Here is a 97,824-nt window from a genome sequence, read left to right on the forward strand (position 1 = left end):
ACGTTGAAATTGCACAATGCGATAAACCTTGTGGCGAGAGCCGCGTAAGTGCAGAAAGGCTGCTTCTGTCGGACTGTATTTCAGCAGCCTGCTAAACATTAATGTCGCGATAAAAATGCGCACGGCCCACATCGCTTCTCGCGATGCAGGCCGTGCGTGGATTCATGCATGAATGCCCGCGAGAAGACGGCTCGCGCTACCCGTTGGTGCCCTCGCCTGCTTCAACCGGCGCGACGACGCGTGCCGCTTCCGTGCGTTCGAGCACCGGCTTCAGCGCGGCACCCGTGTGGCTCTCGCGCACACGCACGAGTCCTTCAGGATCGGTTGCCGCAACGATGGCGCCGCCACCCACGCCGCCTTCAGGACCGAGATCGATGATCCAGTCGGCCTCGGCGATCACGTCGAGATCGTGCTCGATGACGACGACGCTATGGCCGCCATCCGCAAGACGATGCAGCACGCGGATCAGCTTGGCGACGTCGGCCATATGCAAGCCGACGGTGGGTTCGTCCAGCACGTACAGCGTATGCGGCGGTTTCTGCCCGCGCCGCGTGACGTCGTCGCGCACCTTGCTCAACTCGGTGACGAGTTTGATCCGCTGCGCCTCGCCGCCCGACAACGTAGGCGACGGCTGGCCGAGCGTGAGATAGCCGAGCCCGACGTCTTTCATCAATTGCAACGGATGCGCGATGTTCGAGATCGGCGCGAAGAATTCGACGGCCTCGTCGATTTCCATGGTCAGCACGTCGCCGATATTCTTGCCGCGCCAGGTGACCGCAAGCGTCTCGGGATTGAAGCGTTGCCCGTGGCACACATCGCAGGGCACCTTCACGTCCGGCAGAAAGCTCATGCCGATGGTGCGCACGCCCTGCCCCTCGCAAGCCGGGCAACGGCCTTCGCCGGTGTTGAACGAAAACCGCGAGGCCGTGTAGCCGCGCGCACGCGCTTCGAGCGTGCCCGCGAACAGCTTGCGGATCGCGTCCCACACGCCGATGTACGTGGCCGGACACGAACGCGGCGTCTTGCCGATCGGCGTTTGATCGACTTCGAGCACGCGGTCGATGCTTTCCCAACCGGTGATCGAATCGCAGCCCTGCCACGCATGCGTGACGTTCAGCGGAGCGCGCGGCGCCGTGCGAGCCAGCACGCTCGAACGCCGGTTCGCGGCCGGCTGTTGCTCGGCCGCCGCTCGCGCGCGCCGCGTGGCCGGCGACGACAGCACCGAGCGCCCGACCGCATCCAGCAGATTCGCCATCAACACGTCGCGCGCCAATGTCGATTTGCCCGAGCCGCTCACGCCGGTCACCGCGACGAGGCGCGACAGCGGAATGCCGACCGTGACGTTGCGCAAGTTATGCAGCCTCGCGCCATGCACCGTCAGCCAGTTTTCCGGCACCGCGGCCGCGCGCCTGGCCGGCGCGACCACAGCGCGGCGCGCCTGCAACGGATGCACGATGGGCCGCGCGAGAAACTGCCCGGTTAGCGAATCAGGCTGCGCCGACAGATCGGCCACGCTGCCCTGCGCGATTAACGTGCCGCCGCGCTTGCCCGCGCCCGGCCCGATATCGATGATGTGATCGGCACGCCGGATCGTGTCTTCGTCATGCTCGACGACCACCAGCGTATTGCCCTTTTCGCCCAGTTTGCGCAAGGCGCTCAGCAGAATCTGGTTGTCGCGTGGATGCAGACCGATGGTGGGTTCGTCCAGCACGTAGCACACGCCTTGCAGATTGCTGCCCAGTTGCGCGGCGAGCCGGATACGCTGCGCTTCGCCGCCCGACAGACTCGGCGCGGCACGATCGAGACTCAGATAGCCGAGCCCGACTTCTTCCAGAAATTGCAGACGGCTGCCGATTTCGCTCACCACGTCACGCGCGATTTCCGCGTCGCGCCCGCTCATCTCCAGCGAGTCGATCCACGCGCGCGTATCCGACACGGTCCATTGCGCGACGTCGACAATGGACTGCGCGTTGAACGTCACCGCGCGCGCGGTGGGGTTCAGACGCGTGCCGGCGCAATCCGCGCAGGGTTCGTCGACGAGACCTTCCGGTTCCTGCTCTTCCGACGGCAAGCTCTGCTCACGCCCGCGATTGTCGTCGACGACGATCGTATCGTCGTAGGCGGCGCGTTGTTCGCGCGTGAGCGCGAGACCCGTGCCGACGCAAGTGGTGCACCAGCCATGCTTGCTGTTGTACGAGAACATGCGCGGATCGAGTTCGGGATAGCTCGTGCCGCATGTCGGGCACGCGCGCTTGGTGGACAGCACCTTCACGTCGCCCACTTTCGCCGTGGGATGACCGCCGTTGATCGCGTCGTGCAAACCGTCGAGCGGCGCCAGCAGATGCATCACGCCCTTGCCGATTTCCAGCGTCTGGTCGAGCGCCTCGCGCAACCCGGTTTCATTGTCCGGCGACACGACGAGGTCGGCCACCGGCAGTTCGATCGTGTGTTCGCGGAAGCGGTCGAGCTTCGGCCACGGGTCCACGGGCACGAACTCGCCATCCACGCGCAGATGCGTGTTGCCGCGCGCTTTCGCCCACTTCGCGAGATCCGTATAGACGCCCTTGCGGTTCACGACGAGCGGCGCGAGAAAGCCGACGTGCTGCCCCTTGTGATCGCGCAGCAACTGCGCGGCAATCGATTCGACGCTTTGCGACGTGACCGGCGTGCCGTCGTGAATGCAATGCTGCAAGCCGAGCTTCACATACAGCAAACGCAGGAAGTGCCACACTTCCGAGGTGGTCGCCACCGTACTCTTGCGACCGCCGCGCGACAGGCGCTGCTCGATCGCGACCGTGGGCGGAATGCCGTACACCGCGTCGACTTCAGGCCGCCCGGCCGGCTGCACGATGGAACGCGCGTAGGCGTTCAGCGATTCGAGGTAACGGCGCTGCCCCTCGTGAAACAGGATGTCGAACGCCAGCGTGGACTTGCCCGAACCGGAGACGCCGGTAATCACGTTGAACTTGCCGTGCGGAATATCGACGTCCAGCGATTTCAGATTGTGTTCGCGCGCATTGACGATGCGCACCACGTCCTCGCCCTCGATCGCCCGGCGCGCCCGCGCCGCGCTCAGCGCCTTTTGCAGCGGAATGCCTTGCGACGCCGGTTCGGCCGCCGCGTTCATCGCACGGTCGTATTGCAGCAGCGCCTCGCCGGTATGCGATTCCGCGCATTGCTTGACGTCTTCCGGCGTGCCCGCGCACAGCACGCGACCGCCGCCGTCGCCGCCTTCCGGGCCGAGGTCGATCAGCCAGTCGGCCGCGCGGATCACGTCGAGGTTGTGTTCGATCACGATGAGCGAATGACCGCTCGCGAGCAGTTTGCCGAACGCCTGCATCAGCTTGGCGATGTCGTCGAAATGCAGGCCCGTGGTGGGCTCGTCGAACATGAAGAGGCGTTTCGCAACGGCCTGTTTCGCAGCGCGCGCGCTGCGCGCCTGGGCCGATTCGGCGAGGAAGCCCGCGAGCTTGAGCCGCTGCGCCTCGCCGCCGGACAGCGTGGGCACCGGCTGGCCGAGCTTCACGTATTCGAGGCCCACGTCGACAATCGGCTGCAACACGCGCAATACCTCCGCGTCGTTCGCGAAGTAGGCGGTGGCTTCGCTCACGGTCAATTCGAGCACGTCCGCGATGCTCAACGCGCGCGCCGGTTGGCCGCGCTCGATCTTCACCTCCAGCAGTTCCGCGCGGTAACGGCGACCGTCGCAATCGGGGCAGCGCAGGTACACGTCGCTCAGGAACTGCATTTCAATGTGCTCGAAACCGGAGCCGCCGCAGGTCGGGCAGCGCCCGTCGCCGGAGTTGAAGCTGAACATGCCGGGACCGTAGCCGCGTTGTTGGGCGAGCGGCGCCCTGGCGAACAGCTTGCGGATTTCGTCGAATGCGCCGACGTAGCTGGCCGGGTTCGAGCGCGCGGTCTTGCCGATCGGCGACTGGTCGACGAACACCACGTCCGTGACCTGATCGGCGCCGCTCAGGCTTTTGAATGCGCCGGGCGATTCGGTGGCGATGCCGAAATGCCGCGCCATGGCCGGATATAAAACGTCTTGCAGCAAGGTGGATTTGCCGGAGCCCGACACGCCCGTCACGCAGACGAGCCGCTGCAACGGAATCTCGACCGTGACGTCGCGCAGATTGTGCTCGGTCGCGCCTTCCAGCACGATGCGCGGCGTGTCGTCATTCACCGGACGCTGTGACCAGTGCGCCGCATCCGCCACATGGCGGCGGCCGCCGAGGTACTCGCCGGTCAGCGTGCCGGACGAGCGGATCGCCTCGGGCGCGCCGTCGTAAATGATCGAGCCGCCGCGCTCGCCCGGCCCCGGACCCATGTCGATCAGACGGTCCGCCGCGAGCATTACCGAGGGATCGTGCTCGACCACCACCAGCGTATTGCCCGCATCGCGCAAGCGGTGCATGGCTTCGACGATGCGGTTCAGATCGCGCGGATGCAGGCCGATGCTCGGCTCGTCGAGCACGAACAGCGTCTTGGTGAGCGAGGTGCCGAGCGCCGTGGTCAGGTTGATGCGCTGCACCTCGCCGCCCGAGAGCGTGCGGCTTTGCCGGTCGAGCGTGAGATAACCGAGGCCGACGTCGCACAGATATTTGAGGCGCGTGCGCACCTCGGCGAGCAGCAGTTTGAGCGCGTCGTCGAGCAACGCGCTCGACAAGCTGATTTCGTCGAAGAAACGCCGGATGCGTTCGATCGGCATCAGCATCAGATCGTGCACGGTGAGGCCCGGCAAGGCCTCGAGTTGCGCGCGCGACCAGTCGACGCCGCGCGGCATGAAGCGCTGCGCGGCCGGAAGCACCTGGTCCGCGTTCGCCTTGCTGCCGAGGCGCCACAGCAGCGATTCGGTTTTCAGGCGCGCGCCGCCGCAGGTTTCGCACGGCGTATAGCTGCGGTACTTGGACAGCAGCACGCGGATATGCATCTTGTACGCCTTCGATTCCAGATACTCGAAGAAGCGCTTGACGCCGTACCAGTGGCTTTGCCACTTGCCGTTCCACTCCGGCGAACCGTTGATGACCCAGTCGCGCTCGGCATCCGTCAGTTCGCCCCACGGCGTGCCGCGGCGGATATCGGCTTTGGCCGCATAGCGCATCAGATCGTCCTGGCATTCCTTCCAGGCCGGCGTTTGCATCGGCTTGATCGCGCCTTCGCGCAGCGTCTTGCGCGCGTCGGGAATCACGAGGCCCAGGTCGACGCCGATCACGCGGCCAAAGCCGCGGCAAGCTTCGCACGCGCCGTATGCCGAGTTGAACGAGAACAGCGCCGGCTGCGGGTCGGCATAACGCAGGTCGCTTTCGGGGCTGTGCAAACCGGTGGAGAAACGCCAGATTTCCGGCTCGGCCGGGGTCGTTTCAGGCGCATTGGGCGCATCGGGCGTGGCGGGCGTGGCGGGCAGCACGTAAATGTTGACGCGCCCGACGCCGCGCTTGAGCGACGCCTCGATTGCCTCGACCACCCGTTGCTTATCCACCGCGCGCAGCCGGAAGCGGTCGGCCACCACGTCGAGCAGCTTGCGCTTGCCGGTGGGCGAATCGACTTCGCGTTGCGCCTGCACGCGCGTATAGCCGCTGGCCGAGAGCCACTGCTCCACTTCCTGCTCGGACGCCGACTCCGGCAACTCGACCGGGAACGTGACCACCAGCCGAGGATCATGCTGCGCGGTGCGCTCCAGCAACTCGGCGTAAATCGTTTCCGGCGTGTCGTGACGCACCTGGCGCGCCGTCTTGCGATCGAACAGTTCGGCCGCGCGCGCATAGAGCAGCTTCAGGTGGTCGTTGAGTTCCGTCATGGTGCCGACGGTGGAGCGCGAACTGCGCACCGGGTTGGTCTGGTCGATCGCGATGGCGGGCGGCACGCCGTCGACCCGGTCGACTTGCGGCCGGTCCATGCGGTCGAGAAATTGGCGCGCGTAGGCGCTGAAGGTCTCGACATAGCGCCGCTGCCCTTCCGCATACAGCGTATCGAACACGAGGCTCGACTTGCCGGAACCGGACGGGCCGGTGACGACCGTCATTTCGCCGGTTCTTACGTCGAGATCGACGTTCTTGAGGTTGTGCTGGCGTGCGCCGCGGATCTTGATAGTGCCGTTGGATGACAATTTTTTCGACCGTCTGAATGAGTGGGCCACCTCTCACGGACGCCTCGCGACCGCGCAAGTTCGATGCAGCCGGGCCGGCGGGAACACACGCCGAAGGCCTGGTTACGACGGGATACTATACTGTATATTCATACAGTTTTCCACGACGCCGCACGTTCGCAAAGTCGCTTCCCATAGGGTGCGACTTTCGCTCGCACCTGCTTTCAAAACCCTTTCCGGCGCGGCGGGCGCCGTTATACTGGCGGTCGCCGTGAACGGTCCCCGCGATTGCCGTTCATGCTTTTGCCGCCCGGCAAGCTCAGGAATCGATTTCCCGGGCGTCATCGGTCATTTTCAATCAGGAGACGGATATTCATGTTCAAGCTTATGGTGTTGCTGGCGGCCGTAGCCGCGTCGAATGCGGCTTTCGCGAAGGCCGACTGCACGGCGCATCCGAAGAGCGAATGGATCAAGGAATCGGACGCGCGCGCTCAACTGGAAGCGCAGGGCTACAAGATCAAGAAGTTCCAGGTCGACGGCAACTGCTACGAGATCTACGGCCACAATAAGGACGGCAAGAAGGTCGAGATCTATTACGACACCAAGACGCTGGCCGTCGTGAAATCGGAAATCGAGTAAGCGGCAGCGCTTGCGAACCATGCACTCATCGCACGGCGCGCGAGTCGCGACCTGGGACATCTGGGTTCGTCTCACGCATTGGACGGTAGCGGGCATCGTCCTGTGGAATCTGTTCGGCCCGACCGATCAGATACATCGGGTGCTGGGGTACTGTGCGGCCGGGCTCGTCGCATCACGTCTCGTCTGGGGCGTGATCGGCACACGGCCCGCACGGTTCTCGAGCTGGTGGCCCACACGTGCACAACTCGTCGCTTATCTGCGTTCGCTGGCCGCGGGACAGGCGCTACACCACGCGTCGCACAATCCGCTTGGCGCTTTGATGGCAGCCGCGCTGTGGTTCTTGATTGCCGCGCTCGCGCTGAGCGGGTTCGTCATGCGTCTCGATGCATTCTGGGGAGAAGAATGGCCCCAAACCGTCCACTATTGGTTATCGGTGGCATTGCAGGGTTGCGTTGTCGTTCACATCGTCGCGGCTGTCGCAATGAGCGTGTGGACTCGTGAGAACCTCATCGCCGCCATGATCACCGGCCGCAAGCGGCGCCGCGCTTAGCCTGGACCCGCTCGCCGCCAGCGCATCAGCCACGCAGCGTCGCGCGAGCACTTCGGTCGGATCGACGAGCCGCACCATCCGTCCACCCGGGCCCGCCAGCGTCGAGCCGCGCAGCAGCAGCGGCAATTCGGTACACCCCAGCACGATCACCTGCACGCCTCGGGCGACCAGATCATCGACCGCCGCGTCGACGTCGTCGCGACATTCGCCCGTGAGATGGCCCGCCTTCGCACCGTTCGCGCCATAAATCGCGTTCATCAGCCGCGCCTGGGCGGCCGCGGCCGGCGCGATCTGCACGAAGCCGCGCGCCTCGAGCGCTTTCTCGTAGACGCGGCTCGCGAGCGTGCCCGAGGTCGCCAGCACGCCGACTTCGCGCAAGCCGGGAAACGATTCGCGCAGATAATCCGCGGTACAGGTCAGCATATTGACGATCGGAACGCCGAGCGAAGGCTGAATCCGTTCGACGAACGCATGCGCCGTATTGCACGGAATCGCGATCAGATCCGCGCCGCCCTCTTCGAGCGTTTTGCATGCGGCGTAGAGCGCGAGCGTCGGATCGTCGCCGCCGCCGAGCAGCGCCTCGGTACGGTCGGGAATCTGCGGGTCGTGCTCGACCATGACCTTGATGTGATCCTGGTCGCATGCGGCGGGCGTGTTGCGCACCAGCTTCCCCATGAAGTCGACGGTGGCGGCCGGCCCCACGCCGCCCAGCACGCCCAGCTTGAAGCGCCGCCTGGGCGGCGAGTATTGCCCCGCCGTGACGTAGCGCGCATACACCAGGTTCGCATCGACGAGCGGTATGTCCAGCGTGCCGAGCGCGCGCGCGACCAGGGCGATTTCGGCGAGCCCCGGCAAAATGATTTCCGCGCCTTGCGCGACGAGATCCGCGCATGCCGCGCGCAGCAACTCCACGGGCCGGCCATGAAAATGTCCGCTTTTGACGCCGTTCTCGCCGTACACCGCATTCGTCACGCAATCGACGCCCGCTTCGTTGCGCGGATGCAGCACCTCGTAGCGCCCGGCGTCGAAATAGCGTTCGAAGAGACCGTTATCGCGAATCGCGTCCGACGTCAGCACGCCGATGCGGCGCACCAACGGATAAGCTTGCCGCACATGCGCCGACAGCGCGCTCATGAGGTTGACGATGGGCACGGCCACGTTCGCGGAGAGCTCGTCGATAAAGACATGGCTGAGAAAGCACGGCAGGACGATCGCATCGACGCCGCGCTTTTCGAACGCGCGCATCGTGTCGAATACGTGAATCTTGAACTGCGCGTTCGCCGTGCTCTGCGAAGCCGGTCCCGGCCAGGACCGCTGTTCGAGAACGAGATCGATGGGCCCCGCGCCGCGGCGGCAGATGGCGGCCATTCTGCTCAGGACGTCGGCGCTGGCAAGCTGCGCCGCCCCGGTGACGACGCCCAGCGAACGATAGCGATTCATGATGACTTCCCCCGACATTGTTCCGATCCTCTTCGTCCGCCTCGATGCCGGGCGGCTTTTTCGCGCTTGAGGATGACATTATGTCGAGGGAGTATGACGTGGGGTTAACCACGAAAATAACAATTTCTTCGCGTTCAGCGCGGCATGGAGGCCGCGAGGATCACTTCAATCGTCAGCTTCGCGACGGCCCTCGTAAGCCGTCAGCATCTTGTGCGCGACCATGTCCACGGCCGGTTTCACCAGGCCGTTCTTGTCGGTCCACACCTTGGGCGTCAAAGTCCCGCTGAGCGCGACGCTGTCCGCATCGCCCAACGCGAGCAGCGCCGTTTGCACGTCGTCGTCGAACGCGATCACGTTGACGAAAATCGTGTCGCCGTCATGGGTGGCGGCCCGCACCTTGCAGGTGACAAACCGCCTGCCGTTCTGCCCCGTGCGAATCTGCGCCTCGCCATACAGCCGCCCGCCCACCAGTCCCTCGATCATCGCCCTACTCCTGTTGTCGCGTACCGTGCAAAAACCCATGCAAAAAGCAGGATTGCCCAGCACGATTCGCATGATCCCACGAGAGACCGCGCGGCCCGCATGAAACAACGCATCGTTCGCGCGTCAGCCGGCGATCGTGAGATCGACGCCACGCACGAGGCGCTTCGCAAGGCGCGGTTGCCGCAACTGTTCGAGCCACCATTGCAACGCGCGGCCTTCATGATCGCCGCGCCACGCGACGTACAACACGTTCGGCTCGCGCGGATCGGCGGTCGCCTTCTCCACCAGCTCGCCCTTCTTCAGCAACGAAGCCACCCGCTGACGCGGCAGCCATCCGACGCCCAACCCGTCCCGCTGCGCCAGAATCTTGGCGCGCATGCTCGGCACGGCGAGCGATGCCTGTCCGCCGATCATGCCGTATGCGCGCCCCGCCGTCGCGCGCGACGAATCGGCGACCACCACCGCGCGATGCTCCAGTATCCGTTCGCGTGCGAGCGGTCCCGCGACGCTCGCGAGCGGATGCCGCGGCGCGACCGCGAACACCCACTCCATCACGCCGAGCTCGAACCAGCGCAAGCCGGGGATCGCCGGCGGTTCATTGGTCGCGCCGACGATCAGATCGGCGCGGCCGTCGCGCAACGCTTCCCACGTGCCGCTCAATACTTCGTGCGTGAAGCGCAGCTTGACACCCGAGCCGAGCGCGTCGAAGGCGCGCACCACGGGCATCAGCAATTCGAATTCGAGAATCTCGTCCGTGACCACCCAGAGGCGGTCTTCCCAGCCGCTCGCGATCTGACGCACGCGCTGCGTCATGCGCGCCATGTCGAGCATCAAGCGGGCGGCTTCGTCGGCGAGCAGTTGGCCTGCCGGCGTAAGTTGCAGGCGGTAGCGGCGGCGGTCGAACAGCAGCGCGTCGAAACGCGTTTCCAGTTGCCGCGCGGCGTGCGAGATCGTGGACGGCGCCTTGCCGAGGCGCGCCGCCGCGCGCGACAGACTGCCGGTCTCGCGAATCGCGTCGAGCAAAGCCAGTTCGTCTTCCGACAACATGTTCCATTCCTTCGAACGGTTTCGACGGGAAAATAGTACGGCAAAGGGGCGACGCGAGTCCACCATGGCGATCAGCCCCTGACGTCTCGCCAAAATGCCATGACGACGGGATTTCGAAAAATCCGCATGAGTGCTGCGTGCGCAACCCGAAGCGGCATGACTGCGAGCGCGCCGCATGATCGCGCGCACCTCGATACTTCGGCCATCATGGCCAGCGTGAAGGAGTCAATCTCGTGTCGACACATACCGTGACCACCCCGCCCGTCAGCGGACTGCGCATCAACAACGTGGCGCTCGCCACCGGCGATCTGAACAACGCGATCGCGTGGTATGAAAAAGTATTCGGCTTCGTCGTGACCGAACGCGGGCATTTCGATGCGGTCGGCGCGGACTACGCGATGATCGAGGCGGCGGGGGTGCGCATCGAACTGGTGTCGCGTCCGCATGCCGATCTGCAACGGGTCGATCGCACGCCGCCGCCGAATCATCTGGACGTGCTGGGCTACAAGGCCGTGGTGTTCGAAACCGACGACCTGGCCGCGGCCACCGCCACGCTGACGCAACACGGCGTCGAGTTTCTGTGGGCGAATCAGCCGCTCAACGAAGCGCGCAGTTCGACCATGCTGCGCGATCCCGAAGGCAACCTGATCAACGTCTTCGGACCACGGCGCGCGCCCGGTTGACGCGTCCGTTCACAGTGAAGCCCGCGTCGCCGCGCCAGCCGCCTCGAAGATGTCGCGCAACACCCTCACGCGCGACGACAACTGGCGGTTCTGCGGATACAGCACCGAAACCGGCATCGACGGCGGCGGAAAGTCCGCGAGAATGATCTTCAGCCGCCCGGCGGCCAGTTCCCCCTCCACGCGATACCGCGGCACCTGGACGATGCCGAGCCCCGCCACCGCGGAACCGGTATAGAGATCGGCGCCCGTCACCGATACCGCCGACGGCAGGACCATCGCTGTCTGCCGGCCGTCGATGCTGAATTCGAGCGGCACCGGCTTGCCGGTCGCGCTCGATACGTAATTGACCGCCCTATGCGCAGCGAGCGCCGACGGATCGGCCGGCTCGCCATACGCATCCAGATACGCGGGACTCGCCACCGTCACTTGCGGCAGTTGCGCGACGCGCCGCCCGACCATCGACGAATCCTGCAAATGGCCCGCCCGCAGCACACAATCGATGCCCTCCCGCACGAGGTCGACCAGGCGATCGTCCTCGCCGATCGTCAGTTCGATGCCCGGAAAGCGCGCGAGAAACGCCGGCAGCGCCGGCACCACGAAGTTCCGCGCCAGCGTGCCTTGCAGGTTCACCCGCAACAACCCTTTCGGCGCGGCGTTCGAAAACGAGCCCTCCGCTTCCTCCATATCGGCGATCAGCCGCACGCAGCGGCGGTAGTACGCCTCGCCGTCGTGCGTGAGCCGCACCGTGCGCGTGGTGCGTTCGAGCAGCCGCGCGCCGAGCCGCTGCTCCATGCGCTTCATCAGATTGGTGACGGTGGCGCGCGGAATTTGCAGATCGTCCGAAGCGCGCGTGAAGCTTTGCCGCTCGGCGATCCGCACGAACACCCGCATTTCCTCGAAACGATCCATGTTCGACGGCCTTGGCGCGGGCTAACCCGCCTACTGTTAAAGCAAATGGAATGATGATGCGCAGTCTAGCCCGATTATCTCAGCGACGAAAGCGTCCATGATTTGTTTCACTTACTCATTTCGATCGAGGAAACGAATCATGAACATGCTCAAAAACGCACAAATTGCCATCGTGACCGGCGCATCCCGCGGTATCGGCGCGGCGGTCGCACGACGTCTCGCCAAGGACGGCTTCGCGGTCGCCGTCAACTACGCATCGAGTTCGAACGAAGCCGACGCGCTCGTCGCCGAACTCACGGCGGCGGGAACCAGGGCGATCGCGATCCAGGCCGACGTGTCGAATGCGGACGACGTGCGCCGGATGTTCGAGGTCACCGAACAACAACTCGGCAAGATCGACGTGCTGGTCAACAACGCGGGCGTGCTCAAGCCCATGCCGCTCGCCGACACCAGCGACGCGCTGTACGACCATAACTTCGACATCAACGTGCGCGGCACCTTCAATACCTTGCGCGAAGCCGCTGCGCGGATGAACGACGGCGGACGCGTCGTCAACTTCTCGAGCACCACGCTCGGGCTGAACATGCCGGGCTATGCGATCTACAACGCAACCAAGGCCGCCGTCGAAGCCTTCACGCATGTATTCGCCAAGGAATTGCGCGGCCGCAAGATCACCGTGAACGCGGTGGCGCCTGGCCCGGTCGCCACGGCGCTGTTCCTCGACGGCAAGACCGACGAACAGATCCAGACCTTCGCCAACATGCCGCCGCTGCAACGCCTCGGCCAGCCGGACGATATCGCCTCGGTCGTGTCGTTCCTCACCGGTCCCGACGCGGGCTGGGTCAATGGACAGGTCTTGCGTGCGAACGGCGGCGTGGCCTGAGAACCGGTTGCCGGCGTTCGCGCATCCCGATGCAGTCCGCCGTCATGACAGCGGACTGTGCGCCGCTCCGGCCGAACTCGCGAAAGGAGACGCGGAGCCGGAGCGCGCGCCGCTTACACCACCTTCGGATTACGCTCCGCGAATCCTTCCTGATGCCAGTACGGATAAGCGGGACGCACGGCGCTGGCCGCGTCGAGCTTCGCCATCTGTTCGGGCGTCAGATTCCAGCCCACCGCGCCGAGGTTCTGCCGCAACTGTTCCTCGTTACGCGCGCCGATCAGCACCGTCGACACCGTAGGCCGCTGCAACAACCAGTTCAGCGCGATCTGCGGCACCGTCTTGCCGGTTTCGGCGGCGACTTCGTCGACCGCATCGAGCACGCGGAACAGATACTCGTCCGGCACCGGCGGTCCCATGTCGGCGGTTTTATGCAAGCGGCTCGTATCCGGCAGCGGCTGGCCGCGTTTGATCTTGCCGGTCAGACGCCCCCAGCCGAGCGGACTCCACACCACCGCGCCCACGCCCTGATCGATGCCGAGCGGCATCAACTCCCATTCGTAATCGCGGCCCACCAGCGAGTAATACGCCTGATTCGCGACATAGCGCGGATAACCGTAGCGGTCCGCGATGTCCTGCGATTTCATCAGATGCCAGCCGGAAAAATTCGACACGCCGGTATAGCGGATCTTGCCGGCGCGCACGAGATCGTCGAGCGTGGACATCACTTCGGCGATCGGCGTTTTCGCATCGAAGCCGTGCAACTGGAACAGATCGATGTAATCGGTTTGCAAGCGTTTGAGCGCCGAATCCACCGCCTGAATCAGGTGAAAGCGCGACGAGCCGACGCTGTTCGGCGCGTCGTCGAAACGAAAGGTCGCCTTGGTCGAAATGAGCGCCTTGTCGCGCTTGCCCTTGAGCGCCTCACCGAGTACCGACTCGGAGGCGCCGTTCGAATAGATGTCCGCGGTGTCGAACAGGGTGACGCCCGCGTCGAAACAGATGTCGATCAAACGCCGCGCTTCGGCGACGTCGGTGGCGCCCCACGCCTCGAAAAATTCGCCCTTGCCGCCGAACGTGCCGGTGCCGAAACTCAGCACCGGCACCTTGAAGCCGGACGCACCCAGATGTCTGTATTCCATTGATGAACTCCTTGGCCTGGCCCGTCGATTAACGGGCATTCAGTCTACGCGCGCCGGCGCAATCGCGCCGGCAGGCTGACAAGGATTCTGGCGTTGAGGTGTTGCAAAGACGAGGCGTGACCGTGGATTTTTATCGCGGCTCGACGGTGCACATGCCGATGCCGCGTGGGGTGCCGCGTGTTGCTTTACTGCGCCGCGACGGACAGATGCTTCCGCTTGGCGAGTGCCTGAGCCAGCGCGTAGTGCTCCTGGATGATCGGCAACGACTTCTTCGCGACGGCCTTCAACTGCTCGTCGCGGCCCGCAGCGATTTCCGCCTGGAACGCCGACAACGCCTTCTGTTGGCCGACGAGCGCGACCTGCTCGATATAGGCCTTGTCGAATTCGGCGCCGCGCAGATTGTTGATGCTCGCGAGCACCGCCGTGTCGGGATCGTTCTTCGGCACGTCGACGCCACGCGGGCTGGCCGCGCGCAGCGCGTCCGAAATCTTCGCGTTGTCGGCCGCGATGCGTTCGGCGAATGCCTTGACGTCGCGGTCGGAGGAACGCGCGGTGGCGATGCGTGCCGCGTCGCGTTGGGTCGCGACGGCCTTGGTGCCGTCCGCGATGAAGGTCTGATCGGCGGCATGCAGACGGGTGGCGTCCGCCGCCGCTATGGCCGGGGCGGCGGTGGTCGGAGCGGGCGCCGGCGCGGTTTGAGCATTGGCCGCGGTGGCGACGACGAGCAGGCTGGCGACGCAGGCACTGGTGAGGGTTGCGAGAGGCAAGCGGATCATATTTTCTCCTTGGAGTGAAGCGAAACAACAGCGATGCGTGCGCGCCCCGGATGCCGTGGGCTGCGCTCAACAACAGCGATGCGTGCGCGCCCCGGATGCCGTGGGCTGCGCTCAACTTACGCAGGCGGCTTGCGAGCCGCTGGCGGCGCCACGCTTTTATCGCTGTGAATTCTAGGAGCCGCCCGGCGCACCATGTGAAACGACGCTGTCGCTTCTGTAACGGCAGGTAACGCTCAGATGAATGACCGCAAGCGGTCGCAGCGACGCTGCCGCTTTGGTCACCAATCAAAGGCATGCGTGTTAACCATGGGAATTCGAGTAAACAAGCACGAATCGCTGAACTTTCCGGACATCGCGCCGATAACAGGGATGTAAGGCGCGCGCCAGGGCCACACGCAACGTATGCATGGCGCACCACACGCACGCAATCCTGGAGAGATTCGATGGCAGTAGATCACCGCGCGAACGACGAACGCAGCAACCTGACCAGTTCCAACAAGTTCGAGTTGTTGCTGTACCGGCTGGGCTCGGTGCCCGGCAGCGACGCACACGAGCTTTACGGCATCAACGTGTTCAAGGTGCGTGAAATCTCGACCATGCCGCCGGTCACGCCGATCGCCGGTTCATCGCCGTTCGTGATGGGCGCGGTGGACATTCGCGGGCAGATCATTCCCGTGATCGACCTGCCGCGGCTGATGGGCTGCGAGCCCACGCGCGGGCTGAACATCCTGCTCGTGACCGAATTCGCGCGTTCGACGCAGGCGTTCGCGGTCGAGGAAGTGGACGACATCGTGCGGCTCGAATGGAATCAGGTGCTGTCCGCCGAGGGCGCGGCCGGCGGCAATCTCGTCACGAGCATCGCCCGCATCGACGGCAACACGGGCGACTCGCGGCTCGCTCAGGTGATCGACGTGGAGCAGGTGTTGCGCGACGTGTTTCCGTCGCAGCATCCGAGCGTGGACCCGGCGTCCGTCGGCGAAGCGCTGGGCATTCGGCGCGGCGCGAAAATTCTTGCCGCCGACGATTCCGGTTTCGCCCGCAAGCTGATCGAGCAGGCGTTGACGGCGATCGGCGCCGACTTCGTGATGGCCAAGACCGGTGAAGAGGCCTGGCACACGTTGCAGGAAGTCGCGCGCGAAGCCGAGGCCAACGGGACGCGGGTCAAGGATAGTATTGCCCTCGTGCTGACGGATCTTGAGATGCCGGAGATGGACGGGTTCATGCTGACCCGGCAGATCAAGGCCGATGAGCGCACCCGCGATATTCCGGTGATCATTCATTCGTCGCTGACCGGAGCCGCGAACGAGGCGCACGTGAGGAATGCGGGGGCCAACGGGTATGTGGCGAAGTTTGCCGCCGGGGAGTTGGCGGATGCGATTCGGAATGCCTTGAGCGGGGTGCCGGCGGCGGACGTTGCCGCTTGAGGTTGCTATTTGCCGTGCGGATGCGGCTGCTCGGCCGCGCGGTAGTCTCCCCTACCGCTACCGCTACCGCTGCCGCGCGGACGCATACTCATGCAGCGCATCGATCACCCGATCGAATTCGAACGACTTGTCATAGAAATGCCGCACCCCGTACTGCTCACATCGTTCCCGATAAGCCGGCAACGCATGATTGGTCAGCACCGCGGCAAACACGGAATCGATCAGCCCTTCGCGCTGCAAGTACGCCAGCACGGGTACGCCTGAACCCCGCTTCAACTGCAAGTCGACGATCACCGCATCGAACGCCTCGCCGTTCAGCAGCGCGATAGCCTCGTCGGCGGAATCGGCGTAGGCGGCCACGCGCAGCAAGCCGGACGCGTCGATCGCTTCCACCAGGCTCCTGCGGATCAGCGGCGAATCCTCGATCAGCAACACCCGCAACGGCGCGCGGCGGGCCGGGTCGTCAACGAGGTTCGATTCGCTGTTCATCGGAGTATCTCGATCGTCCATTATTCGATCAAGCCGTTCTTGATCGCGTAATACGTCAGATCGGCGTTGTTCGCCAACCGCATTTTCTCCAGCACGCGAGCGCGATACGTGCTCACCGTCTTGACCGACAAATGCAGTTCCTCCGCGATCTCGGTCGGAATCCGGCCTGCCGCGAGCTTGCAGAAGATCTGGAATTCGCGCTCGGATAACGCTTCGTGAGGCCTGCCCGCGGCCGGCTTGTCGAGGTTGTCGGCGAGCGTGTCGGCCACCGCCTCGGACAGATAGCGATGCCCGCGCGCCACCGCGCGAATCGCCCGCACGATTTCCTCGGGCTCGCAGTCCTTGTTCAGATAACCGTTCGCACCGGCGCGCAGCAGGTTGATCGCGTATTGACTCTCGGGATAACCCGACAGAATCAGCACGCCCTGCTCGGGACGAAGCTGCTTGATCACGCGCAAGGTGTCGATGCCGTTCTTGTCCGGCATCGCGATGTCGAGCAGCACCACGTCGAACGCCTGCTCGCGCACGAGACTGATGGTCTCGTCGCCGGTGGCGGCTTCCGCCGCGACGCACATGTCCGGCTCGTCCGCGACGAACTGCCTGAAACCGCCTCGGACGATCGCATGGTCGTCAGCTATCAGCACTCGAATCATCGTTTTGGTGTCCGTGCCAGGGAGAACGCTCCGAAGCAGACATTGTAATGATCTCCGGCATGCGTCGGCCGCCCTCGGGCGCTTTCGCACACCGGTTATGCGTTGGTTATGCGTTGGTTCTTCGTCGAGTATTCGTTATTCGCTACTCGCGGCCCTGAAGCAGGTCCGCCATGTCGTCGGCATGCTCTTCTTCAACGGCGAGGATTTCCTCGAAGAGACGCCGCGTGGTCACGTCCTTCTCGCCGAGATAGCGAACGATCTCGCGATACGTGTCGATCGCGATACGCTCGGCGACCAGATTCTCGCGGATCATATCCGTCAGATTCCCGCCTTCCTTGTATTCCGAATGCGCGCGCGTTCGCAAACCGTCCGGCGCGAAATCCGGCTCGCCGCCCAGTTGCACGATGCGCTCGGCGATGCGGTCGGCGTGTTCCTGCTCTTCTTTCGCATGCTGCGCGAATTCCGCGGCCACGGCCTCGGAGTTGATGCCCTTCGCCATGAAGTAATGCCGCTTGTAACGCAGCGTGCAGACGATCTCGGTCGCCAGTGCGTCGTTGAGCAGCTTGAGCACCGTCTCGCGGTCCGCGCCATAGCTTTGCGTGACCGGTCCGTCAGACATGTGCTTGCGCGCGTCCTCGCGGATCTTCCGGACGTCCATCACGAATGGATCGCGCGATTGGGATGCCGCGCCTTGGGCGCCAGGTGAGTTCGCCATTGAGTCTCTCCTTTATCCGGTACGGTGGGGATGACGCATCGGGCACCAATCGGGCATGAAGCGGGCACAAAGCGCACCCGATGCGTCCTTCGAGCAAGTGCATTTCGTCTACGTTCGGAATACGCCGAGCAGCAGCGTGACGACGAACACGACGAGGAAAATGTAGAACAGGATCTTCGCGATTTCGGCCGCGCCCGCCGCGATGCCCGTGAAGCCGAATACGGCGGCAATCAGCGCGATGACGAAAAAGACGATGGCATAGTGAAGCATGGCAACTCTCCTTCCTGTTGGTATTCGTATCGAACGAACCGCGCTTCAATTTCAAAAGACGCGGCGTGCAAAGCGTGCGTCGAGCGTCGCTAATCGATGATTTTTTTCGTCACCACGAAGCCCAGCACGAGGAACACCACACACAGAATCACGAACACCACGAACAGGACCTTCGCAATTGCCGCGGCGCCCGCCGCCACGCCGGTAAACCCGAGAAGGCCGGCGATCACCGCGACGACGGCGAAGAACAACGCCCATTTCAGCATGATGGCTTCCTCCTGCAAAACGGTTGAACGACCACGTTCATCCTATCGGTCGTCGACGGCGCGCGCATTCCGACGCGCTCCGGTTTTCGTGTGAGAATCCGCTGACATTCGATTACGGCAGCGTTACGCCGCCTGCCTTGAGCCGCGCGACGTTACACTGAAGCTCCGAGCCAGGAACCCGACGTGTCAGATATGCAGAACGTGTCGAACGGGCAGCACCCAGGCGCCGCGGCGCGGCTCAGCGCCTGGATGCGCAATCGCAGTTGGGCGATCGCGATGACGGTCGCGATCGTCATCACCGTGGGCGGCCTCGTGATTCTCGAGACGGCGCGCGAGCGCATCGCCGCCGAATACGAAACCGCGCTCGAGGCGCGCGACGTCACCGTGCAGTTGAGCATGCTCGCGAGCCAGGTGGCGCATCTGAGCGCGCAGCAAGACCGGTTTCTTCTGACGAAGCAGGACGCGGCCGCGCGGGATTTTTGCGCGACCGCCGCACGGATTCGCCAGAGCGGGCGGCAGTTGAGCGGCTTCTACCACGGCGGCAAGGCGGACAGCGCCGAGTCGGCGAGCTTCGCGCAGGTCGCGGCGCTGATCGAGGCGCGCATCGGGGCGGGCGCTGCCGCGATGCAACAGGTCGCGGCGCATGCCCTCGATCTCAGCGCTTGCGGCAGCACGAGCAAGGCCGGCGCCGTCGACGCCTCGCTGATCGACAGCACGCTCACGCTGCTGCGCGACAACGAGGAGCGCCGCGCGCAGCATGCGCTCGCCGCGAGCCGCGCCGATCAGCGCATCTCCACGCTGTGCGCGGCCGGCTTGTCGGCGCTGAACATCGTGCTGTTCATCCTGCTGTTTCGCAATCTCGGCATACAGATCGACCGTCAGGCGCGCGTGCAGCGTCAACTGATCACGCAGCAGGAAGAACTCGATCAGCTCGTCAATGAACGCACCCGTCAGCTCGAAGCGTTGGGCTGGCACTTGCAGGCGGTCAGCGAAAACGAAAAGACCCAGCTCGCGCGCGAGTTGCACGACGAACTCGGCGCGATTCTGACCGCGAGCAAGATGGACGTGGCGTGGGCCAACCGCAAGCTGAAGAACAGCGAGCCGGATGTCTCGGAGAAGCTGAAGCGCGCGCTCGCCAATCTCGACCAGGGCATCGCGCTCAAGCGCCGCATTATCGAAGACATGCGACCCACGGTGCTGGCGAACTTCGGGCTCGTCACCGCGCTGCGCACGCTCGCCGACGAAGCCGTGCAGCGCAACAACTGGATGCTCGATCTGCACCTGCCCGCCGACGATATCCAGCTCGACGAGCAGACGGAGATCGCGCTCTTCCGGGTCGCGCAGGAGTCGCTCACGAACGCCGCCAAGTACGCGCGCGCCTCGAAGGTGTCGATCGCGTTGCAGGTCGGCGACGGCGAAGTGGCGCTGCACATTGCCGACAACGGCGTCGGCATCACGCCCGCCGATCTGAAGCGCACGCACACTCACGGGCTGCTCGGCATGCGTCAGCGCGTCGCCGCGCATGGCGGACGCTTCGACATCCGGCGCGGCGTGCCGAACGGCACCGATATCCACGTGGTGATGCCCAACGCCAGCGCGGCGGCGCCGTCGAAAACCTCGGTGTAGCCACGCGCTGCGGGAGACGCGAGAACTTCTGTAGGAGTGCGCCGACGCAAACACCGGAGCACGCCTACAGCAAAATCGCAGCGCAACCGACAGCGCCGTCCCCGCTCATTTTTTAACATGCAATCAGACCGGGCCGACCGGCTCACGCCACCGTCGGACGACAACATCAACCGATGCATTCTCGACAAGGAGAACTTTCATGAATCGACTGATCGCTTTGCTTCTCATTGCAGGGACGGCCGCACTCGCCGGTTGCAACACCATTTCGGGAGCCGGCGAGGACATTTCGAAGGGCGGCAGCGCCATTACGAATTCGGCCGAAAAAGCCAAATAAGCAGCTTGCAATGGATCGAGCGCCAGGCGTCTAGCGGCGCCGGGTCATGCCGGATCTCCAGAGCCCGCCGCGGGAAACCGCGGCGGTTTTTTTATGGCAGCGCGCAGTACGCAGCACGCCGTTGCATTCGCTGGCGGCCTTGCAAACAAAACGGCGATCCACTCGCGTGGATCGCCGCCCCGTCCTCCCCTGGCGCTTGTCGCCTATCGCATGCGTTCGCCGCGTGTGTTAGTTCACATCGGCCGCGGCCATGCGCAGGTTTGGCGCGCTCATTGCCCCGTCAGCGTGTTCGTCAACTCGACGCTCGGCGTGCTCGTGTTGCCGTTCTGCGCCACCAGCAGATGGATCTGCCCCGGCACGAGCTGACTCAGCGTGCCGGCGATCGGCACCGAGGTCACCAGCCAGTCGGCATTGTTCGACAGCGTGAACGACGCCGACTGGAAGATCGGCGTCTTGCTGCCGGCCACGGTCGCGATCAGCACGTAGGTGCCGCCGGACACGTAGATCGAATCCTGGCCGGTCGGCGGCACCGCGTTCTTGAACGCCACGCCCGCCATCGTCGGCGACATGCCGGCGATGTTGGTGTTGGTGGACTGAACCAGATACAGGTCGAGGTTGGTCGCGTTCGCCGACGCGTTGAACGCGCGCAAACGCGCGCTATTGGACAGCAGGCCCTTGTCGAAAGGATCGTCGATCAGGCCGATATCCGGCGCGCTTGAGCCTGGCAAAGCCAGCACCGTGTATTCGTGACCCTTAGCGACATTGGGGAAGGTGCCGCTCGCGAGCGCGGTGGTCGTGCCCGTCGCCGCGTAGGCGACCGAGGTCGAACCCGTGTTGATGTTGGTGAAATTGGTCACGCCTTTATAGGCGACGTTGGTTTGTCCCGAGGGCGCCGTGCCGTTCACGATGAAGTCCAATGCCGGCCCGCTCGGAATCGCGTGGATGAAATGGATCTGCGGATTGGTCAGTCCGAGTTCCTTGCCGACGTCGTCGGAGCCGCCTCCGCATGCGCTCAGAACTGCTGCGACGGCAACCAGAGCCGTCATGGTTCGGATTAGTTTCATTTGTATTCACCTATATCGATGTTGGGCGCTGGACCCATTGATTTGCGGGCGTGCCACCTCGAATGTCACGCCGTGCGCAACCGTGCTCGTTGATCGTTGGAATGGTTCTCGCCGGCTCTGTCGAAACGAAGCTGCCCCTCCTATCCCTGTCTCACATCGCGCCTGTTTTTCGAACGGCGCGGTCCATGTCGATGGACGCTCGCAACGAGCAATGCGTGTGCCGCAGGGGACGCCATGGCTTACGGCGGCTTGGGAATGTCTTACGGGACAATGCATTGCGAGGATTAGAAAGTTTCCTCGGAAGGTTGGCCGAGCGAGCGGTGTATTGTTCGTGCGCATCCAATACTTACACGGCGCCCTGCATGTCTTACCAACACTTACTCGCCGAACTCGACCTGGGCTTCACCCGCTTGCGCAACCGCGTGGTGATGGGCTCGATGCACACCGGCATGGAGGACCGCTTCTGGCATTACCCGCAGCTGGCCGCCTATTTCCGCGAGCGCGCGAAAGGCGGCGTGGGGCTGATCGTCACGGGCGGCATCTCGCCGAATCGGCAAGGCTGGCTGCTGCCGTTCGGCGGCACGTTGAACAGCGTGTTCGATCTGCGCAATCATCGGCTGTTGACCGAGGCCGTGCATGCCGAAGGCGGCAAGATCGCGCTGCAGATCCTGCATGCGGGCCGCTATGGTTATCAGCCATTCGTCGTATCGGCGTCCGCTATCAAATCGCCGATCTCGAGGTTCAAGCCGCGCGCGCTGAGCCTCGCCGGCATCGCGAGCACCGTGCGCGACTATGCGCGCTGCGCCCGTCTCGCGCAGCGCGCCGGTTACGACGGCATCGAGATCATGGGCAGCGAAGGTTATCTGCTCAACCAGTTCCTCTGCCCGCGCACCAATCGTCGTGACGATCGCTATGGCGGCAGCATCGAGAACCGCATGCGTATCGCCCGCGAGATCGTCGAACAGGTGCGCGCGGTGTGCGGCGAGCGCTTCATCGTCGTGTACCGTCTTTCGTTGATCGATCTGGTGGAAGGCGGCAACACGTGGGACGAAACCGTGCAGGTCGCAAAGGCGCTCGAAGCGGCCGGCGTGACGATGTTCAACACGGGCATCGGCTGGCATGAGGCGCGCGTGCCGACCATCGTGACCTCGGTGCCGCGCGCGGCCTTCGCCTCGCTCAGCGCGCGCTTGAAGGCCGCCGTGAAGGTGCCGGTGATCGTGTCGAACCGCATCAATACGCCCGAGGTCGCCGAGGAACTGCTCGCGCAGGGAGCCGGCGACCTGGTCTCGATGGCGAGGCCGCTCTTGGCCGATCCCGAGTTCGTCGTGAAGACCGCCGAGGGACGCGCGCACGAAATCAACACCTGTATCGCCTGCAATCAGGCTTGCCTCGATCACACGTTCAGGAACGAGCGCGCGACGTGTCTCGTGAATCCGCGTGCCGGACGCGAGACCGAACTGGTCTATCGGACCGTTTCAGGACCGGCGGTGCGCTCGGTGGCGGTGGTCGGCGCGGGTCCGGCGGGACTCTCGGCGGCGACGGTGGCGGCCTCGCGCGGGCATCGCGTGACGCTGTTCGATGCGAGCCCAACCATCGGCGGCCAGTTCAATCTGGCGATGCGCGTGCCGGGCAAGGAGGAATTCGGCGAAACGATCCGCTATTTTCAGAGCCAGTTGCAGCGTCATCGCGTCGACGTGCGGCTCGATACGCGCGTCGATCCCGCGCTGCTCGCCGCGGGCGCTTACGACGACGTGATCGTCGCCACCGGCATCGTGCCGCGGCGGCCGGCGATTCCCGGCATTGACGGGCCGAACGTGCTGTCCTACGTCGACGTGCTGCGCGGCGCGCCGGTCGGCGCACGCGTCGCGGTGATCGGCGCGGGCGGCATCGGCTTCGATGTCAGCGAGTTCCTGCTGCATCGTCCGGGCGAGCCGTTGCCGATGTCGCGCGATGCGTGGCTCGATGAATGGGGCGTCGATCTCGCGGTGCGTGAGCGCGGTGGCCTGAAAACGCCGGCGCCGCCCCAGCCGGCGCGGCAAATCTGGCTGTTGCAGCGCAAGGCCGGCAAGCTCGGCATGGGGCTCGGCAAGACTTCCGGCTGGGTGCATCGCGCGACGCTCGCAAGGAACGGCGTGAAGATGCTCGGCGGCGTGTCGTATCTGGAGATCGGCGCGCGCGGTTTGAAGATCGCGCGTGAGGGCGTCGAGGCATGGCTGGATGTGGACACGATCGTCGTGTGCGCGGGGCAGGAATCGCTGCGCGATCTGCTGCCGCGGGCCGCGGCGGCGGGCGTGGTTGCGGCGGAGAGGTCCGTGGAGACGCAGAGTCCGCGCTATCACGTGATTGGCGGAGCGAAAGTCGCGACGGAACTGGATGCCAAACGCGCGATTCGCGAAGGCGCGGAAGTGGCGGCGGCGCTTTGATGCTGAAGGGAATGCGCCGCGGTGGTTTGTGCTGTCGTGCTGTCGTGCTGTCGTGCTGTCGTGCTGTCGTGCTGTCGTATTCGCGCCGCCGCGCCACTGCGGCGGCGCCTCGCACACGCTCAGGCGAGCGCCTTCTTCCGGTAATCGAACCAGAAAGACAGGCCCACGCTCGCCAGAATCACGATGGTCGCGATCACCGTCGAGCGCGTGACCGGCTCGCCGAGCAGCAGCGCGCCGAGCGCCACCGCCACCACCGGATTCACGTACATGCAACTGCTGGCGATGATCGGGCTCGTGTGCCGGATCAGGAAGCCGTACGCGACGTACGCGGTCATCGTGCCGATCAGCATCAGGTAGATGAACGCCAGCAGCGGCAGAAAGTGCACTTCGAGCATCCGTTCACCGGAAACCAGCGCGACCAGCGTCGACATCGCGCCGCCCAGGCCGATTTGCAGCGAGGTCGACAGGAACAGATCCGAGGGCAGCTTCAGCCGCCCGGCCAGATGCGCGCCGCCGGCCCAGAACAGCGCGCCGCACAGAATCGCGAGACTGCCGCCCGCCGAGCCCGGCGTTTCGTCGCCGTGGCTCAGGATCGCGATGCCGACCAGCCCGAGGCCGACTGCGAACCACTCGCCCCGGCCGATCTTGCGCCCCGCCACCGCCGCGATCACCGTCGCGAACAGCGGCACGGTCGCGACCATCACCGCCGCGGTGCCGGTGCCGACCGTGCGCATCCCATAGGCCAGCATGCCGCTCGACAAACCCACCAGCATCGTGCCGACGAGTCCCGCATTGCCGATCTCGGCGGCGCTCGGCCAGACCGGATTGCGGCGCGCCGCGAAGATGAAAAGCCCTACGCCGGCAAACAGGTTGCGCAGACCGGACAGCAGCAGCGGCGGGAACGAACCGAGCGCGACGTGCACGGCGAGATACGTCGAGCCCCACACGAGGTAGACGACGGCGAGCGCGAGCGCGATCTGTCCGTTGCGCGACTGCGGCAAACGGATGGAAAAACCACCCGGGACAAGGCGCGAAAAAAGGCTGGGAAGTTGCGACGACATGCGTTCAACCCGCCCATGCCGCTCGAGGCGCCGCGCCCCCGCTGAAGACCCCGTGGCGGGATGGCGGACACCGCATCGGCGATGCGGTCTGACGGGCGAGGCTGGCGGACATGTTGGTGGAACGAGAAGACGATAGATGGCCAAAGGGGCCACAACGCCGCGGTGGTCGAAGGAAATCGCTCCACGGCTGACACGCGTCCAATGTTGGGCGCGCATCGCATTATGCAGTAAGCGCCCACCGCGCCGTGCGAAAGAATCGTAATTTTTTGCGTGTCCGCAACAAAAAAGCCGGGGACGTTTCCCCGGCTTTCAGCGCGCGCGCCCCAAGCCCTTTCGGGCTATGCGGCGGGCATCGAACAGCGCGCTCAGTTCGCCATTGCGCCGGACGCTTCGTGCTTCATGCCCATCGCGTCGCCGTCCTTTTTCATCTTGTCGTGCTTCTTCTTCATGCCGTCCTTCTTCATGCCGTCCTTCGACATGGAATCCTTCGACATCGCGTCATGCGACATCGAATCGTTGGACATCGCGCCGCTTGCCTGCGCGAATGCCGCGCCGCCGCTGGTCAGGAAAGCGACGGCGATTGCTGCGATTGCGAACTTCTTCATGGGATGACTCCGTTGTCGTGAATGAATAGAGCCGGCGCCTTGCTCATGCCGGCGTGTTTCCGAAGCTTCTGCCGCCTGGGGTCGCGCATCGGGATGCGGCATGCGGCGACCCGCGCGCGTCAGGAGCCTCCGAACCAGTTGTAGCCCTGGTCGACCCAATAGCCGCCAGGATACGTGTTGGTGACGAACATCTCGACGATGTGCTTCGGGTTCTTGTAGCCGAGCTTGGTCGGCATGCGCAGCTTCATCGGGAAGCCGTATTTCGCGGGCAGACGCTCGCCGTCGTATTCGAACGTGAGGAGCGTTTGCGGATGCAGCGCGGTCGGCATGTCGATGCTTTCGTAGTAGTCGTCGGCGCATTTGAAGCCGACGTATTTCGCGCTGGTGTCCGCGCCGATGCGCCGCAGAAAATCGGCGAACGGCGTGCCGCCCCAGCGGCCGATCGCGCTCCACCCTTCCACGCAAATGTGCCGCGTGATCTGCTCCGCATGCGGCAGCGCATACAGCTCGGGCAAGCTCCAGACGCGCTGGCCGGTCACGAGTCCACTGATCTTCAGCTTGTAGCCGGCGCCGTCGACCTCGGGCACTTCGTCGATGCCGTAGTACGCGTTGAACGGAAACGGCCGGGTGATCTGCGCTTCGGTGTAGGTCGGCGCAAGCTGCTTCGGATCGAACAGCGCGGCTTGCGCGCGATCGTTCAGGCGCGATACGGCCGTGAGGAACGTGTTGACCGATTCGTCGTCGGTCAGCGAGCAGCCGGTCAACATCGACAAACCGCCGAGCGTCAGCAGCCGTTTGCCGAAGAGGCGCCGCGACGGCATCGCGAGTTCGCGCCGGGCGTCGATCAGGATCGACTCGCGGTCGAGCCGATGGCCGGTCGGCCGAGCGGATTCTGGATTGGGCTTGTTCATGATTCGGTATCCTCGGGCTTGGCGTAAGCGGCTCAACGTCCGCGCAGCATGGCGACGAGCGAGCGCGGCACGAGCGCCACCATCGCCAGATGCACGACGATGAACGCCGCCATCAGCGACATCGCGAAGAAGTGGACGATGCGTGCGTTGTCGTAGCCGCCCATCAGTTCGCGCAGCAGCGGAAACTGCACCGACTTCCAGATCGCGAGGCCCGACAGCACCAGCACGATCAGGTCGCAGACGACGAACAGGTAGGCGAATTTCTGCACCGCGTTATAGACGCGCAGATCGGCGTGCGAGAGCTTGCCGGTCAGCGCGGCGATGAGGTCGTGCAGCACGGCGCGCGGCGAGATGGGCAAGAACTTGCGCACGAAGCGCCCGCTCGCGAGATTCAGCGCGAGATACAAGAGACCGTTGAAGACCAGCAGCCACATCGCCGCGAAATGCCATTGGAGCGCGCCGCCGAGCCAGCCGCCGAGCGTGATTTCCGGCGCGAAACGAAAGCCCGGAAAGATCGGCGAGGCGTTGTAGATGCGCCAGCCGGAGAGCATCATCACGATGGCCGCGAGTGCGTTGAGCCAATGCGTGACGCGCACCCACAGCGGATGAATCGCGCCGCTTTGCGGCTTGGCGGGCGGCGCGCTTTCGCGCAATGCATGAGAAGTTGCCATGAGATTCTCCGTGAACGAAGGCCGCGGCGCGATCAACGGCAAGCGGCGAATTCCGCGGCTTGCCGCGCGGCGGAAGGTTTGCATGACGTGCGCCAACAGGGTCTGCACGTTTGTCGAACGATGCGGTGGGTTATGACACCCCGTTTTGAATTTTTTTGTCTGACGCCGCGCATCGCCCGACATCGAACTGAGAGACTGAACGGCGCATGGCCCGTGCTAACATGGGTCTTCCATCGCGCCGGTTCCCTGTCTTGCGGCGCTTGTGCGAACCTCTTTCTTTCGACCTTGCCGGCTACTCTCATGCGCTTTCCGACTTACCGTGCCTTCACCCGTTTGCGCCGCCGCGGCGCGACCGGGTACGCGTGCGCGGACGTCGCACGGTGCCATGCCGGCGAGCCGTCCCGAACGCTCCCGCTTCCCGCCGCCCGGCGCCCGATCTAACGCTGCTCCCTCCTATACCGGAGCCGCATCGTCGGGCTCCGGGCCGATCTCATCCGCACGCTGTCCCCTCACCTGCAGATTGAATTGAATTGGAGCACCCGTCATGAAAAAGACGAAAACCTGTTACCTCACCGAACTCGACGTCGCCCGTCTCGAGAAGCATGCGGCCGCGCCGGGCGCCGACGCGAAAATGCAGGACATGCTCGACGACGTGCTGGAACGCGCGGTGATCGTCGACGCCCGCGAGATTCCCGCCAACGTGGTCACGATGAATTCGCAAGCCACGCTGATCGACGAAAGCACTGGCGAGCACATGACCTGGACCGTCGTCTATCCGCCCAATGCGGATTTCGCGCAGGGCCGCCTGAACGTGTTCTCGCCGGTCGGACTTGCCTTGCTCGGCGCCAAACGCGGCGAACGCATCAGCTTCACGCCGCCGAGCGGCACGCCGAAGGTGCTGAAGCTCGACAAAATCCTGTTTCAACCGGAAGCCGCCGACGATTTCACGTTGTGATTTCATGTTGTAAGCGGCACGCGTGCGAGGCGCCACTGTTGCGCCGCATCATGTCCAGCCGCGCGGCGGTCTTCATGGAATAGTACGCCGCCGACCGGCGTTCGAATTATCGAGACGGTTGCCAAGCAGCGCTCGCGCAGTGTATTGTGTGCGCTGCTAACGCGGGGGTCCTGCGTCGCACGGAGGTTGGAGGTCCGTGTTGCGTGGGTGAGAAATACCCTTTGAACCTGATCTGGATAATGCCAGCGCAGGGAAGCGTACGGATTTCGCAGCGGGTCTGGTTTCATTTCTCGCGATTTCCGACGACATTCATCTCATCTCCTGCTTAGCGGCCCCACATTGCCTTGCATGGGACCAGCGCCAACTCTGGTCGACACAGGAGATAAGCATGAACGCCAATCCGAAGTTCCTTTCCGCCGACGCCCACGTCGATGCCGCCGCTGTCGCGCCGCTGCCGAATTCGCGCAAGGTCTACGTGACCGGCTCGCGGCCCGACATCCGCGTGCCGATGCGTGAGATCTCCCAGGCCGATACGCCGGACAGTTTCGGCGGCGAGAAAAATCCGCCGGTCTATGTCTACGACACGTCGGGCCCCTACTCCGATCCTGAGGCGAAGATCGACATTCGCGCCGGTCTGCCCGCGCTGCGTCAAGCCTGGATCGAAGAGCGCGGCGACACCGAAGCGCTGACGGGTCTCACGAGCGACTACGGCCGCGAACGCGCCGCCGATCCCGCCACCGCCGAGTTGCGCTTCCAGGGCCTGCACCGCACGCCGCGCCGCGCCAAGGCGGGCGCCAACGTGTCGCAGATGCACTACGCGCGTCGCGGCATCATCACGCCGGAAATGGAATACATCGCGATTCGCGAGAACCAGCAGCGCGCCGCCTATCTGGAAAGCCTGAAGACGAGCGGCCCGAACGGCGAAAAACTCGCCGCGATGATGGGCCGCCAGCATCCGGGCCAGGCGTTCGGCGCGAGCGCGTTCGGCCCCGACGGTCTGAAGGAGATCACGCCCGAATTCGTGCGCGAGGAAGTCGCCCGCGGCCGCGCGATCATTCCGAACAACATCAATCACCCGGAAAGCGAGCCGATGATCATCGGCCGCAACTTCCTCGTGAAGGTGAACGCGAACATCGGCAACTCGGCGGTGACGTCGTCGATCGGCGAGGAAGTCGACAAGATGACCTGGGCGATCCGCTGGGGCGGCGACACGGTGATGGATCTGTCCACCGGCAAGCACATTCACGAAACGCGCGAGTGGATCATCCGCAACTCGCCGGTGCCGATCGGCACGGTGCCGATCTATCAGGCGCTGGAAAAGGTCAACGGCAAGGCCGAGGATCTGACCTGGGAAATCTTCCGCGACACGCTGATCGAGCAGGCCGAGCAAGGCGTCGACTACTTCACGATCCATGCGGGCGTGCGTCTGCAATACGTGCCGCTCACGGCCAGGCGCATGACGGGCATCGTCTCGCGCGGCGGCTCGATCATGGCGAAGTGGTGCCTCGCGCATCACAAGGAAAGCTTCCTGTACGAGCATTTCGAAGACATCTGCGAAATCATGAAGGCGTACGACGTGGCCTTCTCGCTCGGCGACGGCCTGCGTCCCGGCTCGATCTACGACGCGAACGACGAAGCGCAACTGGGCGAACTCAAGACGCTCGGCGAACTCACGCAGATCGCGTGGAAGCACGACGTGCAGACGATGATCGAAGGCCCCGGCCACGTGCCGATGCAGCTGATCAAGGAGAACATGGACCTGCAACTGGAATGGTGCGACGAAGCGCCGTTCTACACGCTCGGACCGTTGACCACCGACATCGCGCCCGGCTACGACCACATCACGTCGGGCATCGGCGCGGCGATGATCGGCTGGTTCGGCACCGCCATGCTTTGCTACGTCACCCCGAAGGAACACCTCGGGTTGCCGAACAAGGACGACGTGAAGACCGGCATCATCACGTACAAGCTCGCCGCGCACGCCGCCGATCTGGCGAAGGGCCATCCGGGCGCGCAGGTGCGTGACAACGCGTTGTCGAAGGCGCGCTTCGAATTCCGCTGGGAAGATCAGTTCAACCTCGGTCTCGATCCGGACAAGGCGCGCGAATTCCACGATGAAACGCTGCCGAAGGATTCGGCCAAGGTCGCGCACTTCTGTTCGATGTGCGGCCCGCACTTCTGTTCGATGAAGATCACGCAGGACGTGCGCGAATTCGCGGCGCAGCAAGGCGTCACCGACGACGAAGCGCTGAAGAAAGGCATGGAAGTGAAGTCGATCGAGTTCATGAAGAAAGGCGCTGAGATTTATCAGCGGCAGTAAGCGTCGAAGGAAACAGAGCGGAGCGGCGCGCGCGCGTCGTTCCCAGCGTCGACGCGCTGCATCGCAGCATCGAAGCCCGCCGCTGGCGGGCTTTTGCATTGGCGCGCGCGGCAGGCACGCGTCATGCTGGACATGGGGAAACATTTGATTACGAAACCGGCAGTCCGCTGACAAGCGCACACATCTGGATACGGGCTGCGGCGATAAGATCAAATGCAAGGACGGGGAGAACCGTTCATTTCCGAATAACGGCTTCGAAATTCGTTTCGGACCTCAGTCAGGGGAGTAGACATCATGAAAACGATTCGTCGGATGGGCACCTTCGCAACCATTGTCGCGGTCGTCGCGAGCCTCACCGCGTGTGAAGGCATGACCACGCGTCAACGGGATACGGCAATCGGCGCGGGCGTGGGCGGCGTCGCGGGCGCGGCGATCGGCGGCAACGCGCTGTCGACACTGGGCGGCGCGGCAGTCGGCGGCGTGATTGGCAACCAGGTTGGCAAGTGAGCGACGCTCGTGCGTCGAGTAAATGGCTTGGGTTGAACGCGGGCGGGGCTGAAGAATCCGCCCGCGTCTGATTTGCGAAGCGCTTTTGAGGAGACGAGCGTCGTCTCCAGTCAAGCCGCTTCGTCACATCGCCTCGCAGCAACGAGGCGAAATACGCCGTTACGGTTTCGCAATCCGGTTATCGCGTGGGCAGCGTAAGCTCATGGCGTTACGCCCCGAACGGGGGCGTCGGATGCAAACCAGGAGCGCGTCATGAAGTCCCGCGTCACTAATCCTCTCGGTGCGATCGGCCAGCGGCCGCCGCGCAGCCTGTTCCGTCTTCCGCGAACGGGACTCGCGCTCGGCGCCGCCGCGTGTGCGCTGGCTTTGTCCGGTTGCTATTACCCCTACGGCTACTATCCGGCGTACTACCCGTACTACGCGACAGTGCCGGCCACGATGGCGCAACGCGAAGTGCCGCTCGGCACCGTCGGCGACTCGGCCAGCCAGCCGCAACAGACCGAGCCGGCGCAACAAGGGCAAGCCGGACCGCCGAGCTCGCCGCCCGCCTATGTGGTCGCCCAGCCGCCCGTGTACGTCGCGCCGGCTTATCCCGCTTACTATCCGGCGCCTGTGTATCCTGCGTATCCCGCCTATTACGGATACGGCTACCCAGGCTGGTACGCGCCTTCGCTGTCGATCGGCTTCGGCTGGGGTTGGGGCGGGCATCGCGGCGGACGCGGCTACCATCACTGAACGAATGCGCGGTGCGAGGCGTCGGTGTTTCGCCTGTGCATGGTCGAAGTCGCAATTTTTCTCACATCAGCGTGAAAATTGCTCGCTTGGTGCGCGTCCGCCACGGCGCTTACGATGACATCCGTCAGACGCCTTTATTCCCGAATCTTGCCGTTTCATTCCAGCATGAAACGTTTCGCGCGATTGCGCTGCTACGATGCATTGACGTCTCGACTCAACCGCGCGCGGCGCCCTCCCGATGAATACTAAAAACCTGCTGCAGTTGCTTATCCTCGCCGCCCTCTGGGGCGCATCGTTTCTGTTCATTCGCGTCGGCGTGACCGACTTCGGCGTCGCGCCGTTGATGGCGCTGCGCGTCGGCATCGGCGCGGCCTTTCTAGCGGTCGTGCTGATCGCTCGGCGGCCGCTGGCTCAATCGGCGACGATCCTGCGCACCCGCGCCTTTCCGCTGCTGGTGGTCGGCATTCTGAATTCGGCGGCGCCGTTCTGCCTGTTCGCGTATGCCGAGTTGACGTTGTCGGCGGGCGTCACGTCGGTGATCAACGCGACCACGCCGCTGTGGGGCGCGCTGGTCGCCTTTCTCTGGCTGCGTGATCGCCTGAGCGCGCTGCGCACGCTCGGCCTCGTGATCGGCTTTCTCGGCGTATTGATGCTCGTCTGGGATCAGATCGCCACGCCGAACGGCTCGGCGGCCACGCCGCTCAGCACCGCGCTCGCGGCCGGCGCGGCGCTCGGCGCAACCTTGCTGTATGGCATTGCCGCCAACTACACGAAACGCCATCTGACCGGCGTCGACGCGCTGACCGTCGCCACCGGCACGATGACCGGCGCGACCATCGTATTGCTGCCCCTTGCCGTCATCTACTGGCCGGCCGCGCCGGTCTCGCTGCAGGCTTGGGGCGCGGTGCTTGCGCTCGGGATCGCGTGTACCGGCGTCGCCTATATGCTGTTCTTTCATTTGATTGCGGTGGCGGGACCGGCGCGCGCGATCACCGTGACCTTCGTGATTCCGATCTTCGGCATTTTGTGGGGGGCGCTGTTTCTCGGCGAAGGCGTGTCGCCGGGCATGCTGGAAGGCTGCGGGGTGATTCTGGTGGGCACCGCCCTCGCCACGGGCGTGATCAAACGCCTGCCGTGGATCGGCACACGACGCGCCGACACCTGAGCGGCGTTTGGCGCGATGCGTTCCGGGGGCGCTGCTTCTCCCTGATCCGTCCGTCCGGCTCCGCACGCGGGGACCGAACTAAAGCATCAACAGTAGCCCGCACTCCACTGAGTGCGGGCGAAACCGTCGCCCTACGAGGATAGACGACGGGGTCACCGGGGCCGTGCATTCGCAGGCCGTCATCGGGCCGGCATCAACTCTGCAGGCGGTGCGGGTCGAACCCGCCGCCACTCGGACCGGGTGGATAACCCGGTCCCGTGGGTCCGGCAACGCGCTGCGCGCCATGACGCGCCGCCTCCGAACGATGCCCCGCGCGCTGGTCCCACCTCTAAACGCCGCGCCGCCGGCATGCCGATCGAATTCACCGTTACCGCTCGAACGCGACAAAAAGCGCGCATAAAAAAACCCGCCCGGAATGGTTCCGGGCGGGTTTTCATTCAGGCGCATTTGCCTGCCGCGGCTTCGCTCAGCGCAACTGATCGGCCATCAGACTCATGATCTGGTTGGCCTGCGGGCCGTCCTGGATATTGCCCTTGTCGTCGACCACGGCCACGCGGGTCTCGTTGGGCGTGATCGCGCGGACGTTCACCAGATACTGCTTGGCCACCTTCTCCTTCTTGCCGTGGAAGACCTGGCTCCAGAAGCCCTGCTCCGCCGACGTCATATCCTTCGGATCGACGTAGCGCACGAAGTACAGGCCACGCGTCAGATCGCGATCGTCGACGGTGAAGTTGCTGCGATCCAGCGCGAGACCCACGCGCAACCAGGCACGGTCATACGGCTCGCCGAGCGTCAATTCGCTGGAGGCGAGCTGCGACGGCGCGTTCGCCGAATCCGGGTCGCGCACCGGCTGCTGCGCCGACAGCGCGACGTTTTGCGCCGCCGTAGCCGCGGCCGCCGACTTCGCGCCCGCCGTGGCCGCGCCCGGCGCGGTTTGCGCGCCGGCCGGCGAAACCTCGGCGCTTTGCGTACCGCCGCCTTGCGCGCGCGAATCGGCCAGCGCGAGCGCCGCCATCAGCCGCTTCAGGTATTCCTGCTCGAGGCCCGGATCGTTCGGCTTGGGTTCCCACTTGCTCGAATCGTTATTCGTGCCGGTAAGCGCCTCGCGCATGCCCTTCTGGCTGACGAACACATAGGTGCCGCCGTTCGGCGCGGCTTCGAGACGCGTGCGGTACTTGTTGCGCTCCGACGTGACGTAGCTGTTGCCCATTGCCTTGGACAGCGTGCTGCGGATCAGGCCGTCGTTGATCTGCGCGTGCGTTTCGTTCCAGTCGGTCTCCATCACGCCCTTGTCGCGTTGGTCGACCACCAGCAGGAAGCCCTGTTCCTGCCAGAAGCGGCGGATCTGCGGCCACGCCTGTGCGGGCGCCTTGTTGTCGATCACGAGCCAGCTTTCGGTGCCGTCGCGCTGGATATGCATGCCCTTGACCGGCGGCACGACAGCCACGGCATTGTCCGCCGGCGCTTGCGCCCGGACCTGCTTGAGCGTGGACAACGAGGTTTCGCCGCCTTGCGGGGGCAAGGAACGCTGATCGGGCGTCTCGTCGATCATGTTCGGCGGTACGGCAAGTGACACTTGCCTGGACTTCGAGTCGCTCTTGTAGTCGATTTTGGTCGGCGACGAGGTGCCGCAGCCGGCGACCAGCCCGCCTGCCATCAGCATTACTGCAAACCGCTTGGTAAGACGAAGATCAGTCATGTTCGGGGAATCCTTCCGCTACGCCACGGCAAGTTTCCGTGGATCAACCCAACATTTTACCGATCCCGGCGAGCCGTGTGCAAAAACCGGGGTTGGCGCGTGAATCGGGCGACCCGCGACGCGCGCCGAAGCCATCGCGGCAAGCCATTTGACGTGCGCGGGATTGCGCCTCGCCGAAATCCCGCCGCGCAAGAAAAGCCGTCGCTCCACGGTCCCGGGAAGCGCTCGTGCACGCCGCGTTTAACAGTTGACAACATTTCCCAATCGCTTGTAGGACGCGCTCCTGCTGTCTGTCAGATCATTGTTTTAAAAGGCACTTCCCGCTCACATGGCTGACCATTTCGGGATTGCGTGAAGCGTGCAACGTCGCGCCAGATAACGATCAGGAAACCTGAGTGTTATCTTGAAATGGAGATCTCAATAAAACTCCAACGCACCCATCGCGAGACGGACAGCCATGCGAAATCCCCGTTTTTCCCCGACCTTCACCGCTTTGGCGATGGCGTTCATCGTGTTGTGCGCCAGTGCCGATGCGCAGGCCCAACTAGGCGGCGCGATGCCCCTCGCCGCGAATTCGACCGGAGCAGCGCCGAAAACATTGCTGAACGGCGCGCTGCGCCTTCGCACATCGACCGACGCCGGCAATACCACCATCAACGAATACGCGACGAACACCGGCCAGATCATCGCCTACGCGTGGGAAGGTCCAACCATGCCGAATCTGCGCGCGCTGCTCGGCAAGTACGCCGACTCCTACCTGAACGGCGCCGCCGCGCTGCCGCCCGACGGCAATCTGCACGCCTCGCGGGTGGTGCGGGCGGACGTGATCGTCGAATCGGGCGGCCCGATGCGCGGCTACGTGGGACGCGCATGGCTGCCGGCGGCCTTGCCGCCCGGCGTCGTCGCCGACGACATCCGCTGAAGCACACAAACCATCCGAAAACCGCCTCGACGATCGATCGCCACCACGCCATGAAGACCTTCTCTCACGTCAGCGCCCTGCTCCTCGTCTGCATCGCACTCGCCGGTTGCGGCGGGGGCGGGGACGGCGGCAGTCCGTCAGCCTCCGCCGCCCCGGCCAGCAGCCCCGGCGCCGCCAGCGCGCCGGGCGGCGCGGCGCCGTCTCCGGCTTCCGATGCGGGCACGTCCGTGCCGCAGTCGAACGTGCCGAATGTCCACCCGATCATGGTCACCACCGCGCCGCTTCTCACGCGCAACATGCTGACGACGAGCGTCACCGTCTGCCGGCCCGGCACCGGCAATTGCGCGATCATCGACAACATTCAGGTCGACACCGGCTCGCATGGCCTGCGGATTCTCGCCTCGGCGTTGCCGGCGACACTGTCGCTCCCGGTGGTGCCTTCGGGCAACGGGATCGCGGGCGAGTGCGCGGTGTTCGGCGGCGGGTACACGTGGGGTGCGGTGCGCAGCGCGGACGTGCGCATGGCCGGCCAACTGGCGGAGTCGATTCCGCTTCAGTTGATCGCCGATCCGGCGCTGCCCACCGTGCCGACCGACTGCACGGGCTCGGGCCGGGCGATGATGACCGTCGACGGCCTGCGCTCCAACGGCATTCTCGGCGTAGGCCTGTTCGCCACCGACTGCGGCGGCGGCTGCGTCAGTAGCGCGTTGCCCCGCTGGTATTACAGTTGCGACGCGAGCGGCGCGTGCCTCGCGAGCGCCCAGGCCCTCGTGCGGCAAGTGACCAATCCGGTCAGCCGCTTCGCGCTCGACAACAACGGCGTGGTGATCGATCTGCCGGCGATACCCGACGCAGGCGCGCCCACCGTGTCCGGCTCGATGATCTTCGGCATCGGCACCCAGGCGAACAACACGCTCGGCAGCGCGAGCGTCGTCAAGGCGAATTCGCAGACGGGCTACGTGGTCACCACGAGCGGCGGCCAGAGTTACTCGCAAAGCTATATCGACAGCGGCTCCAACGGTCTCTTTTTTCGCAATACGCAGTTGCCGCAGTGCGGCTACTGGTACTGCCCAAGCTCGACGCAAACCGCGAGCGCCTCGATTATCGGCACGAATGGCGCCGCGACTCCCACGTCGTTCTCAATCGGCAACTCGAGCGCATTGTTCGCGTCGTCGAACAACGCCTTCAACAATCTCGCGGGCATCGCCAGCAGCGGCTTCGGCTGGGGCCTGCCGTTCTTTTTCGGACGGCGCGTCTACACCGCGATCGCATCGCGTGCGACATCGGCCGGGCCGGGTCCGTACTACGCCTTCTAAAGCGGGCTTCTTTTTACGCGGAAAATTCCCTAATTCGGACATCGATCAAATGTGGCAATTATCGGCCGGCATAATCCAAACCCGCGACCCGCCATCTTTCCAAGATGATTAGTCATACATATCCTAGAATAGTTAAACGATGGAAGAAGCCACTTTTTCGCTCGATCATTTCGAGCAGCTCGTCTACACACGGCAGCATGTGAAAGCCTCGCTGCAGCTACTTTCCGCGCTCGCGCTCCTTCAGCACAAGCGCGGCAAGCTGGACGAAAGTTTTCTCGCCTCGGGCATCGCCGACCTCTCTCCCGCCGAGCAGCGCGTGCGCTTCTGCACCCGCCTGGCGAGCGCGACGTCGACGTTGTTCGCGGACCCCGGCTTCAAACTGCCGAACGACTGCTTCAGATTGTTTCTCACGCTTCATGAATGGGTCGGCGTCGTGTTCTCGGCCACGGCGTTCGGCACCGCCGACCACGTGACCTGTCACCTGAATCCGCGCGGCCCGGACAACCCGGAATTTTTCGCCGGCGACACGTTCATCGAAAAGCTATGCGTGCTTTATTCGGCCGACTCCGAACTGGAACTGAACTTCGGCGCGCTGTGGGCGTACGACAAAAAGCTCGCCGCGAGTCTCGCCCTTGTCCTGCTGGCGCCAAACTTCAAGGGCTCATCGAGCGCGCACATCAAGCGTGAAGCATTGATCGAATGGCTGCCCGGCAAGCTGCGGCAGATCGACGACCTCGACGACCTGCCCACGGCCTTGCTGCACAACGCATACATGTTCTGCAGCTACGCGAATACGCCGCGTCGTCATGAGCTCAAGCGCGACATCAACGTGCTGGTGCGCCGCAAGCTCGACCAGTTGGGTCTCACCGATCTTCAGGCGCCGAAGCCGTGGCCCGCGAAGAGCGGCGCGCGGCGCGGCAAGAAACCGCTGATGATCGTCGTGCTGGAATGGTTCGGCGGCGCTCATTCGATCTACCGCACACACTCGCGCACGATCGAGGCCGCGCGCGAGCATTTCGAGGTGGTGGGCTTCGGCTTGGGCTACGCTGTCGACGACATCGGGCGGGCCGTTTTCGACCGCTTCATCGAACTCGAGGACCCGGACTACATCGGCGAATGCCTGCGCACGATCCGCGACTTCGCCGAGGCCGAGAAGCCGGACGTGCTGTACATGCCGAGCGTGGGCATGTTCGTGCTGACCGTGTTCATGTCGAACCTGAGGGTTGCGCCGTTGCAGATCGCCGGACTCGGCCACCCGGCCACCACGCATTCCGACAAGATCGACTACGTCAGCGTCGAGGAAGACTACGTGGGCGACCCGGCCTGCTTCAGCGAACGCCTGATGATGCTGCCGAAAGACGGCCAGCCGTACCGTCCGTCGGTGTCGCTGCCGGACATCGTCGCGCAAATTCCGCCGCGCCGCGAGACGGTCGAGGTGATCGTCACGGCAAGCGCGATGAAGCTCAACCCCGTCTTTCTCGATACATGCCGTGAGATCGGCGAACGCGCCGCCACGCCGGTCGAGTTTCATTTCATGAGCGGCGTGCCGTCCGGCCTGCAGCTCGACCGGATGCGCGACGTGATCGGCCGCGTGCTGCCGCGCGCCGTCGTGCACGGCTTTCATGATTACGCGGACTATCTGACACGCGTCAACCAATCCGATCTGTTTCTCAGCCCCTTTCCGTTCGGCAATACCAACGGCATTGTCGACGCGCTCACGCTCGGTTTGCCCGGCGTGTGCAAACGTGGTCCGGAAGTGTTCGAACGAATCGACGGCGCGCTCTTCGAGCGCACCGGCATGCCCTCGTGGGCCACGACCGACAGCGTCGAGGATTACATCACCGCGGCGCTGCGGATGATCGACCGGCATGATGAACGCATCGCACTGCGCCAGCGGCTGCTCGACACGCGCGCCGTGCAGCGTTGCTTCGAAGGACGGCCGCAGGCATTCGGCGAAAGCGTGCTGAAGCTGATGCGCGAAACCAAAAGCAAAAGCCACCGCGCCGAGGCGATGGCTTGAGGTTCGGCTCGCGCTAGTCGAGATCATGCCGTGCAAGGGGGCGCGGCACGATGTGCTCGATGCACTTCCTGGCTGAGCGCTCGCTTGCGCGGCGAGCGCGGCGAAAAACGTTACTGCGCGGCTTCGCCGTGGTTTTCATCGGCCGGCGCGGCCAGCCTGGCCGGCGCGAGCCAGTTGAACGCATTCAACGTCGAACCGTGGAACGTGCATTCCGCAGCCGCCGGCTGCACGACCTTTTTCGGCTTGGCGGGTTTGAGCGGCAACGCGTCAGCACCTGATACGCCGGATGCGCCGCCAGCGTGCACCGCCGATGCCGCGGAAACCGCACCCACGGATGAAGCAGCCACGGCGGCCACTTCCGAAGCCGTCGGAACGTGCTCGATCGAGCCTTCCACCACCACCCGCGAGCCGTCGATGCCAACGCCCCGATTGGCGATTTTCAGCGTATCCGGCGACTTCTCGGCCAGCTTGCTTCGCATCAACTGCTCGCATGCGTCCGAGTTCTTGTAGACGGCAGTGCAGGCCGCCAGCAGCGCGGCAGCGGTCATGACGCAAGCGAGGGAGAGAATCCGAATCTTCATTGATGTTCCGTTTTTCAAACCGTCGGCAATTGTAGCTTACAGATCGACTGCAAACCGGCGCGTTGATCGAGCAGACGGCGAGCACACGGCGCTTGACGTCGTCCCAATAATATGTTCCCATTGCGCCCTATGTACCGCGCCCAGACCACCTCCTCGCTACTACTAGCCCGCTCTACCGGGCTAGGTCTGCTGCTGCGCGCTTCCATCTGATACACCGAAGCACCGCTTGATTCCCCAGTAACTGACCCAGCCCCGGTTTCCGACCGGCGGCATGCTTTGTCTTTTCGTCGTCCGGTCGACCACCCGCTTGTCGAACCCACGGATGATGAAAATGTTGAAAACCCCCGCTAGCAAATACCACGCGTTCAAGCCGATCGATTTGACGGACCGTCAGTGGCCGTCGCGCAGCATCACGCGTGCGCCGATCTGGATGAGCACCGATCTGCGCGACGGCAATCAGGCCTTGTTCGAGCCGATGAACGCCGAGCGCAAGATGCGCATGTTCAAGACGTTGGTACAGATCGGCTTCAAGGAAATCGAAGTCGCGTTTCCATCCGCTTCGCAAACCGATTTCAATTTCGTGCGCGAGCTGATCGAAGGCGGCCACATTCCCGACGACGTCACCATTGAAGTGTTGACGCAAGCCCGCGACGACCTCATCGAGCGCACCTTCGAATCCTTGCGCGGCGCGCCGCGCGCGATCGTCCATCTGTACAACGCCACGGCGCCGGAATTCCGCCGGATCGTATTCGGCCTCGACCAGAGCGGCGTGAAGGAACTCGCGCAAAACGCCGCGCGCACCATGAAGCGTCTCGCCGACGCCGCTCCGGAAACGCACTTCACGCTGCAATACAGCCCGGAAGTGTTCAGCGGCACCGAACTCGAATTCGCGAAGGAAGTATGCGACGCCGTGTTCGACATCTGGCAACCGACGCCGGAACACAAGGCGATCGTCAATCTCCCCGCCACCGTCGAAATGTCGACGCCGAACGTCTACGCCGATCAGATCGAGTGGATGCATCGCAATCTCGCGCGCCGCGATGCGTTGATCGTATCGGTGCATCCGCACAACGACCGCGGCACCGCGGTGGCGGCCGCCGAACTCGCCGTCATGGCGGGCGCGGATCGAATCGAAGGCTGCTTGTTCGGCAACGGCGAACGCACCGGCAACGTCGACCTCGTCACGCTCGCGTTGAATCTGTACACGCAAGGCGTCGATCCGGGACTCGACTTCTCGAACATCAACGAAGTCGCGCGCACGGCCGAGGAATGCACGCAGTTGCCGGTGCATCCGCGGCATCCGTATGTCGGCGATCTGGTGTTCACCGCTTTCTCGGGCTCGCATCAGGACGCGATCAAGAAGGGCCTTGCCGTGCAGAAACCGGACGCGGTCTGGGAAGTGCCCTATATGCCGATCGATCCGAGCGATCTCGGCCGCACTTACGATTCGGTGATTCGAGTCAATAGCCAGTCGGGCAAGGGCGGCATTGCGTACCTGCTCGAACAGGGTTACGGCGTGGTGTTGCCGCGCCGCTTGCAGGTGGATTTCAGCTCGGCGGTGCAGCGGTTTTCCGACGACAGCGGGCAAGAAGTCACGCCTTCGCAAATCTGGGCCTTGTTCCAGCAGGAGTACGTCGAGAGCCATGCGCCCGTGCGCTATGTCGGACATAGCCTGTCCGAACAGGGCAATGGCGCGCGAATCACGCTGACCGTCGACGTGAACGGCCAGCGGCGCGTACTGAACGGCGCGGGCAACGGTCCGCTCGACGCATTGATGCACGCGATGGGCGTGCCGGTGCGAATCCAGCATTACGAAGAGCGCGCGCTGACTCAAGGCGCCGACGCCAGGGCGATTGCGATTGCCGAAATGGCCGGCAACGACATTGCGGGCAGCGCGTTCGGCGTCGGCATCGACGCGAATCTGGTGACCGCGTCCATTCGAGCCGTGATCAGCGGTGTGAATCGTGCCTACGCGCGAGCGAACGGCGCCGCGCAAGCGCAGTTCTTTGAAGCCGCGATGAACGACGAAACCGTAACGGCTGATTGACGCCCTTTCCTCGACGTTAAAAAATTCGCCCGGCAAGCTTCACGGCTTGCCGGGCGAATTGTTTTTCTCACAGTTTTCTCTCAGGTCTATCGCTTCACGTCCACTCTTATTCGGTCCATGCGTCCGGCAAGCTGTGCGTCAGCGTCGATACGAAACGCGCGGTTTCCGGCTCGCGCGGTTGCATGAAAATATCGCGCGACGGGCCGGCCTCCACCACCACGCCGTTATTCAGAAACACCACGTCGCGCGCGATCGTCGCGGCGAGCCGCAAGTCGTGCGTCGCCATCAACATCGTCATGCCCTCGGCGGCGAGTTGCTTGAGCACTTCGACGACCTCGGCCGCGAGACCCGGATCGAGCGCCGACGTGGGCTCGTCGCACAACAGCACTTCCGGCGACGGCGCCAACGCCCGCGCAATCGCCACGCGCTGCTGCTGCCCGCCCGACAGCGTCGCCGGCCAGACATCCGCCTTGTGCGCGATGCCGACTTTTTCCAGCAACTCGTCCGCGCGTGCACGCGCTTTTTCCTTGTCCCACTTCAGCACGGTCAAGAGCCCTTCCATCACGTTCTGGCGCACCGTCAGATGCGGAAACAGTTGGAAGTTCTGAAACACCATGCCCGTACGGCGGCGAATCGTCAGCACCGTTTCGCGCGAGGGTTTGCGCTCACGGCTGAATTCGAGCCGTTGATCGCCGAGTTCGAGCGAACCGGCCTCGGGAATTTCGAGCAGGTTCACGCAGCGCAGCAAGGTACTCTTGCCGCTGCCCGACGGGCCGATCAACGCGGTGACGTTACCCGACGCGAGTTGAAGATCCACCGAACTGAGCACGCGATGTTCGGCGAAGTACTTGTCGATTTTCTCCAGTCGGATCATCAGTTGCCCGCCTGAAAAAGTGCATGGCGGCCGAACTTGCGCTCGAGTTTGACTTGCGCCGACGACAGCACCGAACTGAAGACCAGATAAACCAGCGCGGCCTCGGTATAAAGAATCAGCGGCTCGTAAGTCACCGAAGCGATCCGCTGCGCGGCCTGAAACACCTCGGGCACGGTCAGCACCGCGGCCAATGACGTGTCCTTCACCAGCGCGATAAACGAATTGGACAGCGGCGGCAGCGCCACGCGCGCCGCTTGCGGCAGGATCGCGCGACGCAGCGCCTGCTCGCGCGTCATCCCCATCGAATACGCCGCCTCCCACTGCCCTTTCGGAATCGACTCGATCACCCCGCGTATCACTTCGGAGTTATACGCGCCGACGTTCAGCGAAAAGCCGATGATCGCCGCCGTCAACGGGTCGAGCACGATGCCCACGTTCGGCAAGCCGTAGAAGATCACGAACAGTTGCACGAGCAGCGGCGAGCCCCGAAAGAGCCACACGTAAAAGCGCACGATCGCGATCGCCCACTTCGGCCCGAACAGCCGGACCAGCGCGACGACGAACGCGAGCGCGAGGCCGATGCCGAACGATGCCAGCGTGAGCGGCACGGTAAAGACAAGCCCCGCGTACAGCAGGGGCCTCAGCGAGTGCGCCATCAGATCCAACCATGCCGGCATGATTCAGACTCGCAGGTGGTGTTTATTGGGAGACGTCCTTGCCGAAATACTTCTGCGAGAGTTTCGCGTAGGTGCCGTCTTTCTTGATCTCGGCGAGCGCCTTGTTGATCGCCGCCTGCAACTCCGGGTTGCCCTTGCGGATCAGCACCGCGGATTTGTCGCTGCTATCCGGCGAGGTATCGAGCGCGGCGATCTTCACCTTCGCATCCGGCTTGTGCTTCTTGAAGTCGAGGAACGACAGCGAATCGTTGACGGTCGCATCCACGCGGCCCGAGGTCAGCAGGTCGATCGATTCGTTGAAGCCCTGCACGGGAATCACTTCCGCGCCATGCGCCGCCGCGATCTTGCCGAAGTTGCTGGTCAGCGTGTTGGCGGATTTCTTGCCTTTGAGGTCGTCGAAATTCTTGATCGCGCTGTTGTCGGAACGCACGATCAGCGCCGCGTGCGACGTGATGTACGGGTCGGAGAAATCGTATTTGGCCTTGCGCGCCTCGGTGACGGCCACTTCGTTGATCACGGCGTCGTAGCGGTTCACATCGAGGCCGGCGATCAGGCCGTCCCATTTGCCTTCGACGAATTGCGGCTTGACGCCGAGGCGCTGCGCGATCGCCGTGCCGATCTCCACGTCGAAGCCGGTCAGGTTGCCCGATTCGTCGTGATACGTGAACGGCGCATAGGTGCCTTCAGTGCCGATCTTGAACACGCCGGCGGATTTGATCCGCGCGAGTTCATCGGCGGCGAACGCGGAGCTCACGGCCACCGCTTGAAACAGCGCGATCAGCAGGATGGAACGAATCGACTTCATCAGTTGGCTCCGTAAAGTTTGCTACGTCGGTTGCATGGTCTTGTTCGACAGATCCCCGCCTGGGTCGCGCCGGGCGGAGTGGGCGGACTGTAGCAAACGGTCCGCCTTTTTACAAAGGATCAGGTTTGCGATCAATATGCGCACACGTGCTAAGCGGACAGCGGCGGCCTCCGGTGCGACATGGAATTCCACTCTACAGCAGATAGGGCGGACGCGGCATGCATCGCAACATGGAACGCATGCCGCGCGCCATCGGGGAAAACGCGGGCGAGGTGCTGCCGCGGCGAACGCGCGGCATTGAGAAACGGGCGGCGCCGAAGGCCGCCCGTCGTGCGATGGGCAAGGATCTAGCGCTCCACGCGATGCGGTTCCTTCAACTTGTTGGCCACGCGGATCGCCTCGAAATACGCCGGGTTCGGCGGACGCTTCAGGTAGCGCCCCGCGCCGCGCACCGCGCGCAGTTCGCCGTCGGTCCACGCGAGCGCGCCGCGCGTGAGCGTATGCATCGCCACGCCCTGCACCGTCATGCCTTCGAATACGTTGAAGTCGACGTTCTGATGATGCGTCTTGACCGAGATCGTCTTGCTCGCATTCGGGTCCCACACCACGAGGTCGGCGTCCGCGCCGACCTGCACGGCGCCCTTGCGCGGATACAGGTTGAAAATCTGCGCGGCGTTCGTCGACGTGATGCGCACGAATTCATTCGGCGTGAGACGTCCTGAATTCACACCGTGATGCCACAGCACGGCCATGCGATCCTCCACGCCGCCGCAACCGTTCGGGATCTTCGTGAAGTCCTCGCGGCCCATTGCCTTCTGCGACGCGCAGAACACGCAGTGATCGGTCGCCGTGGTATGCAACTGGCCGGCTTGCAGACCGCGCCACAATGCCTCGCGATGCTCGGCCGAGCGGAACGGCGGGCTCATCACGTGCGCGGCGGCGCGGGTCCAGTCGGGATCGCGATACACGGCCTCGTCGATCACCAGGTGGCCCGGCAGCACTTCGCCGAACACGCGCAGGCCCTCGCTGCGCGCGCGGGCAATCGCATCGACCGCGTCTTTCGCGGACACGTGCACGATATACACCGGCACGCCCAGCACTTGCGCGATGCGGATCGCGCGATTGGCCGCCTCGCCCTCCACCTCGGGCGGCCGCGACAAGGGATGCGCCTCCGGTCCCGTCAAGCCTTTCGCCAGCAACTGACGCTGCAACTGAAACACCAGTTCACCGTTTTCCGCATGCACGGTAGGCAGCGCGCCGAGTTCGAGCGAACGCGAGAAGCTGTTCACCAGCACTTCGTCGTCGGCCATGATCGCGTTCTTGTAGGCCATGAAATGCTTGAAGCTCGACACGCCATGGTCATGCACCAGCGTGCCCATGTCGCGATGCACCGACTCGTCCCACCACGTCACCGCGACGTGAAATCCGTAGTCCGCCGAGGCTTTTTCGGCCCAGCCGCGCCACGCGTTGAACGCATCCATCAACGGTTGCTTCGGGCTCGGAATCACGAAGTCGATGATGCTCGTCGTGCCGCCCGACAAACCCGCGGCCGTGCCGGTGTAGAAATCGTCGCTCGCCGTCGTGCCCATGAACGGCAGTTCCATATGCGTGTGCGGATCGATGCCGCCGGGCATCACGTATTGCCCGCCGGCATCGACGATCGTCGCGCCCGCCGGCGCCTCCAGGTCCGCGCCGATTTGCAGGATCGTGCCGCCGTCCTGCGGGTCCGCGCACAACACGTCCGCGCGATACGTGTTCTGCGCGTCGATGATGGTCCCGCCGCGAATCAGGGTCGTCATGTTGCCGCCTCCTCATTGCTGGTTTCATGCCGCGTACTTCGTTCGAGCGCGCGGCTGTTCATGCGCTCGCCACGCGCGCGCTGGTTCCCTTGCTCAGCTTCATCCACGCGCTGTACACGATCGACGCCAGCGCGAGTCCCACAAACCATGCATACGTGTAGAGCGTATTGAAGATCGCCGGCACGTTCGGAAACGCCGCGGGAAACGCGGTGTGCAGGAAGCCCGGCAAATTCGGCAGCACGCCGATGACCAATGCGACCACCGCACCGATATTCCAGCCGCCCGTATAGCTGTACTCGCCATGCTCGTCGAACAGTTCTCGCGGGTCCAGCCGCGTGCCGCGAATCAGGAAGTAGTCGACCATCAGAATGCCCGCCACCGGACCGAGCAACGCCGAATAGCCGACCAGCCACGTGAAGATATAGCCTTGGGTGGTGGCGAGAATCTTCCACGGCATCATCACGATCGCGATGGTCGCGGTAATCATGCCGCCGACGCGATACGAAATACCCTTGGGCCACAGGCTCGAAAAATCATAAGCCGGACCGACGAGATTCGCCGCGAGATTGCAGCACATCGTGTCGAGCGTCAGGATGATCAGCGCGAGGCCGACGCCGATGCCGGTCATGCGGCTCGTCAGATCGATCGGATCCCAGATCGCCTTGCCGTAGATCACCACGGTCGCCGACGTCACCACCACCGAAATCACGGAGAGCAAGGCCATCGGCACGGGCAAGCCGATCGACTGGCCGATGATCTGGTCGCGCTGCGTTTTGGCGAAGCGCGTGAAGTCGGGAATATTCAGCGCGAGCGTGGCCCAGAAGCCCACCATCGCAGTCAGGCCCGGCCAGAACGTCGCCCAGAACAAGCCCTCTTTCTTGCCGCCCGGCACGAACTGCGACGGCGCGGACAACATCGAACCGAGCCCGCCCGCCTTCGAGGTCGCCCACCACACGAGCGCGATGCACATCACGATCTTGATCGGCGCGGACCAGCTTTCGAGCCAGCGGATCGAATCGGTGCCATGCACGATGAAGTAGATTTGCAGCGCCCAGAACACCAGAAAGCACGCGAGTTGCGCCGCCGAGATGTCGAGAAACGGCAATGCCGCGCCGTGCAGCGCGTTGCCGGTGAGAATGTTCAGCAGCGTATAGATCGCGCTGCCGCCGAGCCACGTCTGAATCCCATACCAGCCGCACGCGACGATCGCCCGCAGCATCGCCGGCAATTTCGCGCCCTGCGTGCCGAACGACGAGCGCACCAGCACCGCGTACGGAATGCCGTGCTTCGCGCCCGCGTGACCGATCAGCAGCATCGGCACCAGCACGATCAGATTGCCGAGCAGCACGGTCAACACCGCCTGCCAGGGCGACATGCCCTCTTCCGTCAAGCCGGCGGCGAGCATGTACGACGCGATGTTCATCACCATGCCGACCCACAGCGCGGCGAAGTGATACCACCTCCACGTGCGTTGCGCGACGCCGGTGGGCGCCAGGTCGTCGTTGTAAAGACTGCTGCCCTGCGCGCCGGCCGCGAACTGCGGATCGACGGGATGCGCTGTCTGCTTCATCGAAAGATCTCCACTGGATCGTTGGGGCCCGCGCGGCTTCTCGTGGCGCGTCGGGTCTTTGGGGACACTCAGGTTCAGTACAGGCGCTTCCTCGATGGGGACTGCGTGTTTCAAGCCGCCTTGGCCGCATGAGCCTGCGCGTGTTCGGCGGTTTCAGCCGCGCTCGATGTGTCGCTCTCTTGCGCCGTCGCCCTCGTGGGATTGTTCGGATGCGTGGTCCAGTTCGCGTACTCGCCGTTGTCCACGCGTTCCATCGTGATGCACTGCTCCACCGGGCATACGTGCATGCACAGATTGCAGCCGACGCACTCGGAGTCCATCACTTCAAAATGCCGGACGCCATCTTTTTCTTTCATGATCGCCTGGTGCGCGGTGTCCTCGCAGGCGATATGGCACAGCCCGCACTGAATGCACTTGTCCTGATCGATGCGCGCCTTGATGTCGTATTTGAGGTTCAGGTATTTCCAGTCGGTGACGTTCGGCACCGCGCGGCCGCGAATCTCGTCGAGCGTCGCGTAGCCTTTTTCGTCCATCCAGTTCGAAAGGCCATCGGCCAGATCGGAGACGATGCGAAACCCGTAGTGCATCGCCGCCGTGCAGACCTGCACGCTTCCCGCGCCCAGCACGATGAATTCCGCGGCGTCGCGCCACGTCGAAATGCCGCCGATGCCGGAGATCGGCAGATTCGGCGTTTCCACGTCGCGGGCGATTTCCGCGACCATGTTCAGTGCGATCGGCTTCACCGCCGGGCCGCAGTAGCCGCCGTGCGTGCCTTTGCCATCGACCATCGGCAACGGCGACATCGCGTCCAGATCGACCGCGACGATCGAGTTGATCGTATTGATCAGCGAGACGCCGTCGGCGCCGCCTTGATACGCCGCGCGCGAACCGAGCCGAATGTCGCTGATATTCGGCGTGAGCTTCACGAGGCACGGCAGCTTCGTGCCTTCCTTGACCCAGCGCGTGACCATCTCGATGTACTCGGGCACCTGGCCCACCGCCGCGCCCATGCCGCGTTCGCTCATGCCATGCGGACAACCGAAATTCAATTCCACCGCGTCGGCGCCGGTGTCCTCGACGAGCGGCAGGATCCATTTCCAGTCGCGTTCGTTGCACGGCACCATCAGCGAGACGATCATCGCGCGCTCGGGCCAGTCGCGCTTGACTTGCGCGATCTCGCGCAGATTGACGTCGAGCGGACGGTCCGTGATCAGTTCGATGTTGTTCAGGCCCGCGATGCGCTGGCCGTTCCATTGCACCGCGCCGTAGCGCGAGCTGACGTTCACGACGTGCGGGTCGAGGCCGAGCGTCTTCCACACCACGCCGCCCCAGCCCGCTTCGAACGCGCGGTTCACGTTATAGGCTTTGTCGGTCGGCGGCGCGGAAGCGAGCCAGAAAGGATTCGGCGAGGTGATGCCGGCAATCGTACAGCGCAGATCGGCCATGTTCGGCTCCTTGGGGACTGCTGTTTTTGTCTGGTGTGATGCGTGGCTTCGCGGCCGCCGCTAGGCGGCCTTGATCGCCATGCGGGCGAACTGCGCATCGATCGCCGCGGCGGCGAGCTTGCCGTCCTGCACCGCCTGCACCGTGAGATCCACGCCGCCGGTCGCCGCGCAATCGCCGCCCGCCCAGACGCCTGCAAGCGAGGTCTGCCCGTTCGCATCGACGGCGATGCGGCTGCCGTCGAGCGTCAGCAATTCCCGTTCGATACCCACGGCAACCAGCGTTTGACCGATCGCCTTGAGCACCATGTCGGCCTCGACCACGAAGCGCTCCTGCGCCTGATTGCCTTCGTCCGCTGTACGTTCGAATTCGACACCGGTGACGACGCCGCCCTCGCCGATCAACCGCACCGGCCTCGCATGCGTGACGAGCGTGACGCCGTTGGTCTGCGCGAACTCGCGCTCGGCCCACGTCGCGCTCATCGCTTCCACGCCGCGCCGGTACGCCATCGTCACGGCGGTCGCGCCGAGCTTGCGGCTCTGCACGGCGGCGTCCACCGCCGTATTGCCGCCGCCGATCACGACCACGCGGCGGCCTACCGGCACCGTGCCGAGGTCGCTCGCGTCGCGCACCTGTTCGATGAAATCCACCGCGTTCATCACGCCGCTCAGGTCTTCGCCTTCCATCGCCAGCGCGCGCACGCCGGTCAGGCCGATCGCGAGAAACACGGCGTCATGGTTCTTGCGCAGCGTGTCGAGCGTGACGTCACGCCCGAGCGCCACGCCGTATTCGATCTCGATGCCGCCGACCGAACACAGCCACGCCACTTCCCGCTGTGCGAAATCGTCGACGGTTTTGTAAGCGGCAATGCCGTATTCGTTGAGGCCGCCCGCTTTCTCGCGGGCGTCGAAGAGGGTGACGCGATGCCCCGCGAGCGCGAGCCGATGCGCGCACGCGAGCCCCGCCGGTCCCGCGCCGACCACCGCGACGTGCCGCCCTGTTTCCGCCGCGCGCTTGAACAGCACCTCGCCGCGCGCCATCGCCCAATCGGTCGCATGGCGTTGCAGCGCGCCGATCGCCACCGGCTTCGCGTCCTGGTGGTTACGCACGCAAGCCCCCTCGCAAAGAATCTCGGTCGGGCAGACGCGCGCGCACATGCCGCCCATCGGATTGGCCGACAGGATATCGACGGCGGCGCCCTTCAGATTGCCGTTGCCGATCTTGCGGATGAAGCCGGGAATGTCGATCCGTGTCGGGCACGCATTCACGCATGGCGCGTCGTAGCAGTAGTGGCAGCGGCTCGCCGCCGCGGCCGCGGCGCTTGCGTCGAGCAAGGGCGCGATGTCGGAGAACTCGCACGCCAACTGCTCGGGCGACAGGCGCTGCGCGGCAATGTCGCCGGTTTGCTTGATGGCCATACACGTTCCTTCTTCGTTGTGAGGACGTAGCCGTACCTGCCGGCTGCGTTTCAGGCGAAGCCGGGACGGCGTGTTTCATGGGCACTACGGTGAAGCGAGTGATGCAACCGAATCACGCAACCGCTGCCGCAAAAAGCGTTATGAAACCGGCTCGCACGCCCGTTCGAGCATCGCGTGCAACAACACGTTGGCGCCCGCCTCGATCCATTCGAAGGTGGCGTCCTCGATTTCGTTATGGCTGATCCCGTCGACGCAAGGCACGAACACCATCGAAGTGGGCGCGACTTGCGACAGATAACAGGCGTCGTGCCCCGCGCCGGACACCATGTTGCGATGCGGATAGCCGAAACGTTCGGCCGCGGCGCGCACGGATTTCACGCAGGCTTCGTCGAACGCGACCGGCGCGTAGTAAAAGATCTGTTCCAGTTCGGTTTCGAGACCGATGCCGCTCGCGATCTTCGCCACGCCTTCACGCAGCGCGGCATCCATCTTCGCGAGCACCGCATCGTCGGGATGACGAAAGTCGACGGTGAAAAACACGCGGCCGGGAATCACGTTGCGCGAGTTCGGATGGACTTGCATCATGCCGACCGTCGCGCAGCCGAACGGCGCGTTATCGAGTCCGATGCGATTGACCAGATCGACCACGCGCGCGGCGCCGAGCAATGCGTCGCGACGGCGCGGCATCGGCGTCGGACCCGCATGCGCCTCCTGTCCCGTCAACGTGATCTCGTACCAGCGCTGACCTTGCGCGTCCGTCACCACGCCGATGGTTTTCTGCTCGGCTTCGAGAATCGGCCCCTGTTCGATATGCAGTTCAAAAGCCGCATGCAACGCGCGCCCGCCGCACGGAACATCGCCCGCATAGCCGATGCGTTGCAGTTCCTCGCCGATGGTCTTGCCGTCCACGTCCTTGCGCGAGAGGCCATACTCCAACGTGAACACGCCGGCGAACACGCCCGACGCGACCATCGCCGGCGCGAAGCGCGAGCCTTCCTCGTTGGTCCAGATCACTACTTCGACGGGGTGCTCGGTCTCGATGCCGTGATCGTTCAGGCTGCGAATCACTTCGAGACCGCCGAGCACGCCATAGATGCCGTCGAAGCGGCCGCCGGTCGGCTGCGAGTCCGCGTGCGAGCCGGTCATCACCGGCAGCGCATCCGGGTTGCGCCCGGCGCGGCGCATGAACACATTGCCCATCTGATCGACACTGACCGTGCAGCCCGCTTCCTTCGCCCAGCCGACGATCAGATCGCGCCCCTGCTTGTCGAGGTCAGTGAGCGCGAGACGGCAAACGCCGCCCTTGGGCGTCGCGCCGATCTTCGCCATCGTCATCAGGCTGTCCCACAGCCGATGGCCGTCGACCTTGATCGACGTAGCGGGTTCTCGGTGGGCCTTCTTCAGCGCTTCGGATACCGCGTTCATTCGTCTCGCTCCTTTCGGTGAACCGACATGAAACTGGTGCATTGACGGCGAATTCTGGGGCGTGGCCGCACGGCGGCGGTGCACATTCGATCGCTTCGCTCGCCCCTTAGGGAAAGGGCAAACCCTGGGGCATCGCCCGCTCCCTCAATCCTGTCCAGTTGGACAGGTTGTAGACGATTAAGACCGCCAAATCAATGCCTTTCGTGCGGTGACAAACAGAGCGAGAAGCGTGCCATTGCATCGCAGCACGCGCTCGATGCGCGTGGCGAATCCGCATGTCCACGCGCCGCCAAACGACTAGAATGAAGCGCGACGCGGCACACATGCCGCTGCGGGTGAACATGAGAGACGACCACGTGGCTGCCGACATCACCGAAAACGAAGAAACGCGCGCACCTTTGCGGCGGCGCAAGGCGCACATTCGCGAGTCGAATGAAGCGCATCTTCTGGCGTGCGCCGAGGCGGTTTTCGCCGAGCGCGGGCTGGAGGGCGCCAGCACCGCGATGATCGCCGAACGTGCGGGTTTACCAAAAGCCAACTTGCATTACTACTTCCCGACCAAGCTCGCGTTGTACCGGCGCGTGCTGGAAGACCTGTTCGAGGATTGGTATCGCGCGGCGGATACGTTCGAATGCAGCGACGATCCGGTCGAGGCGATCGGCGGCTATGTACGCGCGAAAATGGAACTGTCGCGGCGCCGGCCGCTCGGCTCGAAGGTGTGGGCGAGCGAGATCATTCACGGCGCCGAGCACATGGACGACATACTCACGCAACGCGTGAAGCCGTGGCTCGACAGCCGTGTGAAAGTGATCGACGACTGGATCGCGCGCGGCCTGCTCGCGCCGGTGAATGCGCAAACGCTGATGTACATGATCTGGGCGACCACGCAGCATTACGCCGACTTCGACGCGCAGATTCGCGCGCTCAGGGGCAAGCGCGCGTTGACGCAAAAAGCGTTCGAGGCGACGACGGAAGAAGTGGTGCAGTTGGTGATTCGGGCGTGCGGGGCGGTGTCGCCTGGGCAGGCTGGAGGCTCGCGTTAGAACAGGTAGTGGAAATCGCCGAATTTCATTTAGGATGATGCCTTCGGGCAGATGGCTATGGAAAAAGTCATGCAAGACAAGCGGGTATCCAAGTCCGAGTTCAAAGCCAAGGCGCTGGAATTTTTTCGGCAAATCGAATCTTCCGGCGAAAGCATGATCGTCACGGATCACGGCAAACCAGCGCTGGAAGTACGGCCCTACCACGGTGCAGAGCGCCTCAGTTGTGCGTTATGACGAGTCAGCTTCGCCTATCGAAGAAGACGACTGGGAGACCGCACAGTGACCATCTGGTAAAAAACGCAGGGCTCGCAAGCGCGCGAGCCGCTTCGCGTGGAAACGTAAGCCGCTCAATACGTCTCCAGATGCAACCGCCCTTCCCGCTTCAACTTCGCCCACAGCGCGTCCCAATCCATCCGATGCTGCTCGCCGATTTCCCTGAGCGCCTGCAGCACGCCCTCTTCCATGCCCTTCAACCCGCACACGTAGATATGCGTGTTGTCGTCCTTGAGCAGCTGCGCGACATCGACCGCGCGCTCGCGCATCGCGTCCTGCACGTAGCGCTTCGCCTGCCCCGGCGTGCGTGAAAACGCCAGATTCGTATCGATGAAATCCTTCGGCAGATTCGTGAGCGGCCCAAAATACGGCAACTCTTCTTTCGTGCGCGCGCCGAAGAACAGCATCAGCTTGCCGGTCGCGCCTTTCAGCCGGCGACGCCGACGATACTCGGTCATCGCGCGCATTGGCGCCGAACCGGTGCCCGTGCAAATCATCAGCAGATGCGAGTTCGGATGGTTCGGCATCAGGAACGTACCGCCGAACGGGCCGATCACGTTGACCACGTCGCCCTTCTTCAGATCGCACAGATAGTTCGAGCACACGCCGTCGATCGCATCGCCGTGCTGTTGCGACACACGTTTTACCGTCAGCGACACGTTGTTATAGCCGGGCCGTTCGCCGTCGCGCGGACTCGCGATCGAATACTGGCGCGCGTGATGCGTTCGGCCATCGGCGCTCGCGCCCGGCGGCAGAATGCCGATCGATTGGCCTTCCAGCACCGGAAACGGCATCGAACCGAAATCGAGCACGATGTGATGAATGTCGCTATCGGTCGAAGCGTCCGTGAGCCGGTAGTTGCCGACCACCGTCGCGGTGGTCGGCGCCTTGTGCGTGTAGAGATTCACGTAAGGCTTCGCCGCCGACCACGGCGGCACCACCGAGCCGCGCACGGTGTCCACTTCGACGCCGCTCGCGTCCGCCGCCGGATCCCCCGGCGCTTCATCGGCGGCGGGAACCGCCATCGTGTTCTGTTCCGGCAAGACGTCCCACGTGAACTGCTCGTCGACCGGATAGGCATCGGCCTTCGATACCGTGCGCCAGTTATCGATCGCGCCGGTCGGACACGGCGGCACGCATGCCATGCAGCCATTGCACACATCGGCCTTCACGACATAGTTGTTGTCATCGTGCGTGATCGCATCGACCGGGCAAGTCTCTTCGCAGGTATTGCAGCGAATGCAGATTTCCGGATCGATCAGATGCTGCCTGAGAACCTCGATCGACACTGGGCCGTTCATCACTACCTCCACCTCTATTGCGGCGCATGCGTGCCACGCGCATCCCGGCTTCTCGTGCGTTCAGTTAAAGCGCACGTATTCGAAATCGACCGGCTGGCGATTGACGCCCATCGCCGGCGGCGCAATCCAGTTCGCGAACTTGCCGGGTTCCGTGACGCACCCCATCAGCGACGCGACATACGCGCGGTCTTCCGGCGTGGCGAGCCACTTCGCCTCGTTGGCGGCCCATTCGGTTTCGCTCACCACGCGGCCATCGGGCGACACGCGCGTGCCCGCAAACGTGCCGATCTGGCGATTGAACGCCTTATGCGGCACCGTCATGCGGAAATCGATGCCGGCCTTGTCGAGCACCTTGTTCCAGCGCCCCACGCCCGCCATCGAGTCCTTGATGTAATCGTCGCGCAGCACTTCGTTCATGGCGTTGAGCATCGGCACTTCGCGCTCGACCAGCTTGCCGTCCTGCACGTCGAGCAGCTTGTAGCGCTGCCCGCTCAACTGATGATCGTCGTCGCGCTTGTTCTCTTCATAGCGTCCCTTCAAACCCGAGCTATAGAACGTAGCCGCATTCGATGAATGATCGGCGCCGAACAGGTCGATCGTCACCGAGTAATGGAAGTTCAGATAGCGCTGGATAGTCGGCAGATCGATCACGCCGGCCGCGCGAAGTTTCGTGACGTCGTCGGTGCCCAGTTCGTTCATCACTTGCGCGGTGCGCTGGATCACGCGCGACACACCCGATTCGCCGACGAACATGTGATGCGCTTCCTCGGTCAGCATGAACCTGGTGGTGCGCGCGAGCGGATCGAAACCCGACTCGGCGAGCGCGGACAACTGGAACTTGCCGTCGCGATCGGTGAAATACGTGAACATGTAGAACGCGAGCCAGTCCGGCGTTTTCTCATTGAATGCGCCGAGAATGCGCGGATTGTCGTCGTCGCCCGAGCGGCGGCCGAGCAATGCCTCGGCTTCCTCGCGGCCGTCACGGCCGAAATAACGATGCAGCAGATACACCATCGCCCACAAATGGCGGCCTTCCTCCACGTTCACCTGGAACAGATTGCGCAAGTCGTACAGGGAAGGCGCCGTCAAACCGAGATGACGTTGCTGCTCGACCGAAGCCGGCTCCGTATCGCCCTGCGTCACGATGATGCGGCGCAGATTCGCGCGATGCTCGCCGGGCACGTCCTCCCACGCCGCCTCGCCCTTGTGCTCGCCGAAGTGAATCTTGCGGTCCTGCTCGCCGGGCGTCAGAAAAATGCCCCAACGGTAGTCCGGCATTTTCACGTGATCGAAATGCGCCCAGCCGCCCGCATCCACGCTCACCGCCGTGCGCAGATACACGTCGTAACCCTGCGAGCCTTCCGGGCCCATATCGCCCCACCACGACAGAAAGTTCGGCTGCCATTGTTCGAGCGCGCGTTGCAGCGTGCGGTCGTCGGCGAGGTTGACGTTGTTCGGAATCTTTTCGCTGTAGTTGATCGTCGACATGGTCGGTTCCTTGAGCGGATGCAGTGCCGCGCGTATCCGGCGGGCCGCGTTGCGTTAAATCGCGTTAATGGCGTGGATGCTTTTCAGGCGCGCGCATTCACACGCGCATCACACGCGCGAAGCATCGAACTGCGCCTTGCTGCCCTTGCCGTACACCTTGAGCGCGCCTTTCTCGCCCACTGCGTTCGGCCGGTTGAAGATCCAGTTCTGCCATGCGGTGAGACGGCCGAAGATGCGCGTCTCCATCGTCTCGGGCCCGTTGAAGCGCAAGTTCGCTTCGAGGCCGGTGAGCGCATCGGGCGACATCGCGGCGCGTTCTTCGAGCGCGATGCGGATTTCGTCGGCCCAGTCGATATCGTCGGGAGAGGCGGTGACGAGTCCGAGGCGCTCGGCGTCGACCGGTTTGATCGGCTGGCCGATTTTCGAGCGCACGGCGTCGAGCGGTTCGGCTTCTTCATAGAACCGGCGAGCAAGCCGCGACTGATGCGTCACCATCGGATAAAGCCCGAAGTTGACCTCCGAAAGCGTGATGGCCGGCTCCTCGTCCTCATTGCTCGGCAGCGCGGCCATATACGCGCGGTCGGCGGCGAACGCGAGTTCCGCGAAGGTGCCGGCAAAGCACGAGCCCGGTTCGATCAGCGCGAACAGCGAGCGCGACGAGACGTCGATGCGCGCGAGCGTGCGGCGCAGCAGGCCGATCGTTTCGCGCACGAACCAGTGATCGCGGTGCTGCATCAGCGTGGCGTCCGCGGCGAGCAGGTTGCGCGCGTCGCCTTCGGTCTTGAACACCCAGGTGCCGACTCCGAGCTCATTGGTACGCATCGAGAGAATCGCGTCGTCGAGCTCGCGCGCGAATTGCAGCGGCCACCAGTGCGCGCCGGCTGCAACGATGGCGTCGATCTGCGTGGGTTGCTCGGTTGGCGGCGCTTTCGCCGTGAACGTCGCGATGCGCCTGGCGCGCTCGATCGTGACGTCGAGCGTCTGGTACGTCAGGCCGTCTTCGCGGTCGGCGCGTTCGACGCGCGTGAGCATCACGCCGCCCGGCGCATCCCCGGGACGATCGCTTTTTGCCGCGAGTTCAAGCGCGCGCGCCTGGATGGCCTGATCGAACTGATTCGGCTTCACGACTTCATCCACGAGACGCCAGGCTTTCGCGCGCTCGCCGCGAATGCCTTCCACCACCGTGCAGAAGATATCCGCGCGATCGTGGCGCACCTTGCGTTTGTCGGTCACGCGCGTGAGGCCCCCGGTGCCGGGCAACACGCCGAGCAACGGCACTTCCGGCAGCGACACCGACGACGAGCGGTCATCCACCAGATAGATTTCGTCGCAAGCCAGCGCGAGTTCGTAACCGCCGCCGGCGCATGCGCCGTTCACCGCCGCGAGAAACTTCAAGCCCGAGTAACGCGACGAATCCTCGAGACCGTTGCGCGTCTCGTTGGTGAACTTGCAGAAGTTGACCTTCCACGCATGGGAGGACAAACCCAGCATGAAGATGTTGGCGCCCGAGCAGAACACGCGGTCTTTCAGGCTGGTGAGCACCACCGTTTTGACTTCGGGATGCTCGAAGCGGATGCGTTGTATCGCGTCGTGCAGTTCGATATCGACGCCGAGGTCGTATGAGTTCAGCTTCAGCTTGTAGCCGTCGCGGATGCCACCGTCCTCGGCGATATCGATGCCGAGCGTCGCGACCGGACCGTTGAAGCTCAGCTTCCAATGCTTGTACTGCGAGGGATCGGTGCGGTAGTCGACCGGCGCGACCGCGGTTTCTGCTGTGGACATGGGCGTCTCCTGACTTGGACGATGCAACCTGTTTTTGAACAATAGTGCATCGTCATACCCATGTAAAGCACTTTACTTCATGTTTATTGGTAAACCCTAGCGCCGCAATGCATGTCAAATCGCGCGCGCGTCGTCCGGCGATTCCGCCGCAAGCCTTGCGGCAAGCCGGTCGCGTAGCTGCAAATAGGCGTCCGCCAAGGTTTTCTCGCTGGTGTCGAAGCTCATGTCGGCGCGGCCGTACAGCTCGCCGCGACCCGCCAGAATGCGCTTCAGGTCGTCCATCGCTTCGCGGTTGCCCGACATCGGCCGCAGGTCGCCTTGCGCGACCACGCGGCGCATGTGCTCTTCCGGCGCGGCTTGCAGCCACACGGTGAAGCAATGCGACAGCAGCGTATTGAACGTGCCCGACTCCGACACCAGGCCGCCCGGCGACGCGATCACCGCGCGCTCGTGCTCCTGAATCACCGCCTCGAGCGCGCGGTGCTCGTAGCGCCGGTAAGCGCTCGCGCCGTACAGCGAATGAATCTCCGAGGGCGGGCAGCCGGCAAGCTGCTCGATCACGCGCGTCAACTCGACGAACGGCACCTTGCGCTCCTGCGCGAGCATGCGCCCGAGCGTCGATTTGCCCGCGCCGCGCAGCCCGATCAACGCGATCCGGTCCTTGCGATGCGGGTCGCGCGGGGCCTGCGCGAACATCTCGGCGAGCGCCACGCGAGCGCGCTGCAAAGCCGCCTGATCCCGGCCGTGCAGCAGTTCGCGGATCAGCAGCCATTCGGCGGACGCCGTGGTTTCGTCGCCGATCACCTCCGCGAGCGGACAGTTCAAGGTCGTCGCGATCTGCCGCAACACCAGCACCGACGCGTTGCCCACGCCCGATTCCAGATTCGCCAGATGACGCTCCGACAAGCCGGTTTCGGTCGCCAGCGTCTTGCGGGTCATGCCGCGGCGCGCGCGCAAGAGGCGCACGCGCTCGCCCATCGCCGTGAGGAAGGGATCGCGTTCCTCGCGCTCGCCGCCGCGCTCGGTCGCGCTGTCGGGCCGGCCCGCGCGGCCTGCGTCGTCATTGGCGGCGTCGTCCGACGGCGCTGGAGTGTTATTTTGGTTCATGTTTTACTGCCTCACGACTGCAATGTATGTACTATAGTGCTTGACACGGCCTAGGCGAACGGTTAATTTTCGCCAAATATTGATGCAATCACAAACGCCGTCGAGATATTTCGGCCGCGTCACGGAGACGGCTCGACCACACGCATGAACTAACGTGCGTGCGCGGGTCGATATGGAGGGCTCGCATGTCCCCACATGAATTCCAGCGCCTGATCGCGGGCGTGACCGGGCAACTCGCCGGCCGAGCGCTCGACGGCGAACTCGCCGCGTGGTTGAACGCCACCTGGCCCGCGGATAGCGAAACGTTCCGCGCGCTCGCCGACGCATGCCGCACCGGCGTGGCCGAAGGCTGGCTGTGCAGTCGCGAGGGCGGCGGCATTCGCTACGGGCGCATCTTCAAGGCGCTGCCCGACACTCACGGCTTTTCCGTCGACGTGGTGGAGATGAAGGACATTGCCGGTCCGCATCACGTTCATCCTCACGGCGAGATCGACCTGATCATGCCGCTCACCGAAGGCGCCACCTTCGACGGTCATCCGGCCGGCTGGTGCGTGTACGGTCCCGGCAGCGCGCATCGTCCGACCGTGGCGAACGGTCAGGCGCTGGCGCTGTATCTGCTGCCGCAAGGCGCGATCGAATTCACCACGCCCCCCGCTTCCGCCTGACGCACCGAGACAGCCATGACCGAACTTTTGAAGAACTACGTGGATGGCCAATGGGTCGCGGGCAGCGGCGACGGCGTGACCCTGACCGATCCGGTAACAGGCGAGGCGCTGGTGCGCGTGTCGAGCGAGAGCCTCGACCTGGCGCGTGCCTTCGGCTTTGCCCGCGAACAGGCAGGCGCCGCGTTGCGCGCGTTGACCTATGCGCAGCGCACCGCGCGCCTCGCCGAAATCGTCAAGCTGCCGCAAGCCAGGCGCGACGACGACTACGCGATCGCCATCGCGAACTCGGGCACCACGCGCAACGATTCGGCGGTCGATATCGCGCTCGGCTTCTATCACCGGCGCTCGGCGGTTCAGGCATCGAGCGCGGCAATCGACGCGCTGACGCGAACAACCCACTTGCCCGCGGCATAGCGGAAGCCACCTGCGGAAGTACACGCGCAAGCCGCACGCGGAGCGCACGAGACGTACACAAGCAGCAAGCAGCAAGCATCGAGCGGATCAAGAGCAGATAACAGCCGGACCGCCCCTCACCCGTTGGAGGAGACATATGGAAGCCCTGCTGGAACCGGCTGCGAGTCAGCCCGCCGTGACGGTCGAGCCGCCGCCCGCGCTGTTCAATTTCGCGGCTTATCTGTTTCAACTGAACCAGGCGCGCGCCGCCAAAACCGCTTATGTCGACGACACCGGCGCGACCACCTACGGCGAACTGGAGAACCGCGCGCGGCGCTTCGCGAGCGTATTGCGCACGCTCGGCGTGCATCCCGAGGAACGCGTGCTGCTGGTGATGCTCGACACAGTCGAATTGCCGATCGCGTTTCTCGGCGCGCTCCTCGCGGGCGTCGTGCCGGTGGTCGCGAATACGCTGCTCACCGCGCCCGATTACGTGTACATGCTCACGCATAGCCACGCGCGCGCCGTGATCGCATCGGGCGCGTTGCTGGCGAACGTCACGCAGGCGATGGAAGCCACCGAGCACGACGGCTGTCAGTTGATCGTCTCGCAGCCGCGCGAAGGCAACATGCTCGCGACGCCGCTACTCAAGGATCTGCTCGACGCCGCGACGCCGGCAGGCAAATCCGCCGCCACCGGTTGCGACGACATCGCGTTCTGGCTGTACTCGTCCGGCTCGACCGGCAAGCCGAAGGGCACCGTCCACACGCATGCGAATCTCTACTGGACCGCCGAACTGTATGCGAAGCCGATCCTCGGCATTGTGGAGGGCGACGTGGTGTTCTCGGCGGCGAAGCTGTTCTTCGCCTATGGGCTCGGCAATGCGCTGACGTTCCCGCTGTCGGTCGGCGCGACCGCGGTGCTGATGGCGGAGCGCCCCACCGCCGACGCGATCTTCAAGCGTCTCGTGCAGCATCGCCCCACCATCTTTTACGGCGTGCCGACGCTCTACGCGAGCATGCTGGTCTCGCCCAATCTGCCCGCGCGCGCCGATGTCGCGATGCGCGTGTGCGCGTCGGCGGGCGAGGCCTTGCCGCGCGAAATCGGCGAGCGCTTCACCGCGCACTTCGGCTGCGAGATACTCGACGGCATCGGCTCGACGGAAATGCTGCATATCTTCTTGTCGAATCGCGCGGGCTCGGTCGAATACGGCACCACGGGCCGTCCCGTGCCGGGCTATGAAGTCGCGTTGCGCGACGAGTTGGGTCAGCCGGTGCCCGACGGCGAAATCGGCGATCTGTTTATCAAGGGGCCGAGCGCGGCGCTGATGTACTGGAGCAATCGCGAGAAGTCGCGCGCCACGTTTCTCGGCGAATGGATTCGCAGCGGCGACAAGTACTGCCGTCTGCCGAACGGCTGCTATGTGTACGCGGGGCGCAGCGACGACATGCTGAAAGTGAGCGGCCAGTACGTCTCGCCCGTCGAAGTGGAGATGGTGCTCGTGCAGCATGACGCGGTGCTGGAAGCGGCGGTGGTCGGCTTGGATCACGGCGGGCTCGTCAAGACGCGCGCGTTCGTCGTGTTGAAGCGTGAGTTCGCCGCCTCTGAGATACTCGCGGATGAACTGAAAGCCTTCGTCAAGGGACGGCTCGCGCCGCATAAGTACCCGCGCGATATCGTGTTCCTCGACGATTTGCCGAAGACCGCCACCGGCAAGATTCAACGCTTCAAACTGCGCGAACAGTCATGAGGTAATCCATGCAGAACCCCGCCGCCGCAAGCGCCGCCAGCGATTTCGCCGACCTGCCCGCGACGGCGTCGCATGGGCCGTTGCGCATCGAATATCGCTGGGTGAACGAGGCTGCGGGCGATGCGCCGCTCGCCGTGTTCCTGCACGAGGGACTCGGCTCGCTCGCCATGTGGCGCGACTGGCCGCAATCCCTATGCGAGCAACTCGGCATGCGCGGGCTCGTCTATTCACGGCCCGGTTACGGACGCTCCACGCCGCGCGCGTATGACGTGAAATGGCCGGTCGATTTCATGACCGCCCAGGCGCGCGACATTCTGCCCGCCTTGCTCGACGCACTGAATATCGACATGCGTCAGCGCCAACGCATGTGGCTCGTCGGCCATAGCGACGGCGGCTCGATCGCGCTGCTGTACGCGGCGCTCTACCCCGGGGCGTTGGCCGGCGCGGTGGCGATCGCGCCGCACGTATTCGTCGAAGACATTTCGGTGCAAAGCATCGCGCAGACCAAACAGCTTTACGAAACCACCGACCTGCGCGGCAAACTCAGCCGCTATCACGCCGACGTCGATTCGGCGTTTTATGGCTGGAACGACATCTGGCTGAATCCGGCCTTCAGGCAGTGGACCACTGCCGAGGAACTGCCTGCGATCCGCGAGCCGCTGCTCGCGGTGCAAGGTCACGACGACCATTACGGCACGATGGCGCAGATCGAGACGATCGCGCAGCGCGTGCCGCATGCGCGGCTCGTGAAGCTCGACGCTTGCGGACATTCGCCGCATCGCGATGCGCCGCGGGCGTTGAACGAGGCCATTGCCGCGTTCATTGTTCAACAGCGCCAGTAGAACTTCGGCGTTGGGGCATCACATAACTGCGCGATGCCGGCGCGGTTTCCTCATGCGGTTCAAATAAACAACGGCGAGACAACGGCGCAACGTTAAAAACCGCGCCACGCGCATTCGCGTTTCAATTTTCCGCTCTAAAAGATACCGTTGCGCAAGCGTTCAATATGCTTGTAGACTTCGCGATCATTCGTCGGCGCCTTTAATCGCCGGCGACATTAAAAACACAAATTTGCTTAACGATTTCACACTGCTTCAATGCAAAGGAACACGTTTCCCCGTTTGCTGTTGCAGATTTTCATAAGGCCGGCTGCGCAATGCGGATAATTCAGCCCGCCATTTTCTGTTTGTATGACTTCACCTGATAGAACATCGACATGGGCCAAATCATCTTTATTCTTTTTCTTGCCGTCATTATCGGCGCGGCAGCCGTATTCGCATCGAAATCGCTGCGCAAGGATCATCAGCCGCAAATGCGCTATGGCGTAATCATCTTCGTTCTCGTCGTCGCCGTTGGCGCGCTGTTCTCGAGCTTCGTGCAGGTTTCGCAATCGCACATCGGCGTGGTGACGACCTTCGGACATATCGAGGCGGAAACGCTGCCCGAAGGCCCGCACCTGGTGAGCCCGGTATCGCGCCTGCACGAAGTTTTCATCGGGCTCGACGTCGCCAAGGTGGAAGGCGCGCAGGCGGCGTCCAAGGATCTGCAGTCGGTGCACACCGATCTGACGATGAACTACCGCGTCGATCCGAACAAGGTTCGTGCGCTGTATGCCATGGCGCCGTCGCTCCAGTATGAAGCCTCGTATGTGCAGCCAGCCATGTTCGAGGTGTTCAAGGCGGTTGCGGCGCGCTACACCGCGGAAGAACTGGTGACCAGGCGCCAGCAGGTCTCCACCGACATCATGAGCGGACTGATTACGAAACTGAAAGGCTATGGCTTCCTGATCCAGGATATCAACATCACCAATTTCAAGTTCAGCGCGGCGTTCGACCAGGCCATTGAAGCCAAGGTCACCGCGAGCCAGCGCGCCGAGCAGGCGGAGCGCGAACTCGCGCGCGTGAAGTTCGAAGCCGATCAGCAGATCGCCAAGGCGCGCGGCGAGGCCGAATCGATCGCGATTCAGGCGCAAGCGGTCAAGACCAACGGCGGCAAGGAGTATCTGCAACTGCAGGCGATCAACCGCTGGGACGGCAAGCTGCCGACGTACCTGGGCGCGGGCGCGCCGCTGCCGTTCCTGAATCTCGACAAGTAAGCACCGCTTTTGCCATGCCGTTGCCGCTGCCCTTTCGTAGTGCAGCGGCATGCCGACAATAAAAACCCCTCACTACCTCTTCACAAAACTTACACAGGTAAGCGATTATGCTTCTGCATCGCTGACCTGGGCACACGGATGCCCTCGCACCCCTTCCCCGTGCCGGAGTCGTTGCCATGTCCGTTGTGCCGAAGCCATCCCTTGCTGTTTATCGCAAACGTTTGGCGGGCGTGCTGGTCACCGCGTCCTTGTGCGCGCTGATCGGCGCATGCGGCGACGAGGGTCGCGACCCGAGCCAGGCCGGCGCTGCCCGACGTTCAGACAACGCTTCGGCAGATAACAGCAACACCCCGGCGGTCCTCTCAGCCGATCCGTCATCCGCATCACCCGCACCCGCAGCAGTCACGATTCAAAGCCCAGCACTGCCCGCATCAAGCGCCGACCCGGCACTGTCCGCCGCCGCGTCGACGCCGCTCGCCCCACCCGTCATTCATACCGTTGATTGAGTTCCGCGTCCACGCAATGCGCGGGTTGATGCTCGCGCGTCGCGTGGTTCGTTCCTCTACCGAGATCGAAGGCCAAAACCATGACATCAAAAAATCGCCGTGATTTTCTGCGCTCCGCCGCGCATGCCGCCGGGTCCGTGACCGCGTTGAGCATGTTGCCGCTGGGTATTCGCAACGCCCTCGCCATTCCGGCGAACAACGCAACGGGCACCATCCGCGACGTCGAGCACATCGTCGTGCTGATGCAGGAAAACCGCTCGTTCGACCACTACTTCGGCACGCTCAAGGGCGTGCGCGGTTTCGGCGACACGCGCGCGATCAATCTGCCCAACGGCAAACCGGTGTGGTATCAGCCGCTCGCCGCGGATGCCGGCTACGTGCTGCCGTTTCGTCCCACCGCGTCCAACCTCGGCATGCAGTTCCTGCAGGATCTCCCGCACGACTGGAACAGCTCGCAGGCGGCATGGAACGGCGGCCGCTACGATCAGTGGGTGCCCGCGAAGAGCGCCACGACGATGGCCTACCTCACGCGCGAGGACATTCCGTTTCACTACCAGCTCGCCGACGCCTTCACGATCTGCGACGCGTATCACTGCTCGCTGATGGGCCCGACCGATCCGAACCGCTACTACATGTGGAGCGGCTGGGTGGGCAACGACGGCAGCGGCGGCGGTCCGGTGATCGACAATTCCGAGCTCGGCTATGGCTGGTCCACCTACCCGGAAGTGCTGCAAAACGCGGGCATCTCGTGGAAGATCTATCAGGACGTGGGCGTGGGACTCGACGCGAAGGGCTCATGGGGCTGGACCGAGAATCCGTACATCGGCAATTACGGCGACAACTCGCTGCTGTATTTCAACCAGTACCGCAACGCGCAGCCGGGCAACCCGCTGTACGACAACGCGCGCACCGGCACCAACGCGACGAAGGGCGACGGCTATTTCGACATTCTGAAGCGCGACGTGCAGAACAACACGCTGCCGCAAGTCTCGTGGATCACCGCGCCCGAGGCGTATTCCGAGCATCCGAACTGGCCCGCCAATTACGGCGCGTGGTACATCGATCAGGTCTTGCAGATTCTCACGTCGAACCCCGAGGTGTGGAGCAAGACGGTCCTGCTGATCAATTACGACGAGAACGACGGCTTCTTCGATCACATCTCGCCGCCGTTCGCGCCCGCTTCGAGCGCGAATGGCTTGTCCACCGTCGACACGGTCAACGAAATCTATCCCGGCGATGCGAAAAGACCCGCCGGTCCCTACGGACTGGGCGCGCGCGTGCCGATGCTGGTGGTCTCGCCGTGGTCGAAAGGCGGCTATGTGTGCTCGGAACTGTTCGACCATACGTCGGTGATCCGCTTCATCGAACAGCGCTTCGGCGCGCAGAACAATCTGGGCGAAGCGAACATCTCGCCGTGGCGCCGCGCGGTATGCGGCGACCTGACGTCGGCCTTCAACTTCAGCAACCCCAACGATGCGTTCCCGAAGCTGCCGAGCACGAGCGGCTATGTGCCGCCCGATCAGAATCGCCACCCGGACTACGTGCCGCTGCCGCCGGCCGTGCAGGCGGTGCCGAAGCAGGAGCCCGGCGTGCGGCCGGCTCGCGCGCTGCCATATGAACTCTTCGTGCGCGTTCACGGCGAAGGTTCGCTCAATAAGCTCGTGATGCGTTTCGTCAACACGGGCAGCACCGGCGCGGTATTTCTGGTCTACACCGCGAACGGTCTCGCCGCGCCGCGCACCTATACGGTGGAAGCGGGCAAGCGCTTGCAGGACGAGTTGCCGTTGAATGCCGACGGCACGTACGACTTCACCGTGCACGGCCCGAACGGTTATCTGCGGCGCTTTGCGGGCCGGCCGGTCGCCCGTAGCTGGTGGGACGGATCGGGCATCGCGCGTCCTGAAGTCGAGGAAGGCTACGACGTCGCGAACGGCAATCTGCAGTTGCGGCTCATCAATGTGGGCAGCGAGCGTTGCCGCTTCCATATCGTCAACGCCTATGACCCGAAACACGAAATCAAGCATTGGGTGCGCGGCGGCGATACGGACCAGATCTACCTCGACCTGCGCAACGCCTACGGCTGGTACGACCTGGCGATCACGGTGGAGAAGGATGCGCTGTTCGCGCGGCGTTTTGCCGGCCACGTGGAAACCGGCAAGAGCAGCATGAGCGATCCTGCGCTGGGCGGTTGACGCTCGCTTAGCATTCGGTCGAAGCAGTCAGACGTCCGCGGGAAAGATAGCGGCCGCTGCGAATCGAGCAGCGGCCGCTTTTTCATTCGTCTTCGCAAGCGCGCCGCGAGGGGCTTCGAGCGGCTTCGAGCCGCACCGCCGTCACGACTCGAAGTCGAGCCCGCCGATCAACATCACCGGCTCGCCCTGCGTATGCGAGAGAAAATCCAGTTCGCGCGCATGCCGCCAGGCCGTGAGCTTGCGCGGCAACGCGGCCAGATAGTTGTCGAAGCGCGCCGGCTCTCGCGCGCTCACCAACCTTTCAATCTCGTCGCTGTCCCACGTCAGATACAGATTCAACGGATGCGCATAGTGGCGGATATCGTCGATCGGCGCGGCATGGATCCGCACGCGCGTCGGATGCCCGTGGCCGCCGTAAGGCAGCACTTCGGTATGCACGGTGGTGGCGAAACACGCGGCGATGGCCTCGGCGATGCGCGGCGCGAACTGTTCATCGAAACGGGCGGCATTCTGTGGACGCATGGGTGTCTCCGACGCTCTGCGCAATGAGCGAAGCATCGTAGCACGCGTGTGCGGCTGCTCGGTCAACCGATGATGGTGTACCAGGCGGACAACGCCGGTTTGTTGCGGGCCTTTCGCCAGGGCATCGAGCGTGAACTGATGCGCGCGGTCTATGTGCGCGCGATGTTCTCGACCGGCCACGATCAGGCGAACCGCGAGGTGTTCCGCGCCGGACCCGCCGAACCCGCCGATGCGCCCGATCTCGTCGGGCTCGCGGTGCGCGGCGCGAAGAAGGCCGTCGACAAGGCGGTCAAGGGTCTATCGCTGCATGCCTGATTGTCGCGCGCGACGCTTTGCACGTCGGCTTGTTGGTTCAGCGCGGCGCCTTTCGTTGCTCGCGTTTGGCGGCGCGCCAGCGAAACAGCAAGCTGACCAGCGCGGCAAAGAGCGCGGTGCCCGCATAACCGGCGAAACGGATGGCCTGCTCGGCAGGCAGGCGCGCGACCAGTACGACGACAATGGCGCTTGCAAGCAGCGCCAGAAAGGCGATGGCCCATTTCATCCGTGTCTCCTCTGGGTTTCACGTGTCGCCCGATGGCGCACGGCTCTTCGTTTTTGTTGAGCATACCCGCGACCGCTCAAGCCGTAATTCTCTTCCGCTTTCCCACGCCTGCGTCAGAACAAGCTCGATGAAAGTCACCGCCGCCCGCGTGTGATGTGGTTCGGCCTATACAGCATCTACTCCATGTGATTGTCAATAAAGCCTGACCGACCGACAATCGGGCATTCACCGGACCCGGCACGCCCGATCGGAATCAGGAGACAACCCATGAGCCTCAAACCTTCGGCCGACGTCGTGACGCGCGAATTGCGCGGCGCGGAATTTGCGAGCCACAATCAGAAAGTTTGACTTGCCACGTCATCGAGCTTCGTTGCGGTAAGCACATCTCGGCCGGCGGTGGCCTGCCCGCGCACCGCTGCTCTACTCAACCTTCACGGACACCCTCGTCATGGATCTGAACTTCACTGCCGAAGAAGAAGCCTTTCGCGCCGACGTGCTGGCCTTTTTGCGCGACAAGCTCCCGCAACGTCTCGCCAGCAAGGTGCACGGCGGACGCCGCCTCACGCGCGACGACATGGCCGAGTGGCACGCGATTCTCAACGCGCAAGGCTGGCTCGCGAATCACTGGCCGAAGGAATACGGCGGCCCAGGCTGGAATGCGGTGCGGAAATTCATCTTCGAAAACGAATGCGCGTTGGCGGGCGCGCCGCGCGTGGTGCCGTTCGGCGTCAACATGCTCGGCCCCGTGCTGATCAAATACGGCAGCGACGCGCAGAAGCGCCACTGGCTTCCACGCATACTCGACGGCTCCGACTGGTGGTGCCAGGGCTATTCGGAGCCGGGCGCGGGTTCCGATCTGGCCTCGGTGAAAACCACCGCGGTACGCGGCATGGACGCGCAAGGCGAGCACTACATCGTCAACGGCCAGAAAACGTGGACCACGCTCGGCCACTACGCGAACATGATCTTCTGCCTCGTGCGCACCGCGACCGACGTGCGCAAGCAGGAGGGCATCAGCTTCCTGCTAATCGACATGACGACGCCGGGCGTCGAGGTGCGGCCGATCATCACGCTCGACGGCGAGCACGAAGTCAACGAGGTGTTTTTCACCGACGTGCGCGTGCCAGCCGCGAATCTCGTCGGCGAGGAGAACAAGGGCTGGACCTACGCGAAGTATCTGCTCACGTATGAGCGCACCAATATCGCGGGCGTCGGTTTCTCCGTGGCCGCGTTCAACCGCTTGCGCACGATCGCCGCGAAACAGCGGCGCAACGGCCGGCCGCTGGCGGAAGATCCCTTGTTTGCGGCGCGCATGGCGCGCGTCGAGATCGACCTGGAGAACATGAAGACCACCAACCTGCGCGTGATCGCGGCGGTGGCCGGCGGCGGCGTGCCGGGCGCGGAGAGTTCGATGCTCAAGATTCGCGGCACGGAGATTCGCCAGGAGATCTCGTCGCTCACGCGCCGCGCGATGGGCGCATACGCGCAGCCGTTCATCGAAGAAGCCTTGCACGATGGTTTCGCAGGCGAGCCGGTCGGCCCCGACGAAGCCGCGAGCGCGGCGGCTTCGTACTTCAACAACCGCAAGCTGTCGATTTTCGGCGGCTCCAACGAAATCCAGAAGAACATCATTTCCAAAATGATCCTGGGACTGTAAGGGGCGCAACTCATGAACTTCCAGCACACCGAAGACCGCCGCATGCTGGCCGATACGCTCAACCGTTTTATCAGCGAGCAATACGGCTTCCAGACGCGCGACCGGATTGCGGCCTCGGCACAGGGCTTCAGCGCCGAACTGTGGCATCGCTTCGCGGAGCTAGGCATCATCGGCGCGTTGTTCGATGAGGCGAACGGCGGCTTTGGCGGCGACGGGTTCGATATCGCCGTGGTGTTCGAGTGCCTGGGCCGCGGCCTCGTCGTCGAACCGTTTCTCGATACGTTGATCGTCGGCCACGCGATTGCGAAGAGCGGCAACGAGATGCAGAAAGCGCTGCTCGGCGAATTGATCGACGGTTCGCGAATCGTCGCGCTCGCGCATGGCGAGCCGGACAGCCACTACGAGCTGGCTCGCGTGACGACGCGTGCCGAGCGCCACGGTAACGCATGGCACTTGAGCGGCGCGAAGGCGGTCGTTCAGCACGGCGAGAATGCTTCGCTCTTTCTGGTTTCCGCGCGCACCGCCGGCGCCGACGACGAAGAAGAAGGCGTGACGCTCTTTCTCGTGCCGCGCGATGCAGCGGGTGTCGGCGTGCGCGGCTATCGCAAGATCGACGGCGGGCGCGCGGCCGAAGTGACGTTCGACAACGTGTCGCTCGACGACGGCGCGCTGCTCGGCCTATCCGGCGAGGGTTACGCCACGCTGGAATACGCGATTGCCCGCGGGGTACTGGCGCTGTGCGCCGAAGCGGTCGGCGCAATGGATGTCGCGAAGGAGCACACGCTCGAGTATCTGCGCACGCGCAAGCAGTTCGGCGTGCCCATCGGCAGCTTCCAGGCGTTGCAGCATCGCATGGCCGATTTGCTGCTCGAAATCGAGCAGGCGCGCTCGGCGGTGATCAATGCGGCGGCGGCGTTGGGCGCTGCGCGCACGGTTCGCGAGCGTGCGCTTTCGGCGGCGAAATACAGTATCGGCCGGATCGGCACGCTGGTCGCCGAGGAGTGTATTCAACTGCATGGCGGAATCGGCATGACGTGGGAACTGCCGCTCGCTCACTATGCGAAGCGCCTCGTGATGATCGATCATCAGCTAGGCGATGAGGACCATCATCTGGAGAGATTCGTGGCGCTGGGGCGCGAATCGTTCAGGTGATGACGCCCAATTGCCACGGCACGAACTCGTTTTGTCCATAACCGTTCGCTTCGCTTTTCGACGGGGCCCCGGATGCGCATTCGAGCATGCGCTCGAAGATGAGGTCGCCGAGTTCCGCAACCGAGGCGCTGCCGTCCACCACGCCGCCGCAATTGATGTCCATGTCGTCCTCCTGCCTTTCCCACAGCGCTGTATTGGTCGCGAGTTTCAACGAAGGCGATGGCGCGCAGCCGTATGCGGAACCGCGCCCGGTCGTGAAACAGATCAGATTGGCGCCTGACGCGACCTGCCCTGTCGCCGAAACCGGGTCGTAGCCCGGCGAGTCCATGAAGACGAATCCCTTTGCGTCGATGCGTTCAGCGTACTGATACACCTCGACGAGATTGGTCGTGCCGCCCTTGGCCACCGCGCCGAGGGATTTTTCGAGAATCGTCGTCAAACCGCCGACCTTGTTACCCGCGGACGGATTGTTGTCGAGCGCCGCGCCGTTCCTCGCGCAATAGTTTTCCCACCAGGCAACGCGTGCCAGCAGTTTCTCGCCCACCTCGCGACTGACGGCGCGACGTGTCAGCAAATGCTCGGCGCCGTAGATTTCCGGTGTCTCCGAGAGAATCGCCGTGCCGCCGTTCCGTACCAGCCGGTCGACCGCGGCGCCCAGCGCGGGGTTCGCCGAAATGCCCGAGTAGCCGTCGGACCCGCCGCATTGCAAACCGACGATCAGATGCGAGGCCGGCAACGGTTCGCGCGTGACACGATTGGCATCGGCGAGCATCTCCCTCACCATGTCGACACCGCGTTCGATGGTCTTTCGCGTTCCGCCGGAGTCTTGAATCGTGAAGCTGCGCAACCGCTCTCCCGCTTTTAACCCGGCCGATTCCAGTACGCCCGAAATCTGATTCGTCTCGCAGCCGAGCCCGACGAACAACACCGAGTGGAAGTTCGGATGAATCGCATAGCCGGCCAGCGTGCGTCGCAGCACCGCGAGACCTTCGCCCATCGTGTCGATGCCGCAGCCGAGGCCGTGCGTCAATGCGACCACGCCGTCGACGTTGGGGTAAGGCGCGAGCGCTTGCGGATGCACGTCGCGCCGGAAGTGATCGGCGATGGCGCGCGCGACGGTGGCCGAGCAGTTCACGCTCGTCAAGATGCCGATGAAATTGCGCGTCGCGACTCGTCCGTCGTCGCGGCGGATGCCCATGAAGGTCGCGGGCTCGCGCGCGTATTCAGTCGGATGAAGATCGATACCGAATGCATGCTCTCGTGAAAACTCAGCCATGCCGAGGTTGTGAACGTGGACGTGCTGACCACGAGAGATCGGTTCCTTGGCCACGCCGATGATCTGGTTGTAGCGTTTCACCGGCTCACCGGCGGCCATATCGCGTGTCGCGATCTTGTGGCCGGGCGGAATGAGCCCGGCGACCACCAGATCCTCCGACGCGATGCGCGCGCCGGACATCAATTGCCGGGTTGCGATCACGACATCGTCGTTGGCGTGAAGACGAATAGCTGCAAGATCGGATACGGTCGAGATCGAAGGCATGATGTTTATACCGCTGACTGAACAGGGCTCTCTGCGGGGGAATGTGCGTCGTCGTCCACCGACAACGGTTCGATTTTTTTCACGATCACCAGATAGCTGAACGCGCCAAGCACACAGAAGCCGCCCGCCACGCACAGCGGAATCGTGAACGACCCGTGCGTGAGCGACACCATCAGGCCGGTGAACGTCGTGATCACGATGCCGGCGAGATTCGACGCAAAGTTCTGGATGCCGCCGATGGACGCGACGTGATCGGGCGTGGGAGCGACATCGCCGGGCAGGGACCAGATGCTCGCCCCGGCAAACGACAGGCTGCCATAAGCGATGCCGAAGAATGCCAGCATCAGATAGATATTCGGCGTGAACGCGCAGAGCGTGATGATCGACGAAAGAAGCATGCCGCCCACCATGCAGGTCTTGCGAGCCCTGGTCAGACTCCAGCCGCGGCGATACAGCGCATCGGACACATATCCGCCGAGCCAGCCGCTCGGAATCGCCATGAGCGCGGGAATCATGCCTAGCGTACCCAGCGATTTCAGCGAGAAGCCGCGCGTCTGAACAAGATAGCTAGGGAACCAGGTAATGAAAAAATAGATGACGAAGTTCAGGCAGAAGAAGCCGAGCATCATGCCCCACAGCGTCCGGTGCCTGAAGAGCGAAAGCCACGGAATCTTCTTCTTCGGCGCGGCCTGTTGCCGCGCAACGGCGTCGGCCTCGCCGGTGAGATCCCCGCGCGATGAACTTCTATAGATCAGGAACCAGCCGAGCACCCAAACGAACCCGACGGCGCCGGTGATGATGAACGACGCTTCCCAGCCGAGCGCGTTGATGATCAGTGCGACCAGCGGAATCGAAAGCGCGGAGCCCACGCGCGATCCGCTATCGAAGATACTCGTGGCGAGCGCGCGTTGCGCCGGCTTGAACCATTGGCTCACGAGTTTTGCACAGGACGGATAGGCCCCCGCTTCACCCACGCCAAGCAGCAGACGGCAGCCGAACATGGCGGTGACGCTCGTCGCCGCGGCGGTGAGCGCCGTAAAAAGCGACCACCAGCCGACCGCCAGCGGCAACGCGATTCGCGCGCCGATGCGATCGACGAACCAACCGAACGGCATTTGCATCAGCGCATAGGTCCAGAAGAATCCGCTCAGGATGAGTCCCATCTGAGCCGGGCCGATATCGAGCGCCTTCTGGATTGCCCGTGCCGCGACGGCCATATTCGCGCGATCGACGTAGTTGATCGCGATGGCGAGAAAGCAGAGAAATATCACTACCCAACGCATACTGCGCATATTCGTCTCCTATGCTTCTGAGTTGACGGTCTCCGGTTTTTCCGCTGGACCGATTGTTTTTGGATTGAGGACAGCGAGGAACTGATTCGGGTCGCCGAGGTGCGACTTAGGTGCGAACTTAGGTGCCGCCTTAAGTGCCGCCCCCAAGCGCCAGCCTCAGCCGTTTCTGCTCGACCCGGACGCCTAGTTCACTCGCGAGATCGACGACCGGCTTCAGTCGGCGCTGCTTTTTTTCCTGATGATTGCTGGCGATGTCGGCGAGACGGTGGGCGAGAAACGGGTTTTCGAAACGATCGCGCACGTCGTCGAGATATTTGCTGGCGATTTCGTACTGGCCCAGTGCCTCGAAAACCGGAAGCACTTCATCCTTCCATGTCGATTCAAGCGCTCCACGCCAGGATTCGTGGCGCATGCCATCCAGTACGGTGGTGCCGGCTTCTCCTCGCGAACCGAGCCAGAACTCCGCAAGCATCGTGTGGCCGAGATTGAGCAGGAAAAGCTTCAAACGTTCGAAATGGGCCAGATCGTCGGTGACGCTGATGCTCTCGTGCCGGCAGGGCAACACCATGCCCTCCTGACGCTCGATCGCCCACAGCGCGTAGGGCTCGGCCACCGCCCCGACGGGATCGATGGCTTCCGAGACGATCCGGTCGACCAGCGAGTTGACCCAGATGCAGTCATGCGCCAGGTAGTGAAGAAAGCCTGGCTCCATGTGCCAGCCACGCGCGACCGACATCACCAGATCGCGCAGGACATCGCCATTGCGCGAAATCAGTTCGCAGGGCAGCACGGTGATCGCCTTGCCTTCCGCGCGATAACGTTCGTGCAGCAAAGCGGCCAGCTTCGCCGCGAAGCCGCGCGGCGCGGAGCCGGCGGCCAGCATGGAGGCCGTGTCTTCGGCGAACAGCGCATAGCCGTTGTCCGCCGTGTTCGACACGATCACCTCCACCTGATCCCGGATGCGCTCGAGCAATGCGGGCCAGTCATCGTCGGCGTGGAGCGCTTGCGCGACGCTATCGCATTCGATGGTCAGGTCGACTGTCTGCTTGCGCTGCAAACCGCGGATGCGAACGGGATATCGGCCGGTTGCGCGAAGCGCCTCGATACGCGCCCGGCTTTGTGGGCTCGTGGTCGTTTGCACGACGGCGATCTTGCCCAACGCGTCGTCTGGATGACGGCGCGCCGCCTCGCACACGAACAGGTCGACATGCGCTTGCAAGAATCGGCTGGTTCCAAACTGAAGAATCGGACAGGTCGTGATTGTCATTCGGAGAGCTCGCCCTTCAGCATTCGACAATCGCTTTGACGACACCCGCGGAGGGCGCCAGCAGCTTCGAGAATTCGGTGGGAAGGGACGACAGTTGCAGACGATGGGTGTTGAGCGCCGCGTCGGGAATCTGCCCCGCGCGCATGGCGTCGAGGACGGTGTCGAAGTCTTCCAGCGTCGCATTTCTGCTGCCCAGCAGCGTCGCCTCGCGCTTATGGAACTCGGGGTCGGAGAACGATATGACGTCCTTGACGACAGAGATGAGGACGTATTTCCCGCCGTGCGCAATAAACTCGAAGCCGCGCCGCATGGCGTCCGCGTTGCCGGTTGCATCGAATACCACGTCGAAGAATTCGCCGTCCGTGAGTTCGCTCAGGCGCTCGACATCCCCCTCGCCGAGGGCAACCGACGCCGCCACTTCTAGCTTCGCGGAACAGAAGGCCAGGCGATCCGCTCGTGAATCGAGGGCGGTCACGGTGGCCCCTCGCAGCTTGGCGAAGATCATGGCCGCCATGCCGATGGGCCCGGCGCCGACAACCAGCACGCGCTGTCCGGCGCTGACGTCCGCGCGCCGTACCGCATGCGCGCCGATCGCGAGAAATTCGACCATGGCGGCCTGGTCGAGCGTCACGCCTTCCGCCTTGCGTACGAACTGGGCCGGCACGCTCAGATACTCGGTCATCGCGCCGTCCCGGTGAACGCCGAGGACCTGGATGTTCACGCAGCAATTGGTCTTGCCGTTACGGCACGCAATACATTTGCCGCACGACAGATACGGCATCACATACACGGCATCGCCGACGCTCAAGGTCGAACTGTCGTCGGCCTCTTCGACCGTGCCCGACAGCTCGTGGCCCATCACGCGGGGATACTGGAGGTAGGGCTGATTCCCCGTGAAGATGTGCATGTCGGTGCCACACACACCCACGCGCCTGACTCTGAGCAGAACCTCGCCCGCCGCGCGTTCGGGAATCGAGCGCATCTCCGAGCGGAGCGTTCCGGGGTTGTCACAAATAACTGTAAGCATGATTAAGTGGCCTTTATTGACGATTCGTCATGGATCGGACAGAGACGTTCTCTGCCTCCGCGCTGTCTTTTTCGCGGGCTCGTGAATGAGCGGGGAAAAGACTCGCTGACTACCCGAAGCCGCCGCACACTGCGCAAATCAGAGCAGCAGCCCGACGCGTTTGTTGGGCGTAGAATAGTTTTCTCAATAAGAATTGGTCAAGCCACTTTGCCGATTCGCGGGTAAATACCGAGATGCTTCGGGCGAATCCACGCGTTTTTTTAGGTGTAAACCCGTACATATATGGCGTTTCGGCGCCCATTCCGGTCAGGCCAATTTAAACCCAACCGATGCATGAAACCTCAGACCATGGAACTCAAATCGGTACAGCCGCGCCGGCTTTATCATCTGATCGGCGATCAGATTCGCGCGTATATCGCGGCGAATCATCTTTCGACGGGCGACCGTCTCCCTCCGGAACGCGACCTGGCCCAGCAGTTGAATGTCTCGAGGCCCTCCGTGCGCGAGGCGCTGATCGCGCTCGAAATTCAGGGTGTGGTCGAGATCAAAATGGGCGCCGGCGTTTTCGTGTGCTCCGCCGCACCGGTCTCCGAGGCACTACGCGACAAGATCGGCGATAGTCCAAGCGACATCATGCAGGCGCGCGCGGCAATCGAAGGTTGCGTTGCGTCGCTGGCGTGCGCGCGTCTGACCGACGAGGGCCTGTCACGTCTACAAGAACTCGTTGCGGACATGCGGCGCTCGATCGCGGAAGGCGGTTCGCCCGTGGAGGCTGATCGGCAATTTCACATGTGTATTGCCGAGATGGCGCAGAACGCGGTGCTGACACGTGTGGTCGGCGAACTGTTCGACGAGCGTCACGCACCCATCGCGGAAAAGTTAAGACGTCAGACGGAAAACGCATCGACCTGGAATGCGGCGCTCGTCGAGCACGAAATGATCGTCGCCGCGCTGATCGCGCGCGACGCGCTGGAGGCGCAGACGGCCATGCGGTTGCATCTGAAGGCGTCTGAAGTTCGCTGGATCGGCTCGCTCAACACGGGTCATTAACCGGCTTCATCAGATCGGCGCGACACCTGGAACCGGGACATCGAGCGACGCTTGTTAAGCGCGGGCGCTCGGAGCGCGGCCGGCACGTGCAGGCGGCTGGGCGGTTGTCGATCCCCATGCGACTCGTTCGTCGTGTCTACGAACCGATCGGGTTCGTGGACCAGGAGAGCATCATGCGCAAGCTCATCGTTTCCGCTTTCATCAGTCTGGATGGCGTCATTCAATCGCCTGGCGGGCCGCGAGAAGATCCCAGCGGCGAATTCCGCCTCGGCGGCTGGATCGTTCCCTATGCGGACGAAGCCACCGGCCAACACTTGCACGACCTGCTCTCGCAGCCGTTCGACTTGCTGCTGGGGCGCCGCACCTACGACATATTCGCGTCGTATTGGCCGCGCATACCGGCCGATTCAAACAGCCGCGCCATCGCCGACCTGTTCAACAGCGTACCCAAGCACGTGGCCACGCATCGATCCGACACCCTCGACTGGCAGAACAGTCATGCGCTGGAGGGCGAGCTTGCCGACGCGATACGCGCGCTCAAAGGTCGGCACGGCGCCAATCTGCTGACGTTTGGCAGCGGCGACATGGTGCGCCAACTGCTCGCGGCCGGTTTGATGGACGAGCTTCGGCTTCTGATTTATCCCGTCATGCTGGGGCGCGGCAAGCGCCTGTTCGGCGACGACGCGGCAGCGTCCGCGTTGACTCTGGCGCACTCGGCCAGCACCCCTCACGGCGTGCTGGTCACCCGCTACCTGCGCAACGGTGCGGTGCGCACAGGAACGTTCGAAGAAGTCGATTAACGCTCCGCGCAGCGAGAGCGCGCGTCCCGGCAAGCTGCCCGGAGGCACGAATCGCAGCCGTTTCACAGGCTTTTACTGGCGCTGCGCGCTCTGGCTGTCACCACGGCCAGGCGTCGTTTTGCTCGCCAACGCACGACCGACGCCATGCGGCCCGGGGTATAGTATGTCGTTCGCGGGGTCACGCTGCGGGCTGCATCTGGGTACATCTTCAACGGCGGGTCCAACGACCCCGATAGTGCCCTTGGGGAACAGCATGAGGGGCTTGCTTCTGGCATTGGCATGCGTGTGTATGCCGTGGGTTGCCACGGCGCAGGGTGTGTTGCCGGCCCCCGTGTCCGCCGCCTCGGTCGTCGCCACGAGGGACTACCTGGAGGAAGCGAAGCGCGTTGTCGAAGCCGCGACGCAACCCGCCGCGCCCTGGAACGGGCCGCGCAAGGGACCGCGCGCCCAGGCCGGCAAATACATCGCCGTCGTCGCCGAGGATTTGCGCAACGGCGGCATCCTCGGCGTGGTCGACGGGGTGCTGGAGGCGGCCAAGGCCATCGGCTGGAGCGTGAAGATATTCGACAGCGGCGGCACCCCGAATCTGCGGCTCAAGATGCTGGCCAACGGGCTGGCAAGTCGTCCGGACGGGCTGATCATCGTCGGCGGCGACGCACGCGCCCTGCTGCCCGGGCTGCAGCCGTTCGCGGAACGGGGCATCCCGATCGTCGGCTGGCATGTCGCGGCCCAGGCCGGACCCGTACCCGGCACGCCCGTGGCGATGAACGTATCGACAGATCCGCTCGAGGTCGCGCGCGTCACCGCGCTGGCAGCCATCGCGCAGTCCGGCGGGCATGCGGGAGCCGTCGTGTTCACCGACACCAATTTCGAGGTTGCGCAAGGCAAGGCGGATGCAATGGCTGCCGTCGTGCGCGCGTGCGGCGGCTGCACGTTGCTCGAAGTGCGCGACGTGGCGATCTCGCGCAATCAGGAACTGATGCCGGGCACGACACGCGCATTGCTCGCGCACTATGGCAAGCGCTGGACGCATGCGCTGGCGATCAACGACATCTACTTCGACTACGCCGCCCCGGTGCTGACCCAGGCCGGGCTATCGAACGCCGCCATGGTCATGCTCTCGGCCGGCGACGGCAGCGAGTCCGCCTTTCTGCGCATCCGGACGGGCACGTTCCAGACCGGCACGGTGGCCGAACCGCTGAACCTGCACGGCTGGCAGTTGATCGACGAGATGAACCGGCTCCTGGCCCGGGAAGCCGTCACGGGTTACGTGTTTCCGGTGCATCTCGTGACGGCGGACAACATCGCCGCGGACGGCGGCGACCGCCTGATCTACGACCCCGCCAACGGCTATCGCGACATCTATCGCCGCATCTGGCAACGCCCGTGAAACTACCGCTCCCACAGTCGCTCACCGCGCAATTCGCGCTCGTGGTTTCGTGCCTCGCGGCCCTGGTGGTCGTGGTCGGCGCCACGACCATCTATTCGTTGACCGGTTCGGCCTACGCGATCCGCCAGTTGGCCGAGCAGCGGCTGGCGCGCCTGGAGGATGCGCAGGGCCTCGCGCAGCACACCCTGATGATCGAACGCATGGCCTTGCAGTTGTCGAGCGACGATACCGTCGACGCCGTGCGCGAGACGCATCGGCACATCCTCGACGAGTTGTCCTCCTTCGATCGTCTGATGGACCGCGTGGCCTCCGCGACCACGGGCGAGGACGTCGGTGTCGACGCGCTCGCGCTGCGCCGATCGAGCCAGCACTTCCGCAACACGGTCAACATCGAGGCGCAGGTGCGCGAGACCGCGTTGAGCGCCAGCGCCACGCCGATGTCCGCCTCGCAGCCCGGCGCGTCGTTGGCGAGCCTGGACGACGATCTGCGCCGCCAGGCCGACACCCTCGCCGTCGCGGCGCGCCGGCAGTCGGACTATTTCACGCACAAGTACCGCGAAGCGGTGCAGGATCTGGCCGAGCACTCGGACCGCACGCGCAGATGGGTCATCGGCGAGGTTGCGATAAGCCTGCTGCTCGCCTGGCTGATTGCCAGCGCATTCCTCGGACGCCACGTCGTGGCGCGACTGCGCCAGGTCAGCCACTCGCTGCGGCACGGTGATGTCGACAGCGCGCAAGCCGGCGTGCCCGTGCACGGCGGCGACGAAATTGCCGACATGGCGCGCGCGGTCGAGCAGTTCCTGGAAGACCGGCGCCAGCGCAGGCAAGCCGAGGACGCGCTGAAGGAACTCAATGCCGAACTGGAGGCGCGCGTCGCGCGACGCACGGCCGAACTCAGCACCGCGCTTGCGGGCCGGACCGCCGAGATCGTCGAACGTCAGCACGCGGAAGAGGCCGCGCGAGCAAGCGAGCACTTCCTGAACAGCATCGTCGAGCACATCCCGGACACGATCTTCGTCAAGGATGCGGCGACCCTGCGCTTCGTGCGCTTCAACAAGGCGGGAGAGCAACTGCTCGGCTACCGGCGCGAGGAACTCATCGGCAAGTCCGTCCACGACCTGTTTCCGGCGCGGGAGGCCAGTTTCTTCGCGCAGAAGGATCGTGCCGTGCTCGAGTCGCGGCAGATGATCGACGTGCCGGAGGAACTGGTTCACACGCGTCACGGAACGCGCCTCGTGCATACGATGAAGATCCCGATCGTCGATGTGCACGGCGAACCGAAGTTCCTGCTCGGCATCTCGCGCGACATCACGGAGCACAAGCGCGCCGAAGAGGAACTGCGGCGCTATCGCGAGCACCTCGAGGACATGATCCGCGAACGAACGGCCGAACTGGCCGTCGCCAAGGAGCGCGCCGACGCGGCCAACCAGGCCAAGAGCGACTTTCTTGCGCACATGAGCCACGAACTGCGCACACCGTTGAACGGGATTCTCGGCTACGCGCAGATCCTCAAGCGCGACAAGAATTTCGATCAACGCCAGATCGACGGGCTCACGGTGATCCAGCGCAGCGGCGAATACCTGCTCGCGCTCATCAACGACATCCTGGATATGGCCAAGATCGACGCCGCGAGGGTGGAGCTCAACATGTCCGATATTCCGCTCGACCGGTTCATCAACTTCGTTGCCGAGACGATCCGGGTGAAGGCAACGGAAAAGGGCCTGGCCTTCGCGCTTGAAATGCCACCTGATCTTCCCGCGGGCGTACGAGTCGACGAAAAACGCTTGCGCCAGGTGCTGCTCAACCTGCTCTCGAATGCAATCCGCTTTACCGACGAGGGAAGCGTGCGTCTATGCGTCGGTTTCTCCCCGCCGGGGCGGCTGCGTTTCGAAGTGCGGGACACGGGCATCGGCATAGACCGGGAACATCTGGAGGCGATCTTCCGGGCTTTCGAGCAAGTGGGCGACGTTTCGCATCGGCATGGCGGCACGGGGCTGGGTCTCGCCATCAGCCGGCAGCTCGTGCGCTTGATGGGCGGCGAGATCCACGTCGAAAGCCGCCGCGGTGCTGGCAGCACTTTCTGGTTCGAACTGGACGTGCCGGTGGTTGCGCCCATCGCGGCTGTCGTCCCGCCCGAGTGGGCGGCAAGCGGCTACAAGGGGCCGCGCAAGACTGTGCTGGTCGTGGATGATGTGGCGGAAAACCGTGCCGTGGCCGTCGATATGCTCGGCCAGTTCGGATTCGACATGGCCGAGGCCGGCAATGGACTGGAAGCCCTGGAGAAAGCCAAAGCGCTGCGGCCGGCGCTCGTCCTGATGGATGTCGTCATGCCGGGGATGGACGGGCTGGAAGTCACGCGCCGCCTGCGCCAGATGCCGGAGTTCCGCGATCTGCCCATCGTCGCGGTTTCCGCCAGCGCATCGAGGACCGATGCGGCGGAAAGCCTGGCAGCCGGTGCGAACGCCTTTCTGCCAAAGCCGATCGGCTTCAGCGGGCTGTTGTCACAGCTCGCGGCCCTCCTGAAGATCGAGTGGTGTGACGAGGTTCCGAATACGCGGGCCATTGCATCGGGACGAACGACAGTACCTGCCGCCGACTCCGCCGCCGAGGCGTTGATCGTGCCACCGCCCGAGGAGGTCGAAGCGCTGCACTACCTGGCGCGACTCGGCGACATGCGTGCCATCGCGCAACACGCCGCGCACCTGATTGAACTCGACGAGCGCTATCGCCCTTTCGCCGATCACCTTTGCCAGTTGGCGAAGAACTACCAGTCCAAGGCGATCCTTCGTTTCATCGAGCAATACAGAGCCGCCGTTGGGACGTCTGAGTGAGAATCGTGGAGCGTGCTTGATGGGCCGTGAGGTAATGACGGGCATCGTCTCGCCTGTAGACCGTCATGCTGTGCTTTCAACGCGGTAACGCAACGTGGATATGGAAGCGTCTCATGCGCCTTGAAGGCGGCTCGAATTTCAGGCGCCAATGAAAAAGCCGCAACGCCTTTCGGCGTGCGGCTTTGATCTTTGGTCGGGGCGAGAGGATTTGAACCTCCGACCACCTGCACCCCATGCAGGTACGCTACCAGGCTGCGCTACGCCCCGAACAGCAAGAAATTATAACAGACACTTTATTCGATTAGAACCGCCGCACACCAACAAAGCGACCTAGCGACCCAACAGGTCGATCACCTGCAGCAATTCCTTGCGCAACTGCTCGACATCAACCGTGGGGGTGGCTGTTGCCGCTGCCGGCATCGCGACGCCCTCGCCTTCTCCGACCATCTCCGCCGACGCAGCGTGTGCCCCACCACCATGTGAGTCGAGCCGGTTGCGCGCACCGTTGATCGTGAAGCCCTGCTCGTACAACAACTCACGAATCCGCCGGATCAACAGCACCTCATGATGCTGATAGTACCGGCGATTGCCGCGCCGCTTGACCGGCCTCAACTGCGTGAACTCCTGCTCCCAATAGCGCAGCACATGCGGTTTCACGCCGCACAGTTCGCTAACTTCACCGATGGTGAAGTAGCGCTTCGCCGGAATCGGAGGCAAGACGACTTTTTCGATCGTCGCTGTCATCGTCAGTTAGCCGTCGTGGTGGGTTGCGCAGGAACGCGCCAGTCGATCAGCGCGTGAAGCTCGCTTCAGCGCCGTTCTCGACCAGTGCCTTCAGCTTTTGACTTGCATGAAACGTCACAACGCGGCGCGCGGCGATTGGAATCGCCTCGCCGGTCTTCGGGTTTCTGCCGGGACGCTGGGGTTTGTCGCGCAACTGAAAGTTGCCGAACCCGGACAGCTTCACGCTGTCGCCACTCTCCAGCGCGTCGCGAATCACTTCGAAGAACGCCTCGACCATGTCTTTCGCTTCCCGCTTGTTGAGCCCGACATTGTCGAACAGCAACTCGGCAAGTTCCGCCTTGGTGAGCGTGGGCGTTTCGGTGGAAACGGCCGCGGGTGATGTCGGAATATCGCGAATCATGGCGCTGCGTTGCGCCGTAAGAAGGGCTTCGAAATCACTCGAGTTCATTTCATTCATATCTATCAAATGGCGCGCCAAGCAGAAACAGAAGTTGCGGAAAAATGCCGTGCAAATATTAAATGCGGGTTATCCACGCAACCTTGCGCCAAATGCTCGAGCCAGACGTTCCACCAGAGTTTGAATGGCCAGATCGACCGTTTCATCCTGAAGGGTTCCGCCAGTATCTTGCAAGGTCACACGGAACGCAAGGCTTTTCTCGTGCGCGGCCAGACCACCGGAAGTGTTTGATTTTGGACGGAATTCGTCGAAAATTGCAACCCTCTGAACGGTCTTGCAGGCCTCTTCCGATTGCGCTTTCCCAAGCTCGTCCAGCAGCGCCTGAACCTCGATTTTCTGGTCGACGACCACCGCGATATCGCGACGCACCGGTGGGAATTTAGACACTTCCACCGGCGTGGGCAATACCCGCTGCATTAATGCGTCCGCTTCGATTTCAAACAGAATCGGCGCATGCGGCAATTCATATTTCTGCATCCAGCGCGGATGCAATTCACCAATCCAGCCGACTGCGCGTCCATTCAGTTCGATACGCGCGCAGCGGCCCGGATGCAATGCCGGATGCTCCGCTTTCACGAAGCGCGCCACTGCTGGCGCGAGCACCGCTTCGAGATCAGCCTTCACATCGAAGTAATCGACCGTGCGCGTGGACGCGCCCCACTGCTCCTCGAGCGCGGCGCCGTATGCGAGCGCGCCGATCATTTTCGGCTGCGCGAAACCTTCGACCGTCAATTCGCCCGCTTTGATCGACGGATCATGCAGGAACACGCGGCCGGCTTCGAACACGCGCACGCGGTCGGCCGCGCGGCGGTTCAGGTTGGTCCGCAGCACGTGGATCAGGCTGCCGAACAGCGTGGTGCGCATGACCGACAACTGGCTTGCAATCGGATTCAGCAGACGAACCGGTTTGTCGTTGCCGGCGAAGTCCTGCTCCCACTCGGCGTCCACGAAACTGAAGTTGATCGTTTCCGCGTAATCGCGCGCGGCGAGCGCGTGACGGAGCACGTGGATCGAGCGCTGCGTTTCATGGGTCGCGCGCATTTCGCTGGTGGCGACCGGCGGACGCGCCGGGATCTTTTCGAAGCCGTAGATACGCGCGACTTCTTCGATCAGATCTTCTTCGATTTCAATGTCGAAGCGGTACGACGGCGGCATCACCGAGAACGTATCGCCCTCGCGTTCGAACGTGAGGCCGAGGCGCGTGAAAATCCGCGCGATTTCGTCCGCGTCGATCTTGATGCCGATGATGCGATTCGCGCGCGAGACGCGCATCTTCACAGGCTCGCGCTGGGGCACATTGACGATCTGATCGTCGACCGGGCCGGCTTGCCCGCCGCAGATATCGAGGATCAGTTGCGTGATGCGCTCGATGTGCTCGACCGTGGTCGCGTAATCGACGCCGCGCTCGAAGCGGTGGCCCGCGTCGGTGGAAAAGTTGTACTTGCGCGAGCGGCCGCGAATGCTGTCCGGCCACCAGAACGCGGCTTCCAGATAGATGTTGGTCGTGTCGAGCGTGACGGCGGTGCTGTCGCCGCCCATGATGCCGGCGAGACTCTCGATATGCTGTTCGTCGGCAATCACGCCGACGCTTTCGTCGAGTTCGACCGTGTTGCCGTTCAAGAGCTTGAGCGTTTCGCCCTTGCGGCCCCAACGCACGTCCATGCCGCCGTGGATTTTGTCGAGGTCGAACACGTGCGACGGACGGCCGAGTTCGAGCATCACATAGTTCGAGATGTCGACGAGCGCGGAGATGCTGCGCTGGCCTGAACGTTCGAGGCGCTCGACCATCCAGTGCGGCGACTTCGCGCGTGCGTTCACGCCACGGATCACGCGGCCCGAGAAGCGGCCGCACAGATCAGGCGCCGAAATTTTCACAGGCAGCGTTTCGTTGAGCTGGACAGGCGCCGGCTTGATCTCGAGCGGGCGCAACGGCGCACCGGTAATCGCCGAGGTCTCGCGCGCCACGCCAAACACCGACAGACAGTCGGCCTTGTTCGGCGTCAGCTTGATTTCGAAGACCGTGTCGTCGAGATTGAGCGTCTCGCGGATGTCCTGGCCGATCGGCGTATCTTCCGGCAGGATCATCAGGCCGCTATGGTCTTCCGAGAGCTTCAGTTCGCGTGCGGAGCACAGCATGCCCTGGCTTTCCACGCCGCGCAGTTTCGAGAGCTTGATCGCGAACGGCGCGCCGCCCGCTTCGGCTGGCGGCAATTGCGCGCCCACCAGCGCGACCGGCACCTTGATGCCCGGCGCGACATTCGGCGCGCCACATACGATGTTCAGCGTTTCGCCGGTGCCGGCATTGACCTGACACACGTTGAGCTTATCCGCGTCCGGGTGCTTGACGACTTCCAGCACCTGGCCCACGACGATCTTCGAGGTCGGCGGCGCGGCCGGCCGCAGGTCTTCGACTTCGAGACCCGCCATCGTCAACGCGTGCGACAGTTCATCGGTCGTGAGTTGCGGATCGACAAAAGTTCTCAGCCAGGATTCCGGGAATTGCATGGTTCTGTGTACGTTCTGATCAGGTTAGGTCCACGTCCGGCGGTGCGCTTGATCGAGTGATTCATCCACACTGCCGGGGACGCTGGCGGCATGCACTGTGTGCGGTGCCGCGCTCTATGCTTGTCGCGTTCGTACGCGCCGGTTCACGCAAATTGGCGCAGGAAACGCAGATCGTTCTCGAAGAACAGACGCAGATCCTGCACGCCGTAACGCAACATCGTGAGCCGTTCGAGCCCGCTGCCGAAAGCAAATCCGATGTAGCGCTCGGGGTCCAGACCCATGTTGCGGATCACCGTGGGGTGAACCTGGCCTGAGCCCGAAATCTCGAGCCACTTGCCGGCATTCTTGCCCGTTTCGAACAGCATATCGATTTCGGCCGACGGTTCCGTGAACGGAAAATACGACGGACGGAAGCGCACGAGAATATCGTCGCGCTCGAAGAATTTTTTCAGGAAGTCGGTATAGACGCCCTTCAGGTCCGCGAAACTGATGTTCTCGTCGATCCACAGACCTTCGACCTGGTTGAACATCGGCGAATGCGTTGCATCGCTATCCACGCGATATGTACGGCCCGGCACGATCACCTTGATCGGTGGCGTGTTGGTGCGCGCGTAGCGCACCTGCATCGGGCTCGTATGCGTGCGCAGCAGCAGTTGGCGGCCGTCGGCATCCTTGCCGTCGACGTAGAAAGTGTCCTGCATGGAACGCGCCGGATGGTTTTCCGGGCTGTTCAGCGAGGTGAAGTTGTACCAGTCGGTTTCGATTTCGGGGCCATCGGCCACGTCGAATCCGATCGTACGAAAAATCTGTTCGACGCGCTCCCATGTGCGCATCACCGGGTGCAGGCTGCCGGCTCCGGTGCCGCGACCGGGCAGCGTGACGTCAATGGCTTCAGCGGCGAGACGCTGATTCAGCAACGCGTCGGCCAGCGCCTGACGGCGCGCCGTCAACGCGGCTTCCACTTGTTGCTTGACGAGGTTGATCCGTGCGCCTTCAGCCTTGCGCGTTTCAGGATCGAGTTTGCCAAGGCCCTTCAACAATTCGGTCAGCGCACCCGATTTACCGAGAAAGCGGGCTTTCTCGTTCTCGAGGGTGGTGACGTCGGAGGCTTCTGCGAAGGCTTTTTGCGCGTCGGCGACAATCTGGTCCAGATCCATTGATCCCATCATTTCAACGTCAGTGTTCAATCGATGCAAAACTGGTTCTACCAACAAAAACGGGGCTCGGTGAGGAGCCCCGTTTTTGCTGCAGCGTCACCGAGACTACCGGATGTTCGCTGCAACGAACCACGCAGTGTTAATTGCCCAAAGCGCAATCAGGCTGCAACGGCGGCTTTCACCTGCTGAACGATCGCAGCAAAAGCAGCCTTGTCGAACACAGCCATGTCGGCCAGCACCTTGCGGTCGAGTTCGATCGAAGCCTTCTTCAGGCCGTTGATGAACACGCTGTACGTCATGTCGTGCTGACGCACCGCCGCATTGATACGCGTGATCCACAATGCACGGAACACACGCTTCTTGTTGCGGCGATCGCGGTAGGCGTACTGGCCTGCGCGCATGACCGCCTGCTTGGCGATGCGATAGACGTTATTGCGACGGCCGCGGTAACCCTTGGCCAGCTTGATGATCTTCTTGTGACGGGCCCGTGCGGTAACCCCACGTTTTACTCGAGGCATGTTTCGCTCCTATGAGTTTCGGTTAAGGGTTAAGCGAACGGCAGCATTGCGCGCACGGAGTTCAGATCGGAATCATGAACTGCCGTCGAACCGCGCAGATGGCGTTTGTTCTTGGTGGTCTTCTTGGTAAGAATGTGGCGCTTGAAGGCTTGACCGCGCTTGACGGTACCGCCCGGACGCACCACGAAGCGCTTTGCAGCACTCTTCTTGGTCTTCATCTTCGGCATGACAACTCCATTATTAGATGGATATGGGTGTGCGGTCGGCCAGATGGCCATAACCCGCCCTTCGAAACCCATTCCACTTGGTATGCAGACCACCGATACTGCCGGCAGCCGCTTTCAGGAAGCGGCGCGCATTTGCATAGGCGCCGTTCCGAAACTGCTGATGCCGCGCCGGACACCCGGCACAGCCTTCAATTCAACCGTTGACAACCGGAGCGCACACCACATGGCGCGCCGCCACTCCAGCCGCTTACTTCTTTTTCTTTGGAGCGAGCACCATGATCATCTGGCGCCCTTCCATTTTCGGCATTTGCTCGACCTGACCCACTTCGTCGAGGTCCGTGCGCAAGCGCTCGAGCATGCGCATACCGATTTCCTGGTGAGCCATTTCGCGGCCACGGAAACGCAACGTGATTTTCGTCTTGTCGCCGTCTTCGAGGAAGCGGATGAGGTTGCGCAGTTTGACGTTGTAGTCACCGTCGTCGGTACCCGGGCGGAACTTGACTTCCTTGACCTGGATGACCTTCTGCTTGAGCTTGGCCTCGTGTTGCTTCTTCGCTTCCTGGTACTTGAACTTGCCGTAGTCCATCAAGCGGCAAACCGGCGGAACCGCTTGCGGCGCGATTTCGACCAGATCCACGTCTTGCTGTTCCGACATGCGGAACGCATCAGCGAGTTTCACGATGCCGAGCGGTTCGTTCTCGACTCCGACCAGACGCACCTCGGGTGCCGTAATTTCACCGTTGATGCGGTGCGCAGACTTATCAGTAGCGATGTTACGTTTCCTCTAAAAATTAAAAAAACGAGCCGGGCTGCCAAGTGGCTCAGTTGAACGACTGCACGTCCTGACGCAGACGCTCAATGAAGGTATCGAGAGGCATGACGCCGAGATCGACACCGCCACGGGCACGCACGGCTACCGTTTGGGCTTCACGCTCTTTGTCGCCGACCACAAGCAGGTACGGCACCTTTTCCAGCGTGTGCTCGCGTATTTTATAGCTAATCTTCTCGTTGCGCAAATCGGCCTCTACTCTAACCCCTTGTTTTTGCAACGATTGGGCTAGCGACTGTGCGTATTCGGCCTGACTTTCCGCAATGTTCATCACGACGACCTGCATCGGCGCGAGCCAGACAGGCATTGCACCGGCATGGTGCTCGATCAGAATGCCGAGGAAACGCTCCATTGATCCGACGATTGCCCGGTGCAGCATGATCGGCCGGCGGCGGCTATTGTCCTCGGCGACGTATTCCGCGCCCAGACGTTCCGGCAACACCATATCCAGTTGCAGCGTGCCGCATTGCCACGAGCGGCCGAGCGCGTCCTTGATGTGATATTCGACCTTCGGGCCGTAGAACGCGCCCTCGCCGGCCAATTCTTCCCACGTCACGCCGCATGCCGTCAACGCCTCGCGCAGACCCTGCTCCGCGCGGTCCCACGTCTCGTCCGTACCGGCGCGCGCGTCGGGGCGCAGTGACAGCTTGATCTCGACATTGTCGAAACCGAAGTCCTTGTAGACGCTCATCGCCAGCGTGTTGAACGCGATGGACTCGCTGATGAACTGTTCTTCGGTACAGAAAATATGAGCGTCGTCCTGCACAAAACCCCGCACGCGCATCAGGCCGTGCAGCGCGCCCGACGACTCATTGCGGTGGCACGAGCCGAATTCCGCGTAACGCAACGGCAGGTCGCGATACGAGCGCAAGCCATGATTGAACACCTGCACGTGACCCGGACAGTTCATCGGCTTGATCGCATAGTCGCGCTTTTCCGATTCCGTCGTGAACATGTTTTCACGGTAGTTCTGCCAGTGGCCCGACGCTTCCCACAGCGAGCGGTCCATGATCATCGGCGTCTTGATTTCGAGGTAGCCGGCATCGTTCACACGGCGGCGCATGTACTGCTCGACCTGCTGCCACAGCGTCCAGCCACGCGGATGCCAGAACACCATGCCCGGCGACTCGTCCTGCATGTGAAACAGATCGAGCTGCTTGCCGAGCTTGCGGTGGTCGCGCTTCTCCGCTTCCTCGAGCATGTGCAGATACGCGTCCTGGTCTTCCTTCTTCGTCCAGGCCGTACCGTAGATGCGCTGCAATTGCTCGTTCTTTGAATCGCCGCGCCAGTAAGCGCCGGCCACCTTCATCAGCTTGAAGACTTTCAGCTTGCCCGTGGAGGGCACGTGCGGGCCGCGGCACAGGTCGGTGAAGCCGCCATGCGAGTACAGCTTGATTTCGTCGCTGGCGGGAATCGATTCGATGATCTCGGCCTTGTACTTTTCGCCGATGCTCTTGAAGTAGTCCACGGCTTCGCCGCGCGACACCACGCGGCGCGAGACCGGCTCGTCTTTCTTCGCCAGTTCCTGCATGCGCTTTTCGATCTTTTCGAGGTCTTCCGGCGTGAAGGGACGGCTGTACGCGAAGTCGTAATAGAAGCCGTTGTCGATTACCGGGCCGATCGTGACTTGCGCTTCCGGATACAGATCCTTCACCGCGTACGCGAGCAAATGCGCCGTGGAGTGACGAATGATGTCGAGACCGTCTGCGTCTTTTTCCGTGACGATGGCAAGCGCCACATCGTGATCGATCAGCGTGGACGTATCGACGAGCTCGCCGTCGATCTTGCCGCCGAGCGCGGCTTTCGCGAGGCCGGGGCCGATCGAGGCCGCCACTTCGGCGACGGTGACCGGATGCTCGTACTGTCGAACAGAACCGTCAGGCAGACGTATCGAAACCATTTTGTTCTCCGTTGCCGACCGGCGGCGGCACATGCAATCAGGTCAAAAAGCCAAAAAAAAAAATGCGGCCCCACTTTCGAGGGGCCGCATTCACATTTCCTGCAAACTACAGTGGCGAAAGTGGTCCTCGACTAGCGTCGCTCCGAAGTGGTTTCGGTCAACGTTCGCGGTGCCATAACCGTATTTGCCTTTTGCGCCAGGGCGCTTGCTGCAGTTTGCGAAACCCCGGCGCAAGCCGGAATTTCTCTTTCGTTGGTAGGCTCGATTGGACTCGAACCAACGACCCCCACCATGTCAAGGTGGTGCTCTAACCAGCTGAGCTACGAGCCTGAAGAAACGAGATTATATGGAGCACCACACTGCTTGGCAAGTACTTTTATGCACCGACTTTAAATTTCCAACGACCGCCGAAACAGCCAGCGAACGGCTGCCCGGCGACGTGAGCCGCGGACCCTGTCCGTCAATTTTTGCGTGAGGCGCGCACCACGCCCGTCACCTCGCCGAGCAGCGTGCATGCGCGTTGAATCTGCGCGGCGCTCGACACCTCGACGGTGAATTGCATGAACGCGGCGTTCCTGCGGGTCTGCGTTTTCACGCCGATCACGTTCATCTTCTCGCGCGCGAACACTTCGGAGATATCGCGCAACAAGCCTTGCCGATCCGTTGCCTCGATCGTGAGGTCGACGGGATACACGGACTGCCCGCGCCCGCTCATCACGTCCGCCGACCACGCCGTTTGCAACACACGCTCCGGCGCGCGCTCGGCCATGCGCAGGAAGGTCGGACAATCGCTGCGATGTATCGACATGCCCTTGCCGCGCGTCACGAAACCGCTGATATCGTCGGGCGGCGCGGGCCGGCAGCAGCGCGCAAGCTGCGTAAGCAACGCATCCACGCCGACCACCAGCACGCCCGTGGACGCGCCGCGCGCAACGCTCGCACCGCTGCTGCGCTTTTCGAACTGCTCGGGCGCCTCGACAACGGGCTCGGGCGGCGGCGCATCGTGGAGCGCCTGCTCGACGAGCCGCAGACTGAACTCCTCCTTGCCGACCACCGAGAACAGATCGTCCGTCGTCTTGAAGCCGAGCTTGGCGGCAAGCTGATCGAGATTGACCGACGTCTTGCCCTCGCGCTGCAAGGTCTTTTCGACCATGGCGCGACCGCTCGCGATGTGCTCCTGGACCTCGACCGCGTTGAACCACGCGCGCACCTTCTGCCGCGCGCGCGGACTGTGCAGATAGCCAAGCTGCGGGTTGAGCCAGTCACGCGACGGACCGCCCTCCTTCACCGCGACGATCTCCACCGTCTGACCGTTCTGCAACGGCGTGTTGAGCGGCACCATCGCGCCGTCCACGCGCGCGCCGCGGCAGCGATGCCCCAGTTCGCTATGCAGGTGATACGCGAAATCGATGGGTGTGGCGCCGTGCGGCAACGGGATCACGCGCGCTTGCGGCGTGAGCACGTAGATGTGGTCGTCGTCGAGCGTGGCCTGGCGCAGTTGCTCCCACGGCTGCGCGGCGCGCTTCTCGCCGTGCTCGCCCTCGGCGACATCGTCTTTCCAGGCGAGCAGTTGACGCAGCCACGCGATCTTCTCGTCGTACTTCTCGTTGGCGGCGAACTGACCGCCGTACCCGCGCGTGCCCGCTTCCTTATAGCGCCAGTGCGCGGCCACGCCGTACTCGGCGAACTGATGCATTTCGTGCGTGCGGATCTGCACTTCGAACGCGCGGCCGTCGTCGCCGATCACGACCGTATGCAGCGACTTGTAGCCGTTAGGCTTCGGCCGCGAGATGTAGTCGTCGAACTCTTTCGGCACCGGTTGCCACAGGTTGTGCACGATGCCGAGCACGGTGTAGCAATCCTTGATGTCCGGCACGATCACGCGAAACGCCCGCACGTCGTACAGTTCGGCGAAATCCAGTTCCTTGCCGCGCATCTTGCGCCAGATGCTGTAGATATGCTTCGGCCGGCCGCTGACCTCGGCGCGAATGTGCGCCGCGGCCAGTTCCTGCTGCAGCCGTTCGATGGCCTGCGCCACGTAGCTCTCGCGCTCCACGCGCTTTTCGTCGAGCAGCCGCGCGATGCGCTTATAGGTCTCGGGCTCTTCGAAGCGGAACGCGAGATCCTCGAGCTCCCACTTCAGTTGCCAGATGCCGAGACGGTTGGCGAGCGGCGCGTAGATATCGAGCGTCTCGCGGGCCACGTCCGGCGACGGCGAGAGCTTCGCCGCCGCGTAATAACGCAGCGATTGCAAGCGCGAAGCGAGCCGGATCAGCACCACGCGAATGTCTTGCGCGAACGCGAGCAGCATCTTGCGCAGCGCCTCGACCTGCGCACGGCGCGCGGCCTGCGCATCGCGCCCGGCTTCGGGCATCGTATTCTGCGAGGCGCGCAAGCTGACCGAGCCGAGGCGCAGCAACTTGCGCACGTTGCCGACCAGTTGCGCGACCTCGTCGCCGAACTTCTCGGCGATCATGCGCTCCGGGTCTTGCAGGTGCGGCGTCAACGCAAACAACGCCGCGGCCAGCACCGCCGGCGGGTCGACGTTGAGCGTGAGCATGATCGACGCCGTACCCGCCGCGTGATCCGCCAGCAACTCGCCCGAGGAGAAGCGCACCCCGCCCGCATGCTCGCGCACGAACGCCACCGCTTCGTCGAAAGAAGGAAGGGGTGTCGGCGTGCTCGTAACGATTTCGGTAGTCATGGTGCGGCGGCCCACCGGGCCAGACGGATCAACGGAATTTCAACAACGACAACTGGGCCGGCCTTAGCTGCGCTGAGCCGCGACCACCACGATTTCGACGAGGCACTTCGGGTTCGCGAGCGTGGCCTCGACGGTTGCGCGCGGCGGCGTGGCGCCTTGTGCGACCCACTCGTCCCACACGGCGTTCATGCCGGCGAAATGCACCATGTCCGAGATGTAGATCTGCACCGACAGCAAATGCGACTTGTCGCTGTTCGCCTCAGCCAGAAGACGGTCGATGTGGCCAAGCACCTCGCGCGTCTGGCCCGTGATGTCCTGATCCGTGTCTTCGGCGATCTGGCCGGCCAGGTATACCGTGCCGTTATGTACGGCGATTTCCGAAAGGCGCTTGCCGACGTGATGACGAATGACTGCCATGAAGAATCCCGAGGTTCGTTGAAAATTGATCGAAGATGCGTTCCGCGTTGCGGCCGATGAACGAAGCCGCGATGAGCGCCGCGCGGAACTGCATATTATGACGCGTCGGCGGGCGGGCCGATAAAGAACCGCCTGGCAATCTCGATCTGATCGGCCGACAGAAACGCCGGCGCATGCCCGACCCCGGGAATCTCCACGCTCGATACGGCGCGCCCGACCTCGACCATCTTCGCGACGGTTTCGCGCGACAGCAAATCGGACTGCTCGCCGCGCGCCACCAGCACCGGCCCCTGGAACGCGGCCAGCGAATGCCATAGCGCGGCTTCGCCCAGCTTCGTTGCTTCCTCGGTGGTCGCGGCAAACGGCTGCGCAATGCGCGGGTCGTAGCGGAATTGCCAGCCGCCGTTCTGCTCGTGCAGCAGCGGGGTATTGATTTCGCGCCACTCGTCCGGCGTGAGCGGGCCGAACGTTTGCGCGAGCAAACCCGCGTAGTCGATGCCTTGCTGCAACGTTTCGAAGCGCGCCGGCTTGCCGAGGTAGTCGCCGATGCGCTGCACCGCCACCGGCTCCAGATGCGGACCCACGTCGTTGAGCAACAGCTTGCGGATCGGCGTGTCGGCCAAGCCGGCCAGCGCGAGCCCGATCAGGCCGCCCATCGACGTGCCGAACCAGTCGACCGTTTCGACGTTCAGGCGCGCGATCAGCGTGACCATGTCGGCGACGTATTGCGGCACGCCATAGAAGTTGGGGTTGGCAAGCCACGACGACAAGCCCCGCCCCACCACATCGGGACAGACGACGCGGTACGTACCGGCGAACTGCGCCGCGACGCGGTCGAAGTCGCGCCCCGAGCGCGTCAATCCATGCACACAGAGCAGCACGCGCGGATTGGCCGGGTCGCCCCATTCGGTGTAGGCAATGCGGTGCAAGCCACCAGGACTCGCGCACTGCACATAACGTTGACGCGGCGCGAGCGGCGCAGCGGCGGAAGCGGGCGTTGCGGTCATTGGAGTTCCTTGCAAAAGCGCTGCGGATCTGGCGTGGGCAAAGCGGGAATCAATCGGCGTCCAATCTGCGAACGATTGTAAACCGCTTTGCCGCGCCGCACGGATCGGCCACACGGCATAGGACTGGCCGAGACTCGCCAGGAACAATCCGATTGCGCCAAGACAAAGCGGGCGAGACTCACGCCTCGCCCGCCTGCTTTTGCCGCGCCACCGCCGCGCGCCGGCCACGTCGACCGGCGGCGCAGCGACAAGCCGTTCAACTCACCGCGCTCACATCGAGCGGCGCGCCCGTCTTCGCCTTGATTTCCTCGATGGTGACACCCGGCGCCAGTTCGGTCAGCTTCAGACCGTCTTCCGTCACCTCGATCACGCCGAGGTCGGTGATGATCTGATCGACCACGCCCACGCCCGTCAGCGGCAGCGTGCATTCCTCGAGGATCTTATGCTGGTCGCCCTTCGCGACGTGCTCCATCAGCACGACCACGCGCTTCACGCCCGCGACCAGATCCATTGCGCCGCCCATGCCCTTGATCATCTTGCCGGGGATCATCCAGTTGGCCAGATCGCCCTTCTTGCTGATCTGCATCGCGCCGAGAATCGCCAGGTTGATGTGGCCGCCGCGAATCATCGCGAACGAATCCGCCGACGAGAAAATCGACGAACCCGGCAGCGTGGTCACCGTCTGCTTGCCGGCGTTGATCAGGTCGGCGTCCACTTCTTCCTCGGTCGGCGAGGGGCCGATGCCGAGCAAGCCGTTCTCCGACTGCAGCCACACTTCGATGCCGGCCGGCACGTGGTTCGCCACCAGCGTCGGCAAGCCGATGCCGAGGTTCACGTAAAAACCGTCCTGCAATTCCTTCGCCGCGCGCGCGGCCATTTGGTCACGAGTCCATGCCATGATCAGTCTCCTTTCGCGCGGACGACGCGTTGTTCGATGCGTTTTTCCGGATGCGCATTCAGCACGATGCGCTGCACGAAGATGCCCGGCGTATGAATCGCGTCCGGATCGAGTTCGCCCACCTCGACGATTTCCTCGACTTCCGCGACGGTGATCTTGCCGGCCATCGCGCACATCGGATTGAAGTTGCGCGCGGTGCGGCGGTAGATCAGGTTGCCCGACTTGTCGGCCTTCCACGCCTTGACGAGCGCGACGTCGGCTGTGAGCGAATGTTCGAGCACGTAGTGGTTTTCGCCGAACTGGCGGGTTTCCTTGCCCTCGGCGATCAGCGTGCCGAAGCCGGTGTTCGTGAAGAATGCCGGAATGCCCGAGCCGCCGGCGCGCAGCTTCTCGGCGAGCGTGCCTTGCGGGGTGAATTCGAGCTCGAGCTCGCCGGCCAGATACTGCCGCTCGAACTCCTTGTTCTCGCCGACATACGAGGAAATCATCTTTTTGATCTGGCGCGTTTCGAGCAGCAGGCCCAGGCCGAAACCGTCCACGCCCGCGTTGTTGCTGATGCACGTGATGCCCTTCACGCCCGAATCGCGCAGCGCCGCGATCAGCGCCTCGGGAATGCCGCACAATCCGAAGCCGCCGACGGCGAACGTCTGCCCGTCCTTGACGATGTCTTTCAGCGCCTCGGCGGCGCCTGGATAGACCTTGTTCATCAGTATGTCCCTTCCTTTATGGAAATCCGAAACCGGATCAATGCGCTCGGCATGACGTTTTGGGGCAAAACCCACACGTCATTCTAGTCATCCGCGGCGGACCGTGCGTTCAGCCCGGAGGTGCCTCGCGCCCATGCCTGCCGCGGATCGCTTCGCCGCGTTGTGATGTGCCCGAAAGGGTACGCTGCGCGCGCCATGCGGCACAATACGCAAAAATACATAAGTACTTGCCGCCAACCCATGCCCGCACTGGATTACCAAACCGCCTTTCACCTCGCCCCGATCGGGCTCGTGCTGTCACGCGAACGGATTATCGAAGACTGCAATGACGAACTCGCGTCGATTTTCGGCTGCCCGCGCGAGGCGCTGCTCGGCCAGTCGTTCCAGGTGCTGTATCCGTCGGCGGACGAATTCGAGCGGATCGGCGCGCGGATTCCGCCGATCATGACCGCGCAAGGCAGTTACGCGGACGACCGCATCATGAAGCGGGCCAACGGCGAACTGTTCTGGTGCCACGTGACGGGCCGCGCGCAGCGGCGCGCCGATCCGCATGCGGCGGGCGTCTGGACCTTCGAGGACTTGAGCGCGACGCGGCGCGTGGCGGTCGAACTGACGCCGCGCGAACGCGAAATCGCCGCGCAACTGGTGACGGGGAAAACCAGCAAGCAGATTGGCCGGGTGCTGGATATCAGCCCGCGCACGGTCGACGTCTACCGGGCGCGGCTGATGCGCAAATACGATACGGGCAACGCCACCGAGCTATTGCAGAGACTGCTCGGGCATTGATTGAAAAGGCGGGCGCGAAACCTCGCGCTCAAGCCGCGTTGACCAGCGCGGCGCGCTCGATCGTGGCGCGCAGCAGATCAGGAACCGGCACCGACTTTCCGGCCGCGTAATCGATCCACACGCAGCGCGCGGCGCCGCGCGCGTACACGGTGTTCGGGTCGTCGGCGCGCACGAGCTCGAAGCCGGTATCGAAACTGCTGCGCCCCGGCGTGGCCACGGTCATCCGGCCGATCACCTCGCCGGGATAGTGCAGTTGCTTGAGAAATTCCATCGACGCGTTGACGATCACCGGCCCCTGCCCGTCGGCGTTGCTGCCGGCAAGACCCAGTTGCTCGAACCAGGAAATGCGCACCTGCTCCATGTAGCGGAAATAGACCGTGTTGTTCACGTGGCCGAATGCGTCCATGTCACCCCAACGGATCGGCATCGACATCTCGAAGACTGCGTGGAAATCGCTCATCGTACTTCTTTGAAGGATTGAAACCAGGTTGAAGCCGGCGCACCGACCGGCGTGAAGCGCGCTCAGGCGAGCCCGAAGCCGTCGTCGGCGGCGATCACCGAGCCGTTGATGAACTGTGACTCGTCGGCCGCGAGCAGCAGCAGCAGACCGTCGAGATCGTCCGGCTTGCCGACGCGATGACGCGGCAGCATCGACACCAGCTTCTGCCCCTGCTCGGTCGACCAGTGATGGTGATTGATCTCGGTGTCGATATAGCCGGGGCAAATCGCGTTCACGTTGATGCCGTGCTTGCCCCACTCCAGCGCCATCGCTTTCGTCATATGGACGACGGCCGCCTTGCTCATCGAATACAGGCCGATTTGCGGCAGCACCCGCAGACCCGCCATCGACGCGATATTGATGATCCGGTACGACGGTTTCTGCGCGCTGTTGCCGCGCATGATCATGCGCTTGGCGACTTCCTGGGCGACGAAAAACGCGCCGCGCGTGTTCGTGTCGAACACGTATTCGAAGTCGGCGGGCGTGACTTCGGAGAGCTTCTGCGTGGTCGAGACGCCCGAATTGTTCACGAGGATGTCGATCGTGCCCGCCTCGGTTTCCGCATGGGCCACCGCCGACTTGATGCTCTGATAATCGGTCACGTCGAGCGAAACGACGTGCGCCGCGCCGCCGGACGCCTCGATCTCGGCGCGCAATTCCTTCAGACGCTCGGTACGCCGGCTCGCCAGCACGACCTTCGCGCCCGCTTGCGACAACACCTGAGCGAAGCGCTTTCCCAACCCGCTCGAGGCGCCGGTGATCAGCGCGACCTTGCCTTCCAGATTGATCGAACGGCCCATTGTCGTTCCTTGTTCGGTTGTGGTTGCAGATACGATTGACAGGTGCGGTAGGACCATCGCTGCGGGTCGATACCGTATCCCATTAATAGAACGATCGTGCTAATGTCGGCTCGTCAGGTTGCAGTGGTTCAGGTCATCACCCACAATACGAACCCGAAAAAAGCATTCTAACGGTAAGAGGAGCATCAATGACCCCCGCAAGTCTCATTGAGCAGTACGGCCCACGCGAGTCGATGGAATACGACGTCGTGATCGTCGGCGGCGGCCCGGCCGGCCTGTCGGCGGCGATCCGCCTGAAGCAGCTGGCGGCTGCGAAAGGCGTCGAGCTTGGCGTGTGCGTGCTGGAAAAAGGCTCGGAGATCGGGGCGCACATCCTCTCGGGCGCGGTGATGGACCCGCGCGCGATCACCGAACTGATTCCCGACTGGAAGGAACAAGGCGCGCCGCTCACGGTGGACGTGACCGAGGACCGCTTCCTGTTCCTCACCGAAACCGGCTCGAAGAGCGTGCCGGCCTGGGCGCTGCCGGATAACTTCAGGAACCACGGCAACTACGTGATCAGTCTCGCGAACGTCACG

Annotated in this window: 84 protein-coding genes, 2 tRNA genes, 3 pseudogenes and 1 riboswitch; of the genes and pseudogenes, 35 read left to right on the forward strand and 54 right to left on the reverse strand. The window is 63.6% G+C overall.

Features of this window, described 5'->3' with window-relative positions; genetic code table 11:
* Positions 1-196: 196 nt before the first annotated feature.
* Positions 197-6,109 carry an excinuclease ABC subunit UvrA gene (gene uvrA, locus BUE39_RS20105; protein ID WP_374710295.1) on the reverse strand — a complete coding sequence of 1,971 codons (5,913 nt, stop codon included), beginning with the start codon at positions 6,107-6,109 and terminating at the stop codon, positions 197-199.
* 354 nt (positions 6,110-6,463) lie between these two features.
* On the opposite strand from uvrA, the gene BUE39_RS20110 reads away from it, so the two are divergent.
* Together BUE39_RS20110 and BUE39_RS20115 are read left to right on the forward strand one after the other, a co-directional pair.
* Entirely contained in the window at positions 6,464-6,727 is a 264-nt protein-coding gene (locus BUE39_RS20110; RefSeq protein WP_073430488.1) for a PepSY domain-containing protein, read from the forward strand.
* A gap of 19 nt (positions 6,728-6,746) precedes the next feature.
* A pseudogene (locus tag BUE39_RS20115) lies at positions 6,747-7,268 on the forward strand (cytochrome b/b6 domain-containing protein); the annotation flags it as partial.
* Here the strand turns inward: BUE39_RS20115 and cuyB are convergent.
* The 3 genes from cuyB to BUE39_RS20130 all read right to left on the reverse strand — a co-directional run bounded on the left by cuyB (position 7,155) and on the right by BUE39_RS20130 (position 10,247).
* Positions 7,155-8,717 carry a cysteate racemase gene (gene cuyB / locus BUE39_RS20120; protein WP_084561450.1) on the reverse strand — a complete coding sequence of 521 codons (1,563 nt, stop codon included), beginning with the start codon at positions 8,715-8,717 and terminating at the stop codon, positions 7,155-7,157. The pseudogene BUE39_RS20115 and the gene cuyB sit on opposite strands and share 114 nt — an antisense overlap.
* Positions 8,718-8,882: 165 nt before the next feature.
* Positions 8,883-9,200, reverse strand: a complete 318-nt coding sequence (locus tag BUE39_RS20125) for a single-stranded DNA-binding protein (protein ID WP_073430490.1) — start codon at positions 9,198-9,200, stop codon at positions 8,883-8,885.
* A 123-nt stretch (positions 9,201-9,323) separates the two neighbouring features.
* Complete coding sequence (locus BUE39_RS20130; RefSeq protein WP_073430491.1) at positions 9,324-10,247, reverse strand: LysR family transcriptional regulator; 924 nt, start codon at positions 10,245-10,247, stop codon at positions 9,324-9,326.
* A 233-nt stretch (positions 10,248-10,480) separates the two neighbouring features.
* Here BUE39_RS20130 and BUE39_RS20135 point away from each other — a divergent pair, with 233 nt between their 5' ends.
* Positions 10,481-10,930: a VOC family protein gene (locus tag BUE39_RS20135; RefSeq protein WP_073430492.1), complete on the forward strand. Its 450-nt coding sequence runs from the start codon at positions 10,481-10,483 to the stop codon at positions 10,928-10,930.
* A 9-nt stretch (positions 10,931-10,939) separates the two neighbouring features.
* Here the strand turns inward: BUE39_RS20135 and BUE39_RS20140 are convergent, their stop codons facing one another.
* Entirely contained in the window at positions 10,940-11,839 is a 900-nt protein-coding gene (locus BUE39_RS20140) for a LysR family transcriptional regulator (protein WP_073430493.1), read from the reverse strand.
* Positions 11,840-11,978: 139 nt separating this feature from the next.
* On the opposite strand from BUE39_RS20140, the gene BUE39_RS20145 reads away from it, so the two are divergent.
* Positions 11,979-12,722 (forward strand): SDR family oxidoreductase, encoded by a 744-nt coding sequence (locus BUE39_RS20145; protein ID WP_073430494.1) that lies wholly within the window; start codon positions 11,979-11,981, stop codon positions 12,720-12,722.
* Between the two features lie 113 nt (positions 12,723-12,835).
* On the opposite strand, the gene BUE39_RS20150 is transcribed toward BUE39_RS20145, so the two are convergent.
* Both BUE39_RS20150 and BUE39_RS20155 read right to left on the reverse strand, forming a co-directional pair.
* A complete protein-coding gene (locus BUE39_RS20150; RefSeq protein WP_073430495.1) occupies positions 12,836-13,861 on the reverse strand; it encodes an aldo/keto reductase in 1,026 nt (341 codons plus the stop codon).
* Positions 13,862-14,046: 185 nt separating this feature from the next.
* Positions 14,047-14,637 (reverse strand): DUF4142 domain-containing protein, encoded by a 591-nt coding sequence (locus BUE39_RS20155; RefSeq protein ID WP_073430496.1) that lies wholly within the window; start codon positions 14,635-14,637, stop codon positions 14,047-14,049.
* A 443-nt stretch (positions 14,638-15,080) separates the two neighbouring features.
* Here BUE39_RS20155 and BUE39_RS20160 point away from each other — a divergent pair, with 443 nt between their 5' ends.
* A complete protein-coding gene (locus BUE39_RS20160; protein WP_073430497.1) occupies positions 15,081-16,061 on the forward strand; it encodes a chemotaxis protein CheV in 981 nt (326 codons plus the stop codon).
* A gap of 63 nt (positions 16,062-16,124) precedes the next feature.
* On the opposite strand, the gene BUE39_RS20165 is transcribed toward BUE39_RS20160, so the two are convergent.
* The 5 genes from BUE39_RS20165 to BUE39_RS20185 all read right to left on the reverse strand — a co-directional run bounded on the left by BUE39_RS20165 (position 16,125) and on the right by BUE39_RS20185 (position 18,454).
* The gene (locus BUE39_RS20165) at positions 16,125-16,550 is read right to left on the reverse strand and encodes a response regulator (RefSeq protein ID WP_073430498.1); all 426 of its coding nucleotides are present in this window, start codon (positions 16,548-16,550) and stop codon (positions 16,125-16,127) included.
* A 20-nt stretch (positions 16,551-16,570) separates the two neighbouring features.
* Positions 16,571-17,203, reverse strand: coding sequence for a response regulator (locus BUE39_RS20170; protein WP_073430499.1), 633 nt, complete (start codon positions 17,201-17,203; stop codon positions 16,571-16,573).
* Positions 17,204-17,345: 142 nt separating this feature from the next.
* Entirely contained in the window at positions 17,346-17,918 is a 573-nt protein-coding gene (locus tag BUE39_RS20175) for a ferritin-like domain-containing protein (protein ID WP_073430500.1), read from the reverse strand.
* 108 nt (positions 17,919-18,026) lie between these two features.
* Positions 18,027-18,188 (reverse strand): DUF1328 domain-containing protein, encoded by a 162-nt coding sequence (locus BUE39_RS20180; protein ID WP_073430501.1) that lies wholly within the window; start codon positions 18,186-18,188, stop codon positions 18,027-18,029.
* A gap of 89 nt (positions 18,189-18,277) precedes the next feature.
* Positions 18,278-18,454: a DUF1328 domain-containing protein gene (locus tag BUE39_RS20185; protein ID WP_073430502.1), complete on the reverse strand. Its 177-nt coding sequence runs from the start codon at positions 18,452-18,454 to the stop codon at positions 18,278-18,280.
* 192 nt (positions 18,455-18,646) lie between these two features.
* Here BUE39_RS20185 and BUE39_RS20190 point away from each other — a divergent pair, with 192 nt between their 5' ends.
* Positions 18,647-20,080, forward strand: coding sequence for a sensor histidine kinase (locus tag BUE39_RS20190; protein ID WP_084561448.1), 1,434 nt, complete (start codon positions 18,647-18,649; stop codon positions 20,078-20,080).
* A gap of 199 nt (positions 20,081-20,279) precedes the next feature.
* Positions 20,280-20,414: an entericidin A/B family lipoprotein gene (locus BUE39_RS20195; protein WP_073430504.1), complete on the forward strand. Its 135-nt coding sequence runs from the start codon at positions 20,280-20,282 to the stop codon at positions 20,412-20,414.
* A gap of 269 nt (positions 20,415-20,683) precedes the next feature.
* Here the strand turns inward: BUE39_RS20195 and BUE39_RS20200 are convergent, their stop codons facing one another.
* Complete coding sequence (locus tag BUE39_RS20200) at positions 20,684-21,478, reverse strand: DUF4397 domain-containing protein (protein WP_073430505.1); 795 nt, start codon at positions 21,476-21,478, stop codon at positions 20,684-20,686.
* A gap of 362 nt (positions 21,479-21,840) precedes the next feature.
* Here BUE39_RS20200 and BUE39_RS20205 point away from each other — a divergent pair, with 362 nt between their 5' ends.
* Positions 21,841-23,901 carry an NADPH-dependent 2,4-dienoyl-CoA reductase gene (locus BUE39_RS20205; RefSeq protein WP_073430506.1) on the forward strand — a complete coding sequence of 687 codons (2,061 nt, stop codon included), beginning with the start codon at positions 21,841-21,843 and terminating at the stop codon, positions 23,899-23,901.
* 119 nt (positions 23,902-24,020) lie between these two features.
* Here the strand turns inward: BUE39_RS20205 and BUE39_RS20210 are convergent, their stop codons facing one another.
* The 4 genes from BUE39_RS20210 to BUE39_RS20225 all read right to left on the reverse strand — a co-directional run bounded on the left by BUE39_RS20210 (position 24,021) and on the right by BUE39_RS20225 (position 27,149).
* Positions 24,021-24,962: an EamA family transporter gene (locus BUE39_RS20210; RefSeq protein WP_073430507.1), complete on the reverse strand. Its 942-nt coding sequence runs from the start codon at positions 24,960-24,962 to the stop codon at positions 24,021-24,023.
* Between the two features lie 365 nt (positions 24,963-25,327).
* Entirely contained in the window at positions 25,328-25,567 is a 240-nt protein-coding gene (locus BUE39_RS20215; RefSeq protein WP_073430508.1) for a pentapeptide MXKDX repeat protein, read from the reverse strand.
* Positions 25,568-25,686: 119 nt separating this feature from the next.
* Entirely contained in the window at positions 25,687-26,478 is a 792-nt protein-coding gene (locus BUE39_RS20220; RefSeq protein ID WP_073430509.1) for a molybdopterin-dependent oxidoreductase, read from the reverse strand.
* Positions 26,479-26,510: 32 nt separating this feature from the next.
* Positions 26,511-27,149 carry a cytochrome b/b6 domain-containing protein gene (locus BUE39_RS20225; RefSeq protein WP_073430561.1) on the reverse strand — a complete coding sequence of 213 codons (639 nt, stop codon included), beginning with the start codon at positions 27,147-27,149 and terminating at the stop codon, positions 26,511-26,513.
* Between the two features lie 544 nt (positions 27,150-27,693).
* Here BUE39_RS20225 and BUE39_RS20230 point away from each other — a divergent pair.
* From BUE39_RS20230 to BUE39_RS20250, 5 genes are all read left to right on the forward strand, one after another.
* Complete coding sequence (locus tag BUE39_RS20230) at positions 27,694-28,104, forward strand: GreA/GreB family elongation factor (protein ID WP_073430510.1); 411 nt, start codon at positions 27,694-27,696, stop codon at positions 28,102-28,104.
* A 153-nt stretch (positions 28,105-28,257) separates the two neighbouring features.
* Positions 28,258-28,376: riboswitch (TPP riboswitch) on the forward strand.
* Positions 28,377-28,492: 116 nt separating this feature from the next.
* Positions 28,493-30,424, forward strand: coding sequence for a phosphomethylpyrimidine synthase ThiC (gene thiC, locus BUE39_RS20235; RefSeq protein WP_073430511.1), 1,932 nt, complete (start codon positions 28,493-28,495; stop codon positions 30,422-30,424).
* A 294-nt stretch (positions 30,425-30,718) separates the two neighbouring features.
* Entirely contained in the window at positions 30,719-30,931 is a 213-nt protein-coding gene (locus BUE39_RS20240) for a glycine zipper 2TM domain-containing protein (RefSeq protein WP_073430512.1), read from the forward strand.
* Between the two features lie 252 nt (positions 30,932-31,183).
* A complete protein-coding gene (locus tag BUE39_RS20245) occupies positions 31,184-31,666 on the forward strand; it encodes a hypothetical protein (RefSeq protein WP_073430513.1) in 483 nt (160 codons plus the stop codon).
* 238 nt (positions 31,667-31,904) lie between these two features.
* Entirely contained in the window at positions 31,905-32,831 is a 927-nt protein-coding gene (locus tag BUE39_RS20250; RefSeq protein ID WP_073430514.1) for a DMT family transporter, read from the forward strand.
* A 466-nt stretch (positions 32,832-33,297) separates the two neighbouring features.
* Here the strand turns inward: BUE39_RS20250 and bamC are convergent, their stop codons facing one another.
* On the reverse strand, positions 33,298-34,530 hold the full coding sequence (gene bamC, locus BUE39_RS20255; RefSeq protein WP_073430515.1) for an outer membrane protein assembly factor BamC: 1,233 nt from the start codon (positions 34,528-34,530) through the stop codon (positions 33,298-33,300).
* Positions 34,531-34,987: 457 nt separating this feature from the next.
* On the opposite strand from bamC, the gene BUE39_RS20260 reads away from it, so the two are divergent.
* The 3 genes from BUE39_RS20260 (at position 34,988) to BUE39_RS20270 (ending at position 38,788) form a co-directional block, all read left to right on the forward strand.
* Positions 34,988-35,452, forward strand: coding sequence for a DUF2844 domain-containing protein (locus tag BUE39_RS20260; RefSeq protein ID WP_073430516.1), 465 nt, complete (start codon positions 34,988-34,990; stop codon positions 35,450-35,452).
* Between the two features lie 50 nt (positions 35,453-35,502).
* A complete protein-coding gene (locus BUE39_RS20265; protein ID WP_073430517.1) occupies positions 35,503-36,768 on the forward strand; it encodes a DUF3443 domain-containing protein in 1,266 nt (421 codons plus the stop codon).
* Between the two features lie 139 nt (positions 36,769-36,907).
* Positions 36,908-38,788: a glycosyl transferase family 1 gene (locus BUE39_RS20270; RefSeq protein WP_073430518.1), complete on the forward strand. Its 1,881-nt coding sequence runs from the start codon at positions 36,908-36,910 to the stop codon at positions 38,786-38,788.
* 110 nt (positions 38,789-38,898) lie between these two features.
* Here the strand turns inward: BUE39_RS20270 and BUE39_RS20275 are convergent, their stop codons facing one another.
* Entirely contained in the window at positions 38,899-39,369 is a 471-nt protein-coding gene (locus BUE39_RS20275; RefSeq protein WP_073430519.1) for a hypothetical protein, read from the reverse strand.
* Positions 39,370-39,700: 331 nt separating this feature from the next.
* On the opposite strand from BUE39_RS20275, the gene leuA reads away from it, so the two are divergent.
* Positions 39,701-41,416: a 2-isopropylmalate synthase gene (gene leuA / locus BUE39_RS20280; protein WP_073430562.1), complete on the forward strand. Its 1,716-nt coding sequence runs from the start codon at positions 39,701-39,703 to the stop codon at positions 41,414-41,416.
* Positions 41,417-41,522: 106 nt separating this feature from the next.
* On the opposite strand, the gene BUE39_RS20285 is transcribed toward leuA, so the two are convergent.
* The 8 genes from BUE39_RS20285 to BUE39_RS20320 all read right to left on the reverse strand — a co-directional run bounded on the left by BUE39_RS20285 (position 41,523) and on the right by BUE39_RS20320 (position 51,427).
* A complete protein-coding gene (locus BUE39_RS20285; protein ID WP_073430520.1) occupies positions 41,523-42,290 on the reverse strand; it encodes an amino acid ABC transporter ATP-binding protein in 768 nt (255 codons plus the stop codon).
* On the reverse strand, positions 42,290-42,967 hold the full coding sequence (locus BUE39_RS20290; protein WP_073430521.1) for an amino acid ABC transporter permease: 678 nt from the start codon (positions 42,965-42,967) through the stop codon (positions 42,290-42,292). Before BUE39_RS20290 ends, BUE39_RS20285 begins: the two co-directional genes overlap by 1 nt.
* Positions 42,968-42,989: 22 nt before the next feature.
* Complete coding sequence (locus BUE39_RS20295) at positions 42,990-43,772, reverse strand: amino acid ABC transporter substrate-binding protein (protein WP_073430522.1); 783 nt, start codon at positions 43,770-43,772, stop codon at positions 42,990-42,992.
* Positions 43,773-44,119: 347 nt separating this feature from the next.
* Positions 44,120-45,571 carry a dihydropyrimidinase gene (hydA, locus tag BUE39_RS20300; RefSeq protein ID WP_073430523.1) on the reverse strand — a complete coding sequence of 484 codons (1,452 nt, stop codon included), beginning with the start codon at positions 45,569-45,571 and terminating at the stop codon, positions 44,120-44,122.
* 58 nt (positions 45,572-45,629) lie between these two features.
* Positions 45,630-47,141, reverse strand: coding sequence for an NCS1 family nucleobase:cation symporter-1 (locus BUE39_RS20305; RefSeq protein WP_073430524.1), 1,512 nt, complete (start codon positions 47,139-47,141; stop codon positions 45,630-45,632).
* Positions 47,142-47,251: 110 nt separating this feature from the next.
* Positions 47,252-48,586: an NAD-dependent dihydropyrimidine dehydrogenase subunit PreA gene (gene preA / locus BUE39_RS20310; RefSeq protein WP_073430525.1), complete on the reverse strand. Its 1,335-nt coding sequence runs from the start codon at positions 48,584-48,586 to the stop codon at positions 47,252-47,254.
* Between the two features lie 60 nt (positions 48,587-48,646).
* Positions 48,647-50,002: an NAD(P)-dependent oxidoreductase gene (locus tag BUE39_RS20315; protein WP_073430526.1), complete on the reverse strand. Its 1,356-nt coding sequence runs from the start codon at positions 50,000-50,002 to the stop codon at positions 48,647-48,649.
* A gap of 138 nt (positions 50,003-50,140) precedes the next feature.
* Complete coding sequence (locus tag BUE39_RS20320) at positions 50,141-51,427, reverse strand: Zn-dependent hydrolase (protein ID WP_073430527.1); 1,287 nt, start codon at positions 51,425-51,427, stop codon at positions 50,141-50,143.
* A 302-nt stretch (positions 51,428-51,729) separates the two neighbouring features.
* Here BUE39_RS20320 and BUE39_RS20325 point away from each other — a divergent pair, with 302 nt between their 5' ends.
* Together BUE39_RS20325 and BUE39_RS20330 are read left to right on the forward strand one after the other, a co-directional pair.
* A complete protein-coding gene (locus BUE39_RS20325) occupies positions 51,730-52,470 on the forward strand; it encodes a TetR/AcrR family transcriptional regulator (protein ID WP_073430528.1) in 741 nt (246 codons plus the stop codon).
* A gap of 69 nt (positions 52,471-52,539) precedes the next feature.
* Entirely contained in the window at positions 52,540-52,704 is a 165-nt protein-coding gene (locus BUE39_RS20330; protein WP_143031958.1) for a type II toxin-antitoxin system Phd/YefM family antitoxin, read from the forward strand.
* Between the two features lie 113 nt (positions 52,705-52,817).
* Here the strand turns inward: BUE39_RS20330 and boxA are convergent, their stop codons facing one another.
* The 4 genes from boxA to BUE39_RS20350 all read right to left on the reverse strand — a co-directional run bounded on the left by boxA (position 52,818) and on the right by BUE39_RS20350 (position 58,421).
* Positions 52,818-54,044: a benzoyl-CoA 2,3-epoxidase subunit BoxA gene (gene boxA / locus BUE39_RS20335; protein WP_073430529.1), complete on the reverse strand. Its 1,227-nt coding sequence runs from the start codon at positions 54,042-54,044 to the stop codon at positions 52,818-52,820.
* Positions 54,045-54,104: 60 nt separating this feature from the next.
* On the reverse strand, positions 54,105-55,532 hold the full coding sequence (gene boxB, locus BUE39_RS20340; protein ID WP_073430530.1) for a benzoyl-CoA 2,3-epoxidase subunit BoxB: 1,428 nt from the start codon (positions 55,530-55,532) through the stop codon (positions 54,105-54,107).
* Between the two features lie 108 nt (positions 55,533-55,640).
* Positions 55,641-57,314: a 2,3-epoxybenzoyl-CoA dihydrolase gene (gene boxC, locus BUE39_RS20345; protein WP_073430531.1), complete on the reverse strand. Its 1,674-nt coding sequence runs from the start codon at positions 57,312-57,314 to the stop codon at positions 55,641-55,643.
* A gap of 114 nt (positions 57,315-57,428) precedes the next feature.
* Positions 57,429-58,421, reverse strand: coding sequence for a helix-turn-helix transcriptional regulator (locus BUE39_RS20350; RefSeq protein WP_073430532.1), 993 nt, complete (start codon positions 58,419-58,421; stop codon positions 57,429-57,431).
* Positions 58,422-58,606: 185 nt separating this feature from the next.
* Between BUE39_RS20350 and BUE39_RS20355 the strand changes: the two genes are divergently transcribed.
* The 7 genes and pseudogenes from BUE39_RS20355 (at position 58,607) to BUE39_RS20385 (ending at position 66,022) form a co-directional block, all read left to right on the forward strand.
* Complete coding sequence (locus BUE39_RS20355; RefSeq protein WP_073430533.1) at positions 58,607-59,086, forward strand: DUF4863 family protein; 480 nt, start codon at positions 58,607-58,609, stop codon at positions 59,084-59,086.
* A 15-nt stretch (positions 59,087-59,101) separates the two neighbouring features.
* Positions 59,102-59,422: pseudogene (locus tag BUE39_RS20360) on the forward strand (3,4-dehydroadipyl-CoA semialdehyde dehydrogenase); the annotation flags it as partial.
* Positions 59,423-59,636: 214 nt separating this feature from the next.
* The gene (locus BUE39_RS20365; protein ID WP_073430534.1) at positions 59,637-61,229 is read left to right on the forward strand and encodes a benzoate-CoA ligase family protein; all 1,593 of its coding nucleotides are present in this window, start codon (positions 59,637-59,639) and stop codon (positions 61,227-61,229) included.
* A gap of 8 nt (positions 61,230-61,237) precedes the next feature.
* Positions 61,238-62,071 (forward strand): alpha/beta fold hydrolase, encoded by an 834-nt coding sequence (locus tag BUE39_RS20370; RefSeq protein ID WP_073430535.1) that lies wholly within the window; start codon positions 61,238-61,240, stop codon positions 62,069-62,071.
* Between the two features lie 374 nt (positions 62,072-62,445).
* Positions 62,446-63,324: a prohibitin family protein gene (locus BUE39_RS20375; RefSeq protein ID WP_084561449.1), complete on the forward strand. Its 879-nt coding sequence runs from the start codon at positions 62,446-62,448 to the stop codon at positions 63,322-63,324.
* A gap of 176 nt (positions 63,325-63,500) precedes the next feature.
* Positions 63,501-63,830, forward strand: a complete 330-nt coding sequence (locus tag BUE39_RS20380; RefSeq protein WP_073430536.1) for a hypothetical protein — start codon at positions 63,501-63,503, stop codon at positions 63,828-63,830.
* An 80-nt stretch (positions 63,831-63,910) separates the two neighbouring features.
* Positions 63,911-66,022, forward strand: coding sequence for a phosphocholine-specific phospholipase C (locus BUE39_RS20385; protein WP_073430537.1), 2,112 nt, complete (start codon positions 63,911-63,913; stop codon positions 66,020-66,022).
* Between the two features lie 141 nt (positions 66,023-66,163).
* Here the strand turns inward: BUE39_RS20385 and BUE39_RS20390 are convergent, their stop codons facing one another.
* Positions 66,164-66,544, reverse strand: a complete 381-nt coding sequence (locus BUE39_RS20390; RefSeq protein WP_073430538.1) for a DUF5594 family protein — start codon at positions 66,542-66,544, stop codon at positions 66,164-66,166.
* A gap of 51 nt (positions 66,545-66,595) precedes the next feature.
* Between BUE39_RS20390 and BUE39_RS20395 the strand changes: the two are divergent.
* Positions 66,596-66,859: pseudogene (locus BUE39_RS20395) on the forward strand (DUF2000 family protein); the annotation flags it as partial.
* A gap of 37 nt (positions 66,860-66,896) precedes the next feature.
* On the opposite strand, the gene BUE39_RS20400 reads toward BUE39_RS20395, so the two are convergent.
* The gene (locus tag BUE39_RS20400; protein WP_073430539.1) at positions 66,897-67,085 is read right to left on the reverse strand and encodes a hypothetical protein; all 189 of its coding nucleotides are present in this window, start codon (positions 67,083-67,085) and stop codon (positions 66,897-66,899) included.
* A gap of 448 nt (positions 67,086-67,533) precedes the next feature.
* Here BUE39_RS20400 and BUE39_RS20405 point away from each other — a divergent pair, with 448 nt between their 5' ends.
* Together BUE39_RS20405 and BUE39_RS20410 are read left to right on the forward strand one after the other, a co-directional pair.
* Positions 67,534-68,742 (forward strand): acyl-CoA dehydrogenase family protein, encoded by a 1,209-nt coding sequence (locus tag BUE39_RS20405; protein ID WP_073430540.1) that lies wholly within the window; start codon positions 67,534-67,536, stop codon positions 68,740-68,742.
* Positions 68,743-68,754: 12 nt separating this feature from the next.
* Positions 68,755-69,894 (forward strand): acyl-CoA dehydrogenase family protein, encoded by a 1,140-nt coding sequence (locus BUE39_RS20410; RefSeq protein ID WP_073430541.1) that lies wholly within the window; start codon positions 68,755-68,757, stop codon positions 69,892-69,894.
* Here BUE39_RS20410 and BUE39_RS20415 read toward each other — a convergent pair.
* The 4 genes from BUE39_RS20415 to BUE39_RS20430 all read right to left on the reverse strand — a co-directional run bounded on the left by BUE39_RS20415 (position 69,887) and on the right by BUE39_RS20430 (position 75,020).
* Positions 69,887-71,434, reverse strand: coding sequence for a UxaA family hydrolase (locus BUE39_RS20415; RefSeq protein ID WP_374710296.1), 1,548 nt, complete (start codon positions 71,432-71,434; stop codon positions 69,887-69,889). The two genes, BUE39_RS20410 and BUE39_RS20415, sit on opposite strands and share 8 nt — an antisense overlap.
* 5 nt (positions 71,435-71,439) lie before the next feature.
* The gene (locus BUE39_RS20420) at positions 71,440-72,726 is read right to left on the reverse strand and encodes an MFS transporter (RefSeq protein ID WP_073430542.1); all 1,287 of its coding nucleotides are present in this window, start codon (positions 72,724-72,726) and stop codon (positions 71,440-71,442) included.
* A 130-nt stretch (positions 72,727-72,856) separates the two neighbouring features.
* Positions 72,857-73,993, reverse strand: coding sequence for a mannitol dehydrogenase family protein (locus BUE39_RS20425; RefSeq protein WP_073430543.1), 1,137 nt, complete (start codon positions 73,991-73,993; stop codon positions 72,857-72,859).
* Positions 73,994-74,009: 16 nt separating this feature from the next.
* Complete coding sequence (locus BUE39_RS20430; protein ID WP_073430544.1) at positions 74,010-75,020, reverse strand: zinc-binding alcohol dehydrogenase family protein; 1,011 nt, start codon at positions 75,018-75,020, stop codon at positions 74,010-74,012.
* A 333-nt stretch (positions 75,021-75,353) separates the two neighbouring features.
* Between BUE39_RS20430 and BUE39_RS20435 the strand changes: the two genes are divergently transcribed.
* The 4 genes from BUE39_RS20435 (at position 75,354) to BUE39_RS20450 (ending at position 81,091) form a co-directional block, all read left to right on the forward strand.
* Positions 75,354-76,070: a FadR/GntR family transcriptional regulator gene (locus tag BUE39_RS20435; RefSeq protein WP_235004905.1), complete on the forward strand. Its 717-nt coding sequence runs from the start codon at positions 75,354-75,356 to the stop codon at positions 76,068-76,070.
* Between the two features lie 173 nt (positions 76,071-76,243).
* Positions 76,244-76,870 (forward strand): dihydrofolate reductase family protein, encoded by a 627-nt coding sequence (locus BUE39_RS20440; RefSeq protein WP_073430565.1) that lies wholly within the window; start codon positions 76,244-76,246, stop codon positions 76,868-76,870.
* 253 nt (positions 76,871-77,123) lie between these two features.
* Positions 77,124-78,260, forward strand: coding sequence for a substrate-binding domain-containing protein (locus BUE39_RS20445; protein ID WP_073430546.1), 1,137 nt, complete (start codon positions 77,124-77,126; stop codon positions 78,258-78,260).
* Positions 78,257-81,091: an ATP-binding protein gene (locus BUE39_RS20450; RefSeq protein WP_073430547.1), complete on the forward strand. Its 2,835-nt coding sequence runs from the start codon at positions 78,257-78,259 to the stop codon at positions 81,089-81,091. Before BUE39_RS20445 ends, BUE39_RS20450 begins: the two co-directional genes overlap by 4 nt.
* A 190-nt stretch (positions 81,092-81,281) precedes the next feature.
* Here BUE39_RS20450 and BUE39_RS20455 read toward each other — a convergent pair.
* The 15 genes from BUE39_RS20455 to BUE39_RS20525 all read right to left on the reverse strand — a co-directional run bounded on the left by BUE39_RS20455 (position 81,282) and on the right by BUE39_RS20525 (position 95,161).
* A tRNA-Pro gene (locus tag BUE39_RS20455) sits at positions 81,282-81,358 on the reverse strand.
* A 63-nt stretch (positions 81,359-81,421) separates the two neighbouring features.
* The gene (locus BUE39_RS20460; RefSeq protein ID WP_073430548.1) at positions 81,422-81,835 is read right to left on the reverse strand and encodes a MerR family transcriptional regulator; all 414 of its coding nucleotides are present in this window, start codon (positions 81,833-81,835) and stop codon (positions 81,422-81,424) included.
* Positions 81,836-81,881: 46 nt separating this feature from the next.
* On the reverse strand, positions 81,882-82,292 hold the full coding sequence (locus BUE39_RS20465) for an integration host factor subunit alpha (RefSeq protein ID WP_028200202.1): 411 nt from the start codon (positions 82,290-82,292) through the stop codon (positions 81,882-81,884).
* Between the two features lie 69 nt (positions 82,293-82,361).
* A complete protein-coding gene (pheT, locus tag BUE39_RS20470; RefSeq protein WP_073430549.1) occupies positions 82,362-84,797 on the reverse strand; it encodes a phenylalanine--tRNA ligase subunit beta in 2,436 nt (811 codons plus the stop codon).
* A gap of 143 nt (positions 84,798-84,940) precedes the next feature.
* Positions 84,941-85,954: a phenylalanine--tRNA ligase subunit alpha gene (gene pheS, locus BUE39_RS20475; RefSeq protein WP_073430550.1), complete on the reverse strand. Its 1,014-nt coding sequence runs from the start codon at positions 85,952-85,954 to the stop codon at positions 84,941-84,943.
* Between the two features lie 158 nt (positions 85,955-86,112).
* Positions 86,113-86,472, reverse strand: a complete 360-nt coding sequence (gene rplT / locus BUE39_RS20480; protein WP_006052502.1) for a 50S ribosomal protein L20 — start codon at positions 86,470-86,472, stop codon at positions 86,113-86,115.
* Positions 86,473-86,501: 29 nt separating this feature from the next.
* Positions 86,502-86,699, reverse strand: coding sequence for a 50S ribosomal protein L35 (gene rpmI, locus BUE39_RS20485; RefSeq protein WP_006052501.1), 198 nt, complete (start codon positions 86,697-86,699; stop codon positions 86,502-86,504).
* Positions 86,700-86,946: 247 nt separating this feature from the next.
* Positions 86,947-87,471, reverse strand: a complete 525-nt coding sequence (infC, locus tag BUE39_RS20490) for a translation initiation factor IF-3 (RefSeq protein ID WP_073430551.1) — start codon at positions 87,469-87,471, stop codon at positions 86,947-86,949.
* Between the two features lie 49 nt (positions 87,472-87,520).
* Positions 87,521-89,428, reverse strand: coding sequence for a threonine--tRNA ligase (thrS, locus tag BUE39_RS20495; protein ID WP_073430552.1), 1,908 nt, complete (start codon positions 89,426-89,428; stop codon positions 87,521-87,523).
* 253 nt (positions 89,429-89,681) lie between these two features.
* Positions 89,682-89,758: transfer RNA gene (locus BUE39_RS20500), tRNA-Val, on the reverse strand.
* 130 nt (positions 89,759-89,888) lie between these two features.
* Positions 89,889-92,132: a RelA/SpoT family protein gene (locus tag BUE39_RS20505; protein WP_073430553.1), complete on the reverse strand. Its 2,244-nt coding sequence runs from the start codon at positions 92,130-92,132 to the stop codon at positions 89,889-89,891.
* Positions 92,133-92,195: 63 nt separating this feature from the next.
* A complete protein-coding gene (locus BUE39_RS20510) occupies positions 92,196-92,549 on the reverse strand; it encodes a RidA family protein (protein ID WP_073430554.1) in 354 nt (117 codons plus the stop codon).
* 95 nt (positions 92,550-92,644) lie between these two features.
* A complete protein-coding gene (locus BUE39_RS20515; RefSeq protein WP_073430555.1) occupies positions 92,645-93,556 on the reverse strand; it encodes an alpha/beta fold hydrolase in 912 nt (303 codons plus the stop codon).
* Positions 93,557-93,812: 256 nt separating this feature from the next.
* Positions 93,813-94,454, reverse strand: a complete 642-nt coding sequence (locus tag BUE39_RS20520) for a CoA transferase subunit B (protein WP_073430556.1) — start codon at positions 94,452-94,454, stop codon at positions 93,813-93,815.
* A 2-nt stretch (positions 94,455-94,456) separates the two neighbouring features.
* Entirely contained in the window at positions 94,457-95,161 is a 705-nt protein-coding gene (locus BUE39_RS20525) for a CoA transferase subunit A (RefSeq protein ID WP_073430557.1), read from the reverse strand.
* A 240-nt stretch (positions 95,162-95,401) separates the two neighbouring features.
* On the opposite strand from BUE39_RS20525, the gene BUE39_RS20530 reads away from it, so the two are divergent.
* Positions 95,402-95,947 carry a LuxR C-terminal-related transcriptional regulator gene (locus BUE39_RS20530; RefSeq protein WP_073430558.1) on the forward strand — a complete coding sequence of 182 codons (546 nt, stop codon included), beginning with the start codon at positions 95,402-95,404 and terminating at the stop codon, positions 95,945-95,947.
* Between the two features lie 28 nt (positions 95,948-95,975).
* Here BUE39_RS20530 and BUE39_RS20535 read toward each other — a convergent pair whose 3' ends face one another.
* On the reverse strand, positions 95,976-96,407 hold the full coding sequence (locus tag BUE39_RS20535; RefSeq protein ID WP_073430559.1) for an acyl-CoA thioesterase: 432 nt from the start codon (positions 96,405-96,407) through the stop codon (positions 95,976-95,978).
* Between the two features lie 62 nt (positions 96,408-96,469).
* Entirely contained in the window at positions 96,470-97,246 is a 777-nt protein-coding gene (locus BUE39_RS20540) for an SDR family oxidoreductase (protein WP_073430560.1), read from the reverse strand.
* A gap of 188 nt (positions 97,247-97,434) precedes the next feature.
* Between BUE39_RS20540 and BUE39_RS20545 the strand changes: the two genes are divergently transcribed.
* Positions 97,435-97,824: NAD(P)/FAD-dependent oxidoreductase (locus BUE39_RS20545; protein ID WP_143169515.1), on the forward strand; the 390-nt coding region annotated here is incomplete at its 3' end.

Source organism: Paraburkholderia terricola, from assembly GCF_900142195.1.
Lineage (GTDB): Bacteria > Pseudomonadota > Gammaproteobacteria > Burkholderiales > Burkholderiaceae > Paraburkholderia > Paraburkholderia terricola.

Coding starts and splice junctions, on each gene's coding strand:
- BUE39_RS20200 (WP_073430505.1), bottom strand. CDS start 21,478: ATGAAACTAATCCGAACCATGACGGCTCTGGTTGCCGTCGCAGCAGTT.
- BUE39_RS20535 (WP_073430559.1), bottom strand. CDS start 96,407: ATGAGCGATTTCCACGCAGTCTTCGAGATGTCGATGCCGATCCGTTGG.
- BUE39_RS20435 (WP_235004905.1), top strand. CDS start 75,354: ATGAAACCTCAGACCATGGAACTCAAATCGGTACAGCCGCGCCGGCTT.
- thrS (WP_073430552.1), bottom strand. CDS start 89,428: ATGGTTTCGATACGTCTGCCTGACGGTTCTGTTCGACAGTACGAGCAT.
- BUE39_RS20410 (WP_073430541.1), top strand. CDS start 68,755: ATGAACTTCCAGCACACCGAAGACCGCCGCATGCTGGCCGATACGCTC.
- BUE39_RS20295 (WP_073430522.1), bottom strand. CDS start 43,772: ATGAAGTCGATTCGTTCCATCCTGCTGATCGCGCTGTTTCAAGCGGTG.
- BUE39_RS20165 (WP_073430498.1), bottom strand. CDS start 16,550: ATGAACAGCGAATCGAACCTCGTTGACGACCCGGCCCGCCGCGCGCCG.
- BUE39_RS20245 (WP_073430513.1), top strand. CDS start 31,184: ATGAAGTCCCGCGTCACTAATCCTCTCGGTGCGATCGGCCAGCGGCCG.
- BUE39_RS20305 (WP_073430524.1), bottom strand. CDS start 47,141: ATGAAGCAGACAGCGCATCCCGTCGATCCGCAGTTCGCGGCCGGCGCG.
- BUE39_RS20380 (WP_073430536.1), top strand. CDS start 63,501: ATGTCCGTTGTGCCGAAGCCATCCCTTGCTGTTTATCGCAAACGTTTG.
- BUE39_RS20190 (WP_084561448.1), top strand. CDS start 18,647: ATGCAGAACGTGTCGAACGGGCAGCACCCAGGCGCCGCGGCGCGGCTC.
- BUE39_RS20205 (WP_073430506.1), top strand. CDS start 21,841: ATGTCTTACCAACACTTACTCGCCGAACTCGACCTGGGCTTCACCCGC.
- BUE39_RS20185 (WP_073430502.1), bottom strand. CDS start 18,454: ATGCTGAAATGGGCGTTGTTCTTCGCCGTCGTCGCGGTGATCGCCGGC.
- rplT (WP_006052502.1), bottom strand. CDS start 86,472: ATGCCTCGAGTAAAACGTGGGGTTACCGCACGGGCCCGTCACAAGAAG.
- boxB (WP_073430530.1), bottom strand. CDS start 55,532: ATGTCGACGATCAACTACAGCGAAAAGATTCCGAACAACGTCAACCTC.
- BUE39_RS20510 (WP_073430554.1), bottom strand. CDS start 92,549: ATGGCAGTCATTCGTCATCACGTCGGCAAGCGCCTTTCGGAAATCGCC.
- BUE39_RS20220 (WP_073430509.1), bottom strand. CDS start 26,478: ATGAACAAGCCCAATCCAGAATCCGCTCGGCCGACCGGCCATCGGCTC.
- BUE39_RS20385 (WP_073430537.1), top strand. CDS start 63,911: ATGACATCAAAAAATCGCCGTGATTTTCTGCGCTCCGCCGCGCATGCC.
- BUE39_RS20230 (WP_073430510.1), top strand. CDS start 27,694: ATGAAAAAGACGAAAACCTGTTACCTCACCGAACTCGACGTCGCCCGT.
- BUE39_RS20440 (WP_073430565.1), top strand. CDS start 76,244: ATGCGCAAGCTCATCGTTTCCGCTTTCATCAGTCTGGATGGCGTCATT.
- BUE39_RS20260 (WP_073430516.1), top strand. CDS start 34,988: ATGCGAAATCCCCGTTTTTCCCCGACCTTCACCGCTTTGGCGATGGCG.
- BUE39_RS20145 (WP_073430494.1), top strand. CDS start 11,979: ATGAACATGCTCAAAAACGCACAAATTGCCATCGTGACCGGCGCATCC.
- BUE39_RS20460 (WP_073430548.1), bottom strand. CDS start 81,835: ATGACAGCGACGATCGAAAAAGTCGTCTTGCCTCCGATTCCGGCGAAG.
- BUE39_RS20375 (WP_084561449.1), top strand. CDS start 62,446: ATGGGCCAAATCATCTTTATTCTTTTTCTTGCCGTCATTATCGGCGCG.
- BUE39_RS20240 (WP_073430512.1), top strand. CDS start 30,719: ATGAAAACGATTCGTCGGATGGGCACCTTCGCAACCATTGTCGCGGTC.
- bamC (WP_073430515.1), bottom strand. CDS start 34,530: ATGACTGATCTTCGTCTTACCAAGCGGTTTGCAGTAATGCTGATGGCA.
- BUE39_RS20400 (WP_073430539.1), bottom strand. CDS start 67,085: ATGAAATGGGCCATCGCCTTTCTGGCGCTGCTTGCAAGCGCCATTGTC.
- BUE39_RS20215 (WP_073430508.1), bottom strand. CDS start 25,567: ATGAAGAAGTTCGCAATCGCAGCAATCGCCGTCGCTTTCCTGACCAGC.
- BUE39_RS20355 (WP_073430533.1), top strand. CDS start 58,607: ATGTCCCCACATGAATTCCAGCGCCTGATCGCGGGCGTGACCGGGCAA.
- BUE39_RS20180 (WP_073430501.1), bottom strand. CDS start 18,188: ATGCTTCACTATGCCATCGTCTTTTTCGTCATCGCGCTGATTGCCGCC.
- BUE39_RS20365 (WP_073430534.1), top strand. CDS start 59,637: ATGGAAGCCCTGCTGGAACCGGCTGCGAGTCAGCCCGCCGTGACGGTC.
- BUE39_RS20330 (WP_143031958.1), top strand. CDS start 52,540: ATGCAAGACAAGCGGGTATCCAAGTCCGAGTTCAAAGCCAAGGCGCTG.
- BUE39_RS20210 (WP_073430507.1), bottom strand. CDS start 24,962: ATGTCGTCGCAACTTCCCAGCCTTTTTTCGCGCCTTGTCCCGGGTGGT.
- BUE39_RS20110 (WP_073430488.1), top strand. CDS start 6,464: ATGTTCAAGCTTATGGTGTTGCTGGCGGCCGTAGCCGCGTCGAATGCG.
- BUE39_RS20390 (WP_073430538.1), bottom strand. CDS start 66,544: ATGCGTCCACAGAATGCCGCCCGTTTCGATGAACAGTTCGCGCCGCGC.
- pheS (WP_073430550.1), bottom strand. CDS start 85,954: ATGGATCTGGACCAGATTGTCGCCGACGCGCAAAAAGCCTTCGCAGAA.
- rpmI (WP_006052501.1), bottom strand. CDS start 86,699: ATGCCGAAGATGAAGACCAAGAAGAGTGCTGCAAAGCGCTTCGTGGTG.
- boxA (WP_073430529.1), bottom strand. CDS start 54,044: ATGAACGGCCCAGTGTCGATCGAGGTTCTCAGGCAGCATCTGATCGAT.
- BUE39_RS20515 (WP_073430555.1), bottom strand. CDS start 93,556: ATGACCGCAACGCCCGCTTCCGCCGCTGCGCCGCTCGCGCCGCGTCAA.
- preA (WP_073430525.1), bottom strand. CDS start 48,586: ATGGCCGATCTGCGCTGTACGATTGCCGGCATCACCTCGCCGAATCCT.
- hydA (WP_073430523.1), bottom strand. CDS start 45,571: ATGACGACCCTGATTCGCGGCGGGACCATCATCGACGCGCAGAACACG.
- pheT (WP_073430549.1), bottom strand. CDS start 84,797: ATGCAATTCCCGGAATCCTGGCTGAGAACTTTTGTCGATCCGCAACTC.
- BUE39_RS20150 (WP_073430495.1), bottom strand. CDS start 13,861: ATGGAATACAGACATCTGGGTGCGTCCGGCTTCAAGGTGCCGGTGCTG.
- BUE39_RS20530 (WP_073430558.1), top strand. CDS start 95,402: ATGCCCGCACTGGATTACCAAACCGCCTTTCACCTCGCCCCGATCGGG.
- BUE39_RS20520 (WP_073430556.1), bottom strand. CDS start 94,454: ATGGCATGGACTCGTGACCAAATGGCCGCGCGCGCGGCGAAGGAATTG.
- BUE39_RS20415 (WP_374710296.1), bottom strand. CDS start 71,434: ATGCCTTCGATCTCGACCGTATCCGATCTTGCAGCTATTCGTCTTCAC.
- BUE39_RS20540 (WP_073430560.1), bottom strand. CDS start 97,246: ATGGGCCGTTCGATCAATCTGGAAGGCAAGGTCGCGCTGATCACCGGC.
- BUE39_RS20130 (WP_073430491.1), bottom strand. CDS start 10,247: ATGTTGTCGGAAGACGAACTGGCTTTGCTCGACGCGATTCGCGAGACC.
- BUE39_RS20465 (WP_028200202.1), bottom strand. CDS start 82,292: ATGAATGAAATGAACTCGAGTGATTTCGAAGCCCTTCTTACGGCGCAA.
- BUE39_RS20170 (WP_073430499.1), bottom strand. CDS start 17,203: ATGATTCGAGTGCTGATAGCTGACGACCATGCGATCGTCCGAGGCGGT.
- BUE39_RS20430 (WP_073430544.1), bottom strand. CDS start 75,020: ATGCTTACAGTTATTTGTGACAACCCCGGAACGCTCCGCTCGGAGATG.
- BUE39_RS20370 (WP_073430535.1), top strand. CDS start 61,238: ATGCAGAACCCCGCCGCCGCAAGCGCCGCCAGCGATTTCGCCGACCTG.
- BUE39_RS20195 (WP_073430504.1), top strand. CDS start 20,280: ATGAATCGACTGATCGCTTTGCTTCTCATTGCAGGGACGGCCGCACTC.
- thiC (WP_073430511.1), top strand. CDS start 28,493: ATGAACGCCAATCCGAAGTTCCTTTCCGCCGACGCCCACGTCGATGCC.
- cuyB (WP_084561450.1), bottom strand. CDS start 8,717: ATGAATCGCTATCGTTCGCTGGGCGTCGTCACCGGGGCGGCGCAGCTT.
- BUE39_RS20425 (WP_073430543.1), bottom strand. CDS start 73,993: ATGACAATCACGACCTGTCCGATTCTTCAGTTTGGAACCAGCCGATTC.
- BUE39_RS20505 (WP_073430553.1), bottom strand. CDS start 92,132: ATGACTACCGAAATCGTTACGAGCACGCCGACACCCCTTCCTTCTTTC.
- BUE39_RS20320 (WP_073430527.1), bottom strand. CDS start 51,427: ATGAACGCGGTATCCGAAGCGCTGAAGAAGGCCCACCGAGAACCCGCT.
- BUE39_RS20175 (WP_073430500.1), bottom strand. CDS start 17,918: ATGGCGAACTCACCTGGCGCCCAAGGCGCGGCATCCCAATCGCGCGAT.
- BUE39_RS20405 (WP_073430540.1), top strand. CDS start 67,534: ATGGATCTGAACTTCACTGCCGAAGAAGAAGCCTTTCGCGCCGACGTG.
- BUE39_RS20525 (WP_073430557.1), bottom strand. CDS start 95,161: ATGAACAAGGTCTATCCAGGCGCCGCCGAGGCGCTGAAAGACATCGTC.
- boxC (WP_073430531.1), bottom strand. CDS start 57,314: ATGTCCACAGCAGAAACCGCGGTCGCGCCGGTCGACTACCGCACCGAT.
- BUE39_RS20265 (WP_073430517.1), top strand. CDS start 35,503: ATGAAGACCTTCTCTCACGTCAGCGCCCTGCTCCTCGTCTGCATCGCA.
- BUE39_RS20275 (WP_073430519.1), bottom strand. CDS start 39,369: ATGAAGATTCGGATTCTCTCCCTCGCTTGCGTCATGACCGCTGCCGCG.
- BUE39_RS20140 (WP_073430493.1), bottom strand. CDS start 11,839: ATGGATCGTTTCGAGGAAATGCGGGTGTTCGTGCGGATCGCCGAGCGG.
- BUE39_RS20445 (WP_073430546.1), top strand. CDS start 77,124: ATGAGGGGCTTGCTTCTGGCATTGGCATGCGTGTGTATGCCGTGGGTT.
- BUE39_RS20155 (WP_073430496.1), bottom strand. CDS start 14,637: ATGATCCGCTTGCCTCTCGCAACCCTCACCAGTGCCTGCGTCGCCAGC.
- leuA (WP_073430562.1), top strand. CDS start 39,701: ATGTTGAAAACCCCCGCTAGCAAATACCACGCGTTCAAGCCGATCGAT.
- BUE39_RS20225 (WP_073430561.1), bottom strand. CDS start 27,149: ATGGCAACTTCTCATGCATTGCGCGAAAGCGCGCCGCCCGCCAAGCCG.
- BUE39_RS20325 (WP_073430528.1), top strand. CDS start 51,730: ATGAAGCGCGACGCGGCACACATGCCGCTGCGGGTGAACATGAGAGAC.
- BUE39_RS20285 (WP_073430520.1), bottom strand. CDS start 42,290: ATGATCCGACTGGAGAAAATCGACAAGTACTTCGCCGAACATCGCGTG.
- BUE39_RS20315 (WP_073430526.1), bottom strand. CDS start 50,002: ATGGCCATCAAGCAAACCGGCGACATTGCCGCGCAGCGCCTGTCGCCC.
- BUE39_RS20420 (WP_073430542.1), bottom strand. CDS start 72,726: ATGCGCAGTATGCGTTGGGTAGTGATATTTCTCTGCTTTCTCGCCATC.
- BUE39_RS20290 (WP_073430521.1), bottom strand. CDS start 42,967: ATGCCGGCATGGTTGGATCTGATGGCGCACTCGCTGAGGCCCCTGCTG.
- BUE39_RS20350 (WP_073430532.1), bottom strand. CDS start 58,421: ATGAACCAAAATAACACTCCAGCGCCGTCGGACGACGCCGCCAATGAC.
- BUE39_RS20125 (WP_073430490.1), bottom strand. CDS start 9,200: ATGATCGAGGGACTGGTGGGCGGGCGGCTGTATGGCGAGGCGCAGATT.
- BUE39_RS20270 (WP_073430518.1), top strand. CDS start 36,908: ATGGAAGAAGCCACTTTTTCGCTCGATCATTTCGAGCAGCTCGTCTAC.
- BUE39_RS20160 (WP_073430497.1), top strand. CDS start 15,081: ATGGCAGTAGATCACCGCGCGAACGACGAACGCAGCAACCTGACCAGT.
- BUE39_RS20250 (WP_073430514.1), top strand. CDS start 31,905: ATGAATACTAAAAACCTGCTGCAGTTGCTTATCCTCGCCGCCCTCTGG.